Source organism: Cellulomonas sp. PSBB021, assembly GCF_002240455.1.
Taxonomy (GTDB): domain Bacteria; phylum Actinomycetota; class Actinomycetes; order Actinomycetales; family Cellulomonadaceae; genus Cellulomonas; species Cellulomonas uda.
In genome coordinates this window covers 745,114-860,456 of the sequence record NZ_CP021430.1, presented here as the reverse complement: position 1 = coordinate 860,456, position 115,343 = coordinate 745,114, and the positions used below count along the sequence as shown (strand labels likewise).

Here is a 115,343-nt window from a genome sequence, read left to right as displayed (position 1 = left end):
GCGGCTGCGCGCCGCCGGGCACGACGGGCACGACGGTGCGGCGCAGCGTCGCCGTGCGGATCCCGAGCACGACGAGGAGCAGGACGAGCAGCAGCACACCGGCCACGCTCGCGACCGCGAACTGCTCGTAGCCCGGCGGGACGTGCAGGTGCGCGGCGGCCGGGCCGTGCACGACCACCGGGTCACGCAGCGGGTCCTGGGCCGCGGCGTCGTCGAGCGCCTGCTGGGTCTGCGTGGACAGGCGCTGGTTCTCCGCGGCCGCGGGCGCGTCGAGCCACGCCACCGTCCCGAGGACCGCGGCGGCGCTGAGCACCATCGCGAGCCCGCCCGCGAGCGCGAGCAGCACTGCCGGCCCGCGGCCCGCCCAGCCCTCGCACGCGCGACCGGGCCGTCGGCGGCTCACGACCGACGCGACGACGGTGAGCGTCACCAGGCAGAGCCCCGCGACCGTGCGCCACACGACGCCCCACGCGCCGGCGGACCACAGCACCGCGAGGCCGGCGCCGACGGCCGTCGCCAGGACGAGCGGCACCCACACCGCGGCGCGCAGGTGCGCACGGATCCCGACGGCCGCCAGCACGAGCAGGACCATGAGCGCGACGAGCGAGCGGGGCAGCGCGTGCAGCCCGAGGAAGGGCGGTGACGCGGCGTCGGCGGGACGCAGCGGTCCGTCTCCCGAGCGCGCGACCGCCACGACCACCCACCCCAGCAGCACGAGCGCGACACCCAGGAGCAGCACCTCGGCGGTGCGCGAGACCCGCACCTCGGCGGCGAAGGTCGAGCGGCCTCCGCCCGGCGGGTCGAGGCGCAGCCGCCCCGTGCGCCACGCGGCCAGGGCGACCACCACGGCCGCGGCGAGGACGGCCAGCGCCCACGGCAGCCGCCCGTCCCGCGCCCACACCGCGGCGTCCAGGCACCCCCGCGTCCCGAACCCGTCCGAGTGCGTGCACTGCGGCACGTCGCGGTACAGGTAGTGCCACGAGACGAGCCCCGCGAGGGTCGCGAACGCCGCAGCGAGGTGCGCGAACCACTGCACGGACGAGCGGCGGGCGTGCGTCCAGAACCCCGGCCGGGCGAGCAGCGGCCAGGTCCCGCGCGGGTCGAGCCCCGCGCCGTCGGCCAGGCCCCGCGCCTTCGTCGTCGACATGCGTCGCTCGTACCGGAGCCGCCCCGTCGAGCCGACCACCGCGAGCACGACGAGCACGACGGCGGTCGCCGCGACGAGCGCGGCGGTGCGCTCGCCGGTGGACCAGCGCGCCGCCGCGTCGGCCCACCCGGGCAGCGCCGCGCAGACCTGCACGTAGGTGACCTCGCCCGACGTCGTGCGCGGCCCGTAGCACTGCGCACCGACGACGCCGAGCGTCACGGTCGCGACCGTCGCGAGCCACAGCAGCGTGAGCAGGAGCCCGAACAGCCGCACGAGCCCACCGCCGGCCGACGACCGTCGCCCGTGCGGCTCGTCGGCATCGCGCGACCAGTACGCGACATTCGCGAGCCCGAACGGGATGATCAGCACCCACAGCGCGCGCACGACTCCCGCGACGAGCCCGCTCACGCGACCCAGGCCCGGGACGGCGGACAGCCGCGCCATCGCACCCCACGAGTACGCCTCGCGCCGGACGCCGGGGGGCACCTCGCGCGGGTCGCCCGCGCGACGCGGGACCGCTGCGGCCGCGGCGGTCGGGGCCCAGAAGCTGCCGAGCTCGTCGCCGTCGACCTGCTCGACCTGACCGGGCGCGAGCTCGAGCATGCTCGCGGGCGGCGTGTTGGCGACGCCGTGCACCCGCAGCTCCAGCACGTCGGGCGTCGTGGGCTCAGGCGTCGTGGGCCGACCCGTCCCGCGCCACCACCACCCCCACCGGTGCACGGTCGCCCCCTTCCCGGCGGCCCCCGCCACCCCCGTGGAGCGACCCTAGCCATCCCGGCACCACGCCCGCCATGCCCGTCTCGTCCCGGTTCGGCGCGTCCGGCCGTGGTGCGCGGTCCGGGTCACGCACCCCGCACGCGACGAGGCCCGGGACGCACTGCGCGTCCCGGGCCCCGTGCGTCAGGTCAGGCTGCCGCGCAGCTCGCGGTCAGGCCCGAGCTCGACCCCGAGCCGACGAAGCCGGCGGTGGCGCTCTGGCCGGACGCCAGCGTGCCGTTCCAGGCCGCGTTGCTGATCACGTTGCCGGAGGCGGTACCGCCCCACGCCTGCGTGACGGTCGCACCGTTGACGGTGACCTTCCAGCCCTTCAGCCCGCCGGACCCCGCCGTGACGACGACGTCCGCGACGTAACCGCCGGACCAGCTCGAGTTGACCTTCACGGTCGCGGTGCAGGCGCCGGTCGGCACCGTCGGCTCGTCCGTGGGCTCCTGCGTGGGCTCGTCGGTCGGCTCCTGCGTCGGCTCGTCCGTCGGCTCCTGCGTCGGCTCGTCCGTCGGCTCCTGCGTCGGCTCGTCGGTCGGCTCCTGCGTCGGCTCCTGCGTCGGGTCGCCGCCGCCCTCACCGATGATGATGTCGCTGCACAGGTAGTACGGCTGGTCGAGGTGGCTCGCCTGCCAGATCGTGTACAGCACGGCCCGGCCGCTGCGGTTCGGCAGCGAGACGTCGGTCTGGTACAGGCCGGTCGTCGGGTACGAGCCGGTGGTCTTCACCAGGTCGAGCGAACCCCATGTGAGGGCCTGCGTGGTCGGGTCGAAGCCCGGCTTCGTGACGTAGATCTTCAGGTAGTCGGCCCCGTGCTTCGCGCCGTCCGTCAGGGTCAGGCGGAACGAGTTCGGCACCCGCGTCGCCGTCCATGCGCCGACCGTGTCCATCGACTTGTACAGGCCGTTCTGCGTGCGGCCGCCGCTGCAGAGCTGCCCGTCGGGGATCACGGCCTGGTGCTGGCCGCCGACGTTCTCGCGGAACAGGCCGTTCCAGTTCCACATCGCGTTCGGGTTGTCCTGGAACGCCTGCCAGCACATCGGGTCGTCCGTCGCCATCTGGGGGTTGAGGTGGTCGTCGCCCCACCGCTCCCAGCAGCTGTAGTTGCGGGTCGGCGGGTCGGTCACCGAGCCGTGCGCGCTCGCCGACGGAGCCGCGAGCGTGAGGGCGCCCAGGCCCAGCGCGAGGGCCATCGGGACGGCCAGAGCGGCACGGCCCACACGGCGCAGGAGCCCTCGACGGGCGGGGGGTGCGGTCGATCGCATCGTTCCTCCAGGGGGAGTCGGTGTCCCGCGGACAGGCCGCCACGCTGCTGACCCGGCGCGGACGCGGTCGCCACCACCGTCCACATCGACCACCTGGGTGAACAACGTCCGAAACGGTTCACCCCGGCAATCCGCGACGAACGTCCCTGTCGCACCCCTCGGCCGGGTCAGACCTCCTCGGTCGCCGCCGCCGCGAACTGGCTCTGGTACAGGCGCGCGTACGCGCCGCCCGCGGCCAGCAGCTCCTCGTGCGTCCCCTGCTCGACGATCGACCCGTGCTCCATCACCAGGATCGCGTCGGCGTCCCGGATCGTCGACAGCCGGTGCGCGATCACGAACGACGTGCGCCCCGCGCGCAGCGCGTTCATCGCGCGCTGCACGAGCACCTCGGTCCGCGTGTCGACCGACGACGTCGCCTCGTCGAGGATGAGGATCGCCGGGTCGGACAGGAACGCGCGCGCGATCGTCAGGAGCTGCTTCTCCCCCGCCGAGACGCCCGTGCCCTCGTCGTCGATCACCGTGTCGTACCCGTCCGGCAGCGTCCGCACGAACCGGTCGACGTGCGTCGCCTCGGCCGCCGCGACCACCTGCTCGTGCGTCGCGCCGTCGACCCCGTACGCCAGGTTCTCCTCGATGGTCCCGCCGAACAGCCACGTGTCCTGCAGCACCATGCCCGTCTGCCTGCGCAGCTCGTCGCGCGTCAGGTCGCGGGTGTCCACGCCGTCGAGCGTGATGCGGCCCGCGTCGATCTCGTAGAACCGCATGAGCAGGTTCACCAGCGTCGTCTTGCCCGCACCCGTGGGACCGACGATCGCGACCGTGTGCCCCGGTTCCGCGACGAGCGACAGGTCGGTGATCAGGGGCGCGTCCGGCGAGTAGGAGAACGCGACGTGCTCGAACTCGACGCGCCCCCGCACGGGCCGGGCAAGGTGCGCGGGCGAGCGCGGGTCGGGCTCCTGCTCGGGGGCGTCCAGCAGCTCGTACACGCGCTCCACCGACGCGACACCCGACTGCAGGAGGTTCGCCATGCTCGCGAGCTGCGTGATCGGCTGCGTGAACTGACGCGAGTACTGGATGAACGCCTGCACGTCGCCCAGCGTCATCGCGCCCGACGCGACGCGCAGACCGCCGACGACGGCGACGATCACGTAGCTGAGGTTCGACAGGAACCCGAGCGCGGGCTGGATGGTGCCGGAGATGAACTGCGCGCGCCGGCTCGAGTCGTACAGCGCCTCGTTGCGCTCCGTGAACGTCGCCACGGCGTCGTCGGACCGGTTGAACACCTGCACGAGCATGTGCCCGGTGAACATCTCCTCGATGTGCGCGTTGACCTGCCCGGTGTAGGTCCACTGCTCGATGAACCGCGGGCGCGAGCGCCGGGCGATCAGCGCGGCGACGACCATCGACAGCGGTACCGTCACGAGCGCGACGACGGCGAGCAGCGGCGAGATCCAGAACATCATCGCGAGCACGCCGACCACGGTGAGCAGCGACGTGATGACCTGGCTGAGCGTCTGCTGCAACGTCTGGGCGACGTTGTCGATGTCGTTCGTCACGCGGGACAGCAGCTCGCCGCGCGGCTGGGAGTCGACGTAGGCGAGCGGGACGCGGCCGAGCTTGGCCTCGACGTCGGCCCGCAGGCGCAGCACGGTGCGCTGCACGACGCCCGCGGTCATGCGGCCCTGCGCCCAGCCGAACAGGAACGAGCCCACGTACACCGCGAGCACGACGAGCAGGATCGAGCCGAGCCGGTCGAAGTCCACCCCCTGGCCGGGCACCACCTGCATGCCCGAGACCATGTCCGCGAACTGGCCCTGGCCCTGCGCACGCAGTCCCGCGACCGCGTCCTCCTGGGAGATCCCCGCGGGCAGCATCGAGCCGACGACACCCTCGAACAGCACGTCGGTCGCGGTGCCGAGGAGCTTGGGCCCGACCACCGCGAGCACCACTGACGCCACGCCGAGCACGACGACCGCGACGAGCCGCACCCGCTCGGGCCGCAGGTCCCGCAGGAACCGCCGTCCGGAGGTGCGGAAGTCCATGGACTTCTCGCCGGGCATGCCCATCGCACCCATGGGGCCGTGCCCGGGGCCGGGGCGCCGGGGCCCGGCGGGCCCCGCCGCAGCGGCTGCCGCGGCAGCGGGGGCCGGGGACGGGGCCGGGGACGGGGACGGGGACGGCGCGGGACGGTCCGCCGGCGCGTTCATGCCGCCTCCTGTGCGCTGAGCTGGGAGTACACGATCTCCTGGTAGGTCGCGTTCGCCGCGAGCAGCTCGTCGTGCGTCCCCTGCCCGACCACGCGGCCGGCGTCGAGCACCACGATGTGCTCGGCGTGCCGGATCGTCGCGACGCGCTGCGCGACCACGAGCACGCCCGCGTCGCGGGTCTCGGGGACGAGCGCGGCGCGTAGCGCGGCGTCCGTGGCGTAGTCGAGCGCGGAGAACGAGTCGTCGAACAGGTACACGCGCGGCCGGGCGGCGAGCGCCCGCGCGATCGCGAGACGTTGGCGTTGCCCGCCCGAGACGTTGGTGCCGCCCTGCGCGATCGGTGCGTCGAGGCCGCCGGGCATGGCCTCGACGAACTCGCGGGCCTGCGCGACCTCCAGCGCGTGCCACAGCTCGTCGTCGCCCGCGCCCGGCGCGCCGTACTCGAGGTTCGAGCGCACCGTCCCCGAGAACAGGTACGGCTTCTGCGGGACCAGCCCGATCTGGGACCAGAGCTCGGGCAGCGCGACGTCGCGCACGTCGACGCCACCGAGGAGCACCTGCCCGCCCGTCACGTCGTAGAGCCGTGGCACAAGGTGGAGAAGCGTCGACTTGCCCGACGCCGTCGAGCCGATGATCGCGGTGGTCCGGCCGGGCTCGACCACCAGGTCGACCTCCTCGAGCACGGGGCGCTCCGCACCGGGGTACCGGAACTCGACGCCCCGCAGCTCGAGCCTCGCGCGCGTCCGCGCGTCGGTGGGCAGCGCGACCGGTGCGGCGGGCGGGAGCACGCTCGTCGTGGTCTCGAGCACCTCACCGACGCGACCCGCGGCGACGACCGCACGCGGGAACATCACGAACATCATCGTGCTCATCATCACGGCCATGAGGATGTACGCGATGTAGGACAGGAACGCCGTGAGCTGGCCGATCTGCATCGCACCGTCCGCGACCCGGTGCCCGCCGAACCAGATGACCGACGTGCTCGTCACGTTCAGGACCAGCATCACGGCGGGGAACATCAGCGCCATGAGCTGGCCGGTGCGCAGCGACGTGTCGTACAGCGCGCGGTTCGCCTCGTCGAACCTGGCGGCCTCACGCTCCTCGCGGACGAACGCGCGGACCACCCGCACCCCGGCGATCTGCTCGCGCAGCACGCGGTTGATCGCGTCGATCCGCTTCTGCATCACCCGGAAGTACGGGATCATCCGTGAGACGACCGCCCCGATGACCAGCCCGAGGACGGGCACCGCGACCACGAGGATCCACGAGAGCCCGACGTCCTCCTGCAGCGCCATGACCACACCCCCGACGAGCATGATCGGGGCCATCAGGACGAACGTGAACGTCATGAGCGCGACCATCTGGATCTGCTGCACGTCGTTCGTCGTGCGGGTGATCAGCGTCGGCGCGCCGAACTGCCCGAGCTCGCGCGCGGAGAACGTCTGCACGTGCGCGAACAGCCGTCGTCGCAGGTCGCGACCGAAGCCAGTCGCGGCGTAGGAGCCGTACCAGACCGCCCCGATCGCGGTGACGACCTGCACGAGGCTGACCGCGAGCATCACGCCGCCGAGCCGCATGATGGTCGCGGTGTCGCCCTGCGCGACGCCGTCGTCGATGATCCGCGCGTTCAGGCTCGGCAGGTAGAGCGTCGCGAGCGTCTGCACGAGCTGCAGGAGCACGACGGCGGTCACCGCTCCCGAGTACGGGCGCAGGTGCTCCTTCAGCAGTCGGTCGAGCATCGACGCTCCTCATGTCCGGGGGTCACGCGCGGCCACGTCCGCGCACGCGCGGGCCCGACCACCCGCACGCCACGCTAGATGACTGCTGTCTGCAGACGAACACAATTCGCCCTGAGCGCACAAGGTCGCACCCCCGCCGCGGACGGTCGCGCGACGGGGGTGCCGTGGGAGATGAGGAGGGAGATGCGGTGGGAGATGCGGTGCCGGAGCGGGTCAGCCCTGGTCGCGAGGCTGCGGCGGCGCCGGCGGCTCGTCGCGGGTCGGGGCGGGCGGCGCGTCCTGCGGCGGGACCGGGGGGACGGGCGGCGCCGGCGGCGTCGCGGGACGCGGCGGGACCGCCGCGCCACCCGGGTGCTGCCCGAGCTCGGCCGCGGGGTCGAACGGACGCCCCGACAACGTGCCCGCGCTCGTCGCGTCGGCCGTCGCGGCCGCCGACTCGCGGCGGGCCTCGGCGAGCGCCTCGGCCGGGTCGGTGAGCGTCACGGGCGGCAGGTCGCCGTCCGCGAGCGGCGACTCCCCGGCGGGACGGTCGGCCTCGGTGGCGCCCGGCGCGGGCCACCCACCGAACCCCTTGGCCATCTGCCCGAGCGCGCCCGTGAGCTCGGCGGGCAGGAACCACATCTTGTTCGACGGGTACGCCGCGATCTTCGGCAGCGTCTGCAGGTACTGGTAGGCGAGCAGCTTCGGGTCGGCGTCGCCGCGGTGCACGGCGTCGAAGACCTGCAGGATCGCGCGCGCCTCGCCCTCGGCCCGCAGGATCGCGGACTGCGCCTCACCCTCGGCTCGCAGGATCGCCGACTGCTTCTCGCCCTCCGCGGTGAGGATCTGCGACTGCTTGACGCCCTCCGCGGTGAGGATCGCCGCGCGGCGGTCGCGCTCGGCACGCATCTGCTGCTCCATCGAGCCCTGGACCGACGCGGGCGGGTCGATGGCCTTGAGCTCGACCCGGTTGACGCGGATGCCCCACTTGCCGGTCGCCTCGTCGAGCACCCCGCGGAGCTGGCCGTTGATCTGGTCGCGGCTCGTGAGGGTCTGCTCGAGGTCCATCGAGCCGATGACGTTGCGCAGCGTGGTGACGGTGAGCTGCTCGATGCCGGTGATGTAGTTCGCGATCTCGTAGACCGCGTCCTTCGGCGACGTCACCTGGAAGTAGATGACCGTGTCGATGCTGACGACGAGGTTGTCGGACGTGATGACGGGCTGCGGCGGGAACGAGACGACCTGCTCGCGCAGGTCGACGCTCGCGCGCACGCGGTCGATGAACGGGATGAGCAGGTGCAGGCCCGCGTCCAGGGTCCGGCTGTAGCGGCCGAGCCGCTCGACGATGACCGCGACCGCCTGCGGCACGATCCGCACGGACCGGAACAGCGCGACGAGCACGAAGATCAGGACGAGCCCGCCCACCACGATCAGCGCGAGCTGGCCGACGTCGGTGGTGTCCTCGGTCATGGAGCCTCCTTGGTCCGTTCGGTGGTGCCGCGTTAGGGGCGCGGCGTGGGGACGACGACCGCGGTCGCGCCGTCGATGCGGGTGACCGTGACCTCGGTGCCGGGTGTCAGTGCGTCGCCGTCGGACGTCCGGGCGCTCCACACCTCACCCGCGAGCTTGACCCGCCCGGTCTCGCCCGTGACCGTCGCGATCACGACCGCCGGACGGCCGACGAGGGCGGACGCGTTGGTCTCGACGAGCGGCGTGCGTCGCCGCAGGTGCCGCAGCAGCCACGGCCGCAGCGTGACGAGCAGCAGCACGGACACGACGGCGGCGACGACGATCTGCACCCACAGCGGCGCTCCCGCGGCGCTGGCGACCCCGCCGGCGAGTGCCCCGCCCGCGGCCATGATGAAGACGAGCTCGAGCGAGAGCATCTCCAGGATGCCGAGCACCAGGGCGCTGCCGACCCACCAGAGCCACTCCACCGTGCGTACCTCCCGATCGTCAGCCGTGCACCGATCCTAGGCACACTCTTGACGGTCTCGTGAGGATTCGGGTGCCGAGCGCCCAGAAGGAGCGAGGAGCGGGCGACGACCGGTCAGGCAGGCGGTCAGACGAGCGTCGCGGCGCGGGCCGACCAGCGGCCCGCGTGCCGGTCGAGCAGCAGGTCGATCCCGAACGCGCCCGAGAGCTGCTCGGCCGTGAGGACCTCCTCGATGGGGCCGGACGCGTGGACCGCGCCGTCGCGCAGGAGCAGCAGGTGCGTGAAGCCCGGCGGGATCTCCTCGACGTGGTGCGTGACGAGCACCAGCACGGGCGAGCGGCGGTCGTCGGCCAGCTCGGCGAGCGCGCCGACGAGCTCCTCGCGGCCACCGAGGTCGAGCCCTGCCGCGGGCTCGTCGAGCAGCAGGAGCTCGGGGTCGGCCATCAGGGCACGAGCGATCTGCACGCGCTTGCGCTCACCCTCGCTGAGGGTGCCGAAGTACCGGTCGCCGAGGTGCTCGACCCCGAACGCCCGCAGCAGGTCGGTCGCGCGGGTCTCGTCGAGGTCCTCGTACTCCTCGCGCCACCGCCCCGTCATGCCGTACGCGGCGGTCAGCACCACGTCGCGCACGAGCTCACCCGTGGGGATCTTGTCGGCGAGCGCGGAGCTGGACAGGCCGATGCGCGGCCGCAGCTCGAAGACGTCGACGTTGCCGAGCCGGCTGCCGAGGAGCTGCGCCGAGCCGCTCGTCGGGTGCATGCGCCCCGAGGCGACCTGCAGCAGCGTCGTCTTGCCCGCGCCGTTGCGTCCCAGGACGACCCAGCGCTCACCCTCGGCGACCGTCCACGACACGCTGTCGAGGATCGTCGTCGTCCCCCGTCTGATCGTCACGTCCTGGAGGTCGAGCACGTCGGTCATGGCACGACCCTAACGTTCGAGCGCCCGTCCCCGCGCACACGCCTCGCGACGGACGGCGGGCCCGGACGCCGTACCGTGGGCGGGTGCCCGACCTCGACCTGCCCCGGGGCGCCGTGCTCGCGCTGTGGCTCGGCGCGACCGCCGCCCGCCCCGCCGGCTCTCCCGTGCCCACGGCCGCACTGCGCGGCGTGCAGGGCGACGACGAGCCGCACGAGGTGGTGGACGCGACCGGCTCCCGCCTCGACCTCGCCGACGCGGTCGCGTCGTGGACGGCCCCCGACCTCGACGTCGTCGCGCTCCTGCCGGCCCCCGGCGACGTCGCGGGCGTGCCCGCCGCGGTGAGCGCGCAGGCGCTCGACGCGCGTGAGGTCGTCCTGCTGCGCTCGGCGGGCCGCAGCCTCGCGCTCGTCCCGGAGGTGACCGGGTTCGGCTCGGCCCTCGAGCCCGGGCACCTGGTCACGTGGCACGCCACCGAGGTGCCCGACTGGACGCTGGCGGTGCAGGGGCTCGGCACGCTCGAGGACGCCGACCGAGGCCTGCGGCGCGGCCTGACGGACGTCACGGACGCGCTCGTGCGCCTCGACGTGGCGCACTGGGACGACGAGCACGCGGCGCAGGTGGTCGCGCTGCGCGACGCGGGCGTGCCGACCTGGCGGCTGCCGGACCGTCTCGACGCGCGCCGCGGTCGGATCCTCGCGAGCGCCGCGCGGCTGCTCGCGATCGTGGACCTCGCGACCCGCGACGACGGCGGCGCCGTCAACCTGTGGCAGGCCGACCAGCGCACCGCCGCGCTGCGCGACGTCGACCGGCTCGCGCGTCGCGCGCTGTCCGCCGCGACGTTCGCCGGTCCGGCCGCGGGCCCGGGTCCTCAGGCGAGCACGCCTCGGTAGACCTCGAGGGTGCGCTCGGCGACGGCCGCCCACGAGAAGTGGTCCTCGACCCGCTGCCGGGCCGCCAGGCCCCACCGCCGGGCGCGCTCGACGTCCGTGACCGCCTCCGTGAGCGCGGCGCCGAGGTCGGCGACGAACCGCTCGGGGTCGCGCGGTGTACCCGTGCCGTCCTGCACCTGGTCGATCGGGACCAGCCAGCCCGTGACGCCGTCGTCGACGACCTCGGGGATGCCGCCCGTCGCGGTGCCGACCACGGGCAGCCCGACGGCCATGGCCTCGAGGTTGACGATGCCGAGCGGCTCGTAGACCGACGGGCAGACGAACACCGTCGACGCGGCGAGGACGGCGACGAGGTCCTCGCGCGGGAGCATCTGCTCGATCCACACCACTCCCGAGCGGCGCGTGCGCAGCGCCTCGACGAGGCGCGTGACCTCGGCGGCGATCTCGGGGGTGTCGGGTGCGCCCGCGCACAGCACGAGCTGCACGTCGGCCGGCAGCGACTCGGCCGCGCGCAGCAGGTACGGCAGGCCCTTCTGGCGCGTGATGCGCCCGACGAACACGACCGCGGGACGCGTCGGGTCGATGCCGAGCGCGCGCACGGTCTCGTCCGCGTGCGCGAGCGCGGCCTCGTCGGTGGGCCGGCGCCACGCCGCCAGGTCGATGCCGTTGTGCACGACGTGCACGCGTGCGGGGTCGACCGCGGGGTAGCTGCGCAGGATGTCCTCGCGCATGCCGCCCGAGACGGCGATCACCGCGGCCGCGCCCTCGTATGCGGTGCGCTCGACCCAGCTCGAGACCGCGTACCCACCGCCGAGCTGCTCGGCCTTCCACGGCCGCAGCGGCTCCAGGCTGTGCGCCGTGAGCACGTGCGGCACGCCGTGCAGCAGCCCGGCGACGTGCCCGGCGAGGTTCGCGTACCACGTGTGCGAGTGCACCAGGTCGGTCGCGACGTCGTCCTCGCCCGCACCGATGCCCGCGACGATCTCGAGGTCGACCCCGAGCGTCTGCAGCGCCGCGTTGGTGCCCGACAGACCCCCCGGGACCGAGTAGCCGTGCACACCCTGCTCGCGCGCCGCGTCGTCGCGCGGCCCGTCGAAGCAGTGCACGCGCACGTCGAGGCTGCCCCGCAGCACCGCGGCCAGCTCCGCGACGTGCACCCCGGCCCCTCCGTAGACGTGCGGGGGGTACTCCCGGGTGAGCATGTCGACGCGCACTGACGACCTCCGTGGACGGCGGCCCGCACGCACCGGCGGGCCGTGATGCGCGACACGCTAGCGCGTGAACGCGCCCTGGCCTCGCCCGCACCGCCTGTCGGGCCTAGGGTTCGGGGCATGGCACAACCGCGCGTCCTGGCCATCGTCCTCGCAGGTGGCGAGGGCAAGCGACTCATGCCGCTCACGGCCCACCGGGCGAAGCCGGCAGTCCCGTTCGGCGGGATCTACCGGCTCATCGACTTCGCCCTGTCGAACGTCATCAACTCCCACTACCTGCACGTGATCGTGCTGACGCAGTACAAGTCCCACAGCCTGGACCGGCACGTCTCGAAGACGTGGCGCATGTCGGCCCTGCTCGGCAACTACGTCGCCGCCGTCCCCGCGCAGCAGCGCGTCGGCAAGCACTGGTACCTCGGCAGCGCCGACGCGATCTACCAGTGCCTGAACATCATCGACGACGAGCGCCCCGACATCGTGGTCGTGGTCGGCGCCGACCACGTCTACCGCATGGACTTCTCCCAGATGGTCGACGCGCACATCGCGTCCGGTGCCGAGCTGACCGTCGCGGGCATCCGCCAGCCGATCGAGGAGGCCGACCAGTTCGGCGTCATCGAGACGCACCCGGACGACCCGACGCGCATCAGGGCGTTCCGCGAGAAGCCGACCGACGCGATCGGCCTGGCGGACTCGCCGCACGAGGTGCTCGCCTCGATGGGCAACTACGTGATCGACGCCGACGCCCTGGTGAAGGCCGTGACGGTCGACGCCGAGGACGTGAACTCCCGGCACGACATGGGTGGCGACATCGTGCCGTGGTTCGTCGAGCGCGGGACCGCGGGCGTGTACGACTTCATCCGCAACGACGTGCCGGGCTCGACGCCCCGTGACCGGGACTACTGGCGCGACGTCGGGACGATCGACGCGTTCTACGAGGCGAACATCGACCTCATCGCGGTCGAGCCGGTGTTCAACCTGTACAACGACGAGTGGCCCCTGCACACCGGCTACACGGGTCTGCCGCCGGCCAAGTTCGTGCACGCCGGCGCGGGCCGCCTCGGGCACGCCGCGGACTCGATCGTCTCCCCGGGCGTCGTCGTCTCGGGTGCGACGGTGTCCGGCTCGGTGCTCTCTCCGGGCATCCGGCTGCACTCGTGGGCACAGGTCACGGACTCGGTGCTGATGGACGGCGTGCAGGTCAGCCGGTACGCGCAGGTGCACCGCGCGATCCTCGACAAGAACGTCATCGTCCCCGAGCGGGCGCGCATCGGGCTCGACCACGAGCACGACCGCGCGCGGGGCTTCACCGTGACCGAGTCCGGGCTCACCGTGGTCCCGAAGGGCTCGATCATCACGGGCTGACCTTCCCCCGGCGTCATGCGTGCGGGCCGGACCGTCGGCGTGGACGGTCCGGCCCGCGGCACGTCGCGCTCGGTACCCTGCACGCCGTGACGAACGCTGCCGCCGGCCTGCTCGTGATGGACGTCGACTCCACGCTCATCACGGGCGAGGTGATCGAGATGCTCGCGGAGCACGCGGGGTCCGCCGAGCTCGTCACGCAGATCACCGAGCGCGCCATGCGCGGCGAGCTGGACTTCGCCGCGTCGCTGCACGAGCGCGTCGCGACCCTCGCCGGGCTGCCGGTGAGCGTGCTCGACGACGTGCGTGCGCAGATGCGACTCTCCCCCGGCGCACGCGAGCTCGTCGCGGCCGTGCAGGAGCGGGGGTGGGCCGTCGGGCTCGTCTCGGGCGGGTTCGTCGAGCTCGTGACACCGCTGGCCGCGTCGCTGGGCATCTCGCTCGTGCGCGCCAACCGGCTCGAGGTCGGCGACGGACGACTCACGGGACGCGTCACGGGCGCCGTCGTGGACCGCGCCGCGAAGGCGGTCGCGCTGCGCGACTACGCCGCGAGCGTCGGTGTCGACCTCGCGGCGACGGTCGCGATCGGCGACGGCGCGAACGACCTCGACATGCTCGCGACGGCCGGCTTCGGCATCGCGTACAACGCCAAGCCGGTCGTCGCGCAGCAGGCCGACGCGACGATCGAGGGGCGCCTCGACGCCGCCCTCACCCTCGCGCCGTTCGCCTGACGCCCGGCGTCAGGACGCGGTGACCAGGCGCAGGAGCCGGGCGGCGCGCGGCTGGAGGTCGGCCCACGCGCCGTCGAGCTCGAGCCACGACCACGACGCGGTCGGCACACCCACCTGCACGCGCGCGACCGCGGCCTCGTCGGAGCCGGGTCCGGCGAGCGTCGCGGCGGCGTGCGACATGGTCGGCTCGTGCCCGACGACGACGAGCGTGCGCACCGCGGCGGGAGCGGACGCGACGAGCGAGAGCAGCGAGCGCACGCCCGCGTCGTACACCTCGCCGCGGTACTCGACCGGCGGCTCGAGGCCGAGCGCGCCGCGCACGAGCTCCCAGGTCTGACGCGTCCGCACGGCGCTGGAGCACCACACCAGGTCGGGAGCGACCCCGGCCTCGGCCATCGCCGCGCCCACGAGCGGGCACTGCCGGCGCCCCGCGAGCGCGAGCGGGCGCTCGTGGTCGGGGATGCCGTCGGGGTGCTCCGCCTTGGCGTGGCGCAGCAGCACGAGCCGTCGCGTGCTCACGGGGTCAGCGTGCCACTCGGGCACGTCTCCCGCTCGCACCGCGTCACCGGCCCGGGTCACTGACCCATCGCGTGCACGCCGCCGTCGACGTGCACGATCTCGCCGGTGGTCGCGGGGAACCAGTCGGACAGCAGCGCGGCCACGGCGCGCGCGGCGGGCTCCGGGTCGGTGACGTCCCAGCCGAGCGGCGCCCGGTCGGACCAGCGCGACTCCATCGTCTCGAAGCCGGGGATGGACTTCGCGGCGGTGGTGCGGATCGGGCCGGCGGAGACGAGGTTGACGCGCACACCCGAGGGGCCGAGGTCACGCGCGAGGTAGCGCGCGGTCGACTCGAACGCGGCCTTCGCGACACCCATCCAGTCGTAGACCGGCCACGCGAACTTGGCGTCGAACGTCAGGCCGACGACGGAGCCGCCCTCGGTGAGCAGCGGCTGCGCGGCCACCGCGAGCGACTTGAGCGAGTACGCGGAGACCTCGAGCGCGGTGGACACGTCCGCCCACTCGCCCGCGAGGAAGTTGCCGCCCATGACGGACTGGGGGGCGAACCCGATCGAGTGCACGACGCCGTCGAGACGGTCGACGCCGACCTCGCGCACGCGGTCCGCGAGCGCCGCCAGGTCGTCGGCGTCGGTGACGTCGAGCTGGACCACGGGCGCCTCGACGGGCAGGCGGCGGGCGATGACCTGGGTGAGCCGGAACTGCCGGCCGAAGGACGTCAGGACGACCTGCGCCCCCTCCTCCTGGGCGAGTCGCGCGACGTGGAACGCGATCGATCCGTCCGTCAGGACGCCGGTGACGAGGAGCTTCTTGCCGGTGAGCAGGCCCATGGTGTGTGTGTCTCTCTTCCGTGGTGCGGGGGTTCGAAGGGTGGGTCAGTGGCCCATGCCGAGGCCGCCGTCGACAGGCAGCACGGCGCCGCTGACGTACCCCGCGGCGGGCGACGCGAGGAACTCGACGGCCGCGGCGACCTCGTCGGGTGTGGCGAAGCGGCCCGCGGGGATCGCGGCCTTGTAGGACGCCTGCGTCGCCTCGGGCAGCGCGCGCGTCATGTCGGTGTCGATGAAGCCGGGTGCGACGACGTTCGCGGTGATCCCGCGGCCGCCGAGCTCGCGCGTGATGGACCGCGCCATCCCGACGAGGGCGGCCTTGGAGGACGCGTAGTTGACCTGCCCGGGGCCGCCGTACAGACCCACGACCGACGAGATGAGCACGATGCGCCCGCGACGCAGCCGGATCATGGGCTTGCTGGCGCGGCGCACGCACCGGAACGCGCCCTTGAGGTTCACGTCGAGGACCTCGTCGAACTCCTCGTCCGTCATCCGCATGAGGAGCTGGTCGCGGGTGACGCCCGCGTTCGCGACGAGCACCTCGACCGGGCCGAGCTCGGCCTCGACCGCCGTGAACGCGGCGTCCACGGACGCGCTGTCCCGCACGTCCCCGACCACGCCGAGCACGCCCGGCGGCAGCTCGCCGGACCGGTAGATCGTCGCGACCCGGTCCCCCGCGGCGACGAACCGCTGCGCGATCGCCCGGCCGATGCCGCGGTTGGCGCCCGTGACGAGCACGACGCGCGGCGCGGGCCGCTCGTCGCCGGACGGGACGCTGGAGTTGTCGGAAGTCTCAGGCACGAGTCACGACGGTAGCCGAGCAGGTGCGCTCGTCGCCGTTCCGGCGCGGCACAGGTTGTCGCGCCCCAGTTGGGGGAAGTGCACAAGAGCGGCGGACGTGGTCCGTGGGTCGGCGCCCGTGCGCAGGAACGTACGATCGAGGCGTGAGGTCACGTCGAGGCGAGGAGCCGGTCCAGCGGATCACCGCTGCGCCCGAACCGCTCGCCGAGGACGTCGCCCGGCGCCAGCGCCGGTACCTCGCCCAGATGGGCGTCCGCCTCGTGTGCTTCGTGCTCACGATCGTCACGTGGTCGCACGTGCCGCGGTGGGTGTCCCTGGTGCTCGTCGTCGCCGCCGTGGTGCTGCCGTACGTGGCGGTCATCTTCGCCAACGCGGGCCGCGAGCGTCGCGACGACGCCGAACCCTTCGTCGACCTGCGCGAGATCGGCCCCGGCGGCCGGCCGCGCCGGATCGGCGACACACCCGACGACCCCGTGGGAGGCCGCGCGTGACCCTGCCCGTGCCGGACCCGGTGGACGACCCGATCTGCAGCGCACGCGGCTGCCGGCGGGACGCCACGTGGGCGCTGCTGTGGAACAACCCGAAGCTGCACGTGCCCGAGCGCCGCAAGGTGTGGCTCGCGTGCGACGAGCATCGCGAGCACCTGACGCAGTTCCTCGACGTGCGCGGCTTCCTCAAGGACACCGTCCCGGTGGCGGAGCTCGCGTCGTCGGACGCGCCGTGAGCCCTGCCCGGCGGCGGGCCGTCGTCCTGGTGCTCGTCGGTGTGCTCGTCGCGGTGGCGTGCACGTTCCTGGGTCGCTGGCAGTGGCACCGCCACGAGTGGCGGGACGCGCAGATCGCGACGGTCGAGCGCAACTACGACGCTCCCCCGGTCCCGCTGGCCGACGTGCTGGCTGCACCGGGCGACCGGCTCGCGGACGCCGACGAGTGGTCGCAGGTCCGCACGACGGGTCGCTACCTCACGGACGCGACGGTCCTGCTGCGCAACCGACCGGTCGAGGGCAACCCGGCGTACCACGTGCTCGTCCCGTTCCGGGTCACGGGCACCGACGCGGTGCTCGTCGTCGACCGCGGCTGGGTGCCGACCGGTGCGGACGCGAGCGCCGGCGTCGACGTGCCCCCGCCGCCCGCGGGCGAGGTCGGGCTCGTCGTGCGCGTGCGGCACGCCGAGCAGCCGAGCGACCGCGGCGCGCCCGCGGGGTCGGTGCAGGCGCTGCACCCGGCGCAGGTCGCCGCCGCCGCGGGGCTCACGGACGCCGCGGTCTACGCGGGCGCGTACGGGCAGCTCGTCGCGGAGGACCCGGCACCCGCGACACCCCTCGGGACGTTGCCCGCACCCGACCTCGACCCCGGGTCGCACCTGTCGTACGCGTTCCAGTGGTGGGCGTTCGCGCTGGGCGGCCTGCTGGGCTTCGCCTGGCTCGCCCGCCGCGAGGTCGTCGAGGAACGCGACGGCACGGGCGCGCCGTTCGAGCCGTCCGAGCCCACGGGCGGGACGGCACCGGCCGCGCCGGCACGCCCCGCCCGGCCCCGCCGGCGCGAGGGCCGGGCCGAGGCCGAGGAGGACGCCCTCATCGACGCGCAGACGCCCGACGACGCGAGCCGCACGGCCCGCTGAGCACGCTCAGGCCAGCGTGATCAGGTCCAGGTAGTCGGCGCTCCACAGGTCCTCGTCACCGTCCGGCAGCAGGAGCACGCGCTCCGGGTCCAGCGCGGCGACCGCGCCCTCGTCGTGGCTCACGAGCACCACGGCACCCTGGTACCCACGCAGCGCCGCGAGGATCTCCTCGCGGCTCGCCGGGTCGAGGTTGTTCGTCGGCTCGTCGAGCAGCAGGACGTTCGCCGCCGAGACGACGAGCGCCGCGAGCGCGAGCCGCGTCTTCTCCCCGCCCGAGAGCACGCGCGCCGGCTTGTCGGCGTCGTCGCCCGAGAACAGGAACGAGCCGAGGACGGAGCGGACCTGCGTGTCGGAGAGGTCCGGCGCCGCCGAGCGCAGGTTCTCCACCACGGTGCGCTCGAGGTCGAGCGTCTCGTGCTCCTGCGCGTAGTACCCGAGCTTGAGGCCGTGCCCGGGGTGCACCTCGCCCGTGTCCGGGGTCTCGATCCCCGCGAGCAGCCGCAGCAGGGTGGTCTTGCCCGCGCCGTTGAGACCGAGCACCACGACACGCGAGCCGCGGTCGATCGCCAGGTCGACGCCCGTGAAGACCTCCTGCGAGCCGTACGACTTGGACAGGTCCGACGCCGTGAGCGGCGTGCGCCCGCACGGCGCCGGGTCGGGGAACCGCAGCTTGGCGACCTTGTCGCTCGCGCGGACCTCCTCGAGGCCCGACAGCATCCGCTCGGCGCGCCGCGCCATGTTCTGCGCCGCGACGGCCTTGGTCGCCTTGGCGCGCATCTTGTCCGCCTGCGCGAGCAGCGCCGCGGCCTTCTTCTCGGCGTTCGCACGCTCCCGGCGACGCCGCTTCTCGTCGGTCTCGCGCTGCAGCAGGTAGGCGTCCCAGCCGAGGTTGTACTGGTCGAGCGCGGCGCGGTTCGCGTCGAGGTGGAACACCTTGTTGACGGTCGCGCGCAGCAGCTCGGCGTCGTGCGAGATGACGACGAAGCCGCCCGAGTACGCCTTGAGGTAGTCGCGCAGCCAGGCGATCGAGTCGGCGTCGAGGTGGTTCGTCGGCTCGTCGAGCAGGAGCGTCTCGACACCGGAGAACAGGATCCGCGCGAGCTCGACCCGGCGGCGCTGGCCGCCGGACAGCGTCCCGAGCGTCTGGGCGAGCACACGGTCGTCGAGCCCGAGGTTCGCGGTGATGCGGTGCGCCTCCGACTCGGCGGCGTAGCCGCCCGCCGCGGTGAACCGGGCCTCCAGGCGCGAGTAGCGCGCCATCGCCTTGTCCCGCTCGTCGTCGGTGCCCTCGGCCATGACCTGCTCGGTCGCGCGCATGCTGCGCACGATCTCGTCGAGGCCGCGCGCCGACAGCACGCGGTCGAGCGCGAGCACGTCGAGGTCACCGGTCGCGGGGTCCTGCGGCAGGTAGCCGACCTCCCCGCGCGTGATCGTGCCGCTCGTCGGCTGGGCCTGGCCCGCGAGCGTCTTGGTGAGGGTCGTCTTGCCGGCGCCGTTGCGGCCGACGAGACCGATGCGGTCGCCCGCAGCGATGCGGAACGAGGTCTCGGCGAGCAGCTCGCGTGCGCCGATGCGCAGGCCGACGCCGTGGGCGGTGATCACGTGGTGGTTTCCTCCGGAAAGCCCGCGCCTGTCTTGGGCGGGCGCACAAACGCCGTCCATCCTAACGAGCACTAGCGTGACGACCGTCGTCCTTTCCCCCGCCCACCGGCGGGACGGCGGCGCCGTCCGGCACGGACGGGCGCGGCGACGACGAGCACGAGCGCACGAGCGCGGACGACGACCCGACCGATCCCGCACGACGACGCACCGGAGCACCGACCCGAGGGGGCCACCCGTGACCGACGCACGCCAGCACTCCGCACCGCCCGGGACCGCGATCGCGGACGCCCCGCAGTCCCCCGCGCTGCCCGACCCGGCCGCGGTGCTGGACGTCGCGCTGCCCGAGCCCGCCGAGCGGGCGCTCCCCGCGACGGCCGACGTCGCACTCGTCGCGGTCTTCGCCGCGTTCATCGCGGTGTGCGCGGTCGTCCCCGGCATCCCGACGGGCACCGGGGTGCCCGTCACGCTCCAGACCTTCGGAGTCGTGCTGGCCGGCCTGGTGCTCGGCTGGCGCCGCGGCGCGCTCGCCGTGCTGCTCTACCTCGCCGTGGGGCTCGCGGGCGTGCCCGTGTTCTCGGGCGGCACGGGTGGCCTGGCGGTGCTCGCCGGGCCCAGCGTCGGCTACCTGCTGGGCTTCCCGCTGGCCGCCGCGCTCGCGGGCGTCCTCGCGAGCGCCGCGCGCAAGGCGACCGGCCCAGCGCGTTACCTCGTCCTCGTCGCGAGCGGCCTCACCGCCACCGCGCTCACCGTCCACCCGCTGGGCATCGCGGGCATCGTGCTGCGCACCGACCTCACGGCCGGTGAGGCCTTCGCGGCGGGCGCCGTGTTCTTCCCCGGGGACACCGTGAAGACCCTCCTCGCGGCCGCGGTCGCGCTCGCGGTGTTCGCCGCCTACCCGGACCTGCTGCGCCGGCGCCGCTGATGATCGAGCTGAGCGAGGCGCTCGTCACGGCCTGGACGCCCGACCCCTCGGGCGGCCCGGACACCGTGACGCGCCTGCTCGGCCCGGTCACGCTGCGTCTCACCGAACGGCGCGTGGCGGTCGTCGGCGCGAACGGCTCCGGCAAGTCGACGCTCGCACGCCTGCTCAACGGGCTCGTGCTGCCGTCGTCCGGGACCGTGCGCGTCGACGGGCTCGACACGCGTACCGACGGACCGGCCGTCCGGCGGCGCGTCGGCTTCGTGTTCACCGACCCCGACGCGCAGCTCGTCATGCCCACCCCCGTCGAGGACGTCGCGCTGTCGCTGCGGCGCAGCGTGCCCGACGCGCGCGAGCGCGAGGCCCGGGCCCGGGCGGCACTCGCGCGCGTCGGGCTCGCGGACCGCGCCGACCTGCCCGTGCACGCGCTGTCCGGCGGGCAGCGCCAGCTCCTCGCGCTCACGTCCGTGCTCGCGACCGACCCCGACGTGCTGGTCTGCGACGAGCCGACGACGCTGCTCGACCTGCGCTGGCGCGCGGTGGTCGACGACCTGCTCGCCGACCTGCCGCAGCAGGTCGTGGTCGTCACGCACGACCTGGACGCCGCGCAGCACGCCGAGCGCGTCCTCGTCGTCGACGACGGCCGGGTGGTCCACGACGGCGAGCCGTCCGCCGCCGTCGCCGCGTACCGGGACCTCATGGCGTCGTCCCCCGTGCGCGCCGGCGACGTCCCGTGACCCGCCCCGGCACGCCGCTGCGGCCCGTCTGGTCCGGCCCGCTCGGGATGCACCAGCCGGGCACCTCGGTGCTGCACCGGGCGCCCGCGCTCCGCAAGCTCGCGGCGCTCGCACTGGCCGGCGTCGTCGTCCTCGTCGTCCGCGGAGCCGCGTCGGCGCTCGTCGCGCTCGCCGTCGCCGCCGCCAGCCACGCCGTCGCGAGACTCTCGTGGCACCGCACGCGCAGCGGCCTCGTGCGCGTCGGCGCCGTCGCGCTCCTGGTCGGCGGGTACCAGGCATGGTCACGCGGCTGGGCGTCGGGCGTCGAGACCGCCGCCGACCTCGTCGCGCTCGTCCTGCTCGCCACCGTCGTCACCGCGACCACGCGCGCCGACGACCTGCTCGACGCGCTGCGCCGTGCCGCCGGGCCGCTGCGGCACGTCGGCCTCCCCCCGCAGACCGTCGCGCTCGCGGTGAGCCTCATGCTGCGCTCCGTCCCCGTCCTGCTGCACGCCGCGCACGAGTCCCGCGACGCCGCACGGGCGCGCGGGCTCGCCCGCTCGCCGCGCGCGCTCGTCGTGCCGGCCGCGGTGCGCATGGTCGGCCACGCACGCGCGACGGGCGAGGCGCTCGCCGCGCGCGGGATCGGCGAGGGCTGAATCGCGCGGTGCCCGTGCACCGACTACCGTCCCGGGTGTGACGTTCCAGGAGGGTGGCAGCTTCGGCGGCGGACGCGTGCAGTCGCGCCGCTCCGCCGGCGGGCGTGGCATGGCGATCGGCGGCGGCGTCGGCGGTCTCGGGTTGCTCGTGATCCTCGCGATCACGCTGCTGTCCGGGGGCAACGTGGACCCCGGCGCGCTCCTCGGTGGTGGCGGGGGCGAGCCCGGTCAGGACGGCACCGTCGGTGCCTGCACGGCCGAGCAGGCCAACACCGACCGCGCGTGCCGCCTGTCCGCGACCCTCGACTCCCTCGACACGTACTGGACGCCCACCCTGCGCAAGGCGGACGCGAACATCCCGGAGGCCGTGGAGTTCACGTCCGCGGTGCGGACCGCGTGCGGCGACGCGTCGTCGTCGTCCGGGCCGTTCTACTGCCCCGGGGACCGGACGATCTACCTCGACCTGGGCTTCTTCGACCTGCTGACCAGCCAGTTCGGCGCGAAGGGCGGGCCGCTCGCCGAGATGTACGTCTACGCGCACGAGTACGGCCACCACGTCCAGAACGTCACCGGCGTGTTCGACTCCTCCGACCGCCGCGGGTCGGGCGCCGGGTCGGACTCCGTGCGCGTCGAGCTCCAGGCCGACTGCTATGCGGGCATGTGGGCCGGCAACGCCGCGACCACCGAGGACCCCGACACCGGTGTCACCTACCTCAAGCCCATCACCGCCGACGAGCTCGCGCAGGCGATCGACGCGGCCGCTGCCGTGGGCGACGACCACATCCAGCAGCAGTCGGGCGGCGGCGTGAACCCCGACTCGTGGACCCACGGCTCGAGCGAGCAGCGCCAGCGCTGGTTCACCACCGGCTACCAGCAGCGCGACCTCGCGGCGTGCGACACCTTCGCCGCCGACACGCTCTGACGCCCGCATCGGGCAGACTCCGGGCATGAGCACCGACGACAGCTCCGCCCGCGTGGGCGTCTATCTCGACTTCGACAACATCGTCATCTCCCGCTACGACCAGCTCCACGGTGACGGCTCGTGGCGCAAGGACAACGCGCGTGACGCCGGTAAGGACGTCGCCCCTCGGCTCGACGCCGCCCGGGTTGACGTGAGCGCGCTCCTCGACTACGCGTCGTCGTTCGGCACGCTCGCCGTGACCCGCGCGTACGCCGACTGGTCGGTGCCGGCCAACGCGGCGTACCGGCGCCAGCTGGTGGACCGCGCGATCGACCTCACGCAGCTCTTCCCTGCGTCCGGTACCAAGAACGGCGCCGACATCCGGCTCGCCGTGGACGTGCTCGAGGACCTGTTCCGTCTCACCGACCTCACGCACGTCGTGATCGTGGCTGGCGACTCCGACTACATCGCGCTCGCGCAGCGGTGCAAGCGCCTCGGGCGCGTGGTCGTCGGCGTCGGCGTGCCGGGCGGGACCAGCAAGGCACTGATCTCCGCGTGCGACGAGTTCGAGTACTACGACGAGGCCGTGCGGCAGTCGGACGAGGCAGAGGACGACGACGCCGTCGTCACGGGCGCCCCGGACGACACCGCTGCCTCGCCCGTGACGACCGCTCCGCGCACGGCGACGGCCGCGCGCACCGAGCCCGAGACATCGTCACAGCCGATCAGCGGTCCGGTCGCGACGCGGCTGCTCGCACGCGCACTCGGGCTGGTCGCGAAGGACGCCGACGGCTGGAGCCAGGCGTCGGCGGTCAAGCAGCAGATGAAGCGGCTCGACCCCCGGTACAACGAGGCTGCGCTCGGCTTCGCGACGTTCACGGACTTCGTACGCTCACGCCAGGGGCAGGTCGAGCTCCGGGAGGAGGGTCAGGCGCGGTGGCTCCGGCTGCGCGCCCCCAAGTCGAAGAAGGGCTGAGCGCACGCCGCGCCGGGCTGACCTGCGTGGCGCGGCCCAGTGCGACCCCCACCACGCAGGTCAGCCGGACCCACGCGATGCGTCGGTGCTACGCGCGGGCCGCGCGCGCGAAACGGGTCAGGCGGACCCGAACGAGACGGCTCACGACGGCGCCCAGCGCGAGCGGCGCACGCGTCACCGTCGCGAGGGCTCGGGCCGTCTCCCGGCCCACCCGGTCGACGTCAGCGCGGGCCGAGGCCGCCATCACTCCCACCTGGTGCGCGCGCAGGGCGTGCGCGAGCGCCGGGACGTCCGCCAGCACGTCGGCGCGCACGGCGTGGTCCTCGGGAGCGAGCAGACGCAGCCACTCCGCGAACAGACGCACTCGTGCTTCCGCCGAGTCGTCGAGCAGACCGGACCGGAGAGCGTCCTGCCGGCTGACCGCTCGCACGGTGCGATCGTGATCCCGCACCGAGTCCAGCTCGACGACCGCCATACCCGACGCCGCGGCGTCGTCGAGCAGCTCGGTCAGGCGCGCGTCGCGCAGCTGGAGCGCGGCGCGGACCGGCGCCCACGACGCGTCGTCGGGGTCGGACAGCCCGGCGAGCTGCACGACCCCGTCGCCGGCCGTCCGACCCGCACGCGAGCGTGCCGCTCCGGCCCGCCGCGAGACCTCGGACTCGAGCCAGGTGCAGTCGTCGCAGAGCGTCTTGGCGACCCTCAGCAGCGACAGACCCCAGTCGCCGACCAGGCACGCGGTGCACAGCTCCCCGCGGGTGACGAGGTCGACACCGGTCCGGCTCGCCGCGGGGGCGGGGCGCAGCTCGACGAGACCGTCGGCGCGCAGGAACTTCTCACTCATGGGCGTACTCCCTTCGCACTTCCCGGCGGCGGTCGCCGCCGGGCCGGTCTTCCTCCGGGGCACCGTGCGCGAGGTTGCGCGGTTGCCGGACCAGCACGCGGAGGGCGTCTCGCTGATCGCTCTTGACCTGGGGAAACGCTAACGTGACCCGGCTCGCACGAGCAAGGGACGTCACACGAACGCGGGCGGTGGACGAGGAGTCCGCCGTCCACCGCCCGGGTGCGAGGTGTGTCAGATGTTGAAGCCGAGGGCCCGCATCTGCTCACGGCCGTCCTCGGTGATCTTCTCCGGGCCCCACGGCGGCATCCAGACCCAGTTGATGCGGAAGCCGTCGACGATGCCGTCGAGCGCCTGCGCGGACTGGTCCTCGATGACGTCCGTGAGAGGGCACGCCGCCGACGTGAGCGTCATGTCGATCACCGCGGTGTTCTGCTCGAGCGCGACCCCGTACACGAGGCCGAGGTCGACGACGTTGATCCCGAGCTCGGGGTCGATCACGTCGCGCATCGCCTCCTCGACGTCCGCGACGGTCGTCGGTGAGCCAGTGCTGGGGGTGGTCATGCGTCCTCCCGGGATCCGGTCTTGATGAGTGCGTCGTTCAGCGCGACCCAGCCGAGCAGGGCGCACTTCACGCGTGCGGAGTACTTGCCGACGCCCGTGAAGGCGGCGGCGTCGCCGAGCGCCTCCTCGGCGTCGTCGTCGTCGAGCCCCTGCCCCCTGGACTGCATGAGGTCACGGAACGACGCGGCGAGCGTGTCGACGGTGCCCAGCGGCTGGTCGAGCACCAGGTCGTGCAGCACCGAGACCGAGGCCTGCGAGATCGAGCAGCCCTGCCCCTCCCAGCGCAGCCCGCGGACCACACCGGCGTCGTCCACGTCGACCTGCAGGGTCACCTCGTCGCCGCACGTGGGGTTCACCTGGTGCGACTGCGCCGAGCGGGCGCCGTCGGCCGCCTCGCCCAGCCCTCGCCCGTGCGGAAACTTCGCGTGGTCCAGGATCACCTGCTGGTACAGCTGCTCCATCGAGCTGCTCATACGTCGCCCTTCTCGTGGCGCCGGGGGCGCCGTCAGTCCGTCAGTCCGTCAGTCCGTCAGTCCGTCAGTCCGTCAGTCCGAAGAACGCCCGGACCCCCGCGAGCGCTTCCCGGAACACGGCGATCTCCTCGTCGGTGGTGTACACCGCGGCGGTCGCGCGTGCCGTGGCGGCCACGCCGAACCGGCGGTGCAGCGGCTGTGCGCAGTGGTGGCCGACGCGCACCGCGACGCCGGCGTCGTCGAGCACCTGCCCCACGTCGTGCGCGTGCACGCCGTCGACGACGAACGACACCGCGGCGAGCCGGTCTGCGGTGTCGGTCGGGCCGATCACCCGCACCCCCGGCACGGAGGCCACCGCGTCGAGCAGCAGGCCCGCCAGGTGGTGCTCGTGCGCGGCGACGGCGTCCATCCCGAGGTCGGACAGGTAGGTCGCGGCCGCGCCCATCGCGACGGCCTGCGAGACCATCTGCGTGCCGGCCTCGAACCGCTGCGGCGGCGGGGCGTACGTCGTCTCGGTCATCGTGACGACCTCGACCATCGAGCCGCCCGTGGTGACCGGCGGCATCGCCTCGAGCAGCTCGCGTCGCCCGTAGAGCGCGCCGACGCCGGTCGGCGCGAGCATCTTGTGCCCCGAGAACGCGGCGAAGTCGACGCCGAGCTCGTGCAGGTCGACCGGCAGGTGCGGCACGGACTGGCACGCGTCGAGCACCGTGAGCGCGCCCACCTCGCGGGCGCGGGCGACGAACGCGGGCACGTCGGTGATCGCTCCGGTCACGTTGGACGCGTGCGTGAAGGCCAGCACGCGCGTGCGGTCGGTGACGACGCTCGAGAGCTCGTCGGTCCGCAGGCGCCCGTCGTCGTCCACGCCGATCCACCGCAGAGTCGCGCCCGTGCGCAGCGCGAGCTCCTGCCACGGCACGAGGTTCGCGTGGTGCTCGGCCTCGGTGACGACGATCTCGTCGCCGGGACGCAGCGCGAACCGCTGCGCCGCTGCTCCCCCGCGGCCCGCCGTCGCGTTCGACAGCGCGTAGGCGACCAGGTTGATGCCCGCGGTCGCGTTGCTCGTCCACACGAGCTCGCCGGGCGACACCCCGACGAACGACGCGACGCGCGCCCGGGCGTCCTCGAACGCCTCGGTCGCCTCCTCGGCGAGCTGGTGCGCACCGCGGTGCACCGCGGCGTTGCGCTGCAGGTAGAAGTCCTGCTCGGCGTCGAGGACCACGTCGGGCTTCTGCGACGTGGCCCCCGAGTCGAGGTAGACCAGCCGCTTGCCGTCACGCAGCGTGCGCTCGAGCAGCGGGAAGTCGGCCCGCACCGCCGCCAGCTCGGCGGCCTCCAGGGTGGTGCTCACTGCGGATCCCCTCGACGTGGACGGGTGGGGTGCGCGGGTGCCGGGCAGCGGCCCGGCACCCGCACGAGGTCAGGAGTTGACCAGGAACCGGTCGTAGCCCTCGTTCTCGAGGCGCTCGGCGAGCTCCGGGCCGCCCTCCTCCGCGATGCGGCCGTCGACGAAGACGTGCACGAAGTCGGGCGTGATGTAGCGCAGGATGCGCGTGTAGTGCGTGATCAGCAGGACGCCGACGTCGGTCGTCGAACGGACGCGGTTGACGCCCTCGGACACGATGCGCAGCGCGTCGACGTCGAGGCCCGAGTCGGTCTCGTCGAGGATCGCGAGACGCGGCTTGAGCAGCTCCATCTGCAGGATCTCGTGGCGCTTCTTCTCACCGCCCGAGAAGCCCTCGTTCACGGACCGCTCCGCGAACGTCGAGTCCATGCGCAGGTTCTCCATCGCGGAACGGACGTCCTTGACCCACGAGCGCAGCGCGGGGGCCTCGCCGTCGATCGCGGTCTTCGCGGTGCGCAGGAAGTTCGACACCGAGACGCCCGGCACCTCGACCGGGTACTGCATCGCCAGGAACATGCCGGCGCGGGCCCGCTCGTCGACGGACATCGCCAGGACGTCCTCGCCGTCGAGCAGCACCGAGCCGCCCGTGATCTGGTACTTCGGGTGGCCGGCGAGCGAGTACGCGAGCGTCGACTTGCCCGAGCCGTTGGGGCCCATGATCGCGTGCGTCTCGCCGCTGTTCACGGTCAGGTCGACGCCGCGCAGGATGGGCTTGAGGCCCTCCTTCGTCTCGACGCTGACGTGCAGGTCGCGGATCTCCAGGGTGGTCATGCGGGTTGCTCCTCGGTGACGGTCAGACAGTCCGGTCGACGTCGACGAGCACGCGCTCGCCGTCCAGCGTGACCGGGTAGACGGGGACGGGGGTGACGGCGGGCGGGCCGAGCGGCTTGCCGGAGCGCAGGTCGAACCGCGAGCCGTGCAGCCAGCACTCGATCGTGCAGCCCTCGACCTCGCCGTCGGACAGCGAGACCGCGCCGTGCGAGCAGATGTCGCTGATCGCGTGCAGCTCGCCGTCGTCGTCGCGGACGATCGCGACCTCGACGGTCCCGGTCTCGCCCTCGAGCTCGACGCGCAGCGTGCCCCCCGTGGGCACGTCGGACGCGTAGCACGCGAGCCGTGCGGTCATGCCTGCTCCACCACGGCACCCGCGTCGCTGCCCTCGACGGCGACCTGGTCGAGCACGGACATCGACTCCTCGAGCTCGGCCTCGATCGCGGCGATGAGCCGCTCCTCGACCTCCGGGACACCGATCTCGTGCACCAGCTCGGCGAAGAAGCCGCGCACGACGAGGCGTCGCGCGTCGGGCTCGGGGATGCCGCGGGCCCGCAGGTAGAACAGCTGCTCGTCGTCGAACCGGCCGGTCGCGGACGCGTGCCCCGCGCCCTCGATCAGCCCGGTCTCGATCTCGAGGTTCGGCACGGAGTCCGCGCGCGCCCCGTCGGTGAGGACGAGGTTGCGGTTGAGCTCGTACGTGTCGGTGCCCTCGGCCTCGGCCCGGATCAGCACGTCGCCGACCCACACCGTGTGCGCGCCCGCACCCTGCAGCGCGCCCTTGTAGGTCACGCGGCTCACGCAGCTGGGCACCGCGTGGTCGACGAACAACCGGTGCTCCTGGTGCTGGCCGGCGTCCGCGAAGTACAGCCCGAGCATGGTGACCGAGCCGCCCTCGCCGGCGAACTCCGCGTCGGGGGTCACGCGCACGACGTCGCCGCCGAGCGTCACGACGATGTGCTTGACCGTCGCGTCACGGCCGACCTTGAGGCGGTGCGACGCGGCGTGCACGGAGCCCTCGGCCCAGTCGTGCACGGACACGACCGTGAGGTGCGCGCCGTCCTCGGCGACGATCTCGACCGTCTCGGTGAGCGCGGCGTGGCCGACGTGGTCGATGACCACGGTGCCCTGCGACATCGCCTCGGCCCGCACGACGAGGTGCGCGGCGCTCGGCTCGAGCGGCGCCTCCTGCGTGCCCGCGCCCTCGACGCCCTCGATGCGGATCGACGTGACCTTCGAGGTCACGGCCTCCCGCGGGATCGTCACGAGCGTGGCGCGCGGCGCCGAGGCCCACGCGACGGCCGCCGCGCGGTCGCCCGGCTTGCCGACGACACCGAGACGCGCGTCGCCGCGGTCGACGATCTCGACGACGACCTCGGGCGACTCGACGACGGTCGTCAGGACGCCGTGCCCGTCGAGCACGCCGCCCGAGTCCGCGGCGAACAGCGGCGCGAGGCGGGCGACGGGAGCGAACCGCCACTCCTCCTCGCGGCCGGTGGGGACGGCGAAGTCCGCGACGTCGAAGGACGTCCTGCGCTCGGCGCGCGAGGCCTCCGGCACACCGCCCACACCGTGCGTGTGCGCGCCGTCCGCGACCGCGCGGGAGTGGTCGGTCGAGAGCGCCGACTCGTTCGTGGTGGTCGTCATCAGCCGACGGCCCCTTCCATCTGCAGCTCGATGAGGCGGTTGAGCTCGAGGGCGTACTCCATGGGCAGCTCACGCGCGATGGGCTCGACGAACCCGCGCACGATCATCGCCATGGCCTCCGTCTCCGGCATGCCTCGGGACATCAGGTAGAACAGCTGGTCCTCGCTCACGCGGGACACCGTGGCCTCGTGGCCCATCGACACGTCGTCCTCGCGGACGTCGACGTACGGGTAGGTGTCCGAGCGGGAGATCTGGTCGACGAGAAGCGCGTCGCACAGCACGTTCGACGCGGAGTGCGAGGCCCCCTCGAGGATCTGCACCAGACCGCGGTACGACGTGCGGCCACCGCCGCGCGCGACCGACTTCGAGACGATCGACGACGACGTGTGCGGCGCGGCGTGCACCATCTTGGAGCCCGCGTCCTGGTGCTGGCCCTCGCCGGCGAACGCGATCGACAGCGTCTCGCCGCGCGCGTGCTCGCCCATGAGGTAGATCGCCGGGTACTTCATCGTCACCTTGGAGCCGATGTTGCCGTCGACCCACTCCATGGTCGCGCCCTCGGCAGCGGTCGCCCGCTTGGTGACGAGGTTGTACACGTTGTTCGACCAGTTCTGGATCGTCGTGTACCGCACGCGGGCGTTCTTCTTGACGATGATCTCGACGACCGCCGAGTGCAGCGAGTCCGACGAGTACACGGGCGCCGTGCAGCCCTCGACGTAGTGCACGTACGAGCCCTCGTCGGCGATGATCAGCGTCCGCTCGAACTGGCCCATGTTCTCGGTGTTGATCCGGAAGTAGGCCTGCAGCGGGATCTCGACGTGCACGCCCGGCGGGACGTAGACGAACGAGCCGCCCGACCACACCGCGGTGTTGAGCGACGCGAACTTGTTGTCGCCCGGGGGGATCACGGAGCCGAAGTACTGCTCGAAGATCTCCGGGTGCTCGCGCAGGCCGGTGTCGGTGTCGAGGAAGATGACGCCCTGCTCCTCGAGCGACTCCTGGATCTGGTGGTAGACCACCTCGGACTCGTACTGCGCGGCGACACCGGCGACGAGGCGCTGCTTCTCCGCCTCGGGGATGCCCAGCCGGTCGTACGTGTTCTTGATGTCCTCGGGCAGGTCGTCCCAGCTGGCCGCCTGCTTCTCCGTGGACCGCACGAAGTACTTGATGTTGTCGAAGTCGATGCCCGACAGGTCCGCACCCCACCAGGGCATGGGCTTCTTCTCGAACATGCGCAGCGACTTCAGGCGCGTCTTGAGCATCCACTCCGGCTCGTTCTTGAGCCGGGAGATCTCCCGCACGACGTCCTCCGAGAGGCCGCGCCTCGCGGTCGCGCCCGCGGTGTCCGTGTCGTGCCAGCCGTAGTTGTAGCTGCCGATCGAGGCGATGGCCTCGTCCTGCGTCATCGGCTGTGCCGGGTCCTGCGTAGGTGCGCTCATGCGTTCGTTCCTTCCGGGGCGAGCACAGGGGGGTTCGTGGTCGGGGCGACGTCGGCCGCGGGTGGCGGCTGGGCGACCGGGATGTTCGTGGTGCACACGTGCCCGCCGCCCGCGAGGGTCGCGAGCCGCTGCACGTGGACGCCGAGCAGGCGCGAGAACGCCCGCGTCTCGGCGTCGCACAGCTGCGGGAACTCGTGCGCGACGTGCTGCACCGGGCAGTGGCCCTGGCACAGCTGGACGGCGTGCAGGCCGGGCACCGTGCGGGCCGTCGCCGCGTAGCCGTCGTCCGACAGCGCGTCCGCGAGCAGCTCGACGCGTCCCGCCACGTCGACTCCCGCCGCGCCCTCGACGCGCGGCGCGAGCCGTGCCTCGAGCTCCGCGACGCGCTGCGCCGCGAACCGTTCGACGGCCTCGGTCCCGACCGTGTCCGCGAGGAACCGCAGCGCGTCGGTCGCGATCTCCGCGTAACGCTGCGACAGCGCGCTCTGACCGAGCGCCGTCACGACGTACCGCTTCGCGGGCCGGCCGCGGCGGGCCGGTCCGTGACCGATCCCGTCGTGCACCGCGATCTGGGCGGCGGTCTCGAGGACGCCCAGGTGCCGCCGGATCGCGGCGGGCGTCAGGTCGAGCCGTGCGGCGAGGTCGGCGGCCGTGATGGGCCCCTCGCCGGCGACGAGCTGCAGGACTCGCTGCCGCGTCGACGCGTCCGTGGTGTCCTCGCCGGGCCCCGGGAGCGGGACCGCGTGCGTGAGCTCGCTCATCCCACCTCCGCTCGTCGGCTGCTTCGTCGTGCGACGCGACCTGCGGGCACGATCGATATCGACAACATGGTTGTTGCCAAATTCCCCGTGCGCAAGCAAGGCAACCCTTCGCGGCCGCCCGGTCGAGGTGTGACGTCCCCCACCGCTGGCTCGACGCGGAGCGTCAGGGCGTCCCGCGCGCGGCCCACCTAGACTCGTCGTCCGTGCCCGCCTCCCCCGTCGCCGAGCAGGCCGTCGAGATCTCCGGTCTCGTCAAGCGCTACGGCGACCGCGCCGTCGTCGACGGCCTCGACCTCGTCGCACGGCCCGGCGCCGTCACCGCCGTCCTGGGGCCGAACGGCGCGGGCAAGACGACGACGGTCGAGTGCTGCGAGGGCCTGCGCCGGCCCGACGCGGGCACCGTGCGCGTGCTCGGGCTCGACCCGGTCGACGACGCGCGCGAGCTGCGCCCCCGGGTCGGCGTGATGCTCCAGGACGGCGGTCTGCCGACCGGCGTGCCCGCCGCGCAGATGCTGGAGCACGTCGCGCGCATGTACGCCGACCCGCGCCCGCTCGACGAGCTCACCGAGCGGCTCGGGCTCGGCTCGTTCGCGCGCACCACCGTGCGACGCCTGTCCGGCGGTCAGCGCCAGCGTCTCGCGCTCGCCGCGGCCGTCGTCGGCCGACCCCAGGTCGCGTTCCTCGACGAGCCCAGCGCCGGTATGGACCCGCAGTCCCGCCACGCCGTCTGGCAGCTCGTCCGCGAGCTGCGCGACGAGGGCGTGGCCGTGGTGCTCACCACGCATCTCATGGACGAGGCCGAGGACCTGGCGGACCACGTGGTCGTCGTGGACCACGGGAAGGTCATCGCGCAGGGCTCGGTGCGCGACCTGGTCTCGTCGGGTGACGACCGCACGCTGCGCCTCGACGCGACGCCCGGGCTCGACGTGGTCGCGCTCACCGCCGCGCTCACGGCCGACGGACCGGGTGTCACGACGACGGAGACCTCACCCGGCAGCTACGCGGTCGTCGGCACCGTCGGCCCGACGACCGTCGCCGCCCTGACCCGCTGGCTCGCCGAGCAGGACGTGCTCGCGACCCGGCTGACCGTCGGCCGCCGCACGCTCGAGGACGTCTTCCTCGACCTGACCGGGCGGACCCTGCGATGAACTCTGCGATGAACCCCGCGCCGACCGGACCCGAGACGGCCCGACCCCGACCGCCCCGGCCCGAGCCCACCGGCTCACGCACCCACGCGGGCTCCTCGTCGCGCCGCACGCGCGTCCTCGCGCAGACCTCGTTCGAGGCGCGCGCGATCCTGCGCAACGGCGAGCAGCTGATGGTGACGGTGATCGTGCCCGTGCTCGCGCTCGTCGGGCTCGTGCAGGCCGACGTGCTCGACGTCGACACCGGCGGGCTGAGCCGTATCGACTTCTTCACGCCCGGCATCCTCGCGCTCGCCGTCATGACGTCGTCGTTCACGTCGCAGGCGATCGCGTCGGCGTTCGACCGCCGCAACGGCGTGCTGCGGCTGCTGTCGACCACGCCGCTCGGCCGCGGCGGGCTGCTCGCGGGCAAGGTGCTCGGCGTGCTCGTCGTCGAGCTCGTGCAGGTGCTCGTGATCGGGCTCACCGCGGTCGCGCTCGGCTGGCGCCCCGACGCGCGCGGCGTCGCGCTCTCGCTCGTCGCCGTGCTGCTCGGGACCGCCGCGTTCACGTCGCTCGCGATGCTCGTGGCGGGCACCCTGCGCGCGGAGGCGGTGCTCGCGGTCGCGAACCTCGCGCTGCTGCTCCTCGCGATCGCCGGCGGCGTGATCGTCCCCGCGGACCGCCTGCCCGGCCCGCTCTCCCACCTCGCGCTGCTGCTGCCGTCGGGTGCGCTGGGCGAGGCCATGCGGGGAGCGTTCCAGCACGGCACGCTGCCCGCCTGGTCGGTCGTCGTGCTGGTCGGCTGGACCGCGGCGCTCGGGTGGGGCGCCGGGCGCCTTTTCCGCTGGCACTGACCGCGCGGCGCGCGCAACGTCACAGGCCTCCCGGTCCGTCCGCGGCCCGGCTGCCGGACGGCTCGGCCTAGGCTGGTCACCGTGAGTGCGAGCCCCACGTCCGTCGTCCCCGACCGCGAGCCGGCCCGCGGCCTGCGCGGCCGCTGGGTGGCCCTGCTGGCCTGGCTGCGCGGCCACGTGCGCGCGGTGCTCGTCGCGAACCTCGTGCTCCAGATCGCGATCGTCGCCACCGGCGGTGCGGTGCGCCTCACCGCGTCCGGGCTCGGCTGCTCGACGTGGCCGCAGTGCGAGCCGGGCAGCTTCGTCCCGGTGCTGCACGACGCGACCACCTACCACGTGTTCGTCGAGTTCGGGAACCGGCTCATGACGTTCGTGCTCACGCTCGCGGCCGTCGCGGTCGCGTACGTCGTGTGGCCGGACCGCGCCCGCTCCCGCTCGTTCCGCCTGCTCGGCTGGGTGCCGCTCGCGGGTGTCGTGGCGCAGGCGGTCGTCGGCGGCGTGCTCGTGCTCCTGGCGCTGCCGCCGATCCTCGTCTCGACGCACTTCCTGATCTCGATGGCGCTGGTCTCCGCGTCCCTGGTGCTGCTGCACCGCGCCGACGAGGGCGGCGACGGCGTGCCCGCGCCGCTCGTCGACCGCACGACCCTGCTCCTGACGCACCTCGCGGCCGGGCTCATGGTCGTCGTCCTCGTGCTCGGCACGCTGACGACGGGCGCGGGCCCCCACTCGGGCGACGACGAGGTCGGCTACCGGCTCGCGGTCGACCCGCTGCTCATGGCGCGCGTGCACGCCGCGGCCGTGTGGGCGTTCACCGCCGTGCTCGTCGCGGTGCTCTGGCGCACGCGCCGCGGCGGTCCTGCGGGGACGCGGGCGCTCGCGGCCCACCGGGCGTCGCTGGTGCTGCTCGGGCTGACGGTCGCGCAGGGCGCGATCGGGTACGTCCAGACCGCGACAGGGCTGCCGATCGCGCTCGTGAACCTGCACCTGGTGGGTGCCGCGCTCCTCGCGGCCGGGACGACGCGCGTGTGGCTGACCACGCGGACCCGGTCGGTCGACGGGACGCCGCGGGTCACGCAGGCGGTCTGAGCGCGCGACGACGCGGCGGCGGGCCGCGGCGCCGGGAGCACTTCGGGGCAAAACGGGATGCTCCGTGTCGGAGGTCACACCTAGAGTCGCGACCATGACCGACGACACCTTCGACCGGCACGCAGGCCGGCACGCCTCCGCGGGTTCGGCCCCGCCGGACGCCGCACCGCAGGCGCAGCCCGCCGTCGTCGCGCGCGGGCTCGTGAAGCGCTACAAGGAGGTCGTCGCGCTCGACGGCGTCGACCTCACCGTCCCCCAGGGCAGCGTCCTGGGGCTCCTCGGGCCGAACGGCGCGGGCAAGACCACCACCGTCCGCATCCTCGCGACCCTCCTGCGGCCCGACGCGGGCACCGCGCAGGTCTCCGGCGTCGACGTGCTGCACGACCCGCGCGCCGTCCGCCGGCGCATCGGCCTGTCGGGTCAGTACGCGGCGGTCGACGAGTACCTCACCGGGTACGAGAACCTCGAGATGATCGGGCGGCTGTACCACCTGGGCAAGGCGCGCTCGCGCGAGCGGGCACGCGAGCTCCTCGCGCAGTTCCGCCTCGAGGACGCCGCGGACCGCCCGTCCCGCACGTACTCCGGCGGCATGCGCCGCCGGCTCGACCTGGCGGGCGCGCTCGTCGCGAGCCCGCCCGTGATCTTCCTGGACGAGCCGACGACGGGCCTCGACCCGCGCGGGCGCGCGGACATGTGGGAGGTCATCCAGACGCTGGTCAAGAGCGGGACGACGCTCCTGCTCACCACGCAGTACCTCGAGGAGGCCGACGTGCTGGCCGACGAGATCGTGGTGATCGACCACGGCAAGGTCATCGCGCAGGGCACGGCCGACCAGCTCAAGCTCCAGGTCGGCGGCGAGCGTCTCGAGCTGTCGGTGTCCGACGCGTCCACGCTCGCGCGCGCGGGCGAGCTGCTCGCGCCGCTCGGCGTGGGGCACGCGACGCTCGACGAGGGCCGCCGCTCGCTCGTCATGCCCGTGACCGGCGGTGCCCGCACCCTCACCGAGGCGCTGCGTCTGCTCGACCAGGCGCAGATCGCGCTCGACGACGTCGGGCTGCGGCGCCCCACGCTCGACGACGTGTTCCTGACGCTCACGGGCCGCCCCGCGGAGGACGACGAGACGACGACGACGAAGGAGGGTGCGTGATGGCGCTCCCCACCGTGCTGAGCGACGCCCACGTCGTCGCACGCCGCAACATCATCAAGATCAAGCGCGTCCCCGACCTGCTGGTCTTCACGACGCTCTCGCCGATCATGTTCGTGCTGCTCTTCGCGTACGTGTTCGGCGGCGCCATCCAGGTGCCCGGCGGCACCGACCCGGGCGCCTACCGCGAGTTCCTCATGGCAGGGATCTTCGCGCAGACCGTGATCTTCGGCGCCACCATCACCGGCGCGGGGCTCGCGGAGGACGTGAAGAAGGGCATCATCGACCGGTTCCGGTCCCTGCCCATGGCGCCCTCGGCCGTGCTGACCGGCCGCACGCTGTCCGACGTGGTGAACAACGTCCTCGTCCTCGTCGTCATGTCCCTCACGGGACTGCTGGTCGGCTGGGCGATCCACAGCTCGGTGCCCGAGGCCCTGCTCGGGTTCGCGCTGCTCATCGTGTTCGCCTACGCGATCTCGTGGATCATGGCGTGGCTCGGGATGCTCGTCCCGAGCGTCGAGGTGTTCAACAACGCGACGTTCATCGTGATCTTCCCGCTCACGTTCGTGGCGAACACGTTCGTCCCGCTCGAGTCACTCCCGAAGGTCCTGCAGACGTTCGCCGAGTGGAACCCCGTCTCGGCCGTGACGCAGGCCTCGCGTGAGCTGTTCGGCAACATCCCGGCGGGCGTCCCCGAGCCGACGTCATGGCCGCTGCAGCACGCGGAGCTCTACACCCTGATCTGGACGGTCATCTTCCTGGTCGTGTTCATCCCGCTCGCGAACGCGCAGTACCGGCGCAGCACCAGCCGCTGACGCCCGAGACGACGAGGGCGGGGTCGGGACGCAGTCCCGACCCCGCCCTCGTCTGGTCCGACCCCTCGGCTCAGGGAGTGACGGACTCGAGCGTCTCCCAGCCTCGCGCACGCGCCGCGGCCGCCGCGAGCACACCCACCACGGTGGACGGGCTCGCGAACCGGTCGCCCAGCACGCCCGCGACGGCCTCGTCGAGCGGTACCCATACCGGCACCATCGACGCCTCCTCGTCCTCGCGGACGAACCGGTCGGCGTCCGGCACGGGCGTCAGGTCGCGTGCCAGGAAGACGGTGATCCGCTCGGACGACCCGCCCGGGGTCGTGAAGAACTCCACCAACCGCCACCAGCGACCGGCCACGAGGTCGGCCTCCTCCGCGAGCTCGCGAGCCGCCGCGCGCACCGGGTCCTCGCCCGGGACGTCGAGCAGCCCCGCGGGCGGCTCCCACAGCACGTGCCGCACGGGGTGGCGGTACTGCGACAGCAGCAGGACGCGGTCCTCGTCGTCCAGGGCGATGACGGCCACGGCACCCGTGTGCGCCACGTACTCGCGCACGACCTGCGACTCCCCGAGGTCGACCACGTCACGCGCGAGGTCCCAGACCCGCCCGTGGTGGACGACCTCGTGCTCGAGGACGGGGTGCTCGTCCGCGCGGTCGCGCGGCTCCTCGTCGGTGCTCAGCTCTCGTCCTTGCGGGCGAGCGCAGCGCCCACGAGCCCCGCGAACAGCGGGTGCGCGTGCGTCGGCCGGGACTTGAACTCCGGGTGCGCCTGCGTCGAGACGTAGTACGGGTGCGCCTGGCGCGGCAGCTCGACGAACTCGACGAGCGACGTGTCGGGCGAGACGCCCGAGATCACCAGGCCGGCCTCCTCGAGCTTGTCGCGGTAGGCGTTGTTGACCTCGTACCGGTGACGGTGCCGCTCGCTGATCCGCGTGGCGCCGTAGGTCTCGGCGACCACGGAGCCCGGGGTCAGGACCGCGTCGTACGCCCCCAGGCGCATCGTGCCGCCCAGGTCGCCGCCGCCGCCCACGATCGCGAGCTGCTCGGCCATCGTCGCGATGACGGGGTGCGTCGGGTCGTCGTCGAACTCCGAGGACGAGGCGCCCTCGAGACCCAGCACGTTGCGCGCGTACTCGATGACCATGCACTGCAGCCCCAGGCACAGGCCCAGCGTCGGCACGCGGTTCTCGCGCGCCCAGCGCAGCGCGCCGAGCTTGCCCTCGATGCCGCGCACGCCGAACCCGCCGGGCACGAGCACCGCGTCCACGCCCTCGAGCGCCGACTGCGCGCCCTGCGGCGTCTGGCAGTCGTCGGACGTGACCCAGCGGATGACGACCTTCGCGTCGTGGTGGAAGCCACCCGCACGCAGGGCCTCCGTCACCGACAGGTACGCGTCGGGCAGGTCGATGTACTTGCCGACGAGCGCGATCTCGACCGAGTGCGCGGGCTCGTGCACGCGCTTGAGGAGCTCGTCCCACCCGCTCCACTCGACGTCGCGGAACGGCAGGCCGAGCCGCTGCACGACGTAGGCGTCGAGGCCCTCGGAGTGCAGCACGCGCGGGATGTCGTAGATGCTCGGCGCGTCCTTGGCGATCGCGACCGAGTCGACGTCGACGTCGCAGAACAGCGCGATCTTGCGCTTGATCGACTCCGGGACCTCGCGGTCCGCGCGCAGCACGATCGCGTCGGGCTGGATGCCGATGCTGCGCAGCGCGGCGACGGAGTGCTGCGTGGGCTTGGTCTTCAGCTCGCCGGACGGGCCGATGTACGGCAGGAGCGACACGTGCAGGAAGAACACGTTGTCGCGGCCGAGGTCGTGGCGCACCTGGCGGGCGGCCTCGAGGAACGGCTGCGACTCGATGTCGCCGACCGTGCCGCCGATCTCGGTGATGATCACGTCGACGTCGTCGGACGCCTGCGAGCGCATGCGCGCCTTGATCTCGTCCGTGATGTGCGGGATGACCTGGACGGTGTCGCCGAGGTACTCGCCGCGCCGCTCCTTCGCGATGACCTGCGAGTAGACCTGGCCGGTCGTGACGTTCGCCGAGCCGACGAGGTTCACGTCGAGGAACCGCTCGTAGTGGCCGACGTCGAGGTCTGTCTCCGCACCGTCGTCGGTCACGAAAACCTCGCCGTGCTGGAACGGGTTCATGGTGCCCGGGTCCACGTTGATGTACGGGTCGAGCTTCTGCATGGTGACCGTCAGGCCACGCGAGCGGAGGAGTCGGCCGAGGCTGCTCGCCGTCAGGCCCTTGCCGAGAGAGGAGGCAACTCCCCCGGTGACGAAGATGTGCCGGGTCAGGTGGTCCGACCGCCCGGAGAGTCGGTGCGCGCGCTCTGTCACGGGATTCCAGCCTACCCGACGTCCCCGCCGCCGGAGCCCCCGGCACGCGGTGAGTCGGACCACTGCGCGGCCGGGGCCGCCGAGCGGTCCGCGCGCAGCACCCCGAGCACCGTGGACCGGTCCGCGAGCCCGACGACCGCCGCGACGACCGCGAGCGCAAGCGTGGCTCCCCCGGCGCCGGCACCCAGCGCGGTCCACACGCCGTGGCCCGCGACGTCCTGCACCGCGTCGGCGACCCATCGCCCGACGACCGCAGCGACACCCACCCCCGCCACGAGGACCGCGGTCGTGCGGGCGAGACCGAGCAGTGCGCCCGGCCCGGCGGCGCGACGCAGCAGGACCAGCGCGGTCGCACCGGCGACGAGCATGCCGACCGTGCTCGCGGCCGCGATCGAGACGACCGCGCCACCGTCCGGCAGGCGCAGACGGACCAGGACGACAGCGGCGAGCGCCACGGTCCCCCAGCCGAGGACGTTCGCGGCCGCGGCCGCGCGCCCGCGCTCGAGGGCGTACAGCGACCGCGAGACGTGGAACAGCAGGGCGAACCCCGCGAGCCCCGGCATCATCCAGGTCAGCGCGAGGCCCATCTGGCCGGCGATCGCGGCGTTCCCCGCGATGTGCGCGAACACCGTCGCGACCGCGGGCGCTGCGGCCACGACGACCGCGACACCCACGCCTGCCGCGACGAGCACCGCGCGCGTGGTGACCGCGGCCATCGTCGCGAAGCCCGCACGGTCGCCCGCCGACGCGCGCGCCGCCAGACGCGGGAACGTCGACGTGGCGAGCGGGACCACGAGCACCGCGTACGGCAGCAGGTAAACCTGCTGGGTGTAGAGGAACCGCGTGAACGTGCCGACCTCGGCGTACGGCTGCCACCAGGCGACGCGCATGACGACGAGCAGCGCGAGCTGCTGCGCCGCGACGGACCCGACGCCCGCGAGCGCGAGCCGCAGCAGCCGCGGTCCGACGCCCTCGGGGAATCGCAGGGAGACGCGCAGCCGCACGCCGAGCCGGTGCACGGGCACGAACATCGGCAGGCACATCGCGGCGACGCCCAGCGTGGTGCCCCACGCGAGCGCGTCGAGCGCACCCGCCGCGAGCGCGTCGGGGTCGGAGCGCTCGCCGTCCGCGAGCGCCCCGTAGACCAGGTAGGTCGCCATGACGACGAGCGAGGAGATGACGGGCGCGAACGCGGGCCAGAAGAAGCGCTTGTGCGCCTGCAGCACCGCGTACAGCAGGACGGCCACGCCGTACATCGGCACCTGCACGGCGAACACCAGGATGAAGAACCGGATGAGGGCGACCTGGTCCGGCGTGTGCGCGAGGGACTGCGCCACGGGCGACGCGAGGGCCGCGAGCAGCAGCGCGAGCGGGCCGAGCACGAGCAGGGTCCAGCCCAGGGCACCCGACGCCGTGCGCTCGACCTCGCGGCGGTCACCGCGCGCGATCGGCGCGGCGAGCAACGGGATGAGCGCGCCCGCGAGCGCGCCACCCGCGGCGACCTCGAACAGGACGTTCGGCAGCAGGTTGGCGGAGTTGTACGCGTCCCCGATCGCCCCGTCGCCGACCTGCGAGGCCTGCAGGAGCCAGCGCGCGAAGCCCAGGAGCCGTGAGAGCACCGTGACCGCGGCGATCATGGCCGCGGCCCCGGCGAGCCCGCCGAGCGCGCGGCGGACCTGAGGGCTCACCCCTCGTCGCCCGGCGGGTCGGCCGGCGCGTGCACCGGACGACGGCCCCAGCGGTCGACGTCGCGCAGCACGGGCGTCGACTCGATGACGGTCGTGAAGCTCACCTTCTCGCTGGCGAGCGTCAGGCCGACCGTGGCGGCCAGCGCCGCGAGGCGCACCGGGCGAGGTGCGCTGAGCACGACCGCCGCACCGAGAGCGGCACCGAGCGCGTTCGCGCCGCCGTCGCCGAGCATGTCGGTCTCCGCGAGATCCGCACCCGCGGCTGCCGCCGAGGCGCCCACGACCGACGCCGCAGGCACGGCGCCGGCGCCGGGTCCGACGACGAGCGGCAGCGCGGCGACCGTGCTCGCCTTGAGCGCGCGCCCGGGGCGCAGGTCGAGCAGGTTGACGAGGTTCGCGCTCGTCGCGACGAGGGCCCCCGACAGCGCGACGTCGGCCCCCCAGCCGAGCAGCCCGCGACGTGCGCCCGAGGGCGAGGTCCGCGGTGTGGCGATCGCCGCGGTCACGAGCGCCCCCGCGCCGATGCCGAGGACCTTGAGACCGCCGGTCGTGACGCGGCCCTGCGCGAGCGCGCCGATGTGACCGCGCAGGCCCTTGCGCCGGTCCTCGACGTCCTCCGCCAGGTCGTCGACGATCCCGAACGCCGCACCCGTCGCCGTCGCGACCACGGTGGCCGCCGCCGCGCGGCCCGGCGCGACGAGCGCGCCGGCGAGGACACCCGCCGCGACGGCCGGGCCCTCGAGCATGCTGACGGGCTCACCGCGGTGGTTGGTCCGCAGCCAGCGCTGCTGTCCGCCGGGCGCGTGCTCCTCGAGCACGGCCCGCACCACCGCGGTGACGGTCCGTGCCGCCGCCGCGGCGACGAGGCGCCGCGTGACGCTCATCCGCCCGTTCCCGCGGGCGTGGTGGCCGCGCTCGTCGGGTCACCGGTGCCCTGCTCCGGGTCGACGACCGGTGTGCGGTCGACGGGCGGGAGCGTGACCGCCGCGGGCAGCGGGGTCTCGTCGTCGCCGAACCCGTAGTGCCCGATCGTGCCCGAGATGCGCGCGGCGAGCGCGAGCGGCACCGTGACCTGGCCGGTCACGAGCTCGGCGCCGGAGACGGTCGCCAGCCGCGACGCGAGCGCCTCGTCGGCGAGCACCACGTCGACGAGGCTGCCCGCGCCACGCGGGCCGTCGACCAGCACGGAGCCCTCGGACTGCTCCTGGGCCGCCCGCAGCACCGCGACGTGCGCGTCGGTGGAGGCGGCGTCCGCCTCGGTGGTCGGGGTGGCCGCGGTGCCCGCGGACGCGGGCTCGACCGGGACCGCGAGGACGACGACCGCATCGGCACCGGTCGTGACCGGGTCCGCGAGCGTGATCATGGGGTTGTCACCCTCCGACAGGATCGCCAGCACGTTCGCGGCGTCCGCGGTCAGCGCGTCGGGCGAGGCCGGGTCGGCACCCGTGAGCCCCTGCACCAGCGCCTGCGCGAGCTGCTCGTCGAGCGTCGCGTCGTCGGCGGGTGCGGGGTCGAGGTTCTCCAGCACGAGGCCGACCAGGGCGTTGCGGTACGAGCGCAGGTCCGGGTCGAACCACGCGTCCGTGAGCGCCACGTGCGCCGTGACCTCGGCACCCGACTGCGCGAGCCGGTCGTCGACGGCGGTGCGCTCGGCCTCGGGGACGTCGCCGAGCGCGACGACCGCGACGCGACGCTCCTCGAGCGCACCGTCCAGGAGGGCGGAGCCGGACGCGTCGACGAAGGCGCGCGCGTCCGCGAGGTCGCCCGAGGTCTCGTCGAGCTGCGTGCGCAGCTCGTCCTTCTCGGTGCGCAGCTGGTCGACCTGACCGGTCAGCGTGTCGCCGATGGTCTCCTTGAGCGGTCCGGCGCCGAGCGCGATGCCCACGGCGAGCGCGAGGAACACCGAGATCAGCGAGACGAGGTGGTAGCGGAAGTCGATCACGAGGCGGTCTCTCCGTGGGTCGTGCCCGGGGTGGCGTGGGTGCTCATGCGGCGCCTGAGAACAGGCCGCGGACCCACGAGGTGAAGTCGTCGACGCGCGCACCCACGAGGCCGAAGAACGTCTGGCCGGCCTCCGTGGAGGCGAGCGCGACGCCGAGGGCGAGCAGGCCCGCGAGCACCAGGAGCGTGAGCTGCAGGTTCGAGATGCGCTGGCGGTACAGGCGCGAGACGCCCTTCGCGTCGACGAGCTTGCCGCCGACGCGCAGTCGCGTGAGGAACGTGCTGGCCATGCCGGAGCGTCCCTTGTCGAGGAACTCGACGAGCGTCGCGTGCGTGCCGACCGCGACGATCAGCTCGGCGCCCTTGTCGTCGGCGAGCAGCATCGCGACGTCCTCGCTGGTGCCCGTCGCCGGGAACACGACGTGCGGCACCCCGAGCTGCTCGACCCGCGCGATCCCGGGCGCACGCCCGTCGCGGTACGCGTGGACGACGACCTCGGCACCGCACGCCAGCGCACGGTCGGAGACGGAGTCCATGTCGCCGACGATCATGTCGGGCCGCCAGCCGGCCTCGAGGATCGCGTCGGCGCCACCGTCCACGCCGATGAGCACCGGGCGGTACTCACGGATGTACGGGCGCAGCGTGACGAGGTCCTCCTTGTAGTGGTACCCGCGCACGACGATGAGCACCTGGCGGCCGTCGATCCGCGTGTCGATGTCCGGCACGCCGACGCCGTCGAGGAGCAGGTCCCGCTCGCGGCGCAGGTAGTCCATCGTGTTCGCGGCGAACGACTCGAGCTGCACGGAGAGGCCGGCGCGCGCCTCCTCCATCGCGAGCGCGACGCTCGCCGTGGTCTGCTCGACCCCCTCGGCGACGAGCGTGCCGCCGTCGTGCACGGCCCCGTCGAGGATGCGGACGTGGTGGCCCTCGGTGATGCCCATGACGTCGGGACCGAGGTCGTCGACCAGCGGGATGCCCGCCTCGACGAGGATCTCCGGGCCGAGGTTGGGGTACCGGCCCGAGGTGGACCGCGCCGCGTTGAGCACCGCCGCCGGCTGGCACGCGACGAGCGCCTCGGCCGACACACGGTCGAGGTCCTCGTGGTCGATGACGGCGATGTCGCCGGGCCGCAGACGCTTGGTCAGCGACTTGGTCCGACGATCGACACGGGCGGGCCCGGCGACCCCGGGTTCAGGCGCGGGCGGACGACGACGACGCAGAGTGGCTCTCATCGTGGTTCATCGTCCCATGCCCGACAGCTCCAGGAGCTCCGCTGCGTGCGCGCGTGCCGAGTCCGAGTCGTCCTGACCGCTCAGCATGCGTGCGAGCTCGCGGACACGCTCGTCGTCCGTGACGGACCTCACGTCCGACGCGGTGACGACGTCGACCCCACCCCGGGTCGACTTCGACACGACGAGGTGGTGGTCCGCGAACGCCGCGACCTGTGCGAGGTGCGTGACGACGAGCACCTGGGCGTCGCGCGCGAGCGCGGCGAGCCGCCGTCCGACCTCGACGGCGGCCTTGCCGCCGACGCCCGCGTCGACCTCGTCGAACACGAACGTCGCGGGCCGGTCCGCGCCCGCGCGCTCCGCGAGCGCGACCTCCAGCGCGAGCATGACGCGCGACAGCTCACCGCCCGACGCGCCCTTGCCGAGCGGCCGTGCGGGCGCACCGGCGTGCGGCACGAGCAGCATCTCGACGTCGTCCGCCCCGTGCGGCCCCGGCTCGGCCGCGGGCTGCACGACGACCTCGACGCGCGCGCCCGCCATGGCGAGGCCGGCGAGCTCGGCGGACACCGTCTTCGCGAGCCGCTCGGCCGCGGCCGAGCGTGCGGCCGACACGGCACCCGCGAGCTCGGTGAGCCGCGCGTCCAGCTCCGCGAGCCGCACGTCGAGCTCCTCGATCCGCTGGTCCCCGCCCTCGAGCTCGAGCAGGCGCAGGCTCGCGGTGCGTGACCACTCGAGCACCTCGGCCACGTCCTTGCCGTACGCGCGGGTGAGCGTCGCGAGCTCGGCGCGCCGCTGGTTGACCACCTCGAGCCGTCGCGGGTCCGCCTGCAGGTCGGACGCGTACGACACGAGCTCGGCTGCCGCGTCAGCGAGCACGTAGCCCGCCTCGCCGACGCGCGTCGCGAGCTCGGCCAGGGCCGGGTCGTGCGTCCCGACGTGCTCGAGCGCTCGTCGCGCCTGCTCCACGAGGTCGGCGGCGCTCACGAGCCCGCTGCCGCTGTCCGGGTCACCCGCGAGCGCGTCGTGCGCGGTCACGGCCGCGACGCGCAGCTCCTCCGCGTGCGCGAGGCGCCCCTCCTCGGCGCCGAGCTCGACGTCCTCGCCGGGCTGCGGGTCGACACGTTCGACCTCCGCGAGCCCGAGCCTGAGCAGCTCCGCCTCACGTGAGCGGTCCTGGGCCCGCTCGACGAGCTCGGCGCGCTCGGTGCGCACGCGCGCCCGCTCGGCCCACGCGTCGCGGTACGCGCGCAGCGTCCGTGCGTGGTCCGGGCCGGCGAACTCGTCGAGCGCGGCCCGCTGGTGCGCGGGTGAGCGCAGCCGCGCCTGGTCCGCCTGCCCGTGCACCGTCACGAGCGTCTCCGCGAGCTCGGCAAGCACTGCCTGCGGCACCGAGCGTCCTCCGACGAACGCTCGGGAACGACCCGAGCCGGCCTCACCCGCAGCGCCCACGGTGCGCACGAGCAGGAGGCTGCCGTCGTCGTCCACCGCGCCGCCCGCCTCGGCCGCGCGCTCGAGCGCCGGGTGACCGGCCGCGAGCACCACACGGCCCTCGACGGCGGCACCGCTCGCGCCGGTCCGCACCGTCGCCGGGTCGGCCTTGCCGCCGAGCAGCAGCGCCAGCGCCGTGAGCACCATCGTCTTGCCCGCGCCGGTCTCCCCCGTGAGCACCGTCAGGCCGCGGCCGAGCCGCACGTCCGCGGCGCCGATCACGCCCAGGTCGCTGATCCGGATCTCCTCGATCACCCTGCACCACCGTCCTGCGGCACGTCGCCGTCACGGCGAGCCGCGGCGAGACCCCGCCAACCCGTGACCGGGAGCGCGAACTTCTGGACGAGCCGGGTGGTGAACGGCGCCGGGCTCAGCCGTGCGAGGCGCACCGGCACGTCGCTGCGCGTCACCTCGACGCGCGCGCCCTGCGGCACCTCGACCGTCCGACGCCCGTCGCACGTGAGCTGTCCCGGCGCGGGCGAGCGCTCGAGCACCTCGAGCGCGAGACGGCTCCCCGGGCCGACGACGAGCGGGCGGGCGAACAGCGCGTGCGCCGAGATGGGCACGAGGATCATGCCGTCCACGTCGGGCCACACCACCGGGCCGCCCGCGGAGAACGCGTGCGCGGTGGAGCCCGTCGCCGTCGCGGCGACCATGCCGTCGCAGCCGAAGCTCGACAGCGGGCGTCCGTCGACCTCGACCGCGACCTCGAGGATCCGCGAACGCTCCGCCTTCTCGAGCGCCGCCTCGTTGAGCGCCCAGTCCTCGACCACGTCGCCGCCGGGGAGCAGCACGCGCACGCGCAGCGTCACGCGCTCCTCGACGTCGAAGTCACCCTCCGTGAGCCGCCGGACCGCCTCGCCCACGTCGTCCCGCTCGCTCTCCGCGAGGAAGCCCACGTGCCCCAGGTTGACGCCGAGCAGCGGCACACCCGTGCCACGCGTCAGCTCCGCGGCGCGCAGGATCGTCCCGTCGCCACCGAGCACGACCGCGAGCTCGAAGTCGGGCAGGTCCGCCGCCACGGTCTCCTCGGAGGCGAGCACCGGCTCGATGCCGGCGCCCTCGAGCACCCGGACGGCCTCGCGGGTGGCGCTCACCGCCTCCAGGCGGCCGCGGTGCGTGACGATCAGGGCACGACGCGTCACAGCGCACCTCCTGGGAGCCCGCCGCTGACGACGCGCTCGATCTGCTCGGTGGGGACCTGCGGCGAGACCTCGGCCCGCAACCACAGGAAGTACTCGACATTGCCGCTCGGTCCGGGCAGCGGGCTCGTGACCACGGCGCGCACCCCGAGGCCGAGTGCCGCCGCCGCGTGCGCCACGGACACGACGGCCTCCGCGCGCAGCCGGGCGTCGCGCACCACGCCGCCCGAGCCGAGCCGCTCACGGCCGACCTCGAACTGCGGCTTGACCATGACCAGCAGGTCGGCGGCCGGCGCGGCGACGGCGGCGAGCGCCGGCAGCACGAGGGGCAGCGAGATGAACGACAGGTCCGCGACGACGAGGCCCGGTGCCGGGTCGACGTCCCCCGCAGCGAGACCGCGGACGTTGACGCCTTCGCGCACGTCGACGCGTGGGTCGTCGCGCAGCCGGTCGACGAGCTGGTCGTGTCCGACGTCGACCGCGCACACCGTGCGCGCGCCGCGCCGCAGCAGGACGTCAGTGAACCCGCCCGTGCTCGCGCCCGCGTCGAGGCAGTGCCGCCCCGCGACGACGAGCTGCGGGAGCGCGTCGAGAGCGCCCGCGAGCTTATGTCCCGCGCGCGAGGCGTACCCCGGGTCGTCGTCGTCCAGCGTGACCGTGACCCCGCGCGCGGGGTCGACCTGCGTCGCGCTGCGCTGGACCGGCCGGCCGTCGACGCTGACGCGGCCCGCCGCGATCAGCTCACCCGCGTGGCGGCGCGACCGGGCCAGGCCGCGACGCACGAGCTCGGTGTCGAGTCGGGTGGTCACGCGGTCAGCCCTGCGACTCGGCGAGCCGGTCCTGGAGCGCGGAGTGGACCGCGTCGAACGCGGCGACGTGCTCGACGAGCGGTCGCTCCGCGAGGCCGTCGAGGACGCGCAGCGCCTCGTCGACAGCGGCGTCACCCGTCACGTGGCCCGTCGGGACCACGCCAGCCGGCGTCGCACCGGCCGGGACCTCGCTCACCGGGACCTCGCTCACCGGGACGTCGCTCGCCGGGAGCGCCTCGTCGGCGGACCCCCCGGACGGCGCGCTGCCCGCGGGAGCCGCGGGGCCCGCTCCTGCAGCCGTCAGCCCGACGGTGGGCGGCGCCACACGCGCCGCCAGACGCGCGGGCGTCGGTACCCCACGCTCGTCGTCGCCCACGTCGACCTCCGTCCGCTCGTGGTCCGTCATGTGTCCCGGCCGAGGCCGCTGCACCACGCTACCTGCCCGCGCCGACGCACCACCGGCATGACCCACAGGTGACCGCACCGCCGTCGAGAGGCAGCTCGCGACGCGTCAGACGGCCGAGGGACCGAGCTCGGGCACCGACGACGCGTCGAGCTCGTCCCCGCCGTCGACCGCCGCCCACGCCGCGGCGCACGCCGCTCGCACCTGGTCGAGCGGGTCGACGTCCGAGGTCGACCCACCACGCCCGAGCTCGAGCCGACCGTCGACCACGCGCGCGGCGGCCTCGCGGCACGTCCACCACCCGTCGCCGCCGAGCTCAGGGGCCGGGTGCGTCTCGTGCAGCGCCCGCAGGTCCGCCCCGATGAGGTGCGGCCGCTCGCCCGGGTGCGCGAGCACGTCGTCGCGCGCCGAGCTGACCCCCGTCAGCACGTGCAGCCCGACGAACCCGCCGGAGCGCGCTCCCGCGAGATCGGTGTCGAGCCGGTCACCGACGACGAGCGCCTGCCGCGCCCCCGCCCGCTCGACAGCCATGTGGTACATCGTCGGCGACGGCTTGCCCGCGCTGTCGGGCGCGACGCCCGTCGCGGCCCGGACCGCGCCGACGAGCGAGCCGTTGCCCGGTGCGAAGCCGCGCGCGGTCGGCAGGCTCAGGTCCAGGTTCGACGCGACGTGCCACGCCCCGCGCTCGATCGCGTACGCGGCCTCCGCGAGCTGCGTCCAGCCGACCTCGGGCGCGAAGCCCTGGGCGACGGCGACCGGCTCGTCGTCCGCCGACTCCACGACCTCGAAGCCCGCCTGCCGCACCGCCGTGCGCAGCCCGGCGCCACCGACCACGAGCACCCGGGCGCCACGCTCCAGGCGCGACCGCAGGAGCTGCGCGGCCGCCTGCGCCGCCGTCATGACCTCACCGGGCGTGGTCGGGATTCCCAGCCCGCTGAGCTGGTCCGCGACCGACTCCGGCTCACGCGAGGCGTTGTTCGTCACGAAGACCAGCCGCATCCCCGCGTCACGCGCGGCCGTGAGCCCGTCGGAGGCGTGCTCGATCGGCTCGTGCCCGCGGTACGCGACGCCGTCGAGATCGACGAGCGCGAGGTCGTACGCCCGCGCCGGCGGCACCGGGGCGGCGATCAGTCCGCCGTTCATGCGCCCGCGTCCTCGTCTCCGGCCGGGACGCCGGCCGCGTCCTCGTCACCGGGGACGTCCTCGTCCGGGACGTGCTCTCGCTCGTCCGCCGCCTGCGCAAAGTCCCGCGAGTCGCGCGCATCCTCGTCGGAGGGGACGTCGTCGAGGTCCTCCTCGACGTCGAACACGACGATGTCGTCCTCGTCGTCCGCCAGCCCCTGCGTCACCGCGGAGACCTGCGCGGCGCTGAACCGCGCGAGCTCCGCGCCCGCCTCGTCGGCGCGTCCCGCGGCCTCGAGCGCCGCTGCCCGCGCGACGGCGACGCGCACCGCCAGCTCACCGGCGGCCGCGCGCACCTCGGGCGTGCCGAGGACGGCGACCGCGGCCTCCGCCTCGCCCAGGTCGATCCGGGCGCCGCTGACCACGATCGCGAGCTCCACCCGCGCCTCGGGGTCGAGCGACTCCGCCTCGGGCGACTGCGCCAGGGCGAGCGCCCGCTCCGGACGTCCGAGCCCACGTTCGCAGTCCGCCATGACCGGCAGGTGCTCCGACGAGCCGTTGAGGCGGCGCACGGTGCGCAGCTCACGCAGCGCCTCCGCGTAGCGCCCGGTGCGGTACGCCGCCAAGCCGGCCGCCTCGCGCACGATGTCCACCCGGCCACCCCGGCGAACGGCCGCCTGAGCGTGCTCGTACGCGAGCTCGGGGTCCGTGTCCAGGAGCCGCCCCACCATCACGAGGTGACGGCCGACGATGTTCGCGTTGTCCTTGGAGAGCGTCCGCAGAGGCGCACGCGCGGCCCTGTCGAGGTCGCCGAAGACGACGTCCTCGGGGATCTGCGGGCCCGCCACGCGCTGGTCCTGCGGGGGGCGCGTCGGACGTCGTGCGTCGTCGCGCTCCGAGCGGCCACCGAACGTCCGGTCGCCACCGCGCTGCGGACGGACCCCGCGGTCGAACCGGTCGCCGGTCCGGCCGTAGCCGCTCCCGCTGCGCCGCTCGCCGCGATCCTGCCCACGGACGTCACGTCCGCGGTCGGCGCCGTCCGGACGGCCACCGCGCTCCGGACGGCCACCGCGATCGGGACGCTCGCCGAACGTGCGCCCGGACGCCTGCCCCGACCGCTGCTCACCCTCCGCGCGGCCCGTCCGCTCGTCCGGCCGGTACCCTCCGCGGCCCGCACCGCCTCCGCCACCGGCCGCAGGGCGCGCACCACCGGGCCGACCCCCCTGAGAGGGCCGCCCACCGGACGTGGGACGCCCACCCCGCTCCGGACGCCCGCCGTATGCGGGTCGCTTCCCGTATGCCGGCCGGTCACCGTCCACGGGTCGCTCGCCGTACGCCGGGCGGTCACCGTATGCGGGTCGCTCACCGTACGCGGGCCGCTCACCGCGGGAGGGACGGCCCGCGCCCGCGGCACGGTCGTCCCGACGGTCCCACGAGCCACGGCGATCGTCGCGGCCGGGACGATCACCTCGAGCGCCCCGGTCGTCGTAGGTCCGTCGGTCGCCCGTCGGCTCGTCGCGCCGACCGCTACCACGCGACCACGAGGGTCGCTCGAATGCCGCACCGGTGGCGCCGACGCCGTCCGGGCGGCCGCCCGAACGAGCGCCGTAGCCGGACTGCGTCGGCCGAGCGCCGCCACGTCCGCGGGACTCGTCACGGCCGCCCTGCGCACCGCGCCCTCCCTGAGCGCGCCCGGCGTCACCGGACCAGTCCGCACGCCGCGACCGTTCTCCAGCGACGAACGGGCGACCCCGGCTCGCGCCGGCGTCACCCCGTGACGCCGAGCCGCCCGTCGTCGCCCGGCCGGGACCTCCGGACGAGCTCCAGCGCTGCCCGCCGCGGTCCCCGCCCGTCGAACGTCCCGCAGATGCCGCGCCGGGGGCCGAACGCTCGCTCGAGGAACGCCCCGAGGAGAAACGGTCGGACGACGACCGGTCCGACCACGGACGATCGGACGACGGCCTGCCGGACGAGCGGTCCGACCAGGAACCGGCGGAGGACGACCGGCTGGACGACCGGTCCGACGACGGACGGCCTGCCGACGGACGCCCCGCCGACGAACGGTCCGACGACGAACGGCCGTACGACGCACCGCCGCGCTCACCGCGCCCGTCCGGCGCCGGACGAGAGCCGCGCTGCCCGCCCGTGGCCCAACCGCTCGGCGCGCCACCCGTGGCACCCCGACCGCTCGCCGCACCACCGCCCGCGCCGCCGAACGCACCGCGCCCGCGGCCCTGCGCCTGCCCGCCCTGGCCGCCGGCGCGACCGCCGGCCGCGCCGCGGGATCCGCCAGCCTGGCTCGAGCCGCGCTTCGCGCGCCGACCCGCTTCGTCGCTGTTCATCTGAGAGTCTCCTCGTCCTCGGCGGACATCGTCTCATCCGCTCCGCACACCCGCCGAACCCGCACCCGTGCTCACCACCCGACGCACGCGGTCCGGCACACCCCAGCGCCCCGAGCCAGACCGACCACACGTCCGTCACGTCCGCCCGGCGCCGTGTCGCGGCGGTCCGCCGCCACCGATGCCCTGTGGCGAACGCGGAGCCGCCCCGCAAAACGGGGGTCGCTCCAGAGCACGGCGCGGTCGAGCGCGACTCCGGAAAACAGAAGAAGCCACCCCGTGTGGGGTGGCTTCTTCTGAATGGTGTCCGGCGGCGTCCTACTCTCCCACACCCTGGCGAGTGCAGTACCATCGGCGCTGAAGGGCTTAGCTTCCGGGTTCGGAATGGGACCGGGCGTTTCCCCTTCGCTATGACCGCCGTAACGTTGTCGAGTTGTGAACGGGACTGGTTCGACCGGAGCCGAACGGTGTCGTTCGTTTCTCGGGAACCGCACAGTGGACGCGTAGCAATGAAAGTTGTGGTGAAGTTGTCGGCTGATTAGTACCGGTCAGCTGCGGCAGTCGTTAGTCCTGCCTTCCACATCCGGCCTATCGACCCAGTGTTCTAGCTGGGAGCCTCTCGCCCCGAGGGGCGTGGAAACCTCATCTTGAAGCAGGCTTCCCGCTTAGATGCTTTCAGCGGTTATCCCTTCCGAACGTAGCTAACCAGCCGTGCTCCTGGCGGAACAACTGGCACACCAGAGGTTCGTCCGTCCCGGTCCTCTCGTACTAGGGACAGCCCTTCTCAAGTTTCCTGCGCGCGCAGCGGATAGGGACCGAACTGTCTCACGACGTTCTAAACCCAGCTCGCGTACCGCTTTAATGGGCGAACAGCCCAACCCTTGGGACCTACTCCAGCCCCAGGATGCGACGAGCCGACATCGAGGTGCCAAACCATGCCGTCGATATGGACTCTTGGGCAAGATCAGCCTGTTATCCCCGGGTACCTTTTATCCGTTGAGCGACGGCGCTTCCACAAGCCACCGCCGGATCACTAGTTCCGACTTTCGTCCCTGCTCGACATGTCTGTCTCACAGTCAAGCTCCCTTGTGCACTTGCACTCGCCACCTGATTGCCAACCAGGCTGAGGGAACCTTTGAGCGCCTCCGTTACATTTTAGGAGGCAACCGCCCCAGTTAAACTACCCACCAGGCACTGTCCCTGGTCCGGATCACGGACCGAGGTTAGATATCCAGAGCGACCAGAGTGGTATTTCAACGATGACTCCACCGACACTGGCGTGCCGGCTTCACAGTCTCCCACCTATCCTACACAAGCCGCACCGAACACCAATACCAAGCTATAGTAAAGGTCCCGGGGTCTTTCCGTCCTGCTGCGCGTAACGAGCATCTTTACTCGTAGTGCAATTTCGCCGAGTTCGCGGTTGAGACAGCGGAGAAGTCGTTACGCCATTCGTGCAGGTCGGAACTTACCCGACAAGGAATTTCGCTACCTTAGGATGGTTATAGTTACCACCGCCGTTTACTGGGGCTTAAATTCTGAGCTTCGCCTTGCGGCTGACCCGTCCTCTTAACCTTCCAGCACCGGGCAGGCGTCAGTCCGTATACATCGTCTTGCGACTTCGCACGGACCTGTGTTTTTAGTAAACAGTCGCTTCTCCCTGGTCTCTGCGGCCCTCCACGCTCCCCGAGCAAGTCGGTTCACGCTTCAGGCCCCCCTTCTCCCGAAGTTACGGGGCATTTTGCCGAGTTCCTTAACCACGATTCGCTCGATCGCCTTGGTATTCTCTACCTGACCACCTGAGTCGGTTTGGGGTACGGGCGGCTAGGACCTCGCGTCGAGGCTTTTCTAGGCAGCATAGGATCACCAGATTCCCGCTATCGCGGTCACCGTCAGCTCTCAGGCTTCATGAGGTGCGGATTTGCCTACACCTCGCCCTACGACCTTGGACGTGGACAACCATCGCCACGCTTGGCTACCTTCCTGCGTCACCCCTGTTAATACGCTTACCTACTACCGGTTCGGGTCCCGTGCTCCCCTGTGCGGTGCGGCCCGAAGGCCACGGTGCACAGGCTCGGACGGTTAGCATCACCGGGCTCGGTATGGGCGGTCCTTCGCCGGTACGGGAATATCAACCCGTTGTCCATCGACTACGCCTGTCGGCCTCGCCTTAGGTCCCGACTTACCCAGGGCGGATTAGCCTGGCCCTGGAACCCTTGGTCATTCGGCGGACGGGTTTCTCACCCGTCATTCGCTACTCATGCCTGCATTCTCACTCGTGTGGCGTCCACAACTGGGTTACCCCGCTGCTTCACCCGCCACACGACGCTCCCCTACCCATCCACACGACTGAACCACGAAGGCTTGTCGAAAGTGTGAATGCCACAGCTTCGGCGGTGTGCTTGAGCCCCGCTACATTGTCGGCGCGGAATCACTTGACCAGTGAGCTATTACGCACTCTTTCAAGGGTGGCTGCTTCTAAGCCAACCTCCTGGTTGTCTGTGCAACTCCACATCCTTTCCCACTTAGCACACGCTTAGGGGCCTTAGCTGGTGGTCTGGGCTGTTTCCCTCTCGACTACGGAGCTTATCCCCCGCAGTCTCACTGCCACGCTCTGGCTTACCGGCATTCGGAGTTTGGCTAACGTCAGTAACCTGGTGGGGCCCATCGGCTATCCAGTAGCTCTACCTCCGGCAAGAAACGCGTGACGCTGCACCTAAATGCATTTCGGGGAGAACCAGCTATCACGAAGTTTGATTGGCCTTTCACCCCTAACCACAGGTCATCCCCCCGGTTTTCAACCCAGGTGGGTTCGGTCCTCCACGCGGTCTTACCCGCGCTTCAACCTGCCCATGGCTAGATCACTTCGCTTCGGGTCTAGAGCACGCGACTATGAACGCCCTATTCGGACTCGCTTTCGCTACGGCTTCCCCACACGGGTTAACCTCGCCACGTACCACTAACTCGCAGGCTCATTCTTCAAAAGGCACGCCGTCACCCCTGCTAGGGAGGCTCCGACGGATTGTAGGCACACGGTTTCAGGTACTATTTCACTCCCCTCCCGGGGTACTTTTCACCTTTCCCTCACGGTACTTGTCCGCTATCGGTCACTAGGTAGTATTTAGGCTTACACAGTGGTCTGTGCAGATTCACTCCAGGTTTCTCGGGCCCGGAGCTACTTGGGATCCCTCTCGGGAGGCCACGCCATTTCGTCTACGGGGGTACCACCCTCTGTGCCGGGCCTTTCAATGCCCTTCGACTATGACGCGACTTTCTGACTCCCTGCCAGGACGGCAGTCCTGACTGAAAGGTCCCACAACCCCGAACGCGCAACGCCTGCCGGCTTGAACACGCGATCGGTTTGGCCTGATCCGCTTTCGCTCGCCACTACTCACGGAATATCTCTTCCTGCCGGTACTGAGATGTTTCACTTCCCGGCGTTCCCTCCACGCACCCTATATATTCAGGTGTGGGTCACCGCACATGACTGCGGCGGGGTTTCCCCATTCGGAGATCCTCGGATCACGGTTCGTTTGCCAACTCCCCGAGGCTTATCGCAGGCTACAACGTCCTTCATCGGCTCCTAGTGCCAAGGCATCCACCCTGTGCCCTTATAAACTTGACCACAAAGACTTTACAAAGATGCTCGCGTCCACTGTGCAGTTCTCAAGCAACGACCGACCCGCCACACCCAGTCCGCCAGCCACCACCCGAAGGCGACGCGGTACGCGACCAGTGACGACCCGAAGGCCACCACCCCCGACCCGGACCCCACACAAGGGACCCGGCCAGGAGCACGACCCCGAGACAACAACCAACCGGCTGTTCCCTCAGGACCCAACAGCGTGCCAGACCCACCACCGCACCAGGCAGCAACCGTTCCCTCCCCCCGACCCGAAGACCGAAGGCGTACTAGGCGCCACCTGCCACAACAGCAGGCCATAGTCGATGTTCCACCCGTGAGCACCACCCCGCACACACTCGGCACGGGCATGGGCCTGGACACCTGCACCCACCCCACGACAGGGCCGGCCAGCTGCCAGATGCTCCTTAGAAAGGAGGTGATCCAGCCGCACCTTCCGGTACGGCTACCTTGTTACGACTTAGTCCCAATCGCCAGTCCCACCTTCGACGGCTCCCCCCAAGGGTTGGGCCACCGGCTTCGGGTGTTACCGACTTTCGTGACTTGACGGGCGGTGTGTACAAGGCCCGGGAACGTATTCACCGCAGCGTTGCTGATCTGCGATTACTAGCGACTCCGACTTCATGGGGTCGAGTTGCAGACCCCAATCCGAACTGAGACCGGCTTTTTGGGATTCGCTCCACCTTACGGTATCGCAGCCCTTTGTACCGGCCATTGTAGCATGCGTGAAGCCCAAGACATAAGGGGCATGATGATTTGACGTCATCCCCACCTTCCTCCGAGTTGACCCCGGCAGTCTCCCATGAGTCCCCGGCATAACCCGCTGGCAACATGGGACGAGGGTTGCGCTCGTTGCGGGACTTAACCCAACATCTCACGACACGAGCTGACGACAACCATGCACCACCTGTACACCGACCTTACGGGGAGCACATCTCTGCACTTTTCCGGTGTATGTCAAGCCTTGGTAAGGTTCTTCGCGTTGCATCGAATTAATCCGCATGCTCCGCCGCTTGTGCGGGCCCCCGTCAATTTCTTTGAGTTTTAGCCTTGCGGCCGTACTCCCCAGGCGGGGCACTTAATGCGTTAGCTGCGGCACGGAACCCGTGGAATGGGTCCCACACCTAGTGCCCAACGTTTACGGCATGGACTACCAGGGTATCTAATCCTGTTCGCTCCCCATGCTTTCGCTCCTCAGCGTCAGTTGCGGCCCAGTGACCTGCCTTCGCCATCGGTGTTCCTCCTGATATCTGCGCATTCCACCGCTACACCAGGAATTCCAGTCACCCCTACCGCACTCTAGTCAGCCCGTACCCACTGCAAGCCCGAGGTTGAGCCTCGAGTTTTCACAGCAGACGCGACTAACCGCCTACGAGCTCTTTACGCCCAATAATTCCGGACAACGCTTGCGCCCTACGTATCACCGCGGCTGCTGGCACGTAGTTAGCCGGCGCTTCTTCTGCAGGTACCGTCACTTTCGCTTCTTCCCTGCTGAAAGAGGTTTACAACCCGAAGGCCGTCATCCCTCACGCGGCGTCGCTGCATCAGGCTTGCGCCCATTGTGCAATATTCCCCACTGCTGCCTCCCGTAGGAGTCTGGGCCGTGTCTCAGTCCCAGTGTGGCCGGTCGCCCTCTCAGGCCGGCTACCCGTCGTCGCCTTGGTAGGCCATCACCCCACCAACAAGCTGATAGGCCGCGAGCCCATCCCCCACCGATAAATCTTTCCACACCCCCACATGCGCAGGGATGTCATATCCGGTATTAGACCCCGTTTCCAGGGCTTATCCCAGAGTGAAGGGCAGGTTGCTCACGTGTTACTCACCCGTTCGCCACTGATCCAACCAGCAAGCTGGTCTTCACCGTTCGACTTGCATGTGTTAAGCACGCCGCCAGCGTTCGTCCTGAGCCAGAATCAAACTCTCCGTCAATGTCTTGCGCCACCCGGTCCGAAAACCAGGCAACAAACATTACGAACGGTCCAAACGGACCAAGATTCGGCTTCAATCAAGGACCCACCACCCACGGGGTGGACGGCAGATCCCCATCTCAACCATCAACCCACCCGACAACATCAGGCAGGCCATATGGCATCGACTACTTGGCACACTGTTGAGTTCTCAAGGAACAGACGCGCATCTCCTCAGGATCTTGCGATCCTGGGCGAGAGGCTTGTTGTTTCCCCGTGCGTTTCCCGCTCGGGGCTTCACCACTCTACCCCATCTCCCGGCTGTTCGGAACCGCCCTGTCGAGCGGCCCTGGACCACCGGTCCTGGGCCCGACCGTGCCGCAGGCGCACGAAGCACCTGCGATCTGATCGGGGTTGTCCGCCTGCGGGACCAGCCACATCCAGATCCTTGCGGATCCGGCTCCGTGTCCGTTCCTCCCTGCCGGGCGACCTCGAGAACATTACGCGGATGTCGCGGCGAACGCCAAATCCGTGGTCGCGTGACGCCGCTCACCGGACCAGATCTGTGCTTTGACCTGCGCGGACGCGCCCACGTCGGGTGCCTGCGGTCCTCCGGGGACGGCGCGGGCCGGCTCCCGAGGACCCCGTGGGGTCTCCGGGAGCCGGCCCGCGCCGGGCGTCGCCGAGCGGGCTGACGCCCGGTCCCCGCGATCAGGCCCGGGTGTCCACGACCGCGAGCGTCCGCTTGCCCCGACGCAGCACGGCCCAGCGTCCGTGCAGCAGGTCGCCCTCGCCGAGCGCAGCGTCCTCACCGGTGACGCGGACGTTGTTGACGGACGCCCCGCCCTCGGCCACGGCCCGCCGCGCCTCGGACTTGCTCTTCACCACCCCGGTCGCCGCGAGCAGGTCGACGACGAGGTCGCCGACCGCGCCCGTCGCGGTGGGCAGCTCCGCGACCGCGGCGCCGAGCGTCGCGGCGTCGAGGTCGGCCAGCGAGCCGCGGCCGAACAACGCGTGGGACGCCGCGACCACCGCGTCGGCCGCCGCCGTCCCGTGCACGAGCGCGGTGACGTCGTACGCGAGCGCGCGCTGGGCCTCGCGGGCGGCGGGACGGGACGCGACCGCCTCGGCCAGCTCGTCGATCTGCTCGCGGGTGCGGAACGTGAACACCTTGAGGTAGCCGAGCACGTCCGCGTCGTCGGCGTTGAGCCAGAACTGGTAGAAGGCGTACGGCGTCGTCATCTCCGGGTCGAGCCACACCGTGCCCGACTCGGTCTTGCCGAACTTCGTCCCGTCCGCCTTGGTGATCAGCGGCGTGGTCAGCGCGTGTACGCCGACGCCCTCGACCTTGCGCACGAGCTCGACGCCCGACAGCAGGTTGCCCCACTGGTCCGAGCCGCCCGTCTGGAGCGTCACGCCGTGCCGCCGGTACAGCTCGAGGAAGTCCATGCCCTGGAGCACCTGGTAGCTGAACTCGGTGAACGAGATGCCCTGGTCGCTCGCGAGGCGTCGCGCCACGGTGTCCTTCGCGATCATCGTCCCCAGGCGGAAGTGCTGGCCGACGTCCCGCAGGAAGTCGATCGCCGACAGCGGCGCCGTCCAGTCGAGGTTGTTGACGAGCGTCGCGGCGTTCTCGCCGTCGAAGCGCAGCAGCGGCGCGATCTGGGCGCGGATCCGCTCGACCCAGCCCGCGACCACGTCGCGCGAGTTCAGCGTGCGCTCGCCCGTCATCTTCGGGTCGCCGATGAGGCCCGTCGCGCCGCCGACGAGCGCGACCGGGCGGTGGCCGGCGTCCTGGAGCCGGCGCACCGTGAGGATCTGGACGAGGTTGCCGATGTGCAGGCTCGGCGCCGTCGGGTCGAAGCCGCAGTAGAGCGTCACGGGCCCGGCTGAGAGCGCGTCGCGCAGCGCGTCGACGTCGGTCGTGCTGGCGATGAGCCCGCGCCACGCGAGCTCGTCGAGGATGTGGGTCACGTCTGGTCTCCGGTCAGGGGGCCGCGCGGGGGCGGCTGAGGTCACGGTCGAGAGGTGGCGGCGGGGGCACCGTCGCACGGCCGACGTCGTCGTCCCGTCACGGGACGTCTTCCGACGCCGGCGGGAGATACCCGTCCGACGAGCCGCGCGAGCGCGAGGTCGACGACCGGTACGCCGGGCGGTAGGCCGACACGCTCGGCTCGCCCACGAGCCAGTAGCGCCAGGGGTGCCGAGACGCGTCGCCACCCGGGCCGGACACGCCGACCCGCGGACCGCTCGCCTGCGTCGAGAGCACAGGACCCTCGTGCCGGTGCAGCACGACGCGTCCCCCCGCCTCGGTCACGTCGTCGCCGTTCCACGACCGGTCGACGCCGAGGCACACCGCGAGCCGCGCGGGACCCCGGGCGAGCTGACGGTGGGAGTCGACGACGCCCACGTGCTCACGGCGCGCCCAGGCGAGCTCGGCGCCCGCGACGACCTCGCCCGCCCGGAGCAGGACGGCGGCGGCGCGTCCCGTCGGCTCGGCGACCACGTTGACGCAGTGGTGCAGCCCGAGGTGCCGGTACACGTACAGACGACCGGGCTCGGCGAACATCACGGCGTTGCGGGCCGTGCGGCCCCGGAACGCGTGCGAGCCCGGGTCGTCCGCGCCGGAGTACGCCTCGACCTCCGTCAGCCGGACCGTCACCTCGCCCTCGGGGGTCCGGGACGTGAGGTACGCGCCGAGCAGGTCCCGCGCGACGGCGTGCACGTCCCGCGCGTACCAGGTGCGCGCGGGGACCGCGACGAACCGCAACGGGTCGGCGGCGTCCGGCGAGCGGGGCACGTCCGACGATCGGGGCACGTCCGACGAGCGGGAGACGTCCGGCACGGCGTCCGGTGGGGCCACGGCGTGCGCGAGCGCCCGGTCGACGAGGACCGGTTCGCGGGGGGCGTCCGCCGCGGGGCTCATGGGGTCATCCTGCCAAACGCGTCCAGCCGCACGTCGGCGCGTTCACGGGTGCGCTCGCGCGCGAAGTGCGCCGCCTCGTCCGCCATCCACCGCAGCCAGTGCGCTCGCGCGTCCTCGCCGTCGCGTGCGAGCCCGCGCTCGAGGCGCAGCGCACGGTCGGCCTCGACCCACACGCGCAGCACCGCGACCGGGTCGCACGCGCGTTGCGCCGATCCGCACCCCTCGACCACGAGCAGCTCGGGCACCGGGACGTCGACCCAGTCGGCGAACCGGCCCGCGGTCCAGTCGTACCGCTGGAACCGCCCGGGCCGTCCACGCCGCAGCGGCTCGAGCACCTGCGCCGCGAGCCGCGGCCAGAGCGTGCCCTCGAGCCCGGACCAGCCCGCGTACAGGTCGTCGAGGTGCACGACGAGGGCGCGCACGCCGCGCGCGGACGCCCTCTCGACGAGGGCGTCGCCCGCGGTAGTCTTGCCCGAGCCGGCCGGGCCGTCGACGCACACCACGCGGACCGGACCCAGCCGGGGTGAGGCGACGACGGCGCGCTCGAGCACCAGCCCGAGCGCGCCCTCGTCGGAGCCGGTGGTCACGGCCTCGGCGCCGCCCAGGCGCGCAGCTGCGCGGCACGCGCGGCCGCCCGCCCCAGCTGCTCGCGGACCCGCACGGGCGCCGTCCCGCCGTACGCCGAGCGCGAGGCGAGCGAGCCCTCCACCGAGAGCACCGAGCGGACCTGCGGCGTCAGGTGCGGCGAGATCGCCGCGAGCTCGTCGTCGGACAGCTCCCACAGCTCGATCGCCGGGGTGTGTGCCTCGCACGCGCGAACGCACTCGCCCGCGACCTCGTGCGCGACGCGGAACGGCACGCCCTGACGCACCAGCCACTCGGCGATGTCGGTCGCCAGCGAGAAGCCCTGCGGTGCGAGCGAGGCGAGCCGGTCCGTGTCGAACGTGAGCGTCGCCACCATGCCCGCGAACGCCGGCAGCAGGACGGTGAGCTGGTCGACCTGGTCGAAGACCGGCTCCTTGTCCTCCTGCAGGTCGCGGTTGTAGGCGAGCGGCAGGCCCTTGAGCGTGGTCAGCAACCCCGTGAGGTCGCCGACGAGCCGGCCGGCCTTGCCGCGCGCGAGCTCCGCGATGTCGGGGTTCTTCTTCTGCGGCATGATGCTCGACCCGGTCGAGAACGAGTCGTGCAGCCGCACGAAGCCGAACTCCTTGGTCGCCCAGAGTATGACCTCCTCGGCGAGCCGCGACAGGTCCACCGCGAGCATCGCCGAGACGAACGCGAACTCCGCGACCACGTCGCGCGACGCCGTGCCGTCGATCGAGTTCTCGACCGGGGCGTCGAAGCCGAGCTCCGCGGCGACTGCGGCGGGGTCCAGGCCCAGCGACGAGCCCGCGAGCGCACCCGAGCCGTACGGGGAGACCGCGGCGCGGCGGTCCCAGTCGGTGTAGCGCTCGACGTCACGCAGCAGCGGCCACGCGTGCGCGAGCAGCGCGTGCGCGAGCAGGACGGGCTGCGCGTGCTGCAGGTGCGTGCGTCCCGGCATGGGCGCGTCGCCCGCGGCCTGGGCCTGCGCGACGAGCGCGTCGACGACGTCCAGCACCAGACCGCTGATCGTGCGCGCCTCGCGGCGCAGGTACATCCGCACGAGCGTGGCGATCTGGTCGTTGCGCGACCGGCCCGCACGCAGCTTGCCGCCCAGGTCCGCGCCCGCGCGCTCGATCAGGCCGCGCTCGAGCGCCGTGTGCACGTCCTCGTCGTCGGGCGACGGGCCGAACGCACCCGACGCGACGTCGGACCGCAGCCGCTCGAGCGCGTCGACCATGCCCGTGACCTCGTCGTCGGACAGCAGGCCCGCGGCGTGCAGCACGTGCGCGTGCGCGACCGAGCCCGAGATGTCGACGTCCGCGAGGCGCCAGTCGAACTGCGTCGAGCGCGACAGCTCGGCGAGGGCCGCGGCCGGGCCGGACGCGAACCGGCCGCCCCAGAGGGCGAGCGGCGCGTCCGGCGCACCGGCCACGGGCGACTCAGGCATCGATCCCGCCCTGCGAGCCCAGGTCCACGCCGTTGCCGAACTTCACGTCACGCGCGGCCGCGAGCTTGCTCGACAGGCCGTAGATCTCGATGAAGCCGCGCGCGGCCGCCTGGTCGAACGTGTCGCCGGTGTCGTACGTCGCGAGGTTGAAGTCGTACAGCGACGAGTCCGAGCGGCGGCCCGTGACCGTCGCGCGGCCGCCGTGCAGGACCATGCGCACGTCACCCGAGACGTACCGCTGCGTGTCCGCGATGAACGTGTCGAGCGACCGCTTCAGCGGGCTGAACCACTGGCCGTCGTACACGAGCTCGGTCCAGCGCTGCTCGACGCCCCGCTTGAAGCGCGCCTGCTCACGCTCGACGGTGACGTTCTCGAGCTCCTGGTGCGCCGCGATGAGCGCGATCGCGCCCGGCGCCTCGTACACCTCACGCGACTTGATGCCCACCAGGCGGTCCTCGACGATGTCGATCCGGCCGACGCCCTGGGCGCCCGCGCGGCGGTTCATCTCCTGGATCGCCTGCAGCGGCGTGACCGGCACGCCGTCGAGCGCGACCGGGACGCCCTGCTCGAACGTGATGACGACCTCGTCGGCGACCGGCGGGAACGTCGGGTCGTCGGTGTAGGTGTAGACGTCCTTCGTCGGACCGTTCCAGATGTCCTCGAGGAAGCCGGTCTCGACCGCACGGCCCCACACGTTCTGGTCGATCGAGAACGGGTTGTGCTTGGTGGTCGCGATCGGGAGCTTGTTGCGCTCGGCGAACTCGATCGCCTTGTCGCGCGTGAGCGCGAGGTCCCGGACGGGCGCGAGGCAGGTCAGGTCCGGCGCGATCGACGTGATGCCGACCTCGAAGCGCACCTGGTCGTTGCCCTTGCCCGTGCAGCCGTGCGCGACCGTGGTCGCGCCGAACTGGCGCGCGGCACGCACCAGGTGCTTGACGATCACGGGGCGGGACAGCGCCGAGACCAGCGGGTACCGGTCGAGGTACAGGCCGTTGGCCGCCAGCGCCGGCATGCAGTACTCCTGCGCGAACTCGTCGCGGGCGTCCGCGACGTACGCCTCGACGGCGCCGCAGTCCAGCGCGCGCTGACGGATGACGTTGAGGTCCTCGCCGCCCTGGCCGACGTCGACCGCCACGGCGATCACCTCGGCGCCGGTGGCCTCGGCGATCCAGCCGATGCCGACGGACGTGTCCAGACCGCCGGAGTACGCGAGGACGACGCGCTCAGTCATGAGATGTCACTTTCTACGAGCTGGTGTGGGTGGGGCATGCGGTTCGCGGCCGTCATTCGCCGGACGCGAGGGTCAGGAAGCGCGACGCCAGGGCGGCGCCGTCCGGGTCGCGGGACACCACGAGGACGGTGTCGTCGCCCGCGATCGTGCCGAGCACGGCGGGCAGGACCGAGTGGTCGATGGCCGAGGCGAGGTACTGCGCGCCGCCGGGCGGCGTCCGCAGCACGACGAGGTTGCCGGACGACTCGGCGGTGAGGAGCAGCTCCGCGCACAGCCGCTCGAGGCGCGCCGCGAGGTGCTCGGTGTCGGTGGCGGGTGCGCTCGGCAGCGACCGGACGGCGCCCTCACCGGGCACCGCGTACACGAGCGCGCCCGACGGCGTGCGGACCTTGACGGCCTGCAGCTCGACGAGGTCGCGCGACAGGGTCGCCTGCGTGACGCTCACGCCCGCGTCCGCGAGCAGGTCCGCGAGCTGCTGCTGGGAGTGCACCTGCTCGCGCGTGAGCAGCGCCGCGACGAGCGCCTGGCGCGCCGCCTTCGTCTGCGGCACCGTCGACGCCGAGCCGCCGGACGAGGTCGCCGGGGTGCCCGGCACCGCCGCCGGCGTGCTCGTCGTGCTCGACACGGACACGTGCGTCACCGTGCCTCGAGCAGGAACGTCAGCAGCGCCTTCTGCGCGTGCAGGCGGAACTCGGCCTCGTCCCACGCGATCGACCGGGGCCCGTCGAGCACGCCCGCGGTGATCTCCTTGCCGCGGTACGCCGGGAGGCAGTGCAGCACCTGGGCGTCGGGCGCCGCGAGGGCGAGCGCGGCCTCGTCGAGCCGGAACGGGACGAACGGCAGCTCGCGCTGCGCCGCCTCCTCCTCCTGGCCCATCGACACCCACGTGTCCGTCGCGACGACGTCCGCGTCCGCGACCGCCTCCGCGATCGAGCCGACCACGGTGACCGAGCCGCCCGTCTCCTGCGCGACGCGCTGCGCGGCGGCGACCACCTCGGGCGCCGGTCGGTAGCCCTCCGGGGAGCCGACGCGCACGTGCAGCCCGGCGGTCGCGCCACCGAGCAGGTAGGAGTGCGCCATGTTGTTCGCGCCGTCGCCGACGTACGCGAGCGTGAGTCCGGCGAGCGCGCCCACCCCGCCGCGGTGCAGCGCGACCGCCGACAGGTCCGCGAGCACCTGGCACGGGTGGAAGTCGTCCGTGAGCGCGTTGACCACGGGGACGCCGGCGTGCTGCGCCATCGACTCGATGCGCTCCTGCGCGTGCGTGCGCCACACCACGGCCGCGACCTGCCGGCCGAGGACGCGCGCGGTGTCCGGGATCGACTCGCGCGTGCCGATCTGCGCGAGGTTGCCGTCGACGACGAGCGGGAATCCGCCGAGCTCGGCGATCCCCGTCGAGAACGACACCTGCGTGCGCAGCGTCGGCTTGTCGAAGATCACCGCCACCGCCCGCGGTCCGGCCAGCGGCGTGCGGATGTGCCGGTCGTCGCGGAAAGCGAGCGCGAGCTCGAGCACCTGCCGCTGCTCGGCGGGCGTCAGGTCGTCGTCGCGCAGGAAGTGGCGCGTCATGCCGCCACCTCGCCCGGGTCGAGGTCGGCGAGGAAGTCGACGAACGTGCCGAGCTGCTCGTGCGTCACGACGAGCGGCGGCGCCAGCCGGATCGACGTCGGGTTGACCGGGTTCACGATGAACCCCGCGGCCAGCGCGCGCGACGCGACCGCCGGCGCGACGGCCGCCGTCAGGCCGATCCCGACGAGCAGGCCCTCGCCGCGCACGCCGTCGACGAGCGGGTGGTGGAGCTCGGCGATGCGCGCACGCAGCGCGGCGCCGACGTCGCGCACGTGCGCGAGCAGGTCGTCGCGCTCGATGACGCCGATCGTCGCAAGACCCGCGGCCGACGCGACCGGGTTGCCGCCGAACGTGGTGCCGTGCTGGCCGCGGCCGAGCAGCGTCGCCGCGGTGTCGCCGAACGCGATGAGCGCCCCGACCGGGAACCCGCCGCCGAGGCCCTTCGCCACCGTGACCGCGTCCGGCACGACGCCGCCGCCCACGTGCGGCAGCTGGTGCGCGAACCACTCCCCGGTGCGCCCCATGCCGGTCTGCACCTCGTCGAGCACGAGCAGCGTGCCGTGCCGCGCGGTGAGCTCGCGGGCCCGTGCGAGGTAGCCCGGGGGCAGCGGGAGCACGCCCGCCTCACCCTGCAGCGGCTCGACGAACAGCGCGGACACGTCGCCCGGCTCGAGCGCCGCCTCGAGCGCGTCCGCGTCACCGAACGGCACCCACTCCACCCCGCCGGGCAGCGGCTCGAACGGCTCGCGGTACGCGGCCTTGTGCGTGAGCGCGAGCGCGCCCATCGTGCGGCCGTGGAACGCCCCCTCGAGCGCGAGGACCCGCGTGCGGCCCGTGCGGCGCGCGAGCTTGAAGGCGGCCTCGTTGGCCTCGGTGCCCGAGTTGGTGAAGAACACGCGCGAGCCGTCGGGGGCCTGGGCGAGCTCGAGCAGCCGCTCGGCGAACGCGATCTGCGTCGGGCTGCCGAAGAAGTTCGAGACGTGCCCGAGCGTGCCGAGCTGGGCGCTGATCGCCGCCGTGAGCGTGGGGTGCGCGAGGCCCAGGCTGTTCACCGCGATGCCGGCGAGCAGGTCGAGGTAGCGGTTGCCGTCGGCGTCCCACACATAGGCGCCCTCGCCGCGCACGAGCACGCGCTGCGGCGGCCCGAACGTGTCCATCACCGAGCGCGAGTACCGCTGGGTCCACTCCGCGACCGACCCGCCCGCGACCGAGACGGGGAGCCCGTCGACGGTCGCGGCGGCCTGGCGCAGCGCGCGGCGGGTCGTCGGGGCGGGGGGTGCCGGGGCGGCCGGCGTGGTCGTCGGCTCGCTCATGCGGGCACCTCCGGGTGGACGACGGGGATGGGGGCGGTGAACGGGGCGTCCTCGGGCTCGGTGTCCGGCAGCACCATCGTGCCGATGCCGTCCGAGGTGAAGACCTCGACGAGGATCGAGTGCGGCGCGCGACCGTCGATGACGTGAGCCCGTCCGACGCCGCCCGTCACGGCGCGCCAGCAGGCCTCCATCTTGGGCCGCATGCCGGAGTCGAGCGTCGGCAGGACCTCCGCGAGCTGGCTCGCCGACAGGCGCCGCACGAGCGACGAGCGGTCCGGCCAGCTGAGGTAGAGGCCCTCGACGTCGGTCAGCACGATGAGCTTGCGCGCACCGAGCGCGACCGCGAGCGCGGCCGCCGCGGTGTCCGCGTTGACGTTGAGGACCTGCGTCGGGTCGTCGATGTCGGGCGCGACCGTGCTGACCACCGGGATCCGACCCGCGTCCAGCAGGTCCTGGACCGCACCGGGGTTGACCTGCACGACGTCGCCCACGAGCCCGACGTCGACCGCCTCTGCGCCGACGAACGCCGTGCGGCGTCGCGCCTGGAACAGCCCGCCGTCCTCGCCCGACAGTCCGACCGCGTGGGGGCCGTGCGCGTTGAGCAGGCCGACGAGCTCACGCGACACCTGGCCCGTGAGCACCATCCGGACGACCTCCATGGCCTCCGGGGTGGTCACGCGCAGGCCGCCGCGGAACTCGGACTCGATCCCGAGCCGGTCGAGCATCGCGTTGATCTGCGGGCCGCCGCCGTGCACGACGACGGGGCGCAGCCCCACCTGGCGCAGGAACACCATGTCCTGCGCGAAGGCGCGCTTGAGCTCCTCGTCGACCATCGCGTTGCCGCCGTACTTCACGACGACGAGCGCACCCGCGAACTTCTGCAGCCACGGGAGCGCCTGGATGAGCACCTCGGCCTTCTGGTCGGGACGCAGGTCGGTGCGGGTGTCGAAGACGAAGTCGTCGGGCACGGGGTTCGCGCTCGGGACGGCGCCCGAGCCGGTGGTCGCGTCGTCGTGGCTCACGTGGAGTACTCGCTGTTCTCGGAGACGTAGGCGTGCGTCAGGTCGTTGGTCCACAGCGTCACGACCTCGTCGCCCGCGTGCAGGTCGACCAGGACGTGGACCTCGCGCGTCGCCGCCAGGTCGACCTTCGAGCGGGGCTCGTGCGCGCCGCCCGCACGGCAGATCATCACGCCGTTGATGGACACGTCCAGCGCGTCCGGGTCGAACGCGGCGACCTCGACGGGCACGGTGCCGACGGACGCGAGCACGCGACCCCAGTTGGGGTCGTTGCCGTACACCGCGGCCTTGAACAGGTTCGAGCGCGAGATCGCGCGGGCCACCGCGAGCCCGGCGTCCTGCGACTGCGCACCCGTGACGGTGATCGCGATGTCGTGGGTCGCGCCCTCCGCGTCCGCGACGAGCTGGCGCGCGAGCTGCGCGGCGACCGCCGTGACCGCGGCCGTGAAGCCCGCCGGGTCCGGTGCGACGCCCGAGGCACCCGACGCCAGGAGCGTGACCGTGTCGGACGTCGACATGCAGCCGTCGGAGTCGACGCGGTCGAACGTCTGGCAGGTCGCCGCGCGCAGCGCCGCGTCCGCGAGCGCCGCGTCGACCACGGCGTCGGTCGTGATGACGCACAGCATCGTCGCCAGGCCCGGTGCGAGCATGCCGGCGCCCTTGGCCATCGCGCCCACGCGCCACACGCCGTCGTCGCCCTCGACCGTCAGGTCCGCGGTCTTGGGGACCGTGTCCGTCGTCATGATCGCCTGCGCCGCCGCGGGGCCGCCCGTCCCGGACAGCGCGGCCGCGGCGGGTGCGACGCCCGCGAGCAGCGTGTCGATGGGCAGGCGCTCGCCGATCAGGCCCGTCGAGCAGACGACGACGTCACCCGCGGAGACGCCCAGCGCGTCCGCGACCGTCTCGGCGGTGCGGTGCACGTCGAGGAAGCCCTCGGGCCCCGTGCAGACGTTCGCGCCGCCGGAGTTGAGCACGACCGCGCTGACGACGCCGTCGGCGACGACCTGCCGCGACCAGGTCACGGGGTGGCCGACCACCCGGTTGGACGTGAACACGGCGGCCCCCACCTGCAGCGGGCCGTCGTTCACGACGAGCGCGAGGTCCGGCCTGCCGGACGCCTTGAGGCCCGCCGTGACACCGCTCGCCCGGAAGCCGAGCGGGGCGGTGACGCCGGGCGAGGGCTGCGCGGAGCCGTCGGCGGTCTGGGTCGAGGTGCTCACGGTGCGACTCCGTCCAGGGGCAGGCCGAGCGTCTCGGGCAGGCCGAGCGCGAGGTTGAGCGACTGCAGGGCGCCACCGGCGGTGCCCTTGACCAGGTTGTCGATGGCCGTCACGGTGACGACGCGGCCGGCTCGCTCGTCGACCGCGACCTGGACGAGCGCGGTGTTCGCGCCGAGCGTCGCGGCCGTCGTCGGCCACTGCCCCTCGGGCAGCAGGTGGACGAACGGCTCGTCGGCGTACACGCTCTCCCAGGCCGCGCGGACGGCGGCCGGGTCGGTCCCGGGCACGAGGCGCGCGGTCGCGGTGGCGAGGATGCCCCGCGACATCGGCACGAGCGTGGGGGTGAACGAGAGCGTGACGTCGGGCGCTCCGGCGGTGCGCAGGTTCTGCGCGATCTCGGGGATGTGCCGGTGGGAGCCGCCGACCGCGTACGGCTGCGCCATCCCCAGGCCCTCGGACGCGAGCAGGTGCGGCTTGAGGCTCTTGCCGGCGCCCGAGTAGCCGTTGGCGAGCACCGCGACCAGGTCGGTCGGCTCGACGACGCCCGCCGCGACGCCGGGCTGCAGCCCGAGCGTCACGGCGGTGACGTTGCAGCCGGGCACGGCGATGCGGGTCGTCCCCGCGAGCGTGGCGCGCTGCGCCGCGGCCGTCTGCTCCCCCGCGTGCAGCAGCTCGGGCAGGCCGTACGGCCAGGTGCCGGCGTGCTCGCTGCCGTAGTACGCGAGCCAGTCGGCCGCGTCGGACAGGCGGTGGTCGGCGCCGAGGTCGACGACGACCGTGCCGGCGTCGCGCTGCGCGAGCTCGGCCGCGACCGCGCCCGAGGCGCCGTGCGGCAGCGCGAGGACGACGACGTCGTGACCGGCCAGGGCCTCGGGCGTCGTGGGGGCGAGGACGCGGTCGGCGAGGCGTCGCAGGTGCGGCTGGTGCTCACCGAGCTGCGTGCCCGCGTTCGCGTGGGCCGTGACCGCGCCGATGCGTGCCTCGGGGTGCTGCAGCAGGAGCCGGAGCATCTCGCCACCGGCGTACCCGCTCGCGCCCGCGACCGCGACTGTGAACGACATGCGCATGAACATACACGTTCGCGCGAATCGATGCACAAACTGTCGGACCGCGCCCCACCGGGATGAAATGGTGCCCCACGCGCGTTCGGCTCGACGTGCACGCCGTCGAAGCCACCCGCGCCGGTGGACCCGAGGTCCTGTCGTCCGTCACCCGTCCCGACCCGGAGCCCGGGCCGCACGAGGCCCTGGTCCGCGTCGCCGCAGCGGGTGTGAACTTCATCGACACCTACCGCCGCTCCGGCGTGTACCCCGCGAGCTTCCCGCACGTCCCCGGCTCCGAGGGTGCCGGGACCGTGGTGTCCGTCGGTGCGCAGGTCACGCACGTCGCACCCGGCGACCGCGTCGCGTGGTCCGCGGGGCCGGGCTCGTACGCCGAGCTCGTCGCCGTGCCCGAGCGCGAGCTCCTGCCCGTGCCGGACGGCGTGGCCGACGAGGTCGCCGCCGCGCTCCCGCTGCAGGGCATGACCGCGCACTACCTGGCGACGTCCACGTTCCCGGTCGAGCCCGGCACGACGGTGCTCGTGCACGCGGCCGCGGGCGGCGTCGGCCTCCTGCTGACCCAGCTCGCGACCCAGCGCGGCGGTCGCGTCATCGCGACGGTCGGCTCCGTGCAGAAGGAGGCCCTGGCGCGAGGCGCGGGCGCCACCGACGTGATCCGCTACCGCGAGCTCGACGACCTGACGACCGACCTGCCCGCTCGCGTCCGGGACCTGACCGACGGCCGCGGGGTCGACGCCGTGTACGACGGTGTCGGACGCGACACGTTCGACGCGTCGCTCGCGTCGCTCGCCCGGCGCGGCATGCTCGTCCTGTACGGGGCGTCGTCCGGCCCGGTCCCGCCCGTCGACCCGCAGCGGCTCAACGCCGCCGGGTCGGTGTTCCTCACGCGCCCGACGCTCGGGCACTACGTCGCCGATCGCGCCGAGCTTGAGTGGCGCGCGTCCGAGCTGTTCGGCGCGGTGGCCGACGAGCGTCTCGACGTCCGCATCGGCGCCCGCTTCCCCCTGTCGGCCGCGGCTGACGCCCACCGCGCGCTCGAGTCGCGCGCCACGACCGGAAAGGTCCTGCTTCTCCCGTGAGCACCACGAGCACACCCACCCTGAACCCCGTCCGCACGATCACGGTCGAGGTGTGGTCCGACATCGCCTGCCCGTGGTGCTACATCGGCAAGCGCCGGTTCGCCGCCGCGCTCGCCGCCTTCCCGCACCGCGCCCACGTCGACGTCGTGTGGCGGTCCTACCAGCTCTCCCCCGACACGCCGCGCGGGCCGGGCCGTCCCGAGGCCGAGGCGCTCGCGGAGCTCAAGGGGCTGCCGCCCGAGCAGGTGCAGCGCATGTTCGCGCACGTCACGGCCGTCGCGGCGGACGAGGGGCTGGCCTACGACTTCGACTCGGTGCTCGCGTTCAACTCCTACGACGCGCACCGGCTGACGCACCTGGCGCGCGAGCTCGGCGGGTCCCAGCTCGCGGAGCGCACGATCGAGGCGCTGTTCTCCGCGCACTTCGAGCGCGGTGCCGACCTGGGCGTCGACGACGCGCTGGTCGCCGTCGCGCGCGAGGCCGGGTTCGCGCAGGCCGGGCACGACGACGCGGCCGTCGCGGCGTTCCTCGCGGGCGACGCGCAGTCGGACGCGGTCGACGCCGACGTCGCGGCGGCGCGCGAGCTCGGCGTGACCGGCGTGCCGTTCTTCGTCGTCGACCGCCGCTACGCGGTCTCCGGCGCCCAGCCCGCCGAGGTGTTCACCCAGCTCCTCGACGCGGGCTGGCGCGAGGCGAACCCCCTGCAGGTGCTGACGGGCGACCCGTCGGCCGCGACGTGCACCGACGACTCCTGCGCGATCTGACGGCGCGCGATCCGCAGGCGGTCCGCGGCCGCCGCGCGACCGGCCGGACCGGGGCGGCCATCCGGACGTCGCCTCTCCCCTAGGCTGCAGCCTGCGGACCCACGGCGTCGTGGCCCCTCGCACGCGCGTCGGCGGCCCGCACCGCTCCACGACGCGCCCAGGAGGCACCCGCATGACGACATCCCCGGACGTCCGGCCCGCATCCCGTCCGCTCACGGAACCGGTCGGCACCGTCGTGCCGTCCCAGGTCCCCACGCACTGGTACAACCTCGCGGCGGACCTGCCCGAGCCCGCGCCGCCCGCGCTGCACCCGGGCACCCGCGAGCCGCTCGGCCCGGACGACCTCGCGCCGCTGTTCCCGATGGCGCTCATCGCGCAGGAGGTCAGCACCGAGCGGTACGTCGAGATCCCGCAGACCGTCCGGGAGCTGTACGCGCTGTGGCGCCCGTCCCCGCTGATCCGGGCGCTGCGCCTCGAACGCGCGCTCGGCACGCCCGCGAAGATCTACTACAAGTACGAGGGCGTCTCCCCGGCGGGCTCGCACAAGCCGAACACCGCGGTCGCGCAGGCGTACTACAACGCCATCGAGGGCACGACCAAGCTCACGACCGAGACGGGCGCCGGCCAGTGGGGCGCGTCGCTGTCCTTCGCGTGCTCGCTGCTGGGCCTGCAGTGCGAGGTCTGGCAGGTGCGCGCGTCGTACGACGCCAAGCCGTACCGGCGCATGCAGATGGAGACGTACGGCGGCGTGTGCCACCCGTCGCCGTCCGACCTCACCGAGGCGGGGCGCGCGATGCTCGCCGCCGACCCCGAGACGACCGGCTCGCTCGGCATGGCCATCTCGGAGGCCGTCGAGGTCGCCGCGCAGGACCCGAACGCGCACTACGCGCTCGGGTCGGTGCTCAACCACGTGCTGCTGCACCAGTCCGTGATCGGCCAGGAGGCGCTGGCCCAGCTCGACGAGGTCGGCGCGAGCGCGGACGTCGTGTTCGGCTGCGCGGGCGGCGGGTCGAACCTCGCGGGACTGAGCTTCCCGTTCATCGGCCGCAACCTGCGCGACGGCACGACGACGCGCGTCGTCGCGTGCGAACCCGCCGCGTGCCCCTCGCTCACGCAGGGCGAGTACCGGTACGACTTCGGGGACGTCGCGGGCCTGACACCCCTGCTCAAGATGCACACGCTCGGCAAGGACTTCGTCCCGCCGCCCATCCACGCGGGCGGGCTGCGCTACCACGGCATGGCGCCGATGGTCTCGCACGCGCTCGAGCTCGGGCTCCTCGAGGCGATCGCCGTCGACCAGGAGACCGCGTTCGCGGCCGGGATCGAGTTCGCACGGGCGGAGGGGATCATCCCGGCGCCCGAGTCGACGCACGCGGTCGCCGGGGCCATCGCGCACGCCCGGGCCGCGACGACCGAGGAGACGATCGTCATCGGGCTGTCCGGCAACGGCGTGCTCGACCTGCCCGCGTACCACGACTTCCTCTGACGCCCCGACGAGTGGCCCGCGCCCACCGCGGGCCACTCGTCGGGTCAGGCGGGCACCCCGGCGGTGACGAGCTCGTCGGACGTCGCGCGGCCAGGTCCGGGCGTGGGGCGGACCTGGGCGAAGAACGCGACCTCGTGCTCGCAGGAGACCGCGAGCACCTCACGCATCCGGGCCCGACCGGCCGCGTCGAGCGACCGGCCCGCGGCGTCCGCGTGCGCGCGCGCCTGGGCGGTCAGGGTCGCGAACTCCTCGTCGCCGTACGTGCCCACCCAGTCGCCGTACGGGTGCGCCGTGAGGTCGCCGACCCGCGCGCGCAACCGCGCGCCGAGGTCCGCGTACACCCAGTAGCACGGCAGCACGGCGGCCACGACGTCGGCGTACGACCCGGTCGCCGCGACCGCGAGCAGATGGTCGACGTACGCGGTCGTGACCGGCGACGCGCCCGCCCCCTGACGTGACCCGTCCCGTGCCGACCTCGCCAGGCGCTGCTCGTGCAGCCGCCGCTCGACGTCGAGGCACGCGGCGGCGCCGCGCGCGAAGAACGCCTGCGCCTCCCCGTCCGGGGCGAGCTCGCTCGCCCGCGCGAGCACCCGCGCGTACCCGGTCAGGTACAGCGCGTCCTGCCGCACGTACTCCTCGAACCGGCCGACCGGCAGCGACCCGTCCGCGAGCGCCCGGACGAACGGCAGGTCCTGCGACCGCTCGACGGCGTCGGCGACGAGACCGGCTACCTGCGCGGTGAACGGCCGGGCGCCCAGCCCCGGCGCGTGGTGCAGGTGGTCGACGGGGCCGTGGCCCGCGCCCACCTCCAACCGCGCCCCGGCCGCGATCGCCCCGGTGAGCCACTGCTTGGCCTCGCGCACCGCCTCCGGCCAGCCGTCGCGCGCGGGCCGCAGCGCCGCGACCGCGGCCGACAGCGAGCACCCCGTGCCGTGCGTGCTCGTCGAGGCGACGCGCTGCGCCGCGACCTCGACGACCGCACCGTCCGGGCCGACGAGCGCGTCCGGGCTCGTCGGCCCGCCCAGGTGCCCGCCCTTGAGCAGGACCGTGGTCCCCGACCCGCGGGAGAGGCGGGTCGCCTGGTCGAGCGCCTGCGCCCACGACTGCGCGCGCGGCTCGTCGACGAGCACCGCCAGCTCGGGCAGGTTGGGCGTCACGAGGTCCGCGCGGCCCACGAGCTCGCGCACGGCGATCTCGGCCTCCGGGTCGAGGAGCCGGTCCCCGCTGGTCGCGACCATCACCGGATCGAGCACGACGACGGGCGAACGCCCCGCGGCACGCTGCCGGTCCAGCCACGCCGTCACCTCGTGCGCGACCTGCGGCGTGGCGAGCATGCCGATCTTCACCGAGTCGACCGTGACGTCGTCGCTGACGGCCTCGAGCTGCGCACGCAGGAACTCCGGCTCGGGGACGTGGACCGCGCGCACACCGCGGGTGTTCTGCGCGACGAGCGCCGTCACGACCGCCATGCCGTACGCCCCGTGCGCGGCGAACGACTTGAGGTCCGCCTGGATCCCGGCGCCGCCCGTCGGGTCGGTGCCGGCGATGGACAGCGCGCGCACGCGCGACGGGCTCACCGCGCACCCGCCGGCGTCGCCACCGTGCCGCTCGCCGACCGCCGCCACGCGGCGACGAGCTCCGCGGCCGCGGCGGACGGGTCGGGCGCGGAGCACACCGCCGAGACCACCGCGAGCCCGTGGGCGCCGGCCGTCCGCACGGCGTCGACGTCACGCGCGTCGAGCCCGCCGATCGCCACGACCGGCAGCCGGGTGCTCGCGACCGCCGCGGCGAGACCGTCGAGGCCGAGCGCGACGTCGGCGTCGGGCTTGGTCGGCGTCAGCCGCACCGGCCCGCTCCCGACGTAGTCGACCAGGTCGGCCGGGACCGCGCGCACGTCGTGCGGTCGTGCCGCCGAGACGCCCACGACCGCGTCGGGGCCGAGCAACGCACGCGCGTCGGAGGCCTCCAGGTCCCGCTGGCCGACGTGCACACCGTCCACGACCGCACCGCGGGCGCGTGCCGCGAGCACCACGTCCACGCGGTCGTCGACGACGAGCAGCGCGGGTCCGGCGGTGCGCACGGCCTCCGCCACCGCGGTCGTGAGCGCGACCAGGTCGCGCACCCCCGCGCGCGTCGCACGCACCTGCACCACGCCGACGCCCGCGCGCACCGCCGCCGCCGCGACGCCGGCGGGGGCGCGGCCGGCCGCCGCGCACACGTCCGCGTCGAGCACGAGGTACGGACCGCCCGGGAACGGGGGGCGCCGCGACGCACCCGCCGCGCCGGTCACGCGGGTGCCCCGACGGGCGCGGTCGCGGCCCTGGGCGCGCCGATGCGCGCGGGCTCCACGACCAGCCGGTCACCCAGCCCGACGACGTGCTCGGGCCGCAGCCCGTACAGCTCGTCGAGCAGCGCGACCTGGAACGAGCCCGGACCGCGCGCGACCGACGCGGCGCGCTCCGCCGCGAGCCCGAGAACCAGCGAGGAGCCGACCGCCGCGGTGAGCGGGTCGGTGACCGCGGCGAACGCCGCCGCGAGCGCGCCGAGCGCGCACCCTGCGCCGGTGATCGCCGTCAGCAGGGGGTCCCCCGCCGACACGCGCACGGCGACGTCACCCGCGACGACGAGGTCGACCGCGCCCGACACCGCGACCGCGCCGCCCGTCGCGTGCGCGAGGCGTACCGCAGCCTCGCGCGCGTCCTCGACGGCGTCGCACGCGTCGACGCCCCGTCCCGACGACGTGAGCCCCGCGAGGCCCAGGACCTCGCTGGCGTTGCCGCGCACCACCGCGGGCCGCGCGCCCAGGAGCTGCTCGGCGAGCCGCGTGCGGACCGACAGCACCCCGACGGCCACGGGGTCGAGCACCCACGGCACGCCGGCGCGCCGCGCCGTGGTGACCGCGGGCTCGAGGCACGCGCGCAGGTCGGGTCCGGGCGTGCCGAGGTTCGCCAGGACCGCGCCCGCGACGGCCGCGAGCTGCTCGGCCTCGCCCGGGACCGCGGTCATCGCGGGCGAGGCGCCCACCGCGAGCAGCGCGTTGGCCACGAGGTTCGTCGTCACCTCGTTGGTGAGGCACTGCACGAGCGGCGTGCGTGCCCGGACCTCCGTGAGCGCCCGCGCCACGTCGGCGGCGAGCCTGCCGGGGCTCAGGGGCGGGGCGCCGCCTAGATCGTCGGCGCGCTCGTCGGAGCGCTCGTCGGCGGGAGGGCAGGGTGGGACGGCAGACGTCATGGAGATGACATCCCTTCGCTAGTACGAACTAGATCAGGTTCGGCGGGTGTGATCTCAGCCCTGCGTGCAGGGCACCCCGTGTCAGTGCGGCCAGGGTAGCCCGCGCGCACCGCCGCCGTCCGCCCTCCGTCCGCCCACCGGACGGCGCGTCGGCGGGCGTCGGCGGGCGCGTCGACGACGACCGGGCGAGCCGACCGGCCGGTGGGCCGCACAGGTGGGCATGCGCGAGGGGCGCCCGACCGTGGTGGTCGGACGCCCCTCGAGCGTGCTGGCTGCCGCGTCCCTCGGGTCAGCGGCGGCCGTGCCCCCCGTGCTTCACGACGAGCGTCCGGACCGCGGACACCGAGGCGTACGAGTCGTCGCCCTGGTACTTGGCCCGGACCGTCACGTCACGGGTCACCGCCGGCAGCCGGAACGTCGCCTTCCCCTTCTGGAGCGTCGCGACGAGCGGACGGCCGCCGGCCTCGAGCGTCACCTTGCCGGTCGGCGAGGGGGCACCGGCCACCCCGGCGACCGTGACCGCGATGGTCGGACGCGTGCCACGGGTGACGGTCCACGACGCGGTCGACAGCGCGATCGTCGGCGTCGCCCTGGTGACGGTGAGCCGCACGGGCGCGGAGGTCGAGGCGGTCAGGTCCGCCGAGCCGCCGTACACCGCGGTGAGCGTGTGCGTGCCGCGCGCGAGCGTGCGCGGGAGCACGACCGTCGCGGTCGCCGTCGCGCCCGACCCCGTGAGCGTGCCCGCCCCGAGGACCCTCGCGCCCTCGCGGACCTGGACCACGCCGGTGGGAGCGCCCCCGGTCGACGTGACCGTCACGGTCGCGGTGACCGTGCCGCCGAACGACACGGTCGTCCGGTCGAGGGACAGCGTGGTCGTCGACGTCGCCTTCGCGACCGTCACGGACAACGAGCCCTCGGACCCCTCCCATGCCTCGTCGACCGGGACGAGCACCGCCCGCAGGGCGTGCGTACCCCCGCCCAGCCGGACGTCGAGGCTCGCCCGGCCGAGCTTCACCGGGACGGTCCCGAGCCAGGTGCTCCCGTCGACGAACGTCACCGTGCCGGTCACACCCGCGGGCGTCACGGTCGCGACGAGCGTCTGCGTCGCGCCCGCGACCGGGTCGCCGGTCATCGTGAGCGTCGTGGTGGTCGGCCCGGACGACGCCGGCTCGACCGTGAGCCGCAGGTGGACCGTGGTGCCGCTGGGGCTCGCGACGAGCGTGAGCTCGTGCTCCCCCGCCGCCGTGCCCGCGGGCACGACCGCGGACACCGTGGCCGCGCCGCCGGTGACCGTCGCCGTGCCGATCGACTCACCGTCGAGCCGCACGTCCAGGCTCGTGTTGCGCGGCGAGCCGAGGCTCGTGAGGTCCAGGTGCGACACCTCGAACCCGAGCCTGCCGCCCGCCTCGACCGACTCGGGTGCGTCGCTCACGGCCACGGCGTGCCGCGCGAAGTCGGGCGACAGGCCGGGGTGCGCCCGCAGGTACGCGATCCACGCGTCCCGGTCGACCAGACCCGAGTCACGCGTGTCGCTGCCCTGCGTGAACACCCGGAAGTTGTCGCCGCCCGTCGCGAGGAACGAGAACGTCCCCACGCGGTAGTCGGCGTCCGCGTCCAGCGGCTCGCCGTCGATCGTCACCGACGTGATGCGGCTGCCCTCCGGCAGGCTCGCGTCGTACGTGTACGACACGTTGTCGGACAGCCCGAGCTGCAGGTATGGCCGGCTCGGCACGTTGCCCGCGGCGTCACGCTGCCACTGCTGCTCGAGCATCGTGCGGACCTGCGCACCCGTGAGCGTCGTCGTCCAGAGGTTGTTGACGAACGGCAGAACGGCGTTCGCCTCGGCGTACGTCACCACACCGTCCGTCGTCTCGGCGCCCGAGCGTGCGTACAGCAGCTCGTTGCGCAGCCCGCCCGGGTTGACGACGCCGATGTCGGCGCCGCCCAACCGGTCCTCCGCGAGGGTGTCGCGCAGCGCGTTCGCCACCAGGTTCCCGAGCGTCGACTCGCTCGCGCGGTCGTCGCGACCCGTCGTCGGCAGCGGGCCGGAGCCTGTGTAGACGCCGTCCACGTACGAGCCGCCGGAGTACGCCGTCGTGATGTCCGCCGTGACCGAGCCGACCGGCTCGCTGCCGACCTCGTTCGCGTACGCGACCGCCGCGTCGACGATCGTCTTGACCTCGGCCACCCGCGGGAAGGCCGCGACCAGGTCGGCGTCCGCCGTCGTCGTGCGCGCCACGTTCGCCTCGGTGTGCGCGAGGACCTCGTCGGTCGCCCGGTCGTACGTGAGGACGACCTTGCCCACGAACTCGCCGTACGAGCCCGTCTGCACGACGGGTCGCGTCGCACCCGGGACACCGGGGACGTCCGCCGACCACGCGTACTGCTTGTGGGTGTGGCCGGTGAAGATCGCGTCGACCGCCGCGGACGTGCCCGTGACGATGTCCGCGAACGCGCCGCCCGCCGCGACCTCCTGCGCGAGCGTGGCGCCGTCGGGCGTGCCCGCGCTCGCACCCTCGTGGTACTCGGCGACGACCACGTCGGCCTCACCGTTCGCCTCGTCGCCGTCGGTGAGCCGCGCCGCGACGCGGTTGACCGCCTCGACCGGGTCGCCGAAGTCGAGGTCCGCGATCCCGGCCGGGGTGACGAGCGAGGGGGTCTCCTCGGTCACCGCGCCGACGACCGCGACGTCGACGCCGTCCATGTCGACCATCGCGTACTCCGGCAGCACCGGGTCCGTCGTGCCCTTCGCGTAGACGTTCGCGCCGAGGTACGCCCACGCCGCGTTGCGGTCGTCGTCCGGGCCCACCACGCGGTCCCGCAGGTCCGCGAAGCCCTGGTCGAACTCGTGGTTGCCCACCGCCGAGGCGGCCAGGTCGAGGGCGTTGAGCACGTCGATCGTCGGCTGGTCCTGCTGGACCGCCGACGCGAACAGCGACGCACCGATGTTGTCGCCGGCCGACAGGAACGCGACCGGTCCCGGCGCGGCGGCGCGCAGCTGCTCGACCGTGCCGGCGAGCTTGACGGTGTTCGACCCCGCGGCGGCGGACTCGATGCGGCCGTGGAAGTCGTTGATGTTGAGGAGCGTCAGGTCGACCGTGCTGCCGGCCTCACCCGCGTCGAGCCCCACGACCACCGGGTCGTGGTCCGACGAGCGGTACTCGTCGGACGCGTAGTACAGCGCGCCGTGGTAGTCGTACCGGCTGTACTCGAGCGCGATCGACTCCTCGGCGTTGATCTCCCAGACGTCCGCGCCGGTCGCCCGTGCGAGCGCGTGCTCGTTGAGCAGCACGTGGTCCAGCGACCCCGACAGCCCGCCGAACGAGTACGAGTACTCCCCCGGCGCGAGCTCGGTCGTCGCGTCCGCGTAGCCCGCGTCGTACAGGACCTGGAGCGGGTCCTCGAGGGTGTACGCGTTGAAGTCCCCGACGAGCGCGACCGACTCGACGTCGCCCTGGATGTCGGCGACCCAGTCCCGCAGCGCGGTCGCCTGCGCGACGCGCGACGCGTTCGACGCGCCCTGCCCGTCGCCCGCGTCCGCATCGCCGGGCAGCGGTCCCGCCGAGCCCTTCGACTTGAGGTGGTTGACCGCGACGAGCACCGGCTCGCCGCCGCCGACCGGCGCGAACACCTGCGCGATCGGCTCGCGCGCGTTGTCGAACGGCTCACCGGAACCCGACAGGGTGCCCAGCGCGCGGGACTCGCCGACGCGTTCCACGGCGGCGGGCTGGTAGATCAGCGCGTTCGAGATGACGTCCATCTCGCCGACCGGCGGCAGCTGCGACGACGAGGGCACGAACGCCCAGCGCTCCTCGCCCGCGGCGTCGTTCAGCGCGTCCACGAGCGTGCCGAGCGCCTCGTCGGCGACGCCGTCGACCACGAGCGAGTTCTCGATCTCGAGCAGCCCGACGACGTCCGCGTCGAGCGCGTTGATCGCCGTGACGATCTTCGCCTGCTGACGCTCGAGGTCCGCGGGGTCCCACGCACCGCGCGGGTCGCACCCCTCGCGCACGGTCACGCCGTCGCCGGTGCGGTCCGTGTACGGGACGCAGCCCGGCGTCTGGGCGCCGAGCGTCGTGAAGTAGTTGAGCACGTTGAACGACGCGACGGTGAGGTCGCCGCCCACGTCGCGCGGCGAGTCGGTCCGCGTGTTCTCGACCGTGACCGGGCTGTTCGCCAGACCCTGCACCGGGCGCGTGGGGTCGAGCTTCCACGTGGAGTTCACGTAGGTCACGACGACCGGCTCGTCGAACGTCACCGACGCACCGACCCGCACCGGGTTCTCGAGCGACACGTACGACGGGACGAGCCCCTGGTTCGCGGTGCTGAGGAAGTTCGTCGTCGCGCCGTCGTCGAGCACGACGCCGCGTGCCGCGTTGTCGTCCTTGACGGCCTGGATCGCGGCGGTGTCCTGCGGGTCGGCCACCTCGGTCCACTGCAGCAGCGGCGTGGTGCCCGTCGCCAGCCCGAGCTCCCCGTACTGGTTGGTGGAGAACGTGTTCGTGACCGTGAGGTCGCCGGTGGGCAGCAGGAGCATCGACTCGATCGCCTCACGTGCCGCGGCGGTCGCGGGCCACGCGCCGGTGAGCGGCGTGACGCTCGCGTCGGAGTCGAGGACCTCCAGCCCCGCCGCGCTCGTCACGGTGATCTCGGTGAGCCCCTGGAACTCGCTCACCGCGCCCGTGACGCGCACCTCGTCGCCGATCGTGACGAGGTCGTCGGTGCTCGCCGAGAACACGAAGATCGCGTCGGACGCGGTGCGGCTGCCGAGGGCGCCGCCCGTGCCGGCGGTCTGGATGACGTAGCCGTTGCGGCCGCCCGTGGGGTACGCGGCGGTGACCACGCCCTGGGTCGTGACCGTCCGGCCGGCGTACGGCGACGTGTCACCGGTCCCCTGGACCTCCGCGATCGGGACGACGGTGGGGTCGGGGTCGGGGTCGGGGCCGGGGTCGGTGCCGCCCTGCGCGCGCTGCGGCGTCGGAGCGCCCGCCGTGAAGTCCGCGGCGTTGTCGGCCGTGTTGGTGTGCTCGTCGTCACGCGAGACCGAGGTGGTCGCACTCGCCGCCGGCGCGGGGCCCGAGCCCGCGTACGACGACGCCGTCGGCCCGTAGCCGACCAGGTCGACCACCGGGTCCTGCCCGGCGCAGCCCGTCGAGCACGTGAGCGACGTCGTCGAGCTCACGAGCGCGACCTTGCCGGCGGTCCCGCTCAGGTTGATCGCCCCGTCGACGTCGACCTCGAGCGCGGCGCCGTTCGACCCGCCCGCGCCGCCGACGAGCAGGTAGCCGCCCGCGGCGATCGAGCCGGACAGCGGCGTGGTGTTCGTCCACGAGCTCCCGGTCGCCGACGCGTACTGCACCGACCAGCCGGAGAGCGCCACGGGCTCGTCGCCCGGGTTGTACAGCTCGACGAAGTCGCGGGCGAGGACCGCCCCGGAGTTGCCTCCTGCGCCGTACACCTCGTGGACGACGACGGGTGCCGTCGGTGAGACGGCAGCGTTCGCCGGGGCGGCGGTGGCCGCACCTGCGAGCACGACGGCGAGGGCGGCGATGCCCCCGGTCAACGATCTGGTGCCACGGAGCACGGGGGCTCTCCTTCGTCGGGGAACGCACGAGCGGTCGCCCGGTAGGGCGACCCGCGTTCACCCTGACGCGCAGCCCGATTTGTCGCAACTACTGGTGAGTAACGATGCGGTGAACTCATCGGACGTCCCATGACGAGCACGTGACGCCGGGTCGTCGTCACCCGTGCGGGGAACGGCGCGGACCGGCCCGGGGACGACGACGGCCCCGGGCGGACCTCCGTGGGAGGCCGTCCGGGGCCGCCGTCGCGTCGCTCAGACCAGCAGCGCGGCTCAGGCCCGCAGCGTCGCGCCGAACCGTGCTCCCGCCTCCGCGACGACTGCCTCGCGCACGCCGGCGGTCTCGGCCGCCGTGAGGGTGCGGTCGTCGGCACGCAGCCGCAGCGAGAACGCGAGCGACCGGTGCCCGGGGGCGACCTGGTCACCCTCGTACACGTCGAACAGCCGCACGTCCTCGACCACGTCGCCCGCGGCGCTCGCCCCGGCTCCCGTGCGGACCGCGTCCAGCACGTCCGCGGCCGGCACTCCGGACGGCACGACGAGCGCCACGTCCTCCTTCGCCACCGGGAACGTGGAGACCCCGCGCGCCTGACGCGCCTCGCGCGGCGCGGCCGCCAGCAGCGCGTCGAGGTCGAGCTCGAAGGCCGCCGCGCGGGCCGGCAGGTCGTGCGCCGCGACGACGTTCGGGTGCAGCTCCCCCGCCCAGCCGAGCACCGCACCGTCGGCGGTCTCGACGCGAGCGCACCGCCCCGGGTGCCACGGCGCACGTGCGCCGTCCGCGACGAGCCGCACCTCGAGACCCGCGACCTGCGCCACGCGCTGCACCGCCGCGATCGCGTCACCGTGGTCGGCGCGGCGACCCGCGCCCCACACCCCGGCCGGCTCGACGCGTCCCGCGAGCACGCCCGCGACGTGCCTCGGCTGCGGCGGGACCGCGGCCTCGAGAGCCGCGAGGTCCTCCTGCGACGGCCGCGCACCGCCCGGCAGCGACACGGCGGCGCCCGCACCCGCGCCCGGGCGAGTGACCAGACCCAACTCGAACACGCAGACGTCCACGTTGCCCCGGGCCACGTTGCGACGCGCGGTGTCGAGCAGCGTCACGAGGAGGTCGGTGCGCATGAACGGCTGCGCGTCCGAGAGCGGGTTGACCAGGCGAACCGCGCGACGACGCTCGTCGTCCTGCGGCAGCGCGAGCGCGTCCAGCTGCTCGGTCGACACGAACGGGTAGCTCAGCACCTCGACCAGCCCGGACTCGGCGAGCGAGTCCGCGATCCCGCGGCGCGCGCGCTGCTCCCACGTGAGCCCCAACCCCGCGGGCGCCGGAGGCACCACGGACGGGATCGCGTCGTAGCCGCGCAGGCGGGCGACCTCCTCGACCAGGTCGACCCCCGTCGTGAGGTCCGGGCGCCACGTGGGCGGCGTCACCGCGACGACGCCCGGACGCACGTCGCGCACCTCGCAGCCGATCTCGGTGAGGACCGAACGGACCTCGTCGTGCGTGTACGGCACGCCGACGAGCCGGCCCGGCTGCTCGAGGTCGAGCTCGAACGACGCGACGGGCGTCGTGCGGTCCACGTCGGTCAGCGCGACGTCCGCGGTGCCACCACCGTGCTCGACGAGCAGGTCGACGACCCGCTGCACCGCGACCCGCGGCAGGCGCGGGTCGACACCGCGCTCGAACCGCTTGGACGCCTCGCTCGGCAGCCGGTGCCGACGCGCGGTGCGCGCGACGGACACCGGGTCGAAGTGCGCCGCCTCGATGAGCAGGTCGCTCGTCGTCGGCCCGACCTCGGTCTCGCCGCCGCCCATCACCGCCGCGAGGCCGATCGGCCGCGAGCCGCGCCCGTCCGGCGAGTCGGTGATCAGCAGGTCCTGCGGGTCGAGCGTGCGCACCTGGTCGTCGAGCGTGCGGAGCGTCTCGCCCGGGCGCGCGCGGCGGACCACGATCGGCTCCGCGAGCGTCGCCAGGTCGTACGCGTGCAACGGCTGGCCCAGGTCGAGCATCACGTAGTTGGTGACGTCGACCGCGAGCGAGATCGGTCGCATGCCCGCCTGCTGCAGCCGGCGCTGCAGCCACGCCGGCGACGGGTCGTGCGCCCGCACGCCCCGCACGACCTGCGCGACGAACCGGTCCGCGCCGGGCACGCCGTGGATCGGCGCGTCGTCCTCGATCTCGACCGCGAACCCGGCCGGACGCTCGTCGACCGGCTCGGGCAGACCCGGGTCGGTGAACGCGGCACCCGTCGAGTGCGCGTACTCGCGTGCGACGCCCCGCATCGAGAAGCAGTACCCGCGGTCGGGGGTCACGTTGATCTCGAGGACCTCCTCGCCGAGCCCGAGCAGCTCGCGCGCGTCGGTGCCGACGGGCGCGTCGAGGCCGAGCTCGCTCAGCACGATGATCCCCGAGTGGTCCTCACCGAGGCCCAGCTCGCGCGCCGAGCAGATCATCCCGTCGCTCACGTGCCCGTACGTCTTGCGCGACGCGATCGGGAACGGCCCCGGCAGCACCGCGCCGGGCAGCGCGACGACGACGTGGTCGCCCACGTCGAAGTTGTGCGCACCGCACACGATGCCCCGCGGACCGCGCGTGCCGTCCTCGGCGACCTCGTTGTGCTCGTCGCCCACGTCGACGCGGCACCAGTTGATCGTCTTGCCGTTCTTCTGCGGCTCGGGCGTGCGCTCCACGACGCGCCCGACGACGAGCGGACCCGTCACCGCGGCGGCGTGGATCGCCTCCTCCTCGAGACCGACGCGCACGAGGTCGGCCGCGAGCTGCTCGGCCGTCAGGCCGGCCGGGAGCTCGACGTGCTCGCCGAGCCACGACAGGGGGATGCGAGGCATCAGATCACCGCCTGGAACTGGGTGGAGAACCGCACGTCGCCCTCGACCATGTCGTGCATGAGGCCGATGCCGTGGCGGAGCATGAGGGTGCGCTCGATGCCCATGCCGAACGCGAAGCCCGAGTAGACCTCCGGGTCGACACCGCAGGCCCGCAGCACGTTGGGGTTGACCATGCCGCAGCCGCCCCACTCGATCCAGCCGGGCCCGCCCTTCTTCTGCGGGAACCACAGGTCCATCTCGGCGGACGGCTCGGTGAACGGGAAGTACGACGGGCGCAGCCGCGTACGGGCGTCGGGCCCGAACATCGCCTTGGCGAAGTGGTCGAGCGTGCCCTTGAGGTGCGCCATCGTCAGGCCCTCGTCGATCGCGAGGCCCTCGACCTGGTGGAACACCGGCGTGTGCGTCGCGTCGAGCTCGTCGGTGCGGAACACCTTGCCCGGGCACGCGATGTACACCGGCACGCCGCGCTCGAGCAGGGCGCGCGCCTGCACCGGGCTCGTGTGCGTGCGCAGGACCAGGTTGGACGGCGCGTCGGACCCGGCGGGGTCCGCGACGTAGAACGTGTCCTGCATCTGGCGCGCGGGGTGGTCGACACCGAAGTTCAGCGCGTCGAAGTTGAACCACTCCGCCTCGAGCTCGGGACCCTCGGCGATCTCCCAGCCCATCGCGACGAACACGTCGGCGACGCGCTGCTGGAGCACCTCGAGCGGGTGGCGCGCGCCGCGCGGGCGACGGTCCACGGGGAGCGTCACGTCGACGGTCTCCTCGACGAGGACACGCGCGTCGCGCTCGGCCTCGAGGACGACCTGGCGCTCGGCGACCGCGTGGTTGACGCGACCGCGGGCCTGCCCGACGAGCCGGCCGGCCACGCCCTTGTCGGCGGGTGCCAGGCCGCCGATGGCGCGGTTCGCGAGCGCGAGCGGGCTGCGGTCGCCCGTGTGCGCGAGGCGCACGGACTTCAGGGCGTCGAGGTCGCCCGCGGCGGCGACGTCGGCGAGCGCCGCGTCGACCGCGGCGGCGACGCCGGCCTCGTCGAGCGGGGACAGGTCAGGTGCGCTGCCGTCGGCAGCAGCAGGGGTCTCGGACATCCGAACCTTCCGAAGGTGGGCGTGCGGCAGGCGCGCCCACGGCGCGCCCGACCAGCGGGCAAGTCTAGGCGCCCGGTCCGGGGCCGTCCGGGAGGTCCAGCACGCGGCGACGCCCGTCCGCCCCCACGGGGCGACGAGCCTGCGCGGCTCCGCTCACGTGCGCGTCAGCGCGGCCCGGGAACGGGCTTCGGAAATCGGCGACCAGCCGCCGCGCGTCGAGCGATCACGTGCCCAGCATGGCACGGTCCGGCGCGTGCGGGCCACCGTCCTGCGCGGTGGTCGGTCAGGACGGAGGTCAGGCGATGGTCAGCCGGTCGTCCCCCGCAGCGGAAGGCGCTCGACCGTGCGGTACAGCGGACCGCCGCCGCGCCCCGCGCCCGGCATGGACTCCACGACACGCACCTCCTCGACGCTCCAGCGCGGGCCCTCGTACACCGCGAGCGCGCGCACGAGCGCCGCGAGCGGGTCGTCCCCCGGCCGCGCGGTGTCCCTGGGACGTTCGCCCTCGGCCGCGGGTCGCGACGAGCGGCGGCGCGGCGGTCCGCTCCCCGGGCGCGCGCGGCCGATCGTCAGGTGCGGGCGCTCGCGCACCCGGGCGTCCTGCTGCGCGCCGACGAGCTCGCCCGCGTCGCGGGACGCGCGCACGACGTGCTGGTGCGCGTCGAGCGCACCCGCCGCGCCGACCCACAGCGTCCGGTGCGAGAACACCCCCGCACCGCGCAGGCCAAGCGGGTAGGGCGCAAGGCCCGCACAGGCCGCGTCGAGCGCCGCGACCAGGTCCGGCACGAGGCCGTCGGGAACGTCCCCGTAGAACGACGTCGTCAGGTGCCATGTCTCGCGCGCGGACCAGCGCACGTCCGACGACCGGCCCGACGGGCCGCCGCGCACGCTCGCGAGCGTGAGGTCCAGGTGGTCGAGCACCTCGTCGGACGGCCACACGGCCGCGAACGCCCTCACGAGGCCCGACCCGCTCCCGGCCGCGGGAGCGCGGGCGCGCGCCGCTGCGCCCGGGCGCTCGCGTACAGGCACACCGTCGCCGCCGTCGCGAGGTTCAACGACTCGGCACGCCCGTGCAGGGGCACGCGGACCACCGCGTCCGCGAGCGCACGGTCGTCGTCCGGCAGACCCCACGCCTCGTTGCCGAACAGCCAGGCCGTCGGCGCGGCCAGGTCGGGCACGCCCGCGGGCGCCGCCCCCGCGACGTCGAGCAGGTCGTCGAGGTCGTGCTCCCCCGCACCGTCGGCGGCCAGGACCGCGAGCCCGGCGGCCCGCAGCGCACCGACCGCGTCGCCCGTGGCGACCCCGTGACCGACCGGGAGGTGGAAGAGGGAGCCGGCGGTCGAGCGGACGACCTTCGGGTTGTGCACGTCCACGCTCGCGGCGCTCAGCAGCACGCCGCCCGCCCCCGCGGCGTCCGCCGCCCGGATGACCGCGCCCGCGTTGCCCGGGTCGCGGACCTGGGCGAGCACCGCGACGAGCCGCGGGGCGGCCGCGAGCACCACGTCCGACCCAGGCCCGAGCAGGTCTGCGACCGCGACCACGCCCTGGGCGTCCGGGCTCATCGCCGCCAGGACCTCGTCGTCGCCGAGCGTGGTCCGGATCCCGCGCCGCGCGGCGGCCTGGACGATCTCGTCGTACCGCTGCGCCGCCGCCGACGTGAGGTACAGGTCGCGCACGCGCACGCGACCGGTGGGTGACACGGCCTCGCGCACGGCCTGCGGCCCCTCGACGACGAACCGGCCGTGCCGTTCGCGCGCCGCGCGTCCGGCGAGCGCGCGCACCGCGCGCACCCGGTCGCTGCGCGGGTTGGTCAGCAGGTCTCGTGCATCCACGGGTCCATCATCGCGGGTCGTGCCGCGCGGGGACGACGAAGCCCCCGGCACCGGGCCGGGGGCTTCGTGGGAGAACTGCTCACGCGTGTCGCGTCAGGCCGCCTTGGGGGCGTTGACGTCGGCAGGGAGCGCGTCCTTGGCCGCCTTGACGAGCGTGTTGAACGCCGCCACGTCGTTGACCGCGAGGTCTGCCAGGACACGGCGGTCGACCTCGATGCCCGCGAGCTTGAGGCCCTGGATCAGACGGTTGTAGGTCATGCCCTCCGCGCGGGCCGCAGCGTTGATGCGCTGGATCCACAGCTTGCGGAAGTCCGACTTGCGCGCCTTGCGGTCACGGTAGGAGTAGACGAGGGAGTGGGTGACCTGCTCCTTCGCCTTGCGGTACAGACGCGAGCGCTGGCCGCGGTAACCGCTGGCCCGCTCGAGGGTCGAACGACGCTTCTTCTGGGCGTTGACCGCCCGCTTCACGCGTGCCACGTGATGCTCCTTGCTTGGTCAGGGCCGGAAGGACCCCGGGCGCCGAGGGGCGCCCGGACGAGTCACTTGCCGAGCAGCTTCTTGATCTTGGGGGTGTCGGCAGCGGAGACGACCACGTCACCGGCGATGCGGCGGGTGCGGCGGCTCGACTTGTGCTCCAGCAGGTGGCGACCGTTGGCCTGCTCACGCATGACCTTGCCCGTCCCCGTCACGCGGAAGCGCTTCTTGGCACCGGAGTGCGTCTTGTTCTTCGGCATGGCTGCCGTGTCTCCTTGTCGTTCGCATCGCACGGGTTCGTGCGACTCGCTCGGGGGCCGGTCCGCGGGGGCGTCCCGGCCGTCTCGGGTCAGTCGGTGCTGCGCGGCGCGCTCGGTCGGGGCCGGGGTGCCGGCCGCGGCGCGGCGGGCTTGGCGGCCGTGGCGCTCGGCTTGGGCGTGGCCGTCGGCTTGGGCGTGGCCGTCGGCTTCGGCGCAGCAGCGGGCTTCGGCGCAGCAGCGGGCTTCGGCGCAGCAGCGGGCTTCGGCGCGGCAGCAGGCTTCGCCGCAGCGGCAGGCTTCGGCGCAGCGGCGGGCTTGGCGGCGTCTGCCGACCGGGGTGCGGCAGCGGCAGCCGGTCGGGCCGGCTTCTCGGCCACGGGCTCGGCGGCAGGCGCCTGCGTCGTCCCCTCGTCGCCCTCGTCCGTCGCGCCGTCCGTCGCGTCGGTCTCGACCGCAGCGGGGGCCTCGGCGACCACCGCGGCGGGCGCCGGGGCGCTCACCACGGATGCCTCGTCGGCGTCGTCGTCCGCGTCGGACGCGGAGGCCTGCGCGGCCTTCGCGGCGGCGTTGGCGTCGCGCGCCGCGGCGGCCTGCGCCTGACGACGCTGCTCCTGGCGCTGCTCGGCCTTCTTCTTGGTCGGGCCGATCACCATGATCATGTTGCGCCCGTCCTGCTTCGGGGAGCTCTCGACGAAGCCGAACTCGGCGACGTCGGCGGCGAGCCGCTGCAGCAGGCGGAAACCCATCTCCGGGCGCGACTGCTCGCGGCCACGGAACATGATCATGACCTTGACCTTGTCGCCGGCCTTGAGGAACCGCTCGACGTGGCCCTTCTTGGTGGCGTAGTCGTGCGGGTCGATCTTGAGCCGGAAGCGGATCTCCTTGAGAACCGTGTTGGCCTGGTTCCGCCGGGCCTCGCGGGCCTTCATGTCGGCCTCGTACTTGTACTTCCCGTAGTCCATGATCTTGACCACGGGCGGGCGCGCGTCGGGGGCGACCTCGACCAGGTCGAGGTCGGCGTCCTGGGCCAGGCGCAGTGCGTCTTCCACGCGGACGATGCCGACCTGCTCGCCGGCAGGGCCGACCAGGCGGACCTCGGCGACGCGGATCCGATCGTTGATGCGGGGCTCGCTGATGGGTGCTCCTCCAGGTTCGTCGTGACGGACCGCCGGGGACGAAGAAGGCCTCCGTCCCGGGTACAGGTGGAGGCCTCTGTCGATCCGGCGCACGACGAGCATGCGCACGCACGACGCGCGTCCTCCCGGCGAGAGCCGGGACGGCGGACGTCGTAGACCGGACCCGGACCCTGTCGCCGGCTCGCGCCGGACGGTCGGGACCAAGGTGGGAGAGACTCCACTTGTGCACCTGGGCCGCGCTCCGGACCCTCACGGGCGTCGGGACACAGCACAGGTCAGTCGGTGGACGAGGCTACCAGACACAACGACGTGCCGACACATCGGGGTGATGCGACCCGGCACCTCGCGCGAGCGCGCGGCGCGGGCACCGGCCCGGCAGGGGCGACGACCACAACTGGAACTGTTCCATTACTTGAATCGTTCCAGTTTCTGTGATGGGGTGGGTCCCATGAACGACGACGAGCTCCTGCGCAGCCGAGGCCTGCGGGTCACGGCGCCGCGGCTCGCGGTGCTCGAGGCCCTGACGGCCTCGCCGCACGCCGACGCCGACGCTGTGCTGCGCGGGGTACGCACCCGCATGCCGTCGGTCTCCGTGCAGGCGATCTACGACGTGCTCGCCGCGTTCACCCAGGCGGGCCTCGTGCGCCGCATCGAGCCCGCCGGGCACCCCGCGCGGTACGAGCGTCGCGTGGGCGACAACCACCACCACGTGGTGTGCCGCGCGTGCGGCGCCGTCGAGGACGTCGACTGCGTCGTCGGTGAGGCGCCCTGCCTCGAACCGAGCGGGACCACGGGCTTCGCCGTCGACGCCGCCGAGGTGACGTTCTGGGGTCTGTGCGCGCACTGCCGCGGCGACGACCCGCACACCACCGGGTAGCTCCCCCGACCGCTCCCCCACCCGTCCGCGTCACGCACCGCGTGCCGCGGGTCCCCCACGACACGGACCGGCACCGCCGGGCCGTGGACCGTCACGCCCACCTGCGAGAGGACACCCATGTCTCACGTGCCCGCCACCACGACGAACTCCGGCGCGCCCGTCGCCTCCGACGCGCACGCGCTGTCGGTCGGCGCGGACGGCCCGATCGTCCTGCACGACCACTACCTCGTCGAGAAGCTCGCGCAGTTCAACCGCGAGCGGGTGCCCGAGCGCGTCGTGCACGCCAAGGGTGGCGGCGCGTTCGGCACGTTCACGGTGACCGGCGACGTCTCCTCGTACACGCGCGCCGCGGTGTTCCAGCCGGGTGCGACCACCGAGATGCTCGCGCGCTTCTCGACCGTCGCCGGCGAGCTCGGCTCGCCCGACACGTGGCGCGACCCGCGCGGCTTCGCGCTGAAGTTCTACACGTCCGAGGGCAACTACGACCTCGTCGGGAACAACACGCCCGTCTTCTTCATCCGCGACGGCATCAAGTTCCCCGACTTCATCCACTCGCAGAAGCGCCTGCCCGGCTCGCACCTGCGCGACAACGACATGCAGTGGGACTTCTGGTCGCTGTCGCCCGAGTCGGCGCACCAGGTGACGTGGCTCATGGGTGACCGCGGCATCCCGGCGTCGTGGCGGCACATGGACGGGTTCGGCTCGCACACCTACCAGTGGATCAACGCCGCGGGCGAGCGGTTCTGGGTCAAGTACCACTTCAAGACGCAGCAGGGCATCAAGAACCTGAGCGCCGACGAGGCGTCGCAGCTCGCGGGATCGGACGCGGACGTGCACATCCGCGACCTGTACGAGCACATCGAGGCGGGCGACTTCCCGCGCTGGACGCTGTCCGTCCAGGTCATGCCGTACGAGGACGCGAAGACGTACCGCTTCAACCCGTTCGACCTGACGAAGGTGTGGCCGCACGCGGACTACCCGCTCGTCGAGGTCGGCGTGATGGAGCTCAACCGCAACCCGGAGAACTACTTCGCGCAGATCGAGCAGGCGACGTTCGCGCCGAGCAACTTCGTGCCGGGCATCGCGGTGAGCCCCGACAAGATGCTCCTCGCGCGGATCTTCTCGTACGCGGACGCGCACCGGTACCGCGTCGGCACGAACCACGCACAGCTGCCCGTCAACGCGCCGAAGTCGTCCGTGCACTCGTACTCGAAGGACGGCGCGGCGCGCTACCACTTCGAGTCGGCGACGACGCCGGTGTACGCACCCAACTCGGCGGGCGGTCCCGCGGCCGACCCGACCCGCGCGACCGACGGCGGCTGGGAGTCGGACGGCGACCTGACGCGCGCCGCGGCGACGCTGCACGCGCAGGACGACGACTTCGGTCAGGCCGGCACGCTCTACCGCGAGGTGTTCGACGACGCGGCCCGCGCGCGCTTCCTGGACACGATCACCGGTCACGTGGGCGGCGTGCGTCGCGCCGACATCCGGGAGCGGGCCGTCCAGTACTGGACGCAGGTCGACGCGGGCCTGGGTGCGGCGCTGCGCGCCCGGCTCGAGGGCACCGCGCCCGTCGAGACCGGCACCCCGGCGACGTCGGCGACGCCCGTCGCCTGAGCCACCACCGAGCGGCCCGCGCGAGCGACCGACGGACGACCCCCGCACGCCCAGGTGCGGGGGTCGTCCGCGTCCGGCGGCGAGACGCACACCACGCACGCCCCGCGCGGGCCGCCGCGCGGCGGGTGCGAGGATGAGCGCATGAGCGACGAGGCCACGCCCCACGACCCCGCCCGTGACGCGACCCGGGACATCGCGGACGTCGCCGCGGTCGAGGTGATCGTCACCGCGGCGGTGCACCTCATGAGCGCCGCCGCCGTCAAGTGCGGCCTCGCCGAGGACGGCCCGGACGGCGACGGCCGGCAGTACCTGGACCTCGACGAGGCCCGCAAGCTCATCACGGCGCTCGCCGCGCTCGTGACCGCGTCCGCACCGGACATCGGCAACCAGCACGCGCGGTCGCTGCGCGACGGCCTGCGTTCGCTGCAGCTCGCGTTCCGTGAGGCGTCGCCGTTCCCGGACGCACCGGGCGAGGGGCCCGGCGAGAAGTTCACCGGCCCGGTGAGCTGACCTCCGCGGCCGCGAGCCCGCGCGTGCCGCCCCGGCGGCGGCGCACCACGTGCTGGACCGCGAGCCCGCCCGCTGCGACCCCGCCCCCGACGACGGCGGCCGTGAGGAAGCCCGCGCCAGGGTGCACGTGGTCGATGGCCCACCCGCACAGCGGTGCGCCGAGCGCGTTGCCGACGGTCGACATGGTCCCCGACCAGCCCATGACCTCACCGCGACGTTCCTCGGGCGCGATGCGCACGAGCGTCGCGTTGATCGACGCGAGCGTCGGCGCGCAGGGCAGCCCGGCGACGAACACCGCGAGCGCGAGCCACACGGGCACGGCCGCGAACGCGGCGGGCACGACCGCCAGCGCGAGCAGCACGACGAGCCAGAGCGGCGGCGGGGAGCTCGACCGTGCACCGTGCACGAGCCCGCCGACGACCGAGCCGCCCGCCCACAGCGCGACCATCCAGCCGACGTCGCCGGGGCGGCCCGCATCGTTGAGCGACGCGACGAGCGCGACGTCGGTGCCGATGAGCACGAACGACGCCGCCGCGGCCGCGACGAGCAGCACGACGAGCTCGGGCGTGACGACGCGCGTGCGCGCCGGCGTGGCCGCCCCCAGCCCGTGCGCCGGCGCGTCGAGGTCCGCGGGCAGCACGGGCGCTGGTCGCTGCGATCGGGTGGGCGGGTCGGCCCACATGAGCAGGACGCCGCCGCCGACGGTCGCGACGCCGACGACGGTGAGCGCCGCGGTCGTCGAGACCTGCGTCGCGATGAGCACGCCGACGACGGGCGCGAGCATGAACGTGAGCTCGACGAGCACCGAGTCGAGCGCGAACGCCGTGCGCTGCTGCGCGGGCGGGACCAGCACCGCGAGCGACTGGCGGGCGACCGAGAACACCGGCACGAGGAACAGCCCGGCGACGAACGCCGCGCCGACGAGCGCGTGGTAGCCGAGGTGCGGCGCGACCAGCCAGACGGCGGACTCGACGACGACCGAGGGCGCGATGGCGCGCCGCAGGCCGAGGCGGTCGACGAGCCGCCCGCGCCACGGCGCGCCGATCGCGATGCCGATCGTCGACGCGCCCGCGACGACCCCCGCCTGGCCGTAGCCGCGGTCGAGCGACGTGACGACGTGCAGCGTGAGGACGACCCCCACCATGGCCGCGGGGATGCGGCACACGAACCCGACCACGTACAGCCGCGCGACCGCGGGCAGGCGCAGCACGGCCCCGTAGGAGGAGGAAGACATCCCATCATTGTCACCCGTCGTGCGGCGTGCTCCGGCCCGCGTGCCTATCCTGTGCGGGTGCCGATGGAGGACGCGCGCGCGAGCGGGGGACGAGCGTCGGGCACCCCCGGCTGGGTGGCGCACGCCGCGCGGACGCCGCACGACGACGTGCCGCCCCCGCCACCACCCCCCGAACCCGCCGCCCCGCCTCGGAACACGGTTGCGGGCGACGCACCGTCGGTGGCGCACGCACGTCGCCGCCCGCGCGCCGTGCCGGTGCTGGCAGCCGGCCTGACGCTCACGCTCGTCGCCGGCGGCGCGCTGGTCGCGTACCTGTGGCGCACGACGGACGAGTGGCGCGCGACCAGCGCGGGCTGGGAGACGCTCGCCGTGACCGCCGCGGCGGACCTCGAGCGCACGCAGGGCGACCTCGCGGCCGCGCAGGAGGTGCTCGACGACACCCGCGAGCAGCTCGGCACCGCCCAGGACCGCATCACCGAGCTCGCGGACGAGAAGGCCCAGTTGGGTGACGACTCGGCGGCGCAGCAGCAGCTCACCGACTACCAGGCGCGCGTGTCCCAGGCCGCGGGGAAGGTGGCCACCGCGCTCGCGACGTGCATCGCCGGCCAGGAGCAGCTCATCCGGTACATGGACAACGCCGAGGCCCACGAGCCCGCCGCGCTGCGCCGGTTCCGCGACGACGTCGACGCGCTGTGCGGCCAGGCCACGGAGGCGAACGAGCAGCTCCAGCACGAGCTCGAACCGTGACGCCGGCGCGTCGCCCGTCGCGGGCGGGCTCACGGCCGTCCCGGTCGTCGGGGCCCGCGCCGCGCACGCCGGTCACGGCCGTGCTGGCGGGGCTGGCCGGGCTCGCGCTCGCCGCGTGCGGTGCGCTGCCGCCGCTGCCCGACCCGGTCCCGACGACGCTGGTCGGCACGTCCGCGCCGCTCGCCTCGCCGTCGCCCTCGCCCCGGCCCGGCAGCGCGCTGTCGCCCGACGGCTTCGACGCCGCGATCCGCATGTCGGTACGCATCCGCAACGTCGGCTGCGGCTCGCTGTCCACCGGGTCCGGCTTCGCGATCGACCACCACACGCTCGTGACGAACCGGCACGTCGTCTCGGAGTCCGCGGCGCTCGAGATCAGCACGTACGACGGGCGGGACGTCCGCGCACAGGCGGCGAGCACCGCGTCCCTCGCCGACCTCGCCTTCGTGCGCACCGTCGACCCGCTGCCCGCGTACGGCGGCCTCGCCCCGCTCGACCCCGCACCGGGCGCCGAGGTCACGATCGTCGGCTACCCGCGCGGGAGCCAGCTCACCATGACCACCGGCAAGGTCATCGGCGCGACCACGGACCCGCTGGACGAGAACCTCGACGAGGTCCTGGTGACCGACGCGCGGGTCGAGCTCGGCTCCTCCGGGTCGCCCGTGCTCGACGCGCAGGGGCGCGTCGTCGGGGTCGTCTACGCGCGGGGCGAGGACGGCACGAGCTTCGTCGTCCCCGTCAGCACGCTGCGCAGCCTCCTGGACGACGAGGAGCAGGTCTCCCCCGCACCCACCTGCACCGGCTAGCACGACCCGCGAGCGGGGGTGGACCTCGCGGGCACGAGCGCGCAGGATCGAGCACGGGGCTCGCACCGCGACGCCCGACCCGACCGCAGGAGGCAGCCATGGCACACGTCCCTCGCTTCGACCCGTCGGCGCTCGCGACCGCCGCGAACGAGACGTTCACCGTCCGCCGCGTGTTCGGCGAGGCGTACGAGCGCGACGGCGTGACCGTGATCCCCGTGGCGCGCGTGTGGGCCGCGACGGGCCTCGGCGCGGGCGACGGCGAGGGCGGCGGGGCGCTCCCGACCGGCGGCTGGGCGCGCCGCGCACGCGCGTGGGCGGCGCGGGGTCGCGGTGTCGAGGAGTGGGACGCCGCCGGCCAGGGCGACGACGGGCCTGCCGACGAGGACGCGTCCACGTCGGGCGACGACGACACGGACCCGGACACGCACGGCGGGTACGGGGGCGGCCACGGCGGTGGCGGCGGTTACGGGGCGCACGTCAAGGCGGTCGGCGTGTTCGTCGTCGACGACGACGGCGTGCACTGGCGCCCGGCGCTGGACCTCAACCGCGTGATCCTCGGCGGGCAGCTCGTCGCGGTGGCCGCGGTCGCGTCGGCCGGGGCCGCGCTGGCCGTGACCGCTGTCGCGAAGGCCGTGTCGCACGCGGTGGCGGCGTTCGCCGACCGCTGACGGCCCGCGCGTCAGGCCGCGCTGCGCAGCCGCAGCTCGAGCGAGTCGACGCGCTCGGCCACGACCTCGTCCGCGGCGAGCGCGGCGTTGACCTGCTCGACCGCGCGCTCGAGCGCGGCCCGGTCGAGGCCCGCGACGAGCGTCGCCACGACCGCGAGCTCGGCCCGCCGCCCGGGCTCGACGTCCGCCCGCACGACGGCCGCGACGGGGGCGAGGGCCCGCGAGACCGCGGCGGCCACGTCGTCGGCCACGGTGCCCGCGTGCACGGCGGGGACCCACGCCTCCTGCTTGGCGAGCGCCCAGACCGCGGGCCGCGGCAGCAGCGCGGGCACCGGCCCGCCGGGGTCGACGACGACGACCTCCCAGCCCTCCTGCACCGCGGACAGCGCGGCGCGGGCGACGTCCGTGGGCACGGGACGCGCGTCGGTGCGCCACGCGGCCATCGTCGCCACCGACGTGAACGCGGGCAGCGCGCGGCGCCCGTCGGGGGTCCGCAGCGCGACGATGCCCGTCGACGCCTCCTTGTCGACCGTGTGCTCGTGCCCGTCGTGCACCACGACGTCGGCGACGTCGAGCTCCGCGAGCACGGGCACCAGCACGCGCGTGCCGGCGAGCGCGGCCACCACCTCGGCGAGCGAGCCCTCGCCCGCGCCGAGGGACGCGAGCGCCGCCGCGACCCGCGGGTCCGCTGCACCGTCGTCGGACGCGAACGGCGACGAGGGCGGCAGCTCGCGACCGGCCACGCGTCAGCCCTCCGTCGAGGGACGCCCCGCGACGTCGAGCGCCTCGGGCAGCGTGAAGGCGCCCGCGTACAGCGCCTTGCCGACGATCGCACCCTCGACGCCCGCGCTCACGAGCGTGCGCAGCACGCGCAGGTCCTCGAGGCTCGAGATGCCGCCGGACGCGACCACGGGCGCCTGCGTGCGCTCGCACACGTCGCGCAGGAGCTGCACGTTCGGCCCCCGCAGCGTGCCGTCCTTCGTCACGTCGGTCACCACGTAACGCGCGCAGCCCGCGTCCTCGAGGCGCGCGAGCACCTCCCAGAGGTCGCCACCCTCCTGCGTCCAGCCGCGCGCCGCGAGGGTCGTGCCGCGCACGTCGAGGCCGACCGCGATCTGCGCGCCGTGCGAGGCGATCACGCGCGCGGTCCACGCCGGGTCCTCGAGCGCGGCGGTGCCGAGGTTGACGCGCGTCGCACCCGTGGCGAGCGCCCGCTCGAGGGACGCGTCGTCGCGGATGCCGCCCGACAGCTCGACCTTGACGCCCTTGCCGGCGAGCTCGGCCGTGACCTCGGCGAGCAGCGTCGCGTTGGAGCCCCGTCCGAACGCCGCGTCCAGGTCGACCAGGTGGATCCACTCGGCGCCGCCGGCGTGCCAGTCGAGCGCGGCGGACAGCGGGTCGCCGTACGAGGTCTCCGAGCCCGCCTCCCCCTGCACGAGGCGGACGGCCTGCCCGTCGGCGACGTCGACGGCGGGCAGCAGCTCGAGGCGGGGGTCGGTCATGCGGGTTCGTCCTCCGGACGGTCGGGGCGGGTCGGGGCGGGTCGGGGTCGGTCAGGGCAGGTCGGGGTGGTCGGATCCGGTCGTCCGCGCGGGCGCGGTCAGCGCAGCGAGTCGAGCCAGTTGCGCAGCAGGTGCGCGCCCGCGTCGCCGGACTTCTCGGGGTGGAACTGGGTCGCGGACAGCGGACCGTTCTCGACCGCCGCCACGAACCGGTCGCCGTGCTCGGACCACGTCACGAGCGGCGGGGTGAGCCGCTCGGTCGGCGAGTCCGTCAGGGGGAAGGCGCGCGCGGCGTACGAGTGCACGAAGTAGAAGCGCTCGTCGTGCAGGCCGTCGAACAGGACCGAGTCCTCGGGCGCGTCGACCGTCGCCCAGCCCATGTGCGGCACGACGTCCGCGTCGAGCCGGTCGACCACACCGGGCCACTCCCCCAGGCCCTCGGTGTGCTTGCCGTGCTCGACGCCCTCGCCGAACATCACCTGCATGCCCACGCAGATGCCCAGGACGGGCCGGCCACCCGCGAGGCGCCGGTCGACGACCTGGTCGCCGCCGACCGCGCGCAGCCCCGCCATCACGGCCGCGAACGCTCCGACACCGGGCACGACGAGGCCCTCCGCCTCGGTGGCGGCGGCCTTGTCGGCGGTCAGCTCGACGTCCGCCCCGGCGCGCGCGAGCGCGCGGACCGCGGAGCGCACGTTGCCGAAGCCGTAGTCGAGCACGACGACGCGGGGGGTGGGCACGCGCCCAGGTTACCTGCGCGTGCCCACCGACCCGCGGCGTCTACCAGCGGGCGAGACGTCGCCGGCGCGTCACCCGCAGGTGAGCGACAGCGACGACGGCGCGTTGCCCGTCCCGACGAACCCGAACGTCGTCGACGCGCCCGGTGCGAGCGAGCCGTTGTAGGACTCGTTCGCCACGACGAGCGACGAGCCCGACCCCGTCGACCGGCCGTTCCAGACGTTCTGGACGCCCGAGCCGGACGGCAGCGTGCCGCGCACCGTCCACCCGGTGACGCCGCTCGACCCGGCCTTCACGGTGACGTTCGCCTGGAACCCGCCGCCCCACGACCCGACGAGTGCGTACGTCGCCGAGCACGAGCCGGACGAGCCGCCCGGCGGCGGCGTGGTCTGGGTAGGCGGCGGGGTGGTCTGCGTCGGCGGCTGGCCGTTGCCCGTGACCGAGAAGTCCGTCACCGCCAGACCCGTCCCGCCGATCCACGGCTCGAAGCCCGCCTGGACGCTCGTCAGGTACCAGGACGACTGCCCGTAGCCGCGCGCGAGCATGTCGTCGAAGAACGTCTTGACCGAGAAGCTCACGGAGCCGGCCGTCGAGGTGCGCACGTAGGAGACGACGTTCCAGCCGGTGTTGCCGAACCACACGTCCCACGTCGAGCCCGCGAGGTTCACGGTGGCCACCTTCGAGCCGATCGGCTGGATCGACCCCTGCCGGTTGAGCCAGATCATCAGCTCCGCGCCGTCGTTCTGGCCCGTCGTCGCGCTCGGTTGCGACCGGTGGAACCAGATGTCGTACGCCGCGTCGTACGTGCCGCTCGACGGGTACGTCATCGACGCGCTCGTCTGGATCGACGCGAACCGCGAGTCGGACACCCGCACGCCGTTCGGGCCGATGACCTCGGAGCTCGAGCACGTGCCGTAGTGGCAGCCCGCGTAGATCGTCGGGTAGGACTTCGGGGCGCCGTTCGTCGCGGTCTGCCCGTCGGCGCGCGTGATGCGGAAGCCCCGGTCGTTGACCGAGATGCACTGCGTCGCGCTCGTGCCCCAGCGGTTGTTGCCGACGACGTAGCGGCCACCCGCCACCGTCGTCGTGCCGTACTGCTCGCAGATCTCGGTGTCCGCCGCGGCCGACTGTGCCGTGACGAGGGTGAGCAGCCCCAGGAGCGCACTGAGCGCGACCGAGGCCGCCAGGAGTCGTGGACGGCGGCTCATGGCGTAGTCCTTCCGTGCCGACGTCCGCCGTGCACGGTGCCCGGAGACCGGTCCCCGACGACGGTGTCAGGACGCGGCGGACGCTCGGACCAACAGGTCGAGACAAGCACGGCGCGTCCCGGCGGCGGGACCCGGAATCGATTAGCGCCGGCGACCGCGGGCGAGCGCGCGCATCGCCTGCCAGCGGGACATCCCGACGCTCGTCACGACGCCCGGCACGGACCCCGCCTGTTCGGTCCCCAGCAGCAGGTCCTCGAGGACCGCGGGGGCGTCCGCGAGCACGAGACCCGCGGGCAGCTCGTCGTCCCGCGTGCCGCCCACCCAGCGCGTGGCGACGATCTGCCCCTCGCGCCGCGTGAGCAGGACGACGGGCGTCTGGCGCAGCAGCTGCGAGATCGCGGCCGCGCCCGCGTCCGCCGCGGAAGGGTCCCGCAGGACCGCGACCGCGCCCACGGGCGTCGGGACCGCGTCGATCTCGACGTGCGCGATCGCGCACGCGGCCGCGAGCGGCTCGGGCGCCGCGACCTGCGTCACGACGAGCGCGACGGTGGGCTCCTGCGCAGGGTCGTCGAGCAGCCCCGACAGGTCGTCGGGCACGACGAGGTCGCCCAGGCCCTCGAGGTCGTCGCCGGTCGCCGCCGCCTCGTCCGAACCGCCCGACGTCGCGGGCTCGCGGGGCTCGTCAGGTCCGGCCTCACCGGGACGCGGGGTCTGCGACGCGCTCACAGCGCGCCCTTCGTCGAGGGCACGCCCTCCACCCGGGGGTCGAGCTGGACGGCGAACCGCAGCGCCCGCGCCAAGGCCTTGAACTGGGCCTCGACGATGTGGTGCGGGTCGCGCCCCTCGAGCACCCGCACGTGGATCGAGAACGCCGCGTGATGCGCGATCGACTCCAGCACGTGCCGCGTGAGCGAACCCGTGAAGTGGCCACCGATCAGGTGGTACTCCTGCCCGGGCGGCTCGCCGGTGTGCACGAGGTAGGGCCGCCCGGACACGTCGACCACCGCCTGCGCGAGCGCCTCGTCGAGCGGCACGAGCGCGTCGCCGAACCGCGAGATGCCGCGCTTGTCGCCGAGCGCCGCACGCAGCGCCTCGCCCAGGCAGATCGCGACGTCCTCGACCGTGTGGTGCGCGTCGATGTGCGTGTCGCCCGTCGCCTTGACCGTCAGGTCGATGAGCGAGTGCTTGCCGAGCGCCGTGAGCATGTGGTCGTAGAACGGCACGGTCGTCGAGATGTCCGTGCGGCCCGTGCCGTCGAGGTCGAGCTCGACCACGACGCTCGACTCGCTCGTGGTGCGCTCGATGCGTGCCGTGCGGCGCGTCCGGCTCGAAGGGTCCGTCGAAGGGCTCACAGTCCTGCCACCTCCACCAGGGCGTCCTTGAACGCCTGCGTCTCGTCCGGGGTCCCGACCGACACCCGCAGCCATCCCGGCGGTCCGACCTCTCGGACCAGGACGCCACGGTCGAGCAGACCCTGCCACACCGCGCGCCGGTCGTCGAAGAGGCCGAACAGCACGAAGTTCGCGTCGGAGTCCGCGACCTGCAGCCCGCGAGCGCGCAGCCACACGACGAGGGCGTCCCGCTCCTCGCGCAGCGCGCCGACCTGCGCCATCAGCTCCGCCGAGTGCGCGAGCGCGGCCCGCGCAACCGCCTGCGTGACCGCCGACAGGTGGTAGGGCAGCCGGACGACGCGCAACGCGTCGACGAGCGCCGGCGCCGCGGCGAGGTAACCCACCCGGGCGCCCGCGAGACCGAACGCCTTGGACATCGTTCGGCTCACCGCGAGGTGCGGGTACGCGTCCAGCAGCTCGAGCGCGGACGGCGTCCCGGTCCGCCGGAACTCGCCGTACGCCTCGTCGACGACGACGACGCAGCCGCCCGGGACCTGCGAGGCCGCGTCGAGCACCGCGCGGACGGTGTCGAGCGGGAGCGCCGTGCCCGTGGGGTTGTTCGGGCTCGCGAGCAGCACGACCGACGGCGCGTGCTCGGCGATCGCGGCCCGCGCGGCCCGCGGGTCGAGGCTGAAGTCCTCCGCGCGACGGCCCGCGACCCACTCCGTGCTCGTGTCGCGCGCGTACTCGGGGTACATCGAGTACGTGGGCGCGAACGACAGCGCGGTGCGCCCCGGCCCGCCGAACGCCTGCAGCAGGTGCAGCATGACCTCGTTCGAGCCGTTCGCCGCCCAGATCTGCTCCGGGCCGAGAGCGACGCCCGACTCCGCGAGCAGGTACGCCGCCAGGTCCGAGCGCAGCGCCTCGAAGTCGCGGTCCGGGTACCGGTTCAGCCCGCGCGCCGCGTGCGCGACGGCCGCGGCGATGTCGGCCACGACCTCGTCGGACGGCGGGTACGGGTTCTCGTTGACGTTGAGCAGCACGGGCACGTCGAGCTGCGGCGCGCCGTACGGCTCGAGCCCCGCGAGCTCGGGCCGGATCGGCAGGCGCTGCGCGCCGGACGTGCTGGTCGACAGGTCGGTCACGGCGGCGATCCTAGGCCGACCGCCCCCCGGCCGGTCGGCGCGGTCCACGGCGCCCACCGGCGCTCAGAACCGCGCGCGCACGGCGTCGCCGTGCGCGGGCAGACCCTCGGCGTCCGCGAACGCGACGATGCGGTCCGCCACGGCCCCGAGCGCGTCCGCGTCGTACTCGATCACCTGGACCGCGCGCACGAACGAGTGCACGCCGAGCCCGCTCGTGAAGTGCGCGCAGCCACCGGTCGGCAGGACGTGGTTCGAACCCGCCATGTAGTCGCCCAGCGACACCGGCGAGAACGGTCCGACGAAGATCGCGCCCGCGCTCGTCACCCGCTCCGCGACCGCCGCGGCGTCGGCGGTCTGGATCTCGAGGTGCTCCGCGCCGTACGCGTTCACCACCGCGAGCCCCGCCTCCAGGTCGTCGACGAGCACGATCGCGGACTGGGTTCCGGACAGGGACGTCGCGACGCGCGCCCGGTGGGTCGTCGCCTCGACGAGGTCGACGAGCTTCGACTCGACCGCCCCCGCGAGCTCGATGCTGGGCGTGACGAGCACCGAGGCCGCGAGCGGGTCGTGCTCCGCCTGGCTGATGAGGTCCGCCGCGACGTGCACGGGGTCGGCCGTGCCGTCGGCGAGGACGGCGATCTCGGTGGGACCGGCCTCGGAGTCGATGCCGACCACCCCGCGCACGAGCCGCTTCGCGGCCGCGACGTAGACGTTGCCCGGGCCCGTCACGACGTCGACCGGCTCGCACAGCACGTCGCCGTCCGCCGCGGTCTCGCCGACCGCGCCGTACGCGAACATGGCGACCGCCTGCGCGCCGCCCACGGCGTACACCTCGTCGACGCCGAGCAGCGCGCACGTCGCCAGGACCGTGGCGTCCGGCAGCCCGCCCCGGTCCTTCTGCGGCGGGCTCGCGACAGCGAGCGCACCCACGCCGGCCTCCTGCGCCGCGACCACGTTCATCACGACGGACGACGGGTACACCGCGAGACCGCCCGGCACGTACAGGCCGACGCGCCGCACCGGGATCCAGCGCTGCCGCACCTGCGCGCCCGGGGCCACCTCGACCGTGAAGTCGGTGGGCCGCTGCGCGGCGTGCACCGTCCGGACGCGGACGATCGTCTCCTCGAGCGCGGCGCGGACCTGCGGGTCGAGCTGGTCGAGCGCGTCCGCGAGCGCCTGCGCGGGGACCCGCAGGTACTCGGGCCGCACGCCGTCGAACCGCTCGGCGAGGTCGCGCAGCGCGGCGGCACCCTGGTCCCGGACCGCCTCGAGGATCGGCGCGACCTGCGCGCCGGCGTGCTCCACGTCGACCTCCGCGCGGGGCAGCTCGGCGAGGAGCTCACGTCGGGACAGCGTGCGACCACGCAGGTCGATGCGGGAGATCATGCCCCCGAGTCTAGGTCGCGCGCGGTGCCGCGTCGGGGCCGTCCGGGCTGCGGTCGTCCGGGCTGCGGTCGTCCGGGCTGCGGTCGTCCGGGCTGCGGTCAGACGTCGTAGCGCCCGCGACGCTCGTCGTACAGCGCGTCCCAGGCCCGAACGGGCCGTCCGGCGCGGTCGTCGTCGAGCTGGTCGAGCACGACGTGCCAACCGCCGCCGTAGCCGCGGGCGGCGGCGGGCTCGAGACCCGTGTGGACGAGCGTGAGCACGGCCCCGTCACCGGCCGCCTCGAGCTGCGCCCGCACGTGCGACGTCCGCTCACCGGGGAAGGACCATGTGAGCTCCAGCACGTGCGGCGGCTCGCACACGAGCACGTCGCCGTGCGCGACGTCGTCCGCGTCGGGGCGGTCCTCTCCCATGCGCAGCTCGTAGGAGCCGCCGGCCCGCAGGTCGCCGTGCAGCGCGCCGAGCCACCGGCGGGCACGTGCCGGTTCCGTGATCGCCGACCACAGGTCCTCGGGCGTGCAGGGGTAGCGGCGCCGGAACTCGACGCGCGCGCCCTCCGCGTCGACGTGCACGGTGCCGTCCGGGCCGAGTGCCTCCGGCGTCGGGTTGCCGGGTGTGCGTGTCATGCGTCCTCCTCGTGCGGTGTGGTGGTGGGGCGCGCCGCGCGCGTGTCGTCGCGGACCCGTGTCTCGCGTCGTCCCCGGGCGACCTCGGTCGCGAGCGCGTCGAGGCGCGGCCGCCACGCCCGGACGAGGTCGTCGGCCCAGCGCGCCACCTCGTCGACGGCCTGCGGCCGCAGCGCGTAGAGGCGGACCGTCCCGCGCGGACGGGACTCGACCAGACCGGCCTCGCGCAGGACGCGCAGGTGCCGGGACACCGCGGGCTGGCTGATCCCGAACTCGTCGCCGACGGCCGTGGCGAGGTCGCCGGCCGGCCGCTCGCCCGTGCTGACGAGCTCCACCAGGCGGCGGCGGACCGGGTCGCCGAGCGCGTCCATCGGGTGCATCCCGCCATATTTGCACGACGCGTTATATAACGCAATGGTGATATGTAGTCGCCCGCCGCGCCGTGCCGCACACTGGGCACGTGGGTACCACCGACGAGCCGATCCGACTCGGCCAGTTCCTCAAGCTCGTGAACCTCGCCGAGTCCGGCGGGCACGCCCGCGCGCTGCTCGACGACGGCGCCGTCACGGTCAACGGCGAGCCGGAGACGCGCCGCGGCCGCCAGCTGCGGCCCGGCGACCAGGTCGAGGTCGACCTCCCCGGGGGCCCGCAGCGCGTGACCGTGGAGCCCTGAGCCGGAACACCCGCCCCGGGGGTCACCCCGTGAGGCAGCCCGGGCCCAGCAACGCCTTGAGGTCGCCGAACAGGGACGGGTTGCGCGTCACGCGCAGGCCGTCGTCCAGCCGCATGACCGTCGCGCGCCCCGGCTGCGTGAGCCGCAGGTGCACCTCGGTGACCCCCGGGTGCGTCGTCAGGACCTCCTTGAGGCGCTCGACGACCGGCTGGGTGCAGCGCGCCACGGGCAGCGTCACGACGACCGGCGCGTCGGCCGCGACGTCGATGTCCGGGAGCGTGACCTCCATGGCCTGCAGCTGCATGGTCTCGTCGCGCCGCCGCACGCGGCCCTTGATGACGACGACCGCGTCCTCCGCGAGGACCGTGGAGTACGCCACGTAGGTCTCGCCGAAGAACATGACCTCGACCGAGCCCTCCATGTCCTCGATCGTGACGGCCGCCCACGCGTTGCCCTGCTTCGACATCTTGCGCTGCAGGCTCGTGATGAGCCCTGCCACGACGACCGTCGAGCCGTCCGGCCGCTGCTCGTCGGCGTTGAGCGTCGCGATCGACACGTCCGCCGACTGCGCGAGCACGTGCTCGAGCCCGGACAGCGGGTGGTCGGACACGTACAGGCCGAGCATCTCCCGCTCGAACGCGAGGCGCTGCTTCTTGTCCCAGTCCGGCAGGTCCGGGATCGCGACCTGGAAGCCCGCCTCGTCGTCGCCCCCGAAGACGTCGGCGAACAGGTCGAACTGCCCCTCGGCCTCCTTGCGCTTGACCCCGATGACCGCGTCGACCGCCTGCTCGTGCACCAGCAGGAGCGCCTTGCGCGCGTGGCCCAGCGAGTCGAACGCGCCCGCCTTGATGAGCGACTCGATGGTCCGCTTGTTGCACACGACCGCGGGCACCTTGTCGAGGAAGTCCTGGAAGGACGTGTACGCGCCCTTCTCCTCACGCGTGCGCACGATCGCGTCGACGACGTTCGCGCCGACGTTGCGGATCGCGGTGAGCCCGAACCGGATGTCCACGCCGACGGCCGTGAAGTTCGCCGACGACGAGTTGACGTCCGGCGGGAGGACGGTGATGCCCATGCGCCGGCACTCACCGAGGTACAGCGCCGACTTGTCCTTGTCGTCGCGCACGCTCGTGAGCAGACCCGCCATGTACTCGGTCGGGTAGTTCGCCTTGAGGTAGGCCGTCCAGTACGACACCAGGCCGTACCCGGCGGAGTGCGCCTTGTTGAACGCGTACCCCGCGAACGGGACGAGCGTGTCCCACACCGCCTGGATCGCCGCGTCGGAGTAGCCGCGCTCGGACATGCCCTGGTGGAAGGGCACGAACTCCTTGTCGAGGATCTCCTTCTTCTTCTTGCCCATCGCGCGGCGCAGCAGGTCGGCCTGACCCAGCGAGTAGCCCGCGAGGATCTGCGCGGCCTTCTGCACCTGCTCCTGGTAGACGATCAGGCCGTACGTCTCGTCGAGGACCTCCGCGAGCGGCTCGGCCAGCTCCGGGTGGATCGGCTCGATCTGCTGCAGCCCGTTCTTGCGCAGCGCGTAGTTCGTGTGCGAGTTCATGCCCATCGGGCCGGGGCGGTACAGCGCGATGACGGCCGAGATGTCCTCGAAGTTGTCGGGCCGCATCTGGCGCAGCAGCGCGCGCATGGGACCGCCGTCGAGCTGGAACACCCCCAGGGTGTCGCCGCGGGCGAGCAGCTCGTACGTCGCCGGGTCGTCGAGCGCGACCTTCTCGATCTCGACGGGGTCCTTGCCGTTCATCACGATGTTCTCGAGCGCGTCGTCGAGGATCGTGAGGTTGCGCAGCCCCAGGAAGTCCATCTTGATCAGGCCGAGGCCCTCGGACGTCGGGTAGTCGAACTGCGTGATGATCGCGCCGTCCTGCGGGCGGCGCATGATCGGGATGATGTCGATCAGCGGGTGGCTCGACATGATGACGCCCGCCGCGTGCACGCCCCACTGGCGCTTCAGCCCCTCGATGCCCTTGGCGAGCTCGACCACGCGCTGCGCGTCCGGGTCCGCGGCGTGCAGCTGGCGGAACTCCTCGGCCTCCGCGAAGCGCGGGTCCTCGGGTTGAAGATCCCGCCCAGGCTGATGTCCTTGCCCATCACCGCGGGCGGCATCGCCTTGGTGAGCTTCTCCCCATCGCGAACGGGAAGCCCAGCAGGCGCGACGAGTCCTTGAGGGCCTGCTTGGCCTTGATCGTGCCGTACGTGACGATCTGCGCGACGCGGTCCTCGCCGTACTTCTCCGTGACGTACCGGATCACCTCACCGCGCCGACGCTCGTCGAAGTCGACATCGACGTCGGGCATCGAGACGCGCTCCGGGTTGAGGAAGCGCTCGAAGATCAGACCGTGCTCGAGCGGGTCGAGCTCCGTGATCCCCATGCAGTACGAGGCCATCGACCCCGCCGCGGAGCCACGGCCCGGCCCGACGCGGATCCCCTGCTCCTTGGCCCAGTTGATGAAGTCCGCGACCACGAGGAAGTACCCCGGGAAGCCCATCTGGAGGATGACCTCGGTCTCGTACTCCGCCTGCTTGCGCGACGCGTCCGGCACGCCGCCGGGGTAGCGCCGGTGCAGGCCGCGCTCGACCTCCTTGACGAACCAGCTGACCTCGTCCTCGCCGTCCGGCACCGGGAAGTGCGGCATGTAGTTCGCCTTGGTGTCGAACGACACCTCGCACTGCTCCGCGATCCGCAGCGTGTTGTCGCACGCCTCGGGCAGCTCCGCCCAGATGCGGCGCATCTCCTGCGCCGACTTCACGTAGTAGCCGGTGCCCTCGAACGCGAACCGGTTGCCGCCCTGCTCGTAGCTGGGCTCCGTCAGCGCCGAGCCCGAGTTGATGGCGAGCAGCGCCTCCTGTGACGAGGCGTCCTCCTCGCGTACGTAGTGCAGGTCGTTCGTCGCGAGCAGAGGCGCCCCGATGGCCTCCGCGAGCCGCAGCAGGTCCTTGAACACGCGGCGCTCGATGTCGAGCCCGTGGTCCATGAGCTCGACGTAGAAGTACTCCTTGCCGAAGATGTCCTGCAGCTCACCCGCGGCACGCACGGCCTCGTCCCACTGCCCGAGACGCAGGCGCGTCTGGACCTCCCCCGACGGGCAGCCCGTGGTCGCGATCAGGCCCTTGCCGTACGTCTGGAGCAGGTCCCGGTCCATGCGGGGCCACTTGCCCATCTGGCCCTCGAGCGAGGCCAGCGAGCTCGCGCGGAACAGGTTGTGCAGCCCCTCGTTGTTGCGGGCCAGCAGCGTCATGTGCGTGTACGAGCCGCGCGCCGAGACGTCGTCGGACTCCTGCCCCTGCTGCCCGAACCGCACACGCGTCTGGTCGAACCGGCTGGTACCGGGCGTGACGTAGGCCTCCACGCCGATGATCGGCTTGACGCCCGCCGCCGTGGCCTTGGACCAGAAGTCGAACGCGCCGAACAGGTACCCGTGGTCGGTCGTCGCGATCGCCTTCTGCCCCAGCCGCTCGACCTCGGCGAACAGCTGACCCAGCCGCGCGGCACCGTCCAGCATCGAGTACTCGGTGTGCACGTGGAGGTGCACGAAGGACGGGTCCTGCACTGCTGCTCCTGCTGCCACGCGCCCGAGTCTAGGTCGCGCCGGGGACACCCCGGCCGCCCGCGCCGGGCGAGTCAGCGATACCCGGCGGAGATCACGTCGAGCGCGTGCTGCAGGTCGTCCGGGTACCGGCTCTCGACCTCGAGCCACCGCCCGGTGCCGGGGTGCTCGAAGCCGAGCCGCACCGCGTGCAGCCACTGCCGCTCGAGCCCGACACGGCGCGCGAGCGCGGGGTCGGCGCCGTACGTGAGGTCGCCCACGCACGGGTGGCGCAGCGCCGAGAAGTGCACGCGGATCTGGTGCGTGCGCCCCGTCTCGAGGTGCACCTCGACGAGCGACGCCGCCGGGAACGCCTCGAGCAGCTCGTAGTGCGTGACGGACGGCTTGCCGCTCGCGACCACGGCGAACTTCCAGTCGTGGCTCGGGTGCCGGCCGATCGGCGCGTCGATCGTGCCCGACGTCGGCTCCGGGTGGCCCTGCACGAGCGCGTGGTAGACCTTGTCGACCGTGCGCTCCTTGAACGCGCGCTTGAGCGCGGTGTAGGCGTGCTCGCTCTTCGCCACGACCATGAGCCCGCTCGTCCCGACGTCGAGACGGTGCACGACGCCCTGCCGCTCGGCCGCGCCCGACGTCGAGATCCGGTAGCCCGCCGCCGCGAGCGCGCCGACGACCGTGGGTCCGGTCCAGCCCGGCGACGGGTGGGCCGCGACGCCCACGGGCTTGTCGACGACGACCACGTCGTCGTCGTCGTGCACGATCGCCATCCCCGGCACGGGCTCGGGCGCGACCTCGGGCACCGCGGGCGCCGCCGACGGGATCTCGACCTCGAGCCACGCGCCGGCCACGAGCCGGTCGGACTTCCCGACCGCGCGCCCGTCGAGCCGCACGCCACCGGCCTCGGCGATCTCCGCGGCGCGCGTGCGCGACACGCCGAGCAGCCGCGACAGGCCGGCGTCGACCCGCTCGCCCGCGAGCCCGTCGGGCACCGGCAGGCTCCGGACGTCAGCCACGGGCCCGCTCCGCGTCCTCGGCGGCACCCGGGTGCGCGTCGTGGTCGGACTCGCGCGTGCCGTCGACGCGCACGCCACGGGCGACGAGCAGCACGACCAGGCCCGCCGCGACGACGATCGCGATGTCGGCGACGTTGCCCACGAACCAGTCGAGGTACGCGATGAAGTCGATGACGTGCCCGCGCGCGAAGCCGGGCTCGCGCGCCAGACGGTCGACGAGGTTGCCCACCGCGCCGCCCAGCAGAAGCCCGAGCGCGACCGCCCAGGCGGTGGAGCCGATCCGACGCGCCACGCGCACGATCACCACGACGACGGCGACCGCGACGAGCGTCAGCGCCCACGTCATGCCCTCGGCGATCGACAGCGCCGCGCCCTTGTTGAACACGAGCTGCAGACCCAGCAGCGAGCCGAGCACATCACGCCGCTCGGCGTCGAGAGCGTTCAGCGCCCACGCCTTCGTGAGCTGGTCGACGACGAGGACGCCGACCGCCAGGCCCAGGAGCAGCGCGACGAGCCGTCGGCGCCGCTCGGGGGCCGCGACGGGCTCGACACCTGGCTCGACACCGGGCTCGGCTCCGGGCTCGGCTCCGGGCTCGTCCGTCACGGGGGCGACCCCCACGCCCGTGTCGGCGGTGGACTCGTCCGGGAGGTCCCCGTCGGGGAGGGTGGAAGGCACCGCAGGAGTCTACGGGCGCCCGGCCGGCGGACGACGCGTCAGCGCCGCTCCTCGCGCTGCTTGCACTCGACGCACAGCGTCGCGCGCGGGAACGCCTGCAGGCGCGCCTTGCCGATCGCCTTGCCGCACGACTCGCACGTCGCGAACGAGCCCGCGCTGATCCGCTGGAGCGCGTGCTGCGTCTGCGCGAGCATGTCCCGCGTGTTGTTGACGAGCGTGAGCTCCTGCTCGCGCTCGAGCGCCGACGAGCCGGAGTCGGCCTGGTCGTCCCCCGCGCCGTCCCCCGAGTTGCGCAGGAGGTCGGACAGCTCGGCGTCCGCGACGGCGAGCTCGCTCGTCAGGCGGTCGATGTCGGAGACGAGGTCGTCGGCGACGTCCTTGACCTCACGCGCGGTCCACGGCTTCTCGCCGTCCCGGACCGGGAACAGCTTGGCGAGCCGCGAGAGCTCCTTGGTGTCGTCAGGGACGACGACGGTGCTGCTGAGCGAGTCGTTCACCACTGGCCAGCCCCCTGTCTGTGAGGTCACGTGACTGTAGACGTGCATACGGGTCGGCACAACAGGACACGCCGGGTGAAAACCCGGCGTGCCATGGCGCTGACCAGCGCAGACGACCGACAGTACCCCGGCTGTCGGCCGTCCGCGCGGCGGGACCCGCGCGAACCGCGCGAGAGGCCCTTTACAGGTTGTGACCCTCGCCCACCGGCTGCGCGGCGGACGAGCGCGGCGGCAGCGCGTTGCCGCGGTTGTCCAGGTCGCCGAGCAAGTTCTCGAGGTAGCTCTTGAGGCGCGTGCGGTAGTCCCGCTCGAACACCCGCAGCTCGTCGATCTTGCGCTCGAGCAGGGACCGCTCCTGCTCCAGCTGGCCGAGCGTGCGCTGCGACGTCTCCTCGGCCTCCCGCACGATGCGGTTCGCCTGCGTCTTGGCCTCGCCGATGAGCCGCTCGGACTCCTCCTGGCCGCTGCGCACGTAGTCGTCGTGGAGCTTCTGGGCGAGCTGGAGCATGCCGGTCGCGGACTCAGGCTCGCTCGAGTGCACGGGCGACGGCGCGGCCGCGACGGGCGCGGGCGCCTGGACGACGGGCTCGGGCACCGGCTCGGGCTTGGGGGGCTGCACGGGCGCGGCGACGGCCTGCTGCGCACCGGCGCGGCTCAGCTCGGCGATGCGCCGCTCGGCGGCCGCGAGCTTGGTCTTGAGGTCCTCGTTCTCGCCCTGGAGGTCGCGCAGGGTGTTGACCACCTCGTCCAGGAAGTCGTCGACCTCGTCCTGGTCGTAACCCTCGCGGAACTTCGTCGCCTGGAACTTCTTGTTCAGGACGTCGTCTGCGGTCAGCAGTGCCATCGTCGTCACCTCGATCGGTCGTGCGGGGTAGGTGGAGCTGGTGGCCGGCAGTGACTCGTCCACCTCGGCCACCGTAGCGGACGGATCACGTCAGGGACGCGCGTGCACGGTCTCTAGAACCGCGCGGCGAGCGCCGGGAGCACGGACAGCAGGATGCTGCACAGCAGGAACAGCACCAGGAACGCGAGGTCCAGACGGACCGGACCCAGCGTGATCGGAGGCAGCACGCGGCGCAGTGCGCGCAGCGGCGGGTCCGTCACCGTGTACGTCGCCTCCGCGACGACCAGGGCGACCCCGTGGGGTCGCCACTGGCGCGCGAAGAACAGCACCCAGTCCAGCACGAGGCGGACGAGCAGGAACAGGAAGAAGACGAAGACGACGAACGTCAGCAGGCTCAGGACGAGGGCCACGCGTCAGCTCTGGTTGTAGAACCCCGCGCGGCTCGCGGCGCCGGCCGCGGAGTCGCCCGAGACCTCGACGTGCGCCGGCGACAGGAGGAACACCTTGTTGGTGACCCGCTCGATCGCGCCGTGCAGGCCGAAGATCAGCCCCGCGGAGAAGTCGACCAGACGCTTCGCGTCCGCGTCGTCCATGTCGGTCAGGTTCATGATCACGGGCGTCCCCTCACGGAACGCCTCACCGATCTTGCGCGCGTCGTTGTACGAGCGCGGGTGGATCGTCGTGATCCGCCGCAGCTCGGACACCGGCTGCGGCTGCTCGACCGCGGCGACGCGGGTCGGCCGGAACGGCGTCACCTGCGCCTCGTGCTCCTCGTGCTCCATCGGCACGTCCGCCCCCTCGAACTCGTCGGGGTACTCGCCGTTCGCGGCGCCGTCATCGGCCAGGCCGAGGTACAGCATCGTCTTGCGCAGCGCTCCGGCCATGGCCCCGCTCCTCCCCCGGACGTCGTCCGGACCTGCTCGTCGTCCCACCTCTGCCGCGGCCCGTCACCGCGACGACCGTGGGCCGTCCTTCTCCGCTGGTCACGCTAGCAACGTGCGCCGGATCGCTCATCTCGCGACACGCCGTTTCTGATGACGCTCTCGTGCTCGTCTGTCAAGAGCGGATCCGCACAGTCGTCCCATGTCGGACATGTCAGACAAGTCGCACCACTCCGGCGAACCGGCCCGTCCTGCCCCCGTCGGCCGCGTTCGCGCGGTACGAGAACAGCGTGCCGTCCCGCAGGGTGTCACGCGACGACCGCACCACCCGTTGGACGCCGGCCGCACGCAGCTGCGCCTCGACCCCCGCCGGCAGGTCGAGCGCCGGCGTCCCCCAGGACGTCGTCGCCGCAGCAGCCGGGACCACGCCCACGACCTCGTCGCGCAGCGCCGAGGGCACCTCGTACGAGGCGCCGGCCACGGCCGGCCCGATCGCGGCGCGCACGCGCCCGACCTCACCGCCCCGCGCGACGAGCGCGTCCAGCGCCGCGGTGACCACCCCGTCGACGAGCCCCCGACGACCGGCGTGCGCCGCGGCGACGACGCGCGCGGCCGGGTCCGCGAGCAGGACGGGCACGCAGTCGGCCACGAGCACGGCAAGCGCCAGCCCCGGGCTCGTCGTCACGAGCGCGTCCGCCGTCCCGACGGGCTCGAGCACGTCGTCGGGAAGATCGTCGGGACCCACCACGAGGACGTCCGCGCCGTGCACCTGGTCGACGAACGCGACCCGGCACCCGAGGCGCGCCGCGAGGCGACGGCGGTTCTCCGCCACGGCCCGCGGGTCGTCGCCGACGTGCGCGCCCAGGTCGAGCGCGTCGAACGGCGGCCGGCTCACGCCACCGCGGCGGTCGGTGAACCCGGCGACGACGCCGGGGCCGAGATCGACCTCGTCGAGGTGGATCCCGGCCCCGTCGCGGTCGGTCACGAGCGGGACGTCACTTGAGGAAGTCCGGCACGTCGAGCTCCTCGCGCTCGCGCTCGCGCCGCGGCTCGTCCTCCGTGAAGATCCGCGGCACCTCGAGCGCCCCCGTCACGGGGCGGGGCTCCGCCTCGGTCGAGAGGAACGCCGGCACCGCGGGGACCGGCGCGGTCGCGGCCGGGGCGGGGGCGAACGCGGGCGCCGCGTCGACGACCTCGGGACGCGGCGCGGGCACGTTCGGGACCTGGCGCGGTGCCGCGCCGCTGACCTGGCCGAGCGCGCGGGAGTCGCGCCGCACGACCGGCGAGCCCCCGTCGAAGCCCGCCGCGATCACGGTCACGCGCACCTCGTCGCCCAGCGCGTCGTCGATCACCGCGCCGAAGATGATGTTCGCCTCGGGGTGGGCAGCCTCCTGGACCAGGCGTGCGGCCTCGTTGATCTCGAACAGGCCGAGGTCCGAGCCGCCCTGGATCGAGAGCAGCACGCCGTGCGCGCCGTCGATGCTGGCCTCGAGCAGCGGCGAGCTGATCGCCATCTCGGCGGCCTGCACCGCGCGGTCGTCGCCGCGTGCGTACCCGATGCCCATGAGTGCCGATCCCGCGCCCTGCATGACCGACTTCACGTCGGCGAAGTCGAGGTTGATGAGGCCCGGCGTGGTGATCAGGTCGGTGATGCCCTGCACACCGGAGAGCAGCACCTGGTCGGCCGAGTGGAACGCGTCGAGCACCGACACCGAACGGTCGGAGATCTGGAGCAGGCGGTCGTTCGGGATGACGATGAGCGTGTCGACCTCGGCTCGCAGGGCGTCGATGCCCGCGTCGGCCTGCACGGAGCGTCGGCGGCCCTCGAACGTGAACGGGCGTGTGACGACGCCGATCGTCAGCGCGCCGAGCGACCGTGCGATGCGCGCCACGACCGGCGCACCACCGGTGCCCGTGCCACCGCCCTCACCCGCGGTGACGAAGACCATGTCGGCGCCGCGCAGGACGTCCTCGATCTCCTCCGCGTGGTCCTCGGCGGCCTTCTTGCCGACCTCCGGGTCGGCGCCGGCGCCGAGACCGCGCGTGAGCTCGCGGCCGACGTCGAGCTTGACGTCGGCGTCCGACATCAGCAGGGCCTGGGCGTCGGTGTTGACGGCGATGAACTCGACACCCTTGAGGCCGACCTCGATCATGCGGTTCACGGCGTTCACGCCGCCGCCGCCGATCCCGACGACCTTGATGACCGCCAGGTAGTTCTGCGGAGCTGCCACGGTGGGTGCCTCTCGTTTCGTGCCGATCGTGCGAGCCTGTCGGGCGCGGGCCCGGTGGTGTCGTGGGCGGCGAGCCGCTCCACCGACGTCCGCCCCCGCGACACGCCGCGGCGACGACCGCTCAAACCTTCACCCTCTACTTGAGGGTTATAGTTATGTCAGGTGTCCTGTCAGGGCGTGACGCTAGGTCGCGGCCACCCCCGGATCAACGACCGCGCGCGCGTGTCGCGCCGCGGGTTGCGCACATCCGTGCGCCGGGCTCGCGCGGGTCGCGGACGGGCGTCCGCAGGCACCCGCGACCGCGGTCCGACCCGTCACTCGATGATGGGCATGCGGGGTGCCGAGACGTCGACGACCTTCGCCCCCTCGACCGCGTCCGACCCCAGCAGCGTCGTGAGCACCGCCGCCTTCAGCGGCGTCTGCGCCGAGCTCCCCCAGTCGACCCGCAGGCCCCCGCGCAGCTTCATCGACACCGTGTCCTGCGTCTGCGCCGAGACCGAGCCCACGCGCGCCGCGAGCGGCGCCGGCAGCTGCTCGACGACGTCCAGCACCGCGCCGAGCGTGCGCGCGTCGCCCGCCGGCACGTCGACCACCGGTAGGGACTCGGGCGCCTTGGCGACGTGCCCGACCTGCACGCCCGCCACGTCGAGCAGCGTGAACCCCTTGCGCCCGTCGGCGGGCACCGCGGCCACCGGCTCCCGCGCGACGATCGTGATCGTCAGGCCGTGCGGCCAGTCGCGCGAGACCGCGACGTCCCGGACCCCGGGGACGTCGAGGACGTCCTGGCGGATCGCCCCCGTGTCGAGCCGCGGCAACGGCGTCTCGTCGCGGGCCTGCACCACCGCGCGCACCTCGTCGGCAGCGACGACCGAGTTGGCACCCTCGATCTCGATGGTCAGCTCGCGCGCGTCGAGCGCCAGCACGGGCGAGAAGAACAGCACCCACGCGAGCGCGCCGAGCACGACCACCGCGCTCACCAGCCCGACCGCCTGCCGGCGGGCGAGCGTGCGGCGCATGCGGGCCCGTTCCTCGAATCGGGCGGCCGAGGTGGTGGACACGACCGGCGGGACCCGGATGGCCACGCTCGGCGGCCCCCCGCGGCCCGCCGCTGCGCTCACGGACCGTGGCGGCGTGCGGGCCGGCACCGGTGCCGCGGGCTGGGGTGCTGCGGGCTTCGGCGCAGCCGTCCGCGCGGGCGTGGACGCCGGGACCGCCCCGTCCGGAGCCGCCGGGTCGGCCGGTCGCGACGTCACGACCCGCGGCGTCGGACGCGGGCGCGGCGACGGGCGCGGGACGGGCGGCCGCGGCGGCCGGGACGGGCTCATGACGCGTCCCGCTCCCTGGCGGCGAGGTGCTCGAGGATCTCCGGGCCGAGCGTCGTGACGTCGCCCGCACCGACCGTCAGCAGCAGGTCACCGGGACGTGCCGCGTCCGCGACCGCGCGCGCCGCGGCGTGCCGGTCCGGGACGAAGCTCGCCTTGCCGGGCGTCGGCACCCGGTCGACGACGAGCGCGCCCGACACGTCCGGGTCCGGGTCCTCGCGCGAGGCGTAGACGTCGGTCACGACGACGAGGTCCGCGAGGTCGAACGCCGCCCCGAACTCGGTCGCGAACGTGCGCGTGCGCGAGTACAGGTGCGGCTGGAACAGCGCGAGCACCCGACCCGCGCCGGCGACGGCCCGCGCGGTGCGCAACAGCGCCGCGACCTCGGTGGGGTGGTGCGCGTAGTCGTCGACGACGCGCACGCCCCCCACGGTCCCCCGGTCCTCGAACCG

102 protein-coding genes, 3 rRNA genes, 1 pseudogene and 2 riboswitches (1 of these 108 running past the window's edge) are annotated in these 115,343 nt (G+C 73.5%); of the genes and pseudogenes, 26 read left to right on the top strand and 80 right to left on the bottom strand.

The features are described from left to right. The 7 genes from CBP52_RS03885 to CBP52_RS03855 all read right to left on the bottom strand — a co-directional run. Positions 1 to 1,867, bottom strand: partial view of a hypothetical protein gene (locus tag CBP52_RS03885; RefSeq protein WP_157732489.1) — the 5' portion only. The gene continues 974 nt to the left of window position 1, outside the view; only the first 1,867 of its 2,841 coding nucleotides appear in the window; its start codon is at positions 1,865 to 1,867; its stop codon lies beyond the left edge, outside the window. 185 nt (positions 1,868 to 2,052) lie between these two features. Next, positions 2,053 to 3,174: a lytic polysaccharide monooxygenase gene (locus CBP52_RS03880; RefSeq protein ID WP_094179903.1), complete on the bottom strand. Its 1,122-nt coding sequence runs from the start codon at positions 3,172 to 3,174 to the stop codon at positions 2,053 to 2,055. 167 nt (positions 3,175 to 3,341) lie between these two features. Further along, positions 3,342 to 5,249: an ABC transporter ATP-binding protein gene (locus tag CBP52_RS03875; RefSeq protein ID WP_232514646.1), complete on the bottom strand. Its 1,908-nt coding sequence runs from the start codon at positions 5,247 to 5,249 to the stop codon at positions 3,342 to 3,344. Positions 5,250 to 5,377: 128 nt separating this feature from the next. Continuing rightward, positions 5,378 to 7,120 carry an ABC transporter ATP-binding protein gene (locus CBP52_RS03870; protein WP_094179901.1) on the bottom strand — a complete coding sequence of 581 codons (1,743 nt, stop codon included), beginning with the start codon at positions 7,118 to 7,120 and terminating at the stop codon, positions 5,378 to 5,380. A 213-nt stretch (positions 7,121 to 7,333) separates the two neighbouring features. After that, entirely contained in the window at positions 7,334 to 8,569 is a 1,236-nt protein-coding gene (locus CBP52_RS03865; RefSeq protein ID WP_094179900.1) for an SPFH domain-containing protein, read from the bottom strand. A gap of 32 nt (positions 8,570 to 8,601) precedes the next feature. After that, the gene (locus CBP52_RS03860) at positions 8,602 to 9,036 is read right to left on the bottom strand and encodes an NfeD family protein (protein ID WP_094179899.1); all 435 of its coding nucleotides are present in this window, start codon (positions 9,034 to 9,036) and stop codon (positions 8,602 to 8,604) included. Between the two features lie 125 nt (positions 9,037 to 9,161). Beyond that, positions 9,162 to 9,953 carry an ABC transporter ATP-binding protein gene (locus CBP52_RS03855; protein WP_094179898.1) on the bottom strand — a complete coding sequence of 264 codons (792 nt, stop codon included), beginning with the start codon at positions 9,951 to 9,953 and terminating at the stop codon, positions 9,162 to 9,164. An 83-nt stretch (positions 9,954 to 10,036) separates the two neighbouring features. Between CBP52_RS03855 and CBP52_RS03850 the strand changes: the two genes are divergently transcribed. Next, positions 10,037 to 10,843, top strand: coding sequence for a hypothetical protein (locus CBP52_RS03850; protein ID WP_094179897.1), 807 nt, complete (start codon positions 10,037 to 10,039; stop codon positions 10,841 to 10,843). On the opposite strand, the gene glgA is transcribed toward CBP52_RS03850, so the two are convergent. Then, entirely contained in the window at positions 10,822 to 12,057 is a 1,236-nt protein-coding gene (gene glgA, locus CBP52_RS03845) for a glycogen synthase (RefSeq protein WP_094179896.1), read from the bottom strand. The genes CBP52_RS03850 and glgA overlap by 22 nt on opposite strands. Before the next feature lie 117 nt (positions 12,058 to 12,174). On the opposite strand from glgA, the gene glgC reads away from it, so the two are divergent. Together glgC and serB are read left to right on the top strand one after the other, a co-directional pair. Next, a complete protein-coding gene (glgC, locus tag CBP52_RS03840) occupies positions 12,175 to 13,416 on the top strand; it encodes a glucose-1-phosphate adenylyltransferase (protein ID WP_094179895.1) in 1,242 nt (413 codons plus the stop codon). A 77-nt stretch (positions 13,417 to 13,493) separates the two neighbouring features. Continuing rightward, positions 13,494 to 14,144, top strand: a complete 651-nt coding sequence (gene serB, locus CBP52_RS03835; protein ID WP_094182125.1) for a phosphoserine phosphatase SerB — start codon at positions 13,494 to 13,496, stop codon at positions 14,142 to 14,144. 9 nt (positions 14,145 to 14,153) lie between these two features. On the opposite strand, the gene CBP52_RS03830 is transcribed toward serB, so the two are convergent. From CBP52_RS03830 to CBP52_RS03820, 3 genes are read right to left on the bottom strand one after another with little or no spacing between them, the layout of a single operon-like run. Beyond that, positions 14,154 to 14,663: a histidine phosphatase family protein gene (locus tag CBP52_RS03830; RefSeq protein WP_094182124.1), complete on the bottom strand. Its 510-nt coding sequence runs from the start codon at positions 14,661 to 14,663 to the stop codon at positions 14,154 to 14,156. A 56-nt stretch (positions 14,664 to 14,719) separates the two neighbouring features. Continuing rightward, positions 14,720 to 15,490, bottom strand: coding sequence for an enoyl-ACP reductase FabI (gene fabI / locus CBP52_RS03825; RefSeq protein WP_094179894.1), 771 nt, complete (start codon positions 15,488 to 15,490; stop codon positions 14,720 to 14,722). 45 nt (positions 15,491 to 15,535) lie between these two features. After that, positions 15,536 to 16,291 (bottom strand): beta-ketoacyl-ACP reductase, encoded by a 756-nt coding sequence (locus tag CBP52_RS03820; RefSeq protein ID WP_094179893.1) that lies wholly within the window; start codon positions 16,289 to 16,291, stop codon positions 15,536 to 15,538. 143 nt (positions 16,292 to 16,434) lie between these two features. Between CBP52_RS03820 and CBP52_RS03815 the strand changes: the two genes are divergently transcribed. From CBP52_RS03815 to CBP52_RS03805, 3 genes are read left to right on the top strand one after another with little or no spacing between them, the layout of a single operon-like run. Further along, entirely contained in the window at positions 16,435 to 16,782 is a 348-nt protein-coding gene (locus CBP52_RS03815; protein ID WP_094179892.1) for a DUF3099 domain-containing protein, read from the top strand. Then, positions 16,779 to 17,015 (top strand): hypothetical protein, encoded by a 237-nt coding sequence (locus tag CBP52_RS03810; RefSeq protein WP_094179891.1) that lies wholly within the window; start codon positions 16,779 to 16,781, stop codon positions 17,013 to 17,015. Before CBP52_RS03815 ends, CBP52_RS03810 begins: the two co-directional genes overlap by 4 nt. Then, positions 17,012 to 17,911: an SURF1 family protein gene (locus CBP52_RS03805; RefSeq protein WP_094179890.1), complete on the top strand. Its 900-nt coding sequence runs from the start codon at positions 17,012 to 17,014 to the stop codon at positions 17,909 to 17,911. The genes CBP52_RS03810 and CBP52_RS03805 overlap by 4 nt, the downstream gene beginning before the upstream one ends. Positions 17,912 to 17,917: 6 nt before the next feature. On the opposite strand, the gene CBP52_RS03800 is transcribed toward CBP52_RS03805, so the two are convergent. Then, entirely contained in the window at positions 17,918 to 19,513 is a 1,596-nt protein-coding gene (locus CBP52_RS03800; protein ID WP_094179889.1) for an ABC-F family ATP-binding cassette domain-containing protein, read from the bottom strand. Positions 19,514 to 19,748: 235 nt separating this feature from the next. Here CBP52_RS03800 and CBP52_RS18125 point away from each other — a divergent pair, with 235 nt between their 5' ends. From CBP52_RS18125 to CBP52_RS03775, 5 genes are read left to right on the top strand one after another with little or no spacing between them, the layout of a single operon-like run. Then, positions 19,749 to 20,435, top strand: coding sequence for a biotin transporter BioY (locus tag CBP52_RS18125; RefSeq protein WP_369826287.1), 687 nt, complete (start codon positions 19,749 to 19,751; stop codon positions 20,433 to 20,435). Continuing rightward, positions 20,435 to 21,169 (top strand): energy-coupling factor ABC transporter ATP-binding protein, encoded by a 735-nt coding sequence (locus CBP52_RS03790; protein WP_094179888.1) that lies wholly within the window; start codon positions 20,435 to 20,437, stop codon positions 21,167 to 21,169. Before CBP52_RS18125 ends, CBP52_RS03790 begins: the two co-directional genes overlap by 1 nt. After that, positions 21,166 to 21,807 carry an energy-coupling factor transporter transmembrane component T gene (locus tag CBP52_RS03785; protein WP_232514645.1) on the top strand — a complete coding sequence of 214 codons (642 nt, stop codon included), beginning with the start codon at positions 21,166 to 21,168 and terminating at the stop codon, positions 21,805 to 21,807. Before CBP52_RS03790 ends, CBP52_RS03785 begins: the two co-directional genes overlap by 4 nt. A gap of 37 nt (positions 21,808 to 21,844) precedes the next feature. Continuing rightward, complete coding sequence (locus CBP52_RS03780) at positions 21,845 to 22,729, top strand: neutral zinc metallopeptidase (RefSeq protein ID WP_094179887.1); 885 nt, start codon at positions 21,845 to 21,847, stop codon at positions 22,727 to 22,729. A gap of 25 nt (positions 22,730 to 22,754) precedes the next feature. Continuing rightward, positions 22,755 to 23,684 (top strand): NYN domain-containing protein, encoded by a 930-nt coding sequence (locus CBP52_RS03775; RefSeq protein WP_094179886.1) that lies wholly within the window; start codon positions 22,755 to 22,757, stop codon positions 23,682 to 23,684. 88 nt (positions 23,685 to 23,772) lie between these two features. Here the strand turns inward: CBP52_RS03775 and CBP52_RS03770 are convergent, their stop codons facing one another. The 9 genes from CBP52_RS03770 to CBP52_RS03730 form a co-directional block, all read right to left on the bottom strand. Then, the gene (locus CBP52_RS03770) at positions 23,773 to 24,525 is read right to left on the bottom strand and encodes a hypothetical protein (RefSeq protein WP_094179885.1); all 753 of its coding nucleotides are present in this window, start codon (positions 24,523 to 24,525) and stop codon (positions 23,773 to 23,775) included. 10 nt (positions 24,526 to 24,535) lie between these two features. Beyond that, positions 24,536 to 24,653: riboswitch (SAM riboswitch) on the bottom strand. Positions 24,654 to 24,756: 103 nt separating this feature from the next. Then, positions 24,757 to 25,086 carry a metal-sulfur cluster assembly factor gene (locus CBP52_RS03765; RefSeq protein WP_094179884.1) on the bottom strand — a complete coding sequence of 110 codons (330 nt, stop codon included), beginning with the start codon at positions 25,084 to 25,086 and terminating at the stop codon, positions 24,757 to 24,759. Continuing rightward, the gene (gene sufU / locus CBP52_RS03760) at positions 25,083 to 25,559 is read right to left on the bottom strand and encodes a Fe-S cluster assembly sulfur transfer protein SufU (RefSeq protein ID WP_094179883.1); all 477 of its coding nucleotides are present in this window, start codon (positions 25,557 to 25,559) and stop codon (positions 25,083 to 25,085) included. The genes CBP52_RS03765 and sufU overlap by 4 nt, the downstream gene beginning before the upstream one ends. 64 nt (positions 25,560 to 25,623) lie before the next feature. After that, positions 25,624 to 26,910, bottom strand: a complete 1,287-nt coding sequence (locus tag CBP52_RS03755) for a SufS family cysteine desulfurase (RefSeq protein WP_094179882.1) — start codon at positions 26,908 to 26,910, stop codon at positions 25,624 to 25,626. Between the two features lie 69 nt (positions 26,911 to 26,979). Next, complete coding sequence (gene sufC, locus CBP52_RS03750; protein ID WP_094179881.1) at positions 26,980 to 27,735, bottom strand: Fe-S cluster assembly ATPase SufC; 756 nt, start codon at positions 27,733 to 27,735, stop codon at positions 26,980 to 26,982. 22 nt (positions 27,736 to 27,757) lie between these two features. Next, positions 27,758 to 28,090, bottom strand: coding sequence for a non-heme iron oxygenase ferredoxin subunit (locus CBP52_RS03745; protein WP_094179880.1), 333 nt, complete (start codon positions 28,088 to 28,090; stop codon positions 27,758 to 27,760). Next, entirely contained in the window at positions 28,087 to 29,382 is a 1,296-nt protein-coding gene (gene sufD, locus CBP52_RS03740; RefSeq protein WP_094179879.1) for a Fe-S cluster assembly protein SufD, read from the bottom strand. The genes CBP52_RS03745 and sufD overlap by 4 nt, the downstream gene beginning before the upstream one ends. Beyond that, the gene (sufB, locus tag CBP52_RS03735; RefSeq protein ID WP_094179878.1) at positions 29,382 to 30,821 is read right to left on the bottom strand and encodes a Fe-S cluster assembly protein SufB; all 1,440 of its coding nucleotides are present in this window, start codon (positions 30,819 to 30,821) and stop codon (positions 29,382 to 29,384) included. The genes sufD and sufB overlap by 1 nt, the downstream gene beginning before the upstream one ends. Continuing rightward, positions 30,818 to 31,582, bottom strand: coding sequence for a metalloregulator ArsR/SmtB family transcription factor (locus CBP52_RS03730; RefSeq protein WP_094179877.1), 765 nt, complete (start codon positions 31,580 to 31,582; stop codon positions 30,818 to 30,820). Before CBP52_RS03730 ends, sufB begins: the two co-directional genes overlap by 4 nt. A gap of 203 nt (positions 31,583 to 31,785) precedes the next feature. Here CBP52_RS03730 and CBP52_RS03725 point away from each other — a divergent pair, with 203 nt between their 5' ends. From CBP52_RS03725 to CBP52_RS03705, 5 genes are all read left to right on the top strand, one after another. Then, positions 31,786 to 32,730, top strand: coding sequence for an ABC transporter ATP-binding protein (locus tag CBP52_RS03725; protein ID WP_094179876.1), 945 nt, complete (start codon positions 31,786 to 31,788; stop codon positions 32,728 to 32,730). Further along, complete coding sequence (locus tag CBP52_RS03720; protein WP_232514644.1) at positions 32,727 to 33,563, top strand: ABC transporter permease; 837 nt, start codon at positions 32,727 to 32,729, stop codon at positions 33,561 to 33,563. Before CBP52_RS03725 ends, CBP52_RS03720 begins: the two co-directional genes overlap by 4 nt. Positions 33,564 to 33,644: 81 nt before the next feature. After that, positions 33,645 to 34,649: a heme A synthase gene (locus CBP52_RS03715; RefSeq protein ID WP_094179875.1), complete on the top strand. Its 1,005-nt coding sequence runs from the start codon at positions 33,645 to 33,647 to the stop codon at positions 34,647 to 34,649. A 94-nt stretch (positions 34,650 to 34,743) separates the two neighbouring features. Next, the gene (locus CBP52_RS03710) at positions 34,744 to 35,796 is read left to right on the top strand and encodes an ATP-binding cassette domain-containing protein (RefSeq protein WP_094179874.1); all 1,053 of its coding nucleotides are present in this window, start codon (positions 34,744 to 34,746) and stop codon (positions 35,794 to 35,796) included. Beyond that, complete coding sequence (locus tag CBP52_RS03705; protein WP_094179873.1) at positions 35,796 to 36,608, top strand: ABC transporter permease; 813 nt, start codon at positions 35,796 to 35,798, stop codon at positions 36,606 to 36,608. Before CBP52_RS03710 ends, CBP52_RS03705 begins: the two co-directional genes overlap by 1 nt. A gap of 70 nt (positions 36,609 to 36,678) precedes the next feature. Here the strand turns inward: CBP52_RS03705 and CBP52_RS03700 are convergent, their stop codons facing one another. The 26 genes from CBP52_RS03700 to argC form a co-directional block, all read right to left on the bottom strand. Then, positions 36,679 to 37,287, bottom strand: a complete 609-nt coding sequence (locus CBP52_RS03700; RefSeq protein WP_094182120.1) for an NUDIX domain-containing protein — start codon at positions 37,285 to 37,287, stop codon at positions 36,679 to 36,681. Then, positions 37,284 to 38,951 (bottom strand): CTP synthase, encoded by a 1,668-nt coding sequence (locus CBP52_RS03695; RefSeq protein ID WP_094179872.1) that lies wholly within the window; start codon positions 38,949 to 38,951, stop codon positions 37,284 to 37,286. The genes CBP52_RS03700 and CBP52_RS03695 overlap by 4 nt, the downstream gene beginning before the upstream one ends. A gap of 11 nt (positions 38,952 to 38,962) precedes the next feature. Further along, the gene (gene murJ, locus CBP52_RS03690) at positions 38,963 to 40,639 is read right to left on the bottom strand and encodes a murein biosynthesis integral membrane protein MurJ (RefSeq protein WP_094179871.1); all 1,677 of its coding nucleotides are present in this window, start codon (positions 40,637 to 40,639) and stop codon (positions 38,963 to 38,965) included. Next, positions 40,636 to 41,523 (bottom strand): hypothetical protein, encoded by an 888-nt coding sequence (locus tag CBP52_RS03685; protein ID WP_094179870.1) that lies wholly within the window; start codon positions 41,521 to 41,523, stop codon positions 40,636 to 40,638. The genes murJ and CBP52_RS03685 overlap by 4 nt, the downstream gene beginning before the upstream one ends. Then, positions 41,520 to 42,581, bottom strand: coding sequence for a copper transporter (locus CBP52_RS03680; RefSeq protein ID WP_094179869.1), 1,062 nt, complete (start codon positions 42,579 to 42,581; stop codon positions 41,520 to 41,522). Before CBP52_RS03680 ends, CBP52_RS03685 begins: the two co-directional genes overlap by 4 nt. A 43-nt stretch (positions 42,582 to 42,624) precedes the next feature. Next, complete coding sequence (gene steA / locus CBP52_RS03675; protein WP_094179868.1) at positions 42,625 to 43,812, bottom strand: putative cytokinetic ring protein SteA; 1,188 nt, start codon at positions 43,810 to 43,812, stop codon at positions 42,625 to 42,627. Positions 43,813 to 43,818: 6 nt separating this feature from the next. Further along, positions 43,819 to 45,552 carry a DNA repair protein RecN gene (gene recN / locus CBP52_RS03670; RefSeq protein WP_094179867.1) on the bottom strand — a complete coding sequence of 578 codons (1,734 nt, stop codon included), beginning with the start codon at positions 45,550 to 45,552 and terminating at the stop codon, positions 43,819 to 43,821. Next, positions 45,549 to 46,442, bottom strand: a complete 894-nt coding sequence (locus CBP52_RS03665; RefSeq protein WP_094179866.1) for an NAD kinase — start codon at positions 46,440 to 46,442, stop codon at positions 45,549 to 45,551. Before CBP52_RS03665 ends, recN begins: the two co-directional genes overlap by 4 nt. After that, on the bottom strand, positions 46,439 to 47,248 hold the full coding sequence (locus tag CBP52_RS03660; RefSeq protein WP_094179865.1) for a TlyA family RNA methyltransferase: 810 nt from the start codon (positions 47,246 to 47,248) through the stop codon (positions 46,439 to 46,441). The genes CBP52_RS03665 and CBP52_RS03660 overlap by 4 nt, the downstream gene beginning before the upstream one ends. 4 nt (positions 47,249 to 47,252) lie before the next feature. Further along, the gene (locus CBP52_RS03655; protein WP_094179864.1) at positions 47,253 to 47,654 is read right to left on the bottom strand and encodes a hypothetical protein; all 402 of its coding nucleotides are present in this window, start codon (positions 47,652 to 47,654) and stop codon (positions 47,253 to 47,255) included. Between the two features lie 105 nt (positions 47,655 to 47,759). Beyond that, positions 47,760 to 48,794, bottom strand: coding sequence for an HAD-IIA family hydrolase (locus CBP52_RS03650; protein ID WP_094179863.1), 1,035 nt, complete (start codon positions 48,792 to 48,794; stop codon positions 47,760 to 47,762). Further along, positions 48,791 to 49,621: a hypothetical protein gene (locus CBP52_RS03645; RefSeq protein ID WP_232514643.1), complete on the bottom strand. Its 831-nt coding sequence runs from the start codon at positions 49,619 to 49,621 to the stop codon at positions 48,791 to 48,793. Before CBP52_RS03645 ends, CBP52_RS03650 begins: the two co-directional genes overlap by 4 nt. Before the next feature lie 1,796 nt (positions 49,622 to 51,417). Beyond that, a 5S ribosomal RNA gene (gene rrf, locus CBP52_RS03635) occupies positions 51,418 to 51,534 on the bottom strand. 96 nt (positions 51,535 to 51,630) lie between these two features. Then, positions 51,631 to 54,737 (bottom strand): 23S ribosomal RNA (locus CBP52_RS03630). 429 nt (positions 54,738 to 55,166) lie between these two features. Beyond that, a 16S ribosomal RNA gene (locus tag CBP52_RS03625) occupies positions 55,167 to 56,684 on the bottom strand. The 16S, 23S and 5S rRNA genes sit together here, the layout of an rRNA operon. Positions 56,685 to 57,373: 689 nt before the next feature. Then, positions 57,374 to 58,636, bottom strand: coding sequence for a tyrosine--tRNA ligase (gene tyrS, locus CBP52_RS03620; protein WP_094179861.1), 1,263 nt, complete (start codon positions 58,634 to 58,636; stop codon positions 57,374 to 57,376). A 97-nt stretch (positions 58,637 to 58,733) separates the two neighbouring features. Next, a complete protein-coding gene (locus CBP52_RS03615) occupies positions 58,734 to 59,588 on the bottom strand; it encodes a DNA-3-methyladenine glycosylase (protein ID WP_094179860.1) in 855 nt (284 codons plus the stop codon). Next, a complete protein-coding gene (locus tag CBP52_RS03610; protein WP_094179859.1) occupies positions 59,585 to 60,175 on the bottom strand; it encodes a hypothetical protein in 591 nt (196 codons plus the stop codon). Before CBP52_RS03610 ends, CBP52_RS03615 begins: the two co-directional genes overlap by 4 nt. Continuing rightward, positions 60,172 to 61,620, bottom strand: a complete 1,449-nt coding sequence (argH, locus tag CBP52_RS03605; protein ID WP_094179858.1) for an argininosuccinate lyase — start codon at positions 61,618 to 61,620, stop codon at positions 60,172 to 60,174. The genes CBP52_RS03610 and argH overlap by 4 nt, the downstream gene beginning before the upstream one ends. Then, a complete protein-coding gene (locus tag CBP52_RS03600; protein WP_094179857.1) occupies positions 61,613 to 62,851 on the bottom strand; it encodes an argininosuccinate synthase in 1,239 nt (412 codons plus the stop codon). The genes argH and CBP52_RS03600 overlap by 8 nt, the downstream gene beginning before the upstream one ends. A 52-nt stretch (positions 62,852 to 62,903) precedes the next feature. Further along, positions 62,904 to 63,446, bottom strand: coding sequence for an arginine repressor (locus tag CBP52_RS03595; RefSeq protein ID WP_198303567.1), 543 nt, complete (start codon positions 63,444 to 63,446; stop codon positions 62,904 to 62,906). A gap of 41 nt (positions 63,447 to 63,487) precedes the next feature. Next, a complete protein-coding gene (argF, locus tag CBP52_RS03590) occupies positions 63,488 to 64,420 on the bottom strand; it encodes an ornithine carbamoyltransferase (protein ID WP_094179856.1) in 933 nt (310 codons plus the stop codon). Then, positions 64,417 to 65,733 (bottom strand): acetylornithine transaminase, encoded by a 1,317-nt coding sequence (locus tag CBP52_RS03585; RefSeq protein WP_094179855.1) that lies wholly within the window; start codon positions 65,731 to 65,733, stop codon positions 64,417 to 64,419. Before CBP52_RS03585 ends, argF begins: the two co-directional genes overlap by 4 nt. Continuing rightward, a complete protein-coding gene (argB, locus tag CBP52_RS03580; RefSeq protein WP_094182118.1) occupies positions 65,730 to 66,701 on the bottom strand; it encodes an acetylglutamate kinase in 972 nt (323 codons plus the stop codon). The genes CBP52_RS03585 and argB overlap by 4 nt, the downstream gene beginning before the upstream one ends. Positions 66,702 to 66,751: 50 nt before the next feature. Next, entirely contained in the window at positions 66,752 to 67,972 is a 1,221-nt protein-coding gene (gene argJ, locus CBP52_RS03575; protein WP_094179854.1) for a bifunctional glutamate N-acetyltransferase/amino-acid acetyltransferase ArgJ, read from the bottom strand. Beyond that, positions 67,969 to 69,033 (bottom strand): N-acetyl-gamma-glutamyl-phosphate reductase, encoded by a 1,065-nt coding sequence (gene argC / locus CBP52_RS03570; RefSeq protein ID WP_198303521.1) that lies wholly within the window; start codon positions 69,031 to 69,033, stop codon positions 67,969 to 67,971. The genes argJ and argC overlap by 4 nt, the downstream gene beginning before the upstream one ends. Positions 69,034 to 69,128: 95 nt before the next feature. Here argC and CBP52_RS03565 point away from each other — a divergent pair, with 95 nt between their 5' ends. The 3 genes from CBP52_RS03565 to CBP52_RS03555 all read left to right on the top strand — a co-directional run bounded on the left by CBP52_RS03565 (position 69,129) and on the right by CBP52_RS03555 (position 72,362). Then, positions 69,129 to 70,112 (top strand): quinone oxidoreductase, encoded by a 984-nt coding sequence (locus CBP52_RS03565; protein WP_094179852.1) that lies wholly within the window; start codon positions 69,129 to 69,131, stop codon positions 70,110 to 70,112. Beyond that, positions 70,109 to 70,876 (top strand): DsbA family oxidoreductase, encoded by a 768-nt coding sequence (locus CBP52_RS03560; protein ID WP_198303520.1) that lies wholly within the window; start codon positions 70,109 to 70,111, stop codon positions 70,874 to 70,876. The genes CBP52_RS03565 and CBP52_RS03560 overlap by 4 nt, the downstream gene beginning before the upstream one ends. Before the next feature lie 172 nt (positions 70,877 to 71,048). Then, complete coding sequence (locus CBP52_RS03555; RefSeq protein ID WP_094179851.1) at positions 71,049 to 72,362, top strand: TrpB-like pyridoxal phosphate-dependent enzyme; 1,314 nt, start codon at positions 71,049 to 71,051, stop codon at positions 72,360 to 72,362. 44 nt (positions 72,363 to 72,406) lie between these two features. Here CBP52_RS03555 and thiD read toward each other — a convergent pair whose 3' ends face one another. From thiD to infC, 11 genes are all read right to left on the bottom strand, one after another. Further along, a complete protein-coding gene (gene thiD, locus CBP52_RS03550) occupies positions 72,407 to 73,939 on the bottom strand; it encodes a bifunctional hydroxymethylpyrimidine kinase/phosphomethylpyrimidine kinase (RefSeq protein ID WP_094182116.1) in 1,533 nt (510 codons plus the stop codon). Then, positions 73,936 to 74,652 carry a thiamine phosphate synthase gene (thiE, locus tag CBP52_RS03545; RefSeq protein ID WP_094179850.1) on the bottom strand — a complete coding sequence of 239 codons (717 nt, stop codon included), beginning with the start codon at positions 74,650 to 74,652 and terminating at the stop codon, positions 73,936 to 73,938. Before thiE ends, thiD begins: the two co-directional genes overlap by 4 nt. After that, the gene (gene thiM / locus CBP52_RS03540; RefSeq protein ID WP_094179849.1) at positions 74,649 to 75,593 is read right to left on the bottom strand and encodes a hydroxyethylthiazole kinase; all 945 of its coding nucleotides are present in this window, start codon (positions 75,591 to 75,593) and stop codon (positions 74,649 to 74,651) included. The genes thiE and thiM overlap by 4 nt, the downstream gene beginning before the upstream one ends. Then, a riboswitch (TPP riboswitch) is annotated at positions 75,587 to 75,682 on the bottom strand. Its footprint overlaps the gene before it by 7 nt. Before the next feature lie 200 nt (positions 75,683 to 75,882). Beyond that, entirely contained in the window at positions 75,883 to 81,177 is a 5,295-nt protein-coding gene (locus tag CBP52_RS03535) for an ExeM/NucH family extracellular endonuclease (RefSeq protein WP_094179848.1), read from the bottom strand. 270 nt (positions 81,178 to 81,447) lie between these two features. Beyond that, positions 81,448 to 84,015: a phenylalanine--tRNA ligase subunit beta gene (pheT, locus tag CBP52_RS03530; protein WP_094179847.1), complete on the bottom strand. Its 2,568-nt coding sequence runs from the start codon at positions 84,013 to 84,015 to the stop codon at positions 81,448 to 81,450. After that, positions 84,015 to 85,103 carry a phenylalanine--tRNA ligase subunit alpha gene (pheS, locus tag CBP52_RS03525; RefSeq protein WP_094179846.1) on the bottom strand — a complete coding sequence of 363 codons (1,089 nt, stop codon included), beginning with the start codon at positions 85,101 to 85,103 and terminating at the stop codon, positions 84,015 to 84,017. The genes pheT and pheS overlap by 1 nt, the downstream gene beginning before the upstream one ends. A 306-nt stretch (positions 85,104 to 85,409) precedes the next feature. Then, positions 85,410 to 86,060 (bottom strand): RNA 2',3'-cyclic phosphodiesterase, encoded by a 651-nt coding sequence (gene thpR / locus CBP52_RS03520; RefSeq protein ID WP_094182115.1) that lies wholly within the window; start codon positions 86,058 to 86,060, stop codon positions 85,410 to 85,412. After that, on the bottom strand, positions 86,057 to 86,935 hold the full coding sequence (locus CBP52_RS03515; protein ID WP_232514642.1) for an RNA methyltransferase: 879 nt from the start codon (positions 86,933 to 86,935) through the stop codon (positions 86,057 to 86,059). The genes thpR and CBP52_RS03515 overlap by 4 nt, the downstream gene beginning before the upstream one ends. Positions 86,936 to 87,028: 93 nt before the next feature. Then, entirely contained in the window at positions 87,029 to 87,412 is a 384-nt protein-coding gene (rplT, locus tag CBP52_RS03510; RefSeq protein ID WP_094179845.1) for a 50S ribosomal protein L20, read from the bottom strand. A 62-nt stretch (positions 87,413 to 87,474) separates the two neighbouring features. Further along, positions 87,475 to 87,669 carry a 50S ribosomal protein L35 gene (gene rpmI, locus CBP52_RS03505; RefSeq protein WP_013883985.1) on the bottom strand — a complete coding sequence of 65 codons (195 nt, stop codon included), beginning with the start codon at positions 87,667 to 87,669 and terminating at the stop codon, positions 87,475 to 87,477. An 89-nt stretch (positions 87,670 to 87,758) separates the two neighbouring features. Next, positions 87,759 to 88,757: a translation initiation factor IF-3 gene (gene infC / locus CBP52_RS03500; RefSeq protein WP_232514743.1), complete on the bottom strand. Its 999-nt coding sequence runs from the start codon at positions 88,755 to 88,757 to the stop codon at positions 87,759 to 87,761. 496 nt (positions 88,758 to 89,253) lie between these two features. On the opposite strand from infC, the gene CBP52_RS03495 reads away from it, so the two are divergent. From CBP52_RS03495 to CBP52_RS03485, 3 genes are all read left to right on the top strand, one after another. Continuing rightward, the gene (locus CBP52_RS03495; protein ID WP_094179843.1) at positions 89,254 to 89,682 is read left to right on the top strand and encodes a Fur family transcriptional regulator; all 429 of its coding nucleotides are present in this window, start codon (positions 89,254 to 89,256) and stop codon (positions 89,680 to 89,682) included. Between the two features lie 117 nt (positions 89,683 to 89,799). After that, entirely contained in the window at positions 89,800 to 91,299 is a 1,500-nt protein-coding gene (locus tag CBP52_RS03490; protein WP_094179842.1) for a catalase, read from the top strand. 141 nt (positions 91,300 to 91,440) lie between these two features. Continuing rightward, entirely contained in the window at positions 91,441 to 91,809 is a 369-nt protein-coding gene (locus CBP52_RS03485; RefSeq protein ID WP_094182113.1) for a DUF1844 domain-containing protein, read from the top strand. Here the strand turns inward: CBP52_RS03485 and CBP52_RS03480 are convergent. Next, a complete protein-coding gene (locus CBP52_RS03480; RefSeq protein ID WP_094179841.1) occupies positions 91,790 to 93,043 on the bottom strand; it encodes an MFS transporter in 1,254 nt (417 codons plus the stop codon). The genes CBP52_RS03485 and CBP52_RS03480 overlap by 20 nt on opposite strands. 219 nt (positions 93,044 to 93,262) lie before the next feature. Between CBP52_RS03480 and CBP52_RS03475 the strand changes: the two genes are divergently transcribed. The 3 genes from CBP52_RS03475 (at position 93,263) to CBP52_RS03465 (ending at position 95,261) form a co-directional block, all read left to right on the top strand. Next, positions 93,263 to 93,790: a hypothetical protein gene (locus tag CBP52_RS03475; RefSeq protein ID WP_232514641.1), complete on the top strand. Its 528-nt coding sequence runs from the start codon at positions 93,263 to 93,265 to the stop codon at positions 93,788 to 93,790. 80 nt (positions 93,791 to 93,870) lie between these two features. Further along, complete coding sequence (locus CBP52_RS03470) at positions 93,871 to 94,593, top strand: S1C family serine protease (RefSeq protein ID WP_094182111.1); 723 nt, start codon at positions 93,871 to 93,873, stop codon at positions 94,591 to 94,593. A 98-nt stretch (positions 94,594 to 94,691) separates the two neighbouring features. Further along, entirely contained in the window at positions 94,692 to 95,261 is a 570-nt protein-coding gene (locus CBP52_RS03465) for a hypothetical protein (RefSeq protein WP_094179840.1), read from the top strand. A gap of 11 nt (positions 95,262 to 95,272) precedes the next feature. Here the strand turns inward: CBP52_RS03465 and CBP52_RS03460 are convergent, their stop codons facing one another. From CBP52_RS03460 to CBP52_RS03415, 10 genes are all read right to left on the bottom strand, one after another. Then, entirely contained in the window at positions 95,273 to 96,004 is a 732-nt protein-coding gene (locus tag CBP52_RS03460) for an SseB family protein (RefSeq protein WP_094179839.1), read from the bottom strand. A gap of 3 nt (positions 96,005 to 96,007) precedes the next feature. After that, a complete protein-coding gene (gene priA / locus CBP52_RS03455) occupies positions 96,008 to 96,763 on the bottom strand; it encodes a bifunctional 1-(5-phosphoribosyl)-5-((5-phosphoribosylamino)methylideneamino)imidazole-4-carboxamide isomerase/phosphoribosylanthranilate isomerase PriA (RefSeq protein WP_094179838.1) in 756 nt (251 codons plus the stop codon). Positions 96,764 to 96,861: 98 nt separating this feature from the next. After that, positions 96,862 to 97,503 (bottom strand): imidazole glycerol phosphate synthase subunit HisH, encoded by a 642-nt coding sequence (gene hisH / locus CBP52_RS03450; RefSeq protein ID WP_094179837.1) that lies wholly within the window; start codon positions 97,501 to 97,503, stop codon positions 96,862 to 96,864. Between the two features lie 69 nt (positions 97,504 to 97,572). Continuing rightward, positions 97,573 to 98,709, bottom strand: a complete 1,137-nt coding sequence (locus CBP52_RS18120; protein WP_094179836.1) for a cellulose binding domain-containing protein — start codon at positions 98,707 to 98,709, stop codon at positions 97,573 to 97,575. Between the two features lie 141 nt (positions 98,710 to 98,850). Beyond that, positions 98,851 to 99,435: a hypothetical protein gene (locus tag CBP52_RS03440; protein WP_369826284.1), complete on the bottom strand. Its 585-nt coding sequence runs from the start codon at positions 99,433 to 99,435 to the stop codon at positions 98,851 to 98,853. Beyond that, positions 99,432 to 100,061: an imidazoleglycerol-phosphate dehydratase HisB gene (hisB, locus tag CBP52_RS03435; RefSeq protein ID WP_094179835.1), complete on the bottom strand. Its 630-nt coding sequence runs from the start codon at positions 100,059 to 100,061 to the stop codon at positions 99,432 to 99,434. Before hisB ends, CBP52_RS03440 begins: the two co-directional genes overlap by 4 nt. Continuing rightward, on the bottom strand, positions 100,058 to 101,185 hold the full coding sequence (locus tag CBP52_RS03430) for a histidinol-phosphate transaminase (RefSeq protein WP_232514640.1): 1,128 nt from the start codon (positions 101,183 to 101,185) through the stop codon (positions 100,058 to 100,060). Before CBP52_RS03430 ends, hisB begins: the two co-directional genes overlap by 4 nt. A gap of 63 nt (positions 101,186 to 101,248) precedes the next feature. Then, positions 101,249 to 102,571 (bottom strand): histidinol dehydrogenase, encoded by a 1,323-nt coding sequence (hisD, locus tag CBP52_RS03425; RefSeq protein WP_094179834.1) that lies wholly within the window; start codon positions 102,569 to 102,571, stop codon positions 101,249 to 101,251. 98 nt (positions 102,572 to 102,669) lie between these two features. Further along, positions 102,670 to 103,194, bottom strand: a complete 525-nt coding sequence (locus CBP52_RS03420) for an SRPBCC family protein (RefSeq protein WP_094179833.1) — start codon at positions 103,192 to 103,194, stop codon at positions 102,670 to 102,672. Then, positions 103,191 to 103,574, bottom strand: a complete 384-nt coding sequence (locus CBP52_RS03415; protein ID WP_094179832.1) for a helix-turn-helix transcriptional regulator — start codon at positions 103,572 to 103,574, stop codon at positions 103,191 to 103,193. Before CBP52_RS03415 ends, CBP52_RS03420 begins: the two co-directional genes overlap by 4 nt. Before the next feature lie 80 nt (positions 103,575 to 103,654). Between CBP52_RS03415 and CBP52_RS03410 the strand changes: the two genes are divergently transcribed. After that, positions 103,655 to 103,867, top strand: coding sequence for an RNA-binding S4 domain-containing protein (locus CBP52_RS03410; RefSeq protein WP_232514639.1), 213 nt, complete (start codon positions 103,655 to 103,657; stop codon positions 103,865 to 103,867). 22 nt (positions 103,868 to 103,889) lie between these two features. Here CBP52_RS03410 and dnaE read toward each other — a convergent pair. The 11 genes and pseudogenes from dnaE to CBP52_RS18650 all read right to left on the bottom strand — a co-directional run bounded on the left by dnaE (position 103,890) and on the right by CBP52_RS18650 (position 115,313). Next, positions 103,890 to 107,385 (bottom strand): annotated as a pseudogene (gene dnaE, locus CBP52_RS03405) (DNA polymerase III subunit alpha). A gap of 119 nt (positions 107,386 to 107,504) precedes the next feature. Further along, entirely contained in the window at positions 107,505 to 108,440 is a 936-nt protein-coding gene (locus CBP52_RS03400) for an RluA family pseudouridine synthase (RefSeq protein ID WP_094179830.1), read from the bottom strand. Then, entirely contained in the window at positions 108,433 to 109,116 is a 684-nt protein-coding gene (gene lspA, locus CBP52_RS03395; RefSeq protein WP_232514638.1) for a signal peptidase II, read from the bottom strand. The genes CBP52_RS03400 and lspA overlap by 8 nt, the downstream gene beginning before the upstream one ends. 38 nt (positions 109,117 to 109,154) lie before the next feature. Continuing rightward, positions 109,155 to 109,616, bottom strand: coding sequence for a TraR/DksA family transcriptional regulator (locus tag CBP52_RS03390; RefSeq protein ID WP_232514637.1), 462 nt, complete (start codon positions 109,614 to 109,616; stop codon positions 109,155 to 109,157). Positions 109,617 to 109,794: 178 nt separating this feature from the next. Continuing rightward, positions 109,795 to 110,457 carry a DivIVA domain-containing protein gene (locus tag CBP52_RS03385; protein WP_094182107.1) on the bottom strand — a complete coding sequence of 221 codons (663 nt, stop codon included), beginning with the start codon at positions 110,455 to 110,457 and terminating at the stop codon, positions 109,795 to 109,797. Positions 110,458 to 110,570: 113 nt separating this feature from the next. Further along, positions 110,571 to 110,867: a YggT family protein gene (locus tag CBP52_RS03380; RefSeq protein WP_094179828.1), complete on the bottom strand. Its 297-nt coding sequence runs from the start codon at positions 110,865 to 110,867 to the stop codon at positions 110,571 to 110,573. A gap of 3 nt (positions 110,868 to 110,870) precedes the next feature. Then, a complete protein-coding gene (locus tag CBP52_RS03375) occupies positions 110,871 to 111,341 on the bottom strand; it encodes a cell division protein SepF (RefSeq protein WP_094179827.1) in 471 nt (156 codons plus the stop codon). A gap of 211 nt (positions 111,342 to 111,552) precedes the next feature. Continuing rightward, positions 111,553 to 112,323 (bottom strand): peptidoglycan editing factor PgeF, encoded by a 771-nt coding sequence (gene pgeF / locus CBP52_RS03370; protein WP_094179826.1) that lies wholly within the window; start codon positions 112,321 to 112,323, stop codon positions 111,553 to 111,555. 10 nt (positions 112,324 to 112,333) lie between these two features. Continuing rightward, positions 112,334 to 113,569, bottom strand: a complete 1,236-nt coding sequence (gene ftsZ, locus CBP52_RS03365) for a cell division protein FtsZ (RefSeq protein WP_094179825.1) — start codon at positions 113,567 to 113,569, stop codon at positions 112,334 to 112,336. A gap of 314 nt (positions 113,570 to 113,883) precedes the next feature. Then, positions 113,884 to 114,585, bottom strand: coding sequence for a cell division protein FtsQ/DivIB (locus CBP52_RS03360; RefSeq protein WP_232514742.1), 702 nt, complete (start codon positions 114,583 to 114,585; stop codon positions 113,884 to 113,886). A gap of 305 nt (positions 114,586 to 114,890) precedes the next feature. Next, on the bottom strand, positions 114,891 to 115,313 hold the full coding sequence (locus CBP52_RS18650; RefSeq protein ID WP_369826283.1) for a glutamate ligase domain-containing protein: 423 nt from the start codon (positions 115,311 to 115,313) through the stop codon (positions 114,891 to 114,893). Between the last annotated feature and the right edge of the window lie 30 nt (positions 115,314 to 115,343).

Coding starts and splice junctions, on each gene's coding strand:
- CBP52_RS03485 (WP_094182113.1), top strand. CDS start 91,441: ATGAGCGACGAGGCCACGCCCCACGACCCCGCCCGTGACGCGACCCGG.
- CBP52_RS03745 (WP_094179880.1), bottom strand. CDS start 28,090: ATGACCGCACGGCTCGCGTGCTACGCGTCCGACGTGCCCACGGGGGGC.
- fabI (WP_094179894.1), bottom strand. CDS start 15,490: ATGGGCCTGCTCACCGGCAAGAAGCTCCTCGTCACCGGCGTCCTGACG.
- CBP52_RS03720 (WP_232514644.1), top strand. CDS start 32,727: ATGAACTCTGCGATGAACCCCGCGCCGACCGGACCCGAGACGGCCCGA.
- CBP52_RS03465 (WP_094179840.1), top strand. CDS start 94,692: ATGGCACACGTCCCTCGCTTCGACCCGTCGGCGCTCGCGACCGCCGCG.
- steA (WP_094179868.1), bottom strand. CDS start 43,812: ATGAGAGCCACTCTGCGTCGTCGTCGTCCGCCCGCGCCTGAACCCGGG.
- sufU (WP_094179883.1), bottom strand. CDS start 25,559: ATGAGCAGCTCGATGGAGCAGCTGTACCAGCAGGTGATCCTGGACCAC.
- priA (WP_094179838.1), bottom strand. CDS start 96,763: ATGACCGACCCCCGCCTCGAGCTGCTGCCCGCCGTCGACGTCGCCGAC.
- CBP52_RS03495 (WP_094179843.1), top strand. CDS start 89,254: ATGAACGACGACGAGCTCCTGCGCAGCCGAGGCCTGCGGGTCACGGCG.
- pheS (WP_094179846.1), bottom strand. CDS start 85,103: ATGTCCGAGACCCCTGCTGCTGCCGACGGCAGCGCACCTGACCTGTCC.
- argH (WP_094179858.1), bottom strand. CDS start 61,620: ATGCCTGAGTCGCCCGTGGCCGGTGCGCCGGACGCGCCGCTCGCCCTC.
- CBP52_RS18120 (WP_094179836.1), bottom strand. CDS start 98,709: ATGAGCCGCCGTCCACGACTCCTGGCGGCCTCGGTCGCGCTCAGTGCG.
- CBP52_RS03790 (WP_094179888.1), top strand. CDS start 20,435: ATGATCGAGCTGAGCGAGGCGCTCGTCACGGCCTGGACGCCCGACCCC.
- CBP52_RS03385 (WP_094182107.1), bottom strand. CDS start 110,457: ATGGCACTGCTGACCGCAGACGACGTCCTGAACAAGAAGTTCCAGGCG.
- CBP52_RS03870 (WP_094179901.1), bottom strand. CDS start 7,120: ATGCTCGACCGACTGCTGAAGGAGCACCTGCGCCCGTACTCGGGAGCG.
- sufC (WP_094179881.1), bottom strand. CDS start 27,735: ATGACCACCCTGGAGATCCGCGACCTGCACGTCAGCGTCGAGACGAAG.
- argF (WP_094179856.1), bottom strand. CDS start 64,420: ATGACGCGCCACTTCCTGCGCGACGACGACCTGACGCCCGCCGAGCAG.
- CBP52_RS03875 (WP_232514646.1), bottom strand. CDS start 5,249: ATGGGTGCGATGGGCATGCCCGGCGAGAAGTCCATGGACTTCCGCACC.
- sufB (WP_094179878.1), bottom strand. CDS start 30,821: ATGAGCGCACCTACGCAGGACCCGGCACAGCCGATGACGCAGGACGAG.
- CBP52_RS03765 (WP_094179884.1), bottom strand. CDS start 25,086: ATGACCACCCCCAGCACTGGCTCACCGACGACCGTCGCGGACGTCGAG.
- CBP52_RS03415 (WP_094179832.1), bottom strand. CDS start 103,574: ATGCACCCGATGGACGCGCTCGGCGACCCGGTCCGCCGCCGCCTGGTG.
- rpmI (WP_013883985.1), bottom strand. CDS start 87,669: ATGCCGAAGAACAAGACGCACTCCGGTGCCAAGAAGCGCTTCCGCGTG.
- CBP52_RS03375 (WP_094179827.1), bottom strand. CDS start 111,341: ATGGCCGGAGCGCTGCGCAAGACGATGCTGTACCTCGGCCTGGCCGAT.
- CBP52_RS03685 (WP_094179870.1), bottom strand. CDS start 41,523: ATGAGCGTCACGCGGCGCCTCGTCGCCGCGGCGGCGGCACGGACCGTC.
- CBP52_RS03730 (WP_094179877.1), bottom strand. CDS start 31,582: ATGAGCGAGCTCACGCACGCGGTCCCGCTCCCGGGGCCCGGCGAGGAC.
- CBP52_RS03360 (WP_232514742.1), bottom strand. CDS start 114,585: ATGCGCCGCACGCTCGCCCGCCGGCAGGCGGTCGGGCTGGTGAGCGCG.
- sufD (WP_094179879.1), bottom strand. CDS start 29,382: ATGACGACCACCACGAACGAGTCGGCGCTCTCGACCGACCACTCCCGC.
- CBP52_RS03770 (WP_094179885.1), bottom strand. CDS start 24,525: ATGAGTGAGAAGTTCCTGCGCGCCGACGGTCTCGTCGAGCTGCGCCCC.
- CBP52_RS03775 (WP_094179886.1), top strand. CDS start 22,755: ATGAGCACCGACGACAGCTCCGCCCGCGTGGGCGTCTATCTCGACTTC.
- thiM (WP_094179849.1), bottom strand. CDS start 75,593: ATGACGTCTGCCGTCCCACCCTGCCCTCCCGCCGACGAGCGCTCCGAC.
- pheT (WP_094179847.1), bottom strand. CDS start 84,015: ATGCCTCGCATCCCCCTGTCGTGGCTCGGCGAGCACGTCGAGCTCCCG.
- CBP52_RS03855 (WP_094179898.1), bottom strand. CDS start 9,953: ATGACCGACGTGCTCGACCTCCAGGACGTGACGATCAGACGGGGGACG.
- CBP52_RS03880 (WP_094179903.1), bottom strand. CDS start 3,174: ATGCGATCGACCGCACCCCCCGCCCGTCGAGGGCTCCTGCGCCGTGTG.
- CBP52_RS03585 (WP_094179855.1), bottom strand. CDS start 65,733: ATGAGCGAGCCGACGACCACGCCGGCCGCCCCGGCACCCCCCGCCCCG.
- CBP52_RS03555 (WP_094179851.1), top strand. CDS start 71,049: ATGACGACATCCCCGGACGTCCGGCCCGCATCCCGTCCGCTCACGGAA.
- glgC (WP_094179895.1), top strand. CDS start 12,175: ATGGCACAACCGCGCGTCCTGGCCATCGTCCTCGCAGGTGGCGAGGGC.
- CBP52_RS03480 (WP_094179841.1), bottom strand. CDS start 93,043: ATGTCTTCCTCCTCCTACGGGGCCGTGCTGCGCCTGCCCGCGGTCGCG.
- CBP52_RS03655 (WP_094179864.1), bottom strand. CDS start 47,654: ATGACGGACCACGAGCGGACGGAGGTCGACGTGGGCGACGACGAGCGT.
- CBP52_RS03490 (WP_094179842.1), top strand. CDS start 89,800: ATGTCTCACGTGCCCGCCACCACGACGAACTCCGGCGCGCCCGTCGCC.
- argC (WP_198303521.1), bottom strand. CDS start 69,033: ATGTCGTTCACAGTCGCGGTCGCGGGCGCGAGCGGGTACGCCGGTGGC.
- CBP52_RS03420 (WP_094179833.1), bottom strand. CDS start 103,194: ATGACACGCACACCCGGCAACCCGACGCCGGAGGCACTCGGCCCGGAC.
- CBP52_RS03650 (WP_094179863.1), bottom strand. CDS start 48,794: ATGAACGGCGGACTGATCGCCGCCCCGGTGCCGCCGGCGCGGGCGTAC.
- hisD (WP_094179834.1), bottom strand. CDS start 102,571: ATGATCTCCCGCATCGACCTGCGTGGTCGCACGCTGTCCCGACGTGAG.
- CBP52_RS03600 (WP_094179857.1), bottom strand. CDS start 62,851: ATGACTGAGCGCGTCGTCCTCGCGTACTCCGGCGGTCTGGACACGTCC.
- CBP52_RS03865 (WP_094179900.1), bottom strand. CDS start 8,569: ATGACCGAGGACACCACCGACGTCGGCCAGCTCGCGCTGATCGTGGTG.
- CBP52_RS03705 (WP_094179873.1), top strand. CDS start 35,796: ATGGCGCTCCCCACCGTGCTGAGCGACGCCCACGTCGTCGCACGCCGC.
- CBP52_RS03615 (WP_094179860.1), bottom strand. CDS start 59,588: ATGAGCCCCGCGGCGGACGCCCCCCGCGAACCGGTCCTCGTCGACCGG.
- CBP52_RS03710 (WP_094179874.1), top strand. CDS start 34,744: ATGACCGACGACACCTTCGACCGGCACGCAGGCCGGCACGCCTCCGCG.